Origin of the sequence: Gallibacterium genomosp. 3, assembly GCF_001678475.1 — a bacterium.
GTDB classification, from domain to species: domain Bacteria; phylum Pseudomonadota; class Gammaproteobacteria; order Enterobacterales; family Pasteurellaceae; genus Gallibacterium; species Gallibacterium faecale.
Map to the genome: position 1 here is coordinate 1 of NZ_JTJR01000001.1, position 82195 is coordinate 82195.

At 36.6% G+C, this 82195-nt stretch carries 80 protein-coding genes and 1 rRNA gene; 51 read left to right on the plus strand and 30 right to left on the minus strand.

From position 1 onward, the window contains the following. The first annotated feature begins 60 nt into the window (after positions 1-60). From rrf to metK, 3 genes are all read left to right on the plus strand, one after another. Positions 61-176, plus strand: a 5S ribosomal RNA gene (gene rrf, locus QV06_RS00005). A gap of 371 nt (positions 177-547) precedes the next feature. Further along, positions 548-1003 carry a helix-turn-helix domain-containing protein gene (locus tag QV06_RS00010; RefSeq protein ID WP_065236374.1) on the plus strand — a complete coding sequence of 152 codons (456 nt, stop codon included), beginning with the start codon at positions 548-550 and terminating at the stop codon, positions 1001-1003. Positions 1004-1254: 251 nt separating this feature from the next. Next, positions 1255-2403 carry a methionine adenosyltransferase gene (gene metK / locus QV06_RS00015; RefSeq protein WP_065236375.1) on the plus strand — a complete coding sequence of 383 codons (1149 nt, stop codon included), beginning with the start codon at positions 1255-1257 and terminating at the stop codon, positions 2401-2403. A 75-nt stretch (positions 2404-2478) separates the two neighbouring features. Here metK and yhbY read toward each other — a convergent pair whose 3' ends face one another. Further along, positions 2479-2781: a ribosome assembly RNA-binding protein YhbY gene (gene yhbY, locus QV06_RS00020; RefSeq protein ID WP_082984992.1), complete on the minus strand. Its 303-nt coding sequence runs from the start codon at positions 2779-2781 to the stop codon at positions 2479-2481. Between the two features lie 238 nt (positions 2782-3019). On the opposite strand from yhbY, the gene rlmE reads away from it, so the two are divergent. Both rlmE and ftsH read left to right on the plus strand, forming a co-directional pair. Next, on the plus strand, positions 3020-3649 hold the full coding sequence (gene rlmE / locus QV06_RS00025; RefSeq protein ID WP_065236376.1) for a 23S rRNA (uridine(2552)-2'-O)-methyltransferase RlmE: 630 nt from the start codon (positions 3020-3022) through the stop codon (positions 3647-3649). Positions 3650-3715: 66 nt separating this feature from the next. After that, positions 3716-5626, plus strand: a complete 1911-nt coding sequence (gene ftsH, locus QV06_RS00030; RefSeq protein ID WP_065236439.1) for an ATP-dependent zinc metalloprotease FtsH — start codon at positions 3716-3718, stop codon at positions 5624-5626. Positions 5627-5670: 44 nt separating this feature from the next. On the opposite strand, the gene QV06_RS00035 is transcribed toward ftsH, so the two are convergent. After that, positions 5671-6015 (minus strand): helix-turn-helix domain-containing protein, encoded by a 345-nt coding sequence (locus QV06_RS00035; RefSeq protein WP_065236377.1) that lies wholly within the window; start codon positions 6013-6015, stop codon positions 5671-5673. A gap of 183 nt (positions 6016-6198) precedes the next feature. Here QV06_RS00035 and QV06_RS00040 point away from each other — a divergent pair, with 183 nt between their 5' ends. Further along, a complete protein-coding gene (locus tag QV06_RS00040) occupies positions 6199-6594 on the plus strand; it encodes a hypothetical protein (RefSeq protein WP_245174209.1) in 396 nt (131 codons plus the stop codon). 45 nt (positions 6595-6639) lie between these two features. On the opposite strand, the gene QV06_RS00045 is transcribed toward QV06_RS00040, so the two are convergent. The 5 genes from QV06_RS00045 to tehB form a co-directional block, all read right to left on the minus strand. Further along, on the minus strand, positions 6640-7392 hold the full coding sequence (locus tag QV06_RS00045; protein ID WP_209435857.1) for an SDR family oxidoreductase: 753 nt from the start codon (positions 7390-7392) through the stop codon (positions 6640-6642). A gap of 16 nt (positions 7393-7408) precedes the next feature. Then, the gene (gene mtgA / locus QV06_RS00050) at positions 7409-8119 is read right to left on the minus strand and encodes a monofunctional biosynthetic peptidoglycan transglycosylase (RefSeq protein ID WP_065236380.1); all 711 of its coding nucleotides are present in this window, start codon (positions 8117-8119) and stop codon (positions 7409-7411) included. Further along, a complete protein-coding gene (gene trpR / locus QV06_RS00055; RefSeq protein ID WP_065234864.1) occupies positions 8106-8405 on the minus strand; it encodes a trp operon repressor in 300 nt (99 codons plus the stop codon). The genes mtgA and trpR overlap by 14 nt, the downstream gene beginning before the upstream one ends. Positions 8406-8432: 27 nt before the next feature. Then, complete coding sequence (locus QV06_RS00060; RefSeq protein WP_065236381.1) at positions 8433-10448, minus strand: transglycosylase SLT domain-containing protein; 2016 nt, start codon at positions 10446-10448, stop codon at positions 8433-8435. A 77-nt stretch (positions 10449-10525) separates the two neighbouring features. Beyond that, complete coding sequence (gene tehB, locus QV06_RS00065; RefSeq protein ID WP_065236382.1) at positions 10526-11389, minus strand: SAM-dependent methyltransferase TehB; 864 nt, start codon at positions 11387-11389, stop codon at positions 10526-10528. Positions 11390-11554: 165 nt separating this feature from the next. On the opposite strand from tehB, the gene QV06_RS00070 reads away from it, so the two are divergent. Both QV06_RS00070 and QV06_RS00075 read left to right on the plus strand, forming a co-directional pair. After that, positions 11555-12850 (plus strand): nucleobase:cation symporter-2 family protein, encoded by a 1296-nt coding sequence (locus tag QV06_RS00070; protein WP_065236383.1) that lies wholly within the window; start codon positions 11555-11557, stop codon positions 12848-12850. Positions 12851-13002: 152 nt separating this feature from the next. Next, on the plus strand, positions 13003-14325 hold the full coding sequence (locus QV06_RS00075; RefSeq protein WP_065236384.1) for an MFS transporter: 1323 nt from the start codon (positions 13003-13005) through the stop codon (positions 14323-14325). Between the two features lie 51 nt (positions 14326-14376). Here QV06_RS00075 and QV06_RS00080 read toward each other — a convergent pair whose 3' ends face one another. From QV06_RS00080 to ffh, 4 genes are all read right to left on the minus strand, one after another. Further along, positions 14377-14964 carry a hypothetical protein gene (locus QV06_RS00080; protein ID WP_065236385.1) on the minus strand — a complete coding sequence of 196 codons (588 nt, stop codon included), beginning with the start codon at positions 14962-14964 and terminating at the stop codon, positions 14377-14379. Between the two features lie 16 nt (positions 14965-14980). Beyond that, a complete protein-coding gene (locus QV06_RS00085) occupies positions 14981-15808 on the minus strand; it encodes a cytolethal distending toxin subunit B family protein (protein ID WP_065236386.1) in 828 nt (275 codons plus the stop codon). Positions 15809-15814: 6 nt separating this feature from the next. Continuing rightward, positions 15815-16429: a hypothetical protein gene (locus QV06_RS00090; protein ID WP_065236387.1), complete on the minus strand. Its 615-nt coding sequence runs from the start codon at positions 16427-16429 to the stop codon at positions 15815-15817. Between the two features lie 206 nt (positions 16430-16635). Further along, positions 16636-18012, minus strand: a complete 1377-nt coding sequence (gene ffh, locus QV06_RS00095; protein ID WP_065236388.1) for a signal recognition particle protein — start codon at positions 18010-18012, stop codon at positions 16636-16638. 198 nt (positions 18013-18210) lie between these two features. Between ffh and QV06_RS00100 the strand changes: the two genes are divergently transcribed. Together QV06_RS00100 and QV06_RS00105 are read left to right on the plus strand one after the other, a co-directional pair. After that, a complete protein-coding gene (locus QV06_RS00100; RefSeq protein ID WP_065236440.1) occupies positions 18211-19011 on the plus strand; it encodes a cytochrome C assembly family protein in 801 nt (266 codons plus the stop codon). A 74-nt stretch (positions 19012-19085) separates the two neighbouring features. Next, the gene (locus QV06_RS00105; protein ID WP_065236389.1) at positions 19086-20348 is read left to right on the plus strand and encodes an HlyC/CorC family transporter; all 1263 of its coding nucleotides are present in this window, start codon (positions 19086-19088) and stop codon (positions 20346-20348) included. A 60-nt stretch (positions 20349-20408) separates the two neighbouring features. On the opposite strand, the gene QV06_RS00110 is transcribed toward QV06_RS00105, so the two are convergent. Together QV06_RS00110 and QV06_RS00115 are read right to left on the minus strand one after the other, a co-directional pair. Continuing rightward, positions 20409-21092, minus strand: coding sequence for a Sir2 family NAD-dependent protein deacetylase (locus QV06_RS00110; RefSeq protein ID WP_065236390.1), 684 nt, complete (start codon positions 21090-21092; stop codon positions 20409-20411). Between the two features lie 11 nt (positions 21093-21103). Beyond that, positions 21104-21916, minus strand: coding sequence for a Cof-type HAD-IIB family hydrolase (locus tag QV06_RS00115; protein ID WP_065235279.1), 813 nt, complete (start codon positions 21914-21916; stop codon positions 21104-21106). 108 nt (positions 21917-22024) lie between these two features. Here QV06_RS00115 and QV06_RS00120 point away from each other — a divergent pair, with 108 nt between their 5' ends. Beyond that, a complete protein-coding gene (locus QV06_RS00120; protein ID WP_065236391.1) occupies positions 22025-23974 on the plus strand; it encodes a bifunctional 2',3'-cyclic-nucleotide 2'-phosphodiesterase/3'-nucleotidase in 1950 nt (649 codons plus the stop codon). 58 nt (positions 23975-24032) lie between these two features. Here the strand turns inward: QV06_RS00120 and ykgO are convergent, their stop codons facing one another. The 6 genes from ykgO to QV06_RS00150 all read right to left on the minus strand — a co-directional run bounded on the left by ykgO (position 24033) and on the right by QV06_RS00150 (position 26884). Continuing rightward, positions 24033-24173, minus strand: coding sequence for a type B 50S ribosomal protein L36 (gene ykgO / locus QV06_RS00125; protein ID WP_065236392.1), 141 nt, complete (start codon positions 24171-24173; stop codon positions 24033-24035). Between the two features lie 9 nt (positions 24174-24182). Next, complete coding sequence (locus QV06_RS00130; protein WP_065236393.1) at positions 24183-24446, minus strand: type B 50S ribosomal protein L31; 264 nt, start codon at positions 24444-24446, stop codon at positions 24183-24185. Positions 24447-24574: 128 nt separating this feature from the next. Next, entirely contained in the window at positions 24575-25021 is a 447-nt protein-coding gene (gene fur, locus QV06_RS00135) for a ferric iron uptake transcriptional regulator (RefSeq protein WP_065236441.1), read from the minus strand. A gap of 165 nt (positions 25022-25186) precedes the next feature. Then, complete coding sequence (gene fldA / locus QV06_RS00140) at positions 25187-25711, minus strand: flavodoxin FldA (protein WP_065236394.1); 525 nt, start codon at positions 25709-25711, stop codon at positions 25187-25189. Between the two features lies 1 nt (position 25712). Continuing rightward, positions 25713-25994 carry a LexA regulated protein gene (gene ybfE / locus QV06_RS00145; protein WP_065236395.1) on the minus strand — a complete coding sequence of 94 codons (282 nt, stop codon included), beginning with the start codon at positions 25992-25994 and terminating at the stop codon, positions 25713-25715. Between the two features lie 104 nt (positions 25995-26098). Continuing rightward, positions 26099-26884 carry an alpha/beta fold hydrolase gene (locus tag QV06_RS00150; protein ID WP_065236396.1) on the minus strand — a complete coding sequence of 262 codons (786 nt, stop codon included), beginning with the start codon at positions 26882-26884 and terminating at the stop codon, positions 26099-26101. Between the two features lie 183 nt (positions 26885-27067). Here QV06_RS00150 and seqA point away from each other — a divergent pair, with 183 nt between their 5' ends. The 14 genes from seqA (at position 27068) to QV06_RS00220 (ending at position 44700) form a co-directional block, all read left to right on the plus strand. Then, a complete protein-coding gene (seqA, locus tag QV06_RS00155; RefSeq protein ID WP_065236397.1) occupies positions 27068-27709 on the plus strand; it encodes a replication initiation negative regulator SeqA in 642 nt (213 codons plus the stop codon). Continuing rightward, a complete protein-coding gene (gene menE, locus QV06_RS00160; protein WP_065236398.1) occupies positions 27709-29154 on the plus strand; it encodes an o-succinylbenzoate--CoA ligase in 1446 nt (481 codons plus the stop codon). Before seqA ends, menE begins: the two co-directional genes overlap by 1 nt. Before the next feature lies 1 nt (position 29155). Further along, on the plus strand, positions 29156-32497 hold the full coding sequence (gene mscK / locus QV06_RS00165; RefSeq protein ID WP_065236399.1) for a mechanosensitive channel MscK: 3342 nt from the start codon (positions 29156-29158) through the stop codon (positions 32495-32497). 26 nt (positions 32498-32523) lie between these two features. Next, positions 32524-33603, plus strand: coding sequence for a chorismate synthase (gene aroC, locus QV06_RS00170; RefSeq protein WP_065236400.1), 1080 nt, complete (start codon positions 32524-32526; stop codon positions 33601-33603). Between the two features lie 3 nt (positions 33604-33606). Continuing rightward, complete coding sequence (gene mepA, locus QV06_RS00175) at positions 33607-34449, plus strand: penicillin-insensitive murein endopeptidase (RefSeq protein ID WP_065236401.1); 843 nt, start codon at positions 33607-33609, stop codon at positions 34447-34449. Between the two features lie 17 nt (positions 34450-34466). Further along, entirely contained in the window at positions 34467-35234 is a 768-nt protein-coding gene (locus tag QV06_RS00180) for a TSUP family transporter (protein ID WP_065233645.1), read from the plus strand. A gap of 25 nt (positions 35235-35259) precedes the next feature. Continuing rightward, complete coding sequence (gene lpxM, locus QV06_RS00185) at positions 35260-36210, plus strand: lauroyl-Kdo(2)-lipid IV(A) myristoyltransferase (protein WP_065236402.1); 951 nt, start codon at positions 35260-35262, stop codon at positions 36208-36210. A gap of 112 nt (positions 36211-36322) precedes the next feature. Further along, entirely contained in the window at positions 36323-36868 is a 546-nt protein-coding gene (apt, locus tag QV06_RS00190) for an adenine phosphoribosyltransferase (protein WP_065233647.1), read from the plus strand. A 17-nt stretch (positions 36869-36885) separates the two neighbouring features. After that, complete coding sequence (dnaX, locus tag QV06_RS00195) at positions 36886-39087, plus strand: DNA polymerase III subunit gamma/tau (protein WP_065236403.1); 2202 nt, start codon at positions 36886-36888, stop codon at positions 39085-39087. Between the two features lie 72 nt (positions 39088-39159). Then, positions 39160-39489 (plus strand): YbaB/EbfC family nucleoid-associated protein, encoded by a 330-nt coding sequence (locus QV06_RS00200; RefSeq protein WP_065233649.1) that lies wholly within the window; start codon positions 39160-39162, stop codon positions 39487-39489. 77 nt (positions 39490-39566) lie between these two features. Further along, complete coding sequence (gene recR / locus QV06_RS00205) at positions 39567-40169, plus strand: recombination mediator RecR (protein WP_065236404.1); 603 nt, start codon at positions 39567-39569, stop codon at positions 40167-40169. Between the two features lie 103 nt (positions 40170-40272). Beyond that, the gene (locus QV06_RS00210; protein ID WP_065236405.1) at positions 40273-40710 is read left to right on the plus strand and encodes a DNA polymerase III subunit chi; all 438 of its coding nucleotides are present in this window, start codon (positions 40273-40275) and stop codon (positions 40708-40710) included. Positions 40711-40732: 22 nt separating this feature from the next. Continuing rightward, the gene (locus QV06_RS11805) at positions 40733-41809 is read left to right on the plus strand and encodes a hypothetical protein (protein WP_209435858.1); all 1077 of its coding nucleotides are present in this window, start codon (positions 40733-40735) and stop codon (positions 41807-41809) included. A 14-nt stretch (positions 41810-41823) separates the two neighbouring features. Continuing rightward, positions 41824-44700 (plus strand): valine--tRNA ligase, encoded by a 2877-nt coding sequence (locus QV06_RS00220; protein WP_065236407.1) that lies wholly within the window; start codon positions 41824-41826, stop codon positions 44698-44700. A gap of 55 nt (positions 44701-44755) precedes the next feature. Here QV06_RS00220 and pgeF read toward each other — a convergent pair whose 3' ends face one another. After that, positions 44756-45502 carry a peptidoglycan editing factor PgeF gene (pgeF, locus tag QV06_RS00225; RefSeq protein ID WP_065236408.1) on the minus strand — a complete coding sequence of 249 codons (747 nt, stop codon included), beginning with the start codon at positions 45500-45502 and terminating at the stop codon, positions 44756-44758. After that, positions 45502-46476: a 23S rRNA pseudouridine(1911/1915/1917) synthase RluD gene (gene rluD / locus QV06_RS00230; RefSeq protein WP_065236409.1), complete on the minus strand. Its 975-nt coding sequence runs from the start codon at positions 46474-46476 to the stop codon at positions 45502-45504. Before rluD ends, pgeF begins: the two co-directional genes overlap by 1 nt. Before the next feature lie 184 nt (positions 46477-46660). Here rluD and bamD point away from each other — a divergent pair, with 184 nt between their 5' ends. Continuing rightward, positions 46661-47455, plus strand: a complete 795-nt coding sequence (bamD, locus tag QV06_RS00235) for an outer membrane protein assembly factor BamD (RefSeq protein ID WP_065236442.1) — start codon at positions 46661-46663, stop codon at positions 47453-47455. Positions 47456-47515: 60 nt separating this feature from the next. Here the strand turns inward: bamD and QV06_RS00240 are convergent, their stop codons facing one another. The 3 genes from QV06_RS00240 to QV06_RS00250 are packed head-to-tail and all read right to left on the minus strand — an operon-like array spanning position 47516 to position 50076. After that, the gene (locus tag QV06_RS00240; RefSeq protein WP_065236410.1) at positions 47516-49021 is read right to left on the minus strand and encodes a peptide ABC transporter substrate-binding protein; all 1506 of its coding nucleotides are present in this window, start codon (positions 49019-49021) and stop codon (positions 47516-47518) included. Further along, positions 49021-49668 carry a YchE family NAAT transporter gene (locus QV06_RS00245; RefSeq protein ID WP_065236411.1) on the minus strand — a complete coding sequence of 216 codons (648 nt, stop codon included), beginning with the start codon at positions 49666-49668 and terminating at the stop codon, positions 49021-49023. Before QV06_RS00245 ends, QV06_RS00240 begins: the two co-directional genes overlap by 1 nt. 57 nt (positions 49669-49725) lie before the next feature. Next, positions 49726-50076, minus strand: coding sequence for a RidA family protein (locus QV06_RS00250; RefSeq protein WP_065236412.1), 351 nt, complete (start codon positions 50074-50076; stop codon positions 49726-49728). A 78-nt stretch (positions 50077-50154) separates the two neighbouring features. Between QV06_RS00250 and QV06_RS00255 the strand changes: the two genes are divergently transcribed. From QV06_RS00255 to QV06_RS00300, 10 genes are all read left to right on the plus strand, one after another. Further along, positions 50155-50877: a YwiC-like family protein gene (locus QV06_RS00255; protein WP_065236413.1), complete on the plus strand. Its 723-nt coding sequence runs from the start codon at positions 50155-50157 to the stop codon at positions 50875-50877. Between the two features lie 78 nt (positions 50878-50955). Then, positions 50956-52866: a DNA topoisomerase IV subunit B gene (gene parE / locus QV06_RS00260; protein ID WP_065236414.1), complete on the plus strand. Its 1911-nt coding sequence runs from the start codon at positions 50956-50958 to the stop codon at positions 52864-52866. A gap of 27 nt (positions 52867-52893) precedes the next feature. Beyond that, the gene (parC, locus tag QV06_RS00265) at positions 52894-55188 is read left to right on the plus strand and encodes a DNA topoisomerase IV subunit A (protein WP_082984995.1); all 2295 of its coding nucleotides are present in this window, start codon (positions 52894-52896) and stop codon (positions 55186-55188) included. Between the two features lie 119 nt (positions 55189-55307). Beyond that, on the plus strand, positions 55308-55577 hold the full coding sequence (gene rpsO / locus QV06_RS00270) for a 30S ribosomal protein S15 (protein ID WP_065236415.1): 270 nt from the start codon (positions 55308-55310) through the stop codon (positions 55575-55577). Between the two features lie 458 nt (positions 55578-56035). Then, a complete protein-coding gene (cyoA, locus tag QV06_RS00275) occupies positions 56036-56968 on the plus strand; it encodes a ubiquinol oxidase subunit II (protein ID WP_065236416.1) in 933 nt (310 codons plus the stop codon). 26 nt (positions 56969-56994) lie between these two features. After that, on the plus strand, positions 56995-58977 hold the full coding sequence (gene cyoB / locus QV06_RS00280; protein WP_065236417.1) for a cytochrome o ubiquinol oxidase subunit I: 1983 nt from the start codon (positions 56995-56997) through the stop codon (positions 58975-58977). Next, positions 58977-59585 carry a cytochrome o ubiquinol oxidase subunit III gene (locus QV06_RS00285; RefSeq protein WP_065236418.1) on the plus strand — a complete coding sequence of 203 codons (609 nt, stop codon included), beginning with the start codon at positions 58977-58979 and terminating at the stop codon, positions 59583-59585. Before cyoB ends, QV06_RS00285 begins: the two co-directional genes overlap by 1 nt. After that, positions 59582-59914, plus strand: coding sequence for a cytochrome o ubiquinol oxidase subunit IV (cyoD, locus tag QV06_RS00290; RefSeq protein WP_065236419.1), 333 nt, complete (start codon positions 59582-59584; stop codon positions 59912-59914). Before QV06_RS00285 ends, cyoD begins: the two co-directional genes overlap by 4 nt. Positions 59915-59926: 12 nt before the next feature. Then, positions 59927-60814: a heme o synthase gene (cyoE, locus tag QV06_RS00295; protein WP_065236420.1), complete on the plus strand. Its 888-nt coding sequence runs from the start codon at positions 59927-59929 to the stop codon at positions 60812-60814. Between the two features lie 85 nt (positions 60815-60899). Next, positions 60900-62297, plus strand: a complete 1398-nt coding sequence (locus QV06_RS00300; RefSeq protein ID WP_245174211.1) for an MFS transporter — start codon at positions 60900-60902, stop codon at positions 62295-62297. A 291-nt stretch (positions 62298-62588) separates the two neighbouring features. Here QV06_RS00300 and QV06_RS00305 read toward each other — a convergent pair whose 3' ends face one another. Then, positions 62589-62879, minus strand: a complete 291-nt coding sequence (locus QV06_RS00305; RefSeq protein ID WP_065234523.1) for a DUF5339 domain-containing protein — start codon at positions 62877-62879, stop codon at positions 62589-62591. 476 nt (positions 62880-63355) lie between these two features. Between QV06_RS00305 and QV06_RS00310 the strand changes: the two genes are divergently transcribed. The 10 genes from QV06_RS00310 to pal all read left to right on the plus strand — a co-directional run bounded on the left by QV06_RS00310 (position 63356) and on the right by pal (position 71101). Beyond that, on the plus strand, positions 63356-64906 hold the full coding sequence (locus QV06_RS00310) for a cytochrome ubiquinol oxidase subunit I (RefSeq protein WP_065236421.1): 1551 nt from the start codon (positions 63356-63358) through the stop codon (positions 64904-64906). 15 nt (positions 64907-64921) lie between these two features. Further along, entirely contained in the window at positions 64922-66058 is a 1137-nt protein-coding gene (gene cydB / locus QV06_RS00315) for a cytochrome d ubiquinol oxidase subunit II (RefSeq protein WP_065236422.1), read from the plus strand. A 10-nt stretch (positions 66059-66068) separates the two neighbouring features. Then, entirely contained in the window at positions 66069-66167 is a 99-nt protein-coding gene (locus QV06_RS11370) for a cytochrome bd oxidase small subunit, CydX/CbdX family (protein ID WP_082984996.1), read from the plus strand. A gap of 9 nt (positions 66168-66176) precedes the next feature. Further along, positions 66177-66467: a cyd operon protein YbgE gene (gene ybgE, locus QV06_RS00320; RefSeq protein ID WP_065236423.1), complete on the plus strand. Its 291-nt coding sequence runs from the start codon at positions 66177-66179 to the stop codon at positions 66465-66467. 96 nt (positions 66468-66563) lie between these two features. Beyond that, the gene (gene ybgC / locus QV06_RS00325; protein WP_065236445.1) at positions 66564-66974 is read left to right on the plus strand and encodes a tol-pal system-associated acyl-CoA thioesterase; all 411 of its coding nucleotides are present in this window, start codon (positions 66564-66566) and stop codon (positions 66972-66974) included. Between the two features lie 21 nt (positions 66975-66995). Beyond that, a complete protein-coding gene (tolQ, locus tag QV06_RS00330) occupies positions 66996-67685 on the plus strand; it encodes a protein TolQ (RefSeq protein ID WP_065236424.1) in 690 nt (229 codons plus the stop codon). 29 nt (positions 67686-67714) lie between these two features. After that, on the plus strand, positions 67715-68140 hold the full coding sequence (tolR, locus tag QV06_RS00335) for a colicin uptake protein TolR (RefSeq protein ID WP_065236425.1): 426 nt from the start codon (positions 67715-67717) through the stop codon (positions 68138-68140). Between the two features lie 18 nt (positions 68141-68158). After that, on the plus strand, positions 68159-69313 hold the full coding sequence (tolA, locus tag QV06_RS00340) for a cell envelope integrity protein TolA (protein ID WP_065236426.1): 1155 nt from the start codon (positions 68159-68161) through the stop codon (positions 69311-69313). 26 nt (positions 69314-69339) lie between these two features. Continuing rightward, the gene (tolB, locus tag QV06_RS00345; RefSeq protein WP_065236446.1) at positions 69340-70638 is read left to right on the plus strand and encodes a Tol-Pal system beta propeller repeat protein TolB; all 1299 of its coding nucleotides are present in this window, start codon (positions 69340-69342) and stop codon (positions 70636-70638) included. Between the two features lie 10 nt (positions 70639-70648). After that, complete coding sequence (gene pal, locus QV06_RS00350; RefSeq protein ID WP_065236427.1) at positions 70649-71101, plus strand: peptidoglycan-associated lipoprotein Pal; 453 nt, start codon at positions 70649-70651, stop codon at positions 71099-71101. Between the two features lie 206 nt (positions 71102-71307). On the opposite strand, the gene gloA2 is transcribed toward pal, so the two are convergent. After that, positions 71308-71712 (minus strand): SMU1112c/YaeR family gloxylase I-like metalloprotein, encoded by a 405-nt coding sequence (gene gloA2 / locus QV06_RS00355; protein WP_065236428.1) that lies wholly within the window; start codon positions 71710-71712, stop codon positions 71308-71310. Positions 71713-71720: 8 nt separating this feature from the next. Further along, positions 71721-73034, minus strand: coding sequence for a glutamyl-tRNA reductase (hemA, locus tag QV06_RS00360; protein WP_065236429.1), 1314 nt, complete (start codon positions 73032-73034; stop codon positions 71721-71723). Positions 73035-73410: 376 nt separating this feature from the next. Between hemA and QV06_RS00365 the strand changes: the two genes are divergently transcribed. The 4 genes from QV06_RS00365 (at position 73411) to QV06_RS00380 (ending at position 77867) form a co-directional block, all read left to right on the plus strand. Beyond that, positions 73411-74205: an inositol monophosphatase family protein gene (locus tag QV06_RS00365; protein ID WP_065236430.1), complete on the plus strand. Its 795-nt coding sequence runs from the start codon at positions 73411-73413 to the stop codon at positions 74203-74205. Positions 74206-74218: 13 nt separating this feature from the next. Next, positions 74219-75559 (plus strand): MFS transporter, encoded by a 1341-nt coding sequence (locus tag QV06_RS00370; RefSeq protein ID WP_065236431.1) that lies wholly within the window; start codon positions 74219-74221, stop codon positions 75557-75559. Between the two features lie 121 nt (positions 75560-75680). Next, the gene (locus QV06_RS00375; RefSeq protein WP_065236432.1) at positions 75681-77036 is read left to right on the plus strand and encodes an MFS transporter; all 1356 of its coding nucleotides are present in this window, start codon (positions 75681-75683) and stop codon (positions 77034-77036) included. A 3-nt stretch (positions 77037-77039) separates the two neighbouring features. Further along, positions 77040-77867, plus strand: a complete 828-nt coding sequence (locus QV06_RS00380; RefSeq protein WP_065236433.1) for a phospholipase — start codon at positions 77040-77042, stop codon at positions 77865-77867. Positions 77868-77917: 50 nt separating this feature from the next. On the opposite strand, the gene aroA is transcribed toward QV06_RS00380, so the two are convergent. Genes aroA through serC form a run of 3 tightly spaced genes read right to left on the minus strand, consistent with a single transcriptional unit; the run spans position 77918 to position 81453 of the window. Next, positions 77918-79219 (minus strand): 3-phosphoshikimate 1-carboxyvinyltransferase, encoded by a 1302-nt coding sequence (gene aroA, locus QV06_RS00385; protein ID WP_065236434.1) that lies wholly within the window; start codon positions 79217-79219, stop codon positions 77918-77920. 27 nt (positions 79220-79246) lie between these two features. Next, complete coding sequence (gene hisC / locus QV06_RS00390; RefSeq protein WP_065236435.1) at positions 79247-80344, minus strand: histidinol-phosphate transaminase; 1098 nt, start codon at positions 80342-80344, stop codon at positions 79247-79249. A 17-nt stretch (positions 80345-80361) separates the two neighbouring features. Further along, positions 80362-81453 carry a 3-phosphoserine/phosphohydroxythreonine transaminase gene (gene serC, locus QV06_RS00395; protein ID WP_065236436.1) on the minus strand — a complete coding sequence of 364 codons (1092 nt, stop codon included), beginning with the start codon at positions 81451-81453 and terminating at the stop codon, positions 80362-80364. A 204-nt stretch (positions 81454-81657) separates the two neighbouring features. Here serC and QV06_RS00400 point away from each other — a divergent pair, with 204 nt between their 5' ends. Further along, positions 81658-81999: a DUF496 family protein gene (locus QV06_RS00400; RefSeq protein WP_065236437.1), complete on the plus strand. Its 342-nt coding sequence runs from the start codon at positions 81658-81660 to the stop codon at positions 81997-81999. Positions 82000-82195: the final 196 nt, after the last annotated feature.

An 82195-nucleotide genomic window follows, 5' to 3' on the forward strand; every position in this document is an offset into this window, starting at 1 on the left:
AGAAAAAGAAAAGAACAAAGAACAAGATAGAGCAAAAAAGCAAGGAATAAAAAGAATTATCCTGGCGGCGAGAGTGCAATAGATCCACCTGAATCCATGCCGAACTCAGAAGTGAAATGTTGTTACGCCGATGGTAGTGTGGGGATTTCCCATGTGAGAGTAGGTCACTGCCAGGTTTGAATAAGAAAGAAGGACGCTAACCAAGAGGTTAGCGTTTTTTTTTGCAGAAAATTTATTATCGGTGTTCATCATGCCACCTGAATGATATGTGAAGCTAGGTCTTTATCGAATAGTAGAAAAAAACATATGTTTCACGTGCAATTTGTCATTATCTTATTTTGCATTATTACTTCACCCCTTATCAGTTAAGTTATTTAGTTGTCCTTATTAACATTAATGTCAGTTTTTTGTCTGATAATTGTCATGGTTAAACCTTTTATAAAGTGAGAATATCGATAGTGCGTTAAATTTAATTTATGGTGTTCGCTTATTTTTAACGTTTTATTTATGATGTGATATGAATTTTATTAATAAGAGGTTTCTATGTATGAATTCTGTCAAGATTTTGCGAGAAAAAAATGGCTGGACTCAAGAGACATTAGCGGAACTAACAGGGTTATCTATACGTACAATCTATCGAGTGGAAAAGGGAGATTGTGTTGGTTTGGAAACTTGGGCAGCTTTAGCCGCAGTATTTCAGGTCAGTATTACGACTCTACAACAACCACCAGTGGAAGATGAGGTACACTCTATGATTACACCTGAAATAAAAACAGCATTAAAGAAAGTACGCCGAATAAGAGATTTTTATATTCAATTGAGTATTTATGTTGTTATAAACCTTTTGCTATTTCTAATTAATTTAATAGTAACACCAGATTATTGGTGGGTAATTTGGGTTATTGTTGGATGGGGAATAGGTATATTGATTAAAGCTTTTCGTATATGGGTAGTTCCTATGTGGTTTGATGATGAGTGGGAGAGGGAAAAAGTTGAACAATAGCTAAATAAAAAATTATAAACATTTTCTTAATTAGGATGATCGTTTTAGCGATCATCTAATTTTTTATAAGAATATGAAATCATTAGATAACCGATAATTAGCTAAAAAATACTTGTCAAATGTAAAATAAACAGTATTATAGCCGTCTAGAAGTAAAAACATCTATTTAATAACTTCTCTTTAATGTTTTCTACTTATTTAAGATAAAGATAAATTGAAATTTACTACTTAAATTTTAATAAGGAATTTTTATGTCAAAATATTTATTTACTTCAGAATCTGTTTCTGAAGGACATCCAGATAAAATTGCAGATCAGATTTCAGATGCAGTATTAGATGCTATTTTAGAACAAGATCCAAAAGCGCGTGTTGCTTGTGAAACTTATGTTAAAACTGGGATGGCTTTAATTGGTGGTGAAATTACTACATCTGCATGGGTTGATATTGAACACCTTGCTCGCCAAGTAATTTGTGATATTGGCTATACCTCGTCAGAAATGGGATTTGATGGACATTCCTGTGCAGTATTAAATGGTATTGGTAAACAATCTTCGGATATTAATCAAGGCGTTGATAGAGAAAATCCTTTAGATCAAGGTGCTGGTGACCAAGGTATCATGTTTGGGTATGCAACGAATGAAACAGAAGTATTAATGCCGGCACCAATTACTTATGCTCACCGTTTAATGGAAAAGCAAGCTGAAGTCCGTCGTAGTGGTGCTTTACCTTGGCTACGTCCTGATGCAAAAAGCCAAATTACTTTTATCTATGAAAATGGCAAGATCCAAGGTATTGATACAGTTGTCCTTTCAAGTCAGCATGCAGATAGTGTTAGTGATAAAGATTTACGCGAAGGTATTATGGAAGAAATTATTAAACCAGTATTACCTGAGCAATGGCTGTCAGCAAATACTAAATACTTTATCAATCCAACTGGTCGCTTTGTAATTGGTGGTCCGATGGGGGATTGTGGTTTAACAGGGCGTAAAATTATTGTTGATACTTATGGTGGTGCAGCTCGTCATGGCGGTGGAGCATTTTCGGGTAAAGATCCATCAAAAGTGGATCGTTCTGCGGCATATGCAGCTCGTTATGTTGCAAAAAATATCGTTGCAGCAGGTTTAGCTGATCGTTGTGAAATTCAATTATCCTATGCGATTGGTGTTGCAGAGCCAACTTCTATTATGATTGAAACTTTTGGTACAGGTAAAGTTGATAATGAAGTATTGGTTAATGCTGTACGTGAACATTTTGATTTACGTCCGTATGGTTTAATCAAAATGTTAGATCTTATTCAGCCAATTTATCGCCAGACTGCTGCATATGGTCACTTTGGACGTGAACAATTCCCTTGGGAACGCACGGATAAAGTCAATTTATTATGTAGTTATTTAAAATAAGCAATAAGTTTATTTAAAGTAAAAAGCTTCTTATTCCTGTAGGTTTAAGAAGCTTTCTTTTTTGGATATATAAAATTATTTTTTCGGTAGGATGATTGTGGGTTCATCACTTGGACGGTAAAGCACCAAAATATGGCCAATGCGTTGTACTGCGCAAGCCCCCGTTTCACGAACAATAGCTGCAGTGACGAGTTCTTTATCATCGCGTTCAACACCAGAAATTTTTACTTTAATTAGTTCATGGTGACTTAAGGCATTATCAATTTCAGCAATAACACCTTCAGTTAAACCATTTCCACCTAAAAGTACTACTGGGTTTAAGTGATGTGCTAATCCTTTTAAGTATTGTTTTTGTTTAGTTGAAAGAGTCAATGACATAAGGATCCTTTAAGTAATATCTAAAAACGTATTATTCTAAACATTTATCGAAAAAATAGAAAGAAAATCCCGTAAAATTACTGGATTGACATCTTATTAGACAAGAATTAGATATAATTGTATTACCTATTATTGTATTCGTTGAATTTACATCACTTTACCTTGAAATTTAGGTAACAATCATCATATAGTATCGGTATTTTTTGATATCAAAGTAAACATTTTAATTTTAGTAGTTATGGGTAAGAAAAAACGTTCTGCTAGCTCTACTCGTTGGCTCAACGAACATTTCAAAGATAAATTTGTTCAGCAAGCTCACAAACAAAAATTACGTTCAAGAGCTTATTTCAAATTAGATGAAATCCAAAAAACAGATAAGTTATTTAAACCAAATATGACAGTGGTTGATTTGGGAGCAGCACCTGGTGGTTGGTCACAATATGTTGTTACTCAAATTGGGCAGAAAGGGCGAGTCATTGCGTGTGATATTTTGGATATGGATCCAATTGTTGGTGTTGATTTTTTACAAGGTGATTTCCGTGAGGAAAAGGTGTTGAATGCACTACTTGAAAAAATTGGCGAGAGTAAAGTTGATGTTGTGATGTCTGATATGGCACCTAATTTTAGTGGTATGCCTTCGGTAGATATCCCTCGTGCAATGTATCTTGTTGAATTAGCTTTGGATATGTGTAAGCAAGTGCTTGCTACACGTGGAAGTTTTGTGGTGAAAGTGTTTCAAGGAGAAGGATTTGATGAATATCTACGAGAAATTCGCTCATTGTTTACCAATGTGAAAGTTCGAAAACCAGAGGCGTCTAGAGATCGTTCTCGGGAAGTATATATTGTTGCGACAGGTTATAAGCTTTAACCACTACTGCTAACTAGTTTTTTAACCAAACCAAAAGGACGAGGATTTACCTTGAAAAATAATAATATGCTTAAAAATATCATGCTTTGGAGTGTTGTAGCTGTTGTTCTGATGACAGTTTTCCAAGGCTTTTCTAGTAGTTCACGAGATTCGATGGACTATTCTACTTTTATTACTGATATTGGTAATAATCAAATATCTGAAACTGTCTTTGATGGTAATGAGATTACTGTAACCAAAAAAAATGGTGATAAATATCAAACAGTAATGCCACTATATGATGATAAGGTACTGGACGATTTATTAAAGAAAGATGTTAAAGTGTCTGGTACACCGCCTGAAAAACGTGGATTATTTGCACAAATTTTGATTTCGTGGTTCCCAATGTTACTGTTGATTGGGGTTTGGATCTTCTTTATGCGTCAGATGCAAGGCGGCGGTGGCGGCGGTGCCCTCAAATTTGGTAAAAGCCGTGCCAGAATGATGACCCAAGAACAAATTAAAACAACTTTTGCTGATGTGGCTGGATGTGATGAAGCAAAAGAAGAGGTTGGAGAGATTGTTGATTTCTTGAGAGATCCAAGTAAATTCCAAAAATTAGGTGGGAAAATTCCAAAAGGTATCTTAATGGTAGGGCCTCCAGGAACAGGGAAAACTTTATTAGCAAAAGCAATCGCTGGTGAGGCTAAAGTTCCTTTCTTTACCATTTCAGGTTCTGATTTCGTAGAAATGTTTGTTGGAGTTGGTGCTTCTCGTGTGCGCGATATGTTTGAGCAAGCAAAAAAAGCAGCACCTTGCTTAATCTTCATTGATGAAATTGATGCTGTTGGTCGCCAACGGGGTGCTGGTTTAGGTGGTGGTCATGATGAACGTGAACAAACTCTAAACCAAATGTTAGTTGAAATGGATGGTTTTGAAGGAAATGAAGGGGTAATTGTTATTGCTGCAACTAACCGTCCTGATGTATTAGACCCAGCATTAACTCGGCCAGGTCGTTTCGACCGCCAAGTCGTTGTAGGCTTGCCAGATGTACGTGGCCGTGAACAAATTTTAAAAGTGCATATGCGTAAAATCCCAATGGGTAACGATGTAGATCCAATGACGATTGCTCGTGGTACTCCAGGATATTCAGGTGCGGATCTTGCTAACTTAGTGAATGAAGCCGCATTATTCGCAGCACGCACAAATAAACGTTTGGTTACTATGATCGAATTTGAGAAAGCAAAAGATAAGATCAATATGGGGCCAGAACGTCGTACGATGATGATGACGGATAAACAAAAGGAATCAACTGCTTATCATGAAGCGGGCCATGCTATTGTTGGTTATTTAGTGCCAGAACATGATCCTGTACATAAAGTTACGATCATTCCACGTGGTCGTGCTTTAGGGGTGACTTTCTTCTTACCTGAAGGAGATCAAATTAGCATTAGTCAAAAACAATTAGAAAGTAAACTTTCTACTTTATATGCGGGTCGTATTGCAGAAGAATTGATTTATGGTGACGAGAATGTTTCAACTGGTGCATCTAATGATATTCAAGTGGCAACGAATATTGCTCGTAAGATGGTAACTGAGTGGGGATTTTCAAGTAAATTAGGGCCCATTTTATATGCAGAAAATGAAGGTGAAGTTTTCTTAGGCCGTTCAATGGCAAAAGCGAAACATATGTCTGATGAAACTGCGCATACAATTGATGAAGAAGTGCGTGATATTGTATCTCGTAATTATCAACGAGCAAGACAGCTATTAATTGATAATATGGATATTTTACATGCAATGAAAGATGCATTAGTGAAATATGAAACGATTGATGAACCTCAAATTAAGCAATTAATGGAACGTCAAGAAGTGACCCCACCAGCAGGATGGGTTGAAAAAACTAAACCTAACCAAAATTCAGAGAAAAAAGATAAAACAGATGAAGAAGTAAAAGAAACTTCAGAATCTAAAGATGATGATTCTCAAGAAGCATAGTTAGTGAAAGTATAAAATAGAAATGGGGCTTGGTAGCCCCATTTTTATTGTTGTTTCCATTGTAAAATATTTTCGATAATATCGAGCAGTTTATCCCTGTCTTCTTTGTTTAATTGAGCAAGCTTTTTAGCTAATCTATATTCTTGATCTTCTAATCGTTCACTATTTTCAACGAGTAAATCAGCTACGTTGCAACCAAAAATCTCAGCAAACTCAAATAGCCTGATGACATTTAGTACGATTGTCCCTCGTTCCATTCTAGAGATAGCATCATTACTTACCTCGATAATTTCAGCTAATTGAGATTGTGATAAATTTGCTGCTTTTCGATATTTAGCAATGGCTTTTCCAATAGATTTTGCAATATCTGAATTATTTTTCGAAACCATATGACCTCCGAAAATAACTATCAAACATTACTTTATGAAAAAGAAGAGAATAAAATTCTTTATTATGAGAGTTTTATGTCTAATATGAAAGAAAGTTTATTTTGATTGATAAGATCTCTTTTTGACAGGGGGTAATCATCAAACTAAACTTGATTTATCAGCATAAAAAAGAGATGGAGGATAATGATGTCATTTATTAGTAAAACGTTTGGTGGGTTGAATAAAAGCTATTATTTAAGGCATTTATTTTTTGGTTTTATTTTATATACTTTAATGTGTGGATTACTGCTACAAGCAAGTAAAGGGGCTATTGATAGTAAATTAATTACAGCAGTATTAATGCTGACCGTATTACTTCTGTTATATCCTTACTCTCGTTTTGTGTATGAGTCTATTGTGGATTTTATCTTGGGTGATCATATCTTTTTTGTGAATCCTATTTTATTATTGATGGTAAAGTTTATGACGATGGCGCTTTGCTTCGGATTTAGTTGGATTATTGCACCTATTGGATTGATTTATCTCTATTTTTATCATTCAAAACAAGAAAAGCTGATAAGAGAAGATACCAGAGAATAAAGAGAAAGTGGCAAAATTTAGTTTTTGCCACTTTTTTGATCATAATTAACTATTTTTAGCCACTTTTAAAGGTGAAAAACTTTGAGCAACAGGCATAATTTCAATTGAATTTATATTGACGTGAGCTGGCTGCTGATAAATCCATAGAATGGTATTGGCAATATCTTCAGGTTGGATATATTGAATACCCTCATAAACTTTAGCTGCTCGTTCATCATCACCTTTAAATCGGACATTTGAAAATTCTGTGCCACCACATAAGCCTGGTTCAACATTAGATACACGAATTGCGGTACCAGATAAATCAGCTCGAAGATTTAAACTGAATTGTTTCACAAAGGCTTTAGTTGCACCATACACATTACCACCTGGATAAGGGTAAGTCCCCGCGATAGAACCTAAATTAATGATTGTACCTTGGTTACGTTCAACCATCTGTGGTAACACTTGACGAGTTAAATAAATTAGGCCAAGAATATTAGTATCAATCATTGTTTTCCAGTCAGAAAAATGGGTTTGATGAGCTGGCTCAAGTCCTAAGGCTAAGCCTGCATTATTGACTAAAAGCTCAATATTTTTCCATTCATCTGGCAAAGAAGATAATCCAGCATCAATTGATTGTTGATCAGCAACATCCATGACTAATGGATAGAAATTATTTCCCAATTCTTGTTGTAGTTGTTGTAATTTTTCTAAACGACGCGCTGCACCAATTACTTTGTAACCTGCTTTAACAAAAGCACGACAGGTTGCAGCACCAAATCCCGCTGATGCACCAGTAATTAAAATACTCATCATTTTCCTCCTTTTAAGGTTAATTTAGTTGTTGTAAATAACTATTCCCAAGTTGTTGCATTTGTCGCAAAATCCAATTTTGTCGAGATTGAACATAGGCAGAAGGGCGGTTAGCTTTATATAAAATAGGATTAGGTAATACAGCTGCAAGTAGAGCTGCTTGATAACGCGTTAATTTAGCAGCACTTTTTTTGAAATAATATTGGCTAGCCGCTTCTACCCCAAAAATTCCTGGCCCAAATTCGACAATATTGAGATAGACTTCTAGAATACGCCTTTTCGACCAAAAAATCTCTAAACTTAATGTAATTGGCACTTCTAGACCTTTTCGTATCCAACTACGATCTGACCACAAAAAGAGATTTTTTGCTGTTTGTTGTGAAATGGTAGAAGCTCCACGAGTACGTTTAGAAGATTGGTTATGTTTTAAAGCTTTTTCAATTGCGTCAATATCGAATCCCCAATGTTCTGGAAAACGCTGATCTTCTGCTGCAATAACAGCAAGCTGCATCGCTGGCGAAATTTCATCAATACTTACCCAGTCATGCTGTGTGTGATAGTTGGAGTTAAACAGATTTTCCACTGTTTTTTGCAGCATATAAGTAGAATAAGGGATAGGAATAAAACGTAGTAAAACAATGCTACAAAAAAACACGCCGATAAGTATCAAACAATATTTGGCTAAACGTGAATAACAACGTTGTGAGCATAAATGTTTAATCTTTAACATTTAATTGTGTTTTTACCCATTGTAGAAAGTCGGAATCAATACTTTTAATTAAATTAGAACCACGTGTAATGGTTGCAACACTAGTATTAAGATTTTGTTGGATCTCCCGTTGTGAAAGTTTTTTTTCTAATAGTTGTTTGATAATTTGTAGGCGTAAACCAAGAGAATCGCGTTCATCTGGTGTAAGTAACATCATTAACATTTCTTGTTCTTTGCCTTCTGCAAACCCATTTTTTAAGAAATCCAGGACTTGCTGCCACTGTTCTAAATCTCGACTAATATACATAGTTTGCTCCTTTCACTTACTATTAAACTAGTATACTCGATCAGTTTCCGTTTTGCTGAATTTTTTTCTCGGTTGTTTAGTCAAAATTTGATAGTAATAATCGTAACTTACAACATTTTGCACATAATTTCTGGTTTCATAAAATGGAATTGAGGCGATAAACTCTACCATAGATAATTTACCATTATTGTCTGCTAACCATTGATCTACTCTATTTGCACCAGCGTTATATGCTGCAGCAATTAATAAACGATTATCACCATATTTTTCGGCTAATTGCTCTAAATGGGTTGTTCCCAAAAGAATATTGGTTAGTGGATCAGTAAGTTTTGTTGCTTGTTGAGGATGATATTGTGCTTGTTGTGCAGTTGCTTTTGCAGTACTTGGTAATAACTGCATTAATCCAATAGCATTAGCAGAAGAACGGACATTTTGACGCCAAGCACTTTCTTGGCGAGCGATAGCCATTGCAAAAGAAAGTGAAATGGTTTTATTGGCTGTATTAATCTCAAACCAAGGTTGATATGCTAAAGGCAAACGTAAACGAATGTATTCCCATGCTTTTGCTTGAATAGTTGCCGCCACAGATAAATCATACCAATTTTGCTGTGTGGCATATTCGCTTAATAATAATGCTTGTTCTTTTGTTACATTATTTAATAAGAAAGCCCATTCAGTATAGGCATCGTCAATATAACGAAAATAGCGCAGTTCTGTGATTCGTTGTAATGCACGCTGAATTTTAGGCTGTTGCCAAAGAGAATCAAAAGAGATTGGTTGTGTAATATCTTGCATTGGTGGTTGATAATCAATACCCAAGGTTTCTGCAGCAAGTAAACCATAGAAACCACGTTGTTGGCTTAATTGTTGCAAGACTGTTTTAGCTTGAGTTTGTTTACCTTGTTTTTGATCTTGCCATGCCTGCCAATAACGCCATTCATCTTTGTTTAGTGTGTCTTTGGAAAGTAATTTAAACCATTCAGTAAGCGGTTGTTGCTGGCGGATCGCAACACGTAAGCGGCGTTCGATTAATGCCTCATCTTTTAGAAGTGATAATTGTTGGTCACGCCAACGTAACCATTGTGGTTGTGTATTATCAAAAAAACGTTGTAAAAGAGAACGTTTTATTTGATTCATTTCAGTATCAGAAAATTGCCACTTTTGTTGCCACTGAGCAAGTTGTTGCTGTATAGCGGAAAAATCTAAATCTTGTTCGGCTATGGTACGAAAATAGCGGGGCAAGTTAGCTAATAAAATTTGTTTATTTTGTGGGGTCACAGACCAATTTTCTGTAATTTTGTTTAAATTTTGTGGTTGAGCTAACAAATTAAGCCAAGATTGTAGACGCTGTTTTGTTGCATCATCCTTACTCAAATTCTGCAAATAGCTTAATAAACTGCGGTTTTGTGCTGTGATCGCTAAATCAGCACGTTGTTGGATAAGTGTTTCATTGAGTTTTCCTGTTTGCTGCCAAGCTTCAAAAAGCGGTACACACTGTTTAGGTAAATTTTCTCCAGATAGCCATAGTTTCTCAGTGGCTTGCCAAACATTGGTAAGTTCTGTTGGATTTTTTGTTAAATTTTGTGCTGCAATCAGTTGCATACAGTGTTGAGCAGTACTTTGTGCAGGGAATAGTAGTTTCCCTGTATCGATCAAAGACCAATTCTGTTGCTGAAAAGCTTTTTGGTAGAACTGATCAATCAATGTGTTATTGAGTGGAAAATCTGGATAAGCCGCAAGAAATTGCTGTAATTGTGCTAATGGTATAAGTGATTGTTTGATAAGTACCCGATACCATGCATAAGGATAAAGAGGATAATCCTGCAAACTAGGTAGTAATTGTGCAGCTAAAGCCACACTATTATCACTGACGTTCCCACTAAGGAATTGCATAAATTCCTGATATTGTTGACGTTGTAAGCTATATTGATCTATTTTCTGAGCAGGTTGATTAGGGGTTTTAGGGGTTGATGTTTCTGTTGCAAAAGATTGTCCACCAACAACCAAACTTAATACTAACACTGATTTTTGCCAAGCGTTCATATTTGTCTCCATAAAATACTGCTTTTTTATACAGTCTAACACGCTTGGTTGTTGGTGAGAAATTATCGACTCAAATTTTAACGGATTTTCTTCGCTAACATAGTGACAAACTTCATTTTAATACGATTGCCGTGAATATCGGTTTTATGTAGTTCGCCCATTTCTTCTTGGTATTTAATCAATTCCCAGTCTTGATAATAATTACGTAATTCTTCCTCTTTAAAGGTAAAGGAGAATGGCATTGGACAAGGAACATCGGCAGTATCCATAGCTGCAACAATTAAGTTATAACCACCAATATTGGTATGTTGTTGCATATTGCGAATAATATTTGGTACTGCTTGTGCATTCAGGAACATAAATACAACGGTAGAAACAATAAAATCGTAATTTTCTTGGATATTCGCTGAGTTAATATCATAAATCGCTGTTTTTACAGGAAGCTGTTCTTTTTCAGCCATTTCATTTAGAAATTGGATACTGTTAGGATTATGATCCCAAGAAGTTACATCATAGCCTAACATACTGAGATATAAGCTATTACGTCCTTGTCCACAACCTAAATCCAATACTTTACATGGAGAAAGGATTTCACTTGCTGCTTTTACTTCTGAATGGGTTGTGGTGAGGTTATATTTTTTGCTGAAATAATCCGATTGACAACAGAGGAAAGATAACTGACATTCTAAATCATCTGAACAGGCTTCAACGCGGTGCCAAGCTTGTGGTTCAACTAAAGGAATTTCACTTTCTGGCGTGAAGATATGTTCTGAAATTACATCACCATCTTCAGTGAGTTGATAAAATTTTAATTTACCTTTTAGAACACGTAATTGTCCCCATGTACCTACCTTAGTATTGTGCTTTTCTTGAAACATAGCTGGTAAAGTTTTTGTATTCCAAACCGGCATAGTTTTATATGCAATTAATTTTTCTTGCATGGTCTTTCTCCCCTAAATGACTTGAAGATACTTATTATATACAGATTTAAAATGGCAGGCAGTAACTCCTTATTATTAAATTTACGCAAACGTTTGCTTATCTGATTATACAGGTCTATAATCGCTCACTTCTTTTTTTCTTATTTTCTAATTTCTAAGGAATTTATGAATAACAAGTTACTTTTTACTGTAGAAGATAAACCACCTTTTAGCCTTGGTTTATTATTAGCCGCACAACATCTTTTAGCTGCATTAGGTGGAATTATTGCAGTTCCTTTAGTTATTGGGAATGTTTTACATTTGCCAACGCCAGATACGATTGTTTTAGTGAATGCAGCATTATTAATTTCAGGGGTTGTTACGATTATTCAATGTCTTGGTATTGGACCTATTGGAATTCGTTTACCAAGTGTAATGGGAACGAGTTTTACCTTTGTTGCAGCAGCGTTGGCTATTGGGTTTAGCCAAGATGGTGTGGCAGGAATTTTAGGCGCTTCATTAGTAGGATCTTTAGTGATGATTGTGGGCAGCTTTTTTATGCCATCTATTCGTAAATTATTTCCACCTATTGTGACGGGTACAGTTGTTACAATGATTGGTTTGAGCTTAATTCCAGTGGCTGTGGATTGGTTTGCTGGTGGGCAGCGTGGTGAACCGCAGTATGCAACACCAGAAAATCTCACAATGGCACTATTTGTATTAGCTTTAGTTGTTATCCTAGTGCAATGGGGAAAAGGGATTTTTTCTGCGGCGGCAATAGTAATTGGTATGTTAGCGGGTTACTGTGTGGCACTTGCTTTAGGTTGGGTTAGTTTTGAAGGGGTGAAACAAGCTCAAGTATTTGCTTTACCACAACCATTACATTTCGGATTAGCTTTCCCAATTTCAGGCATTATTGGCATGAGTATCGCTTATTTAGTGACTATTGTTGAATCAAGCGGTAACTTTTTGGCATTAGGTAATGCAACTAAAACAGAAATTACGGGTGATCATTTACGTCGCGGAGTACTTTGTGATGGGGTGGGATCGGCATTAGCAGCGATTATGTCCACAACGCCATTTTCTTCTTTTTCACAAAATATTGGTGTGATTTCTTTAACAGGTGTTGCAAGTCGTTATGTGGTCGCTATGACAGGTGGATTATTAGTACTCGCTGGATTGTTCCCAGTATTTGGTGCATTGATCGTATCTATTCCGTTACCAGTATTGGGTGGTGCTGGATTGATGATGTTTGCAATGATTATTGCAGCAGGTATTCAGATGTTAGATAAAGTGGAACGTACTAAACGTAATGGGTTAATTATTGCGATTTCAATTGGCTGTGGTTTAGCGGTAACAACGCGTCCAGAAATTCTTGATAAATTACCGAGCTTCTTTAAAGAAATTTTTGGTTCAGGGATTACGGTAGGTTCGTTACTTGCTTTAATTTTGAATTTAGTATTACCGCAAGAGAAAGAGTAGATAGGTTTAAAGATGGAAAGTAGCTTACTTGAGCGACTTTTTTATTTACCAAATAATAAATAAGCATAATTTTTATAAAAATAAGTAGTTATTATTGATTAGTTTGCGCTCTAATCAAGAAAGATAATGTAAACACAACTAAGGGGGTAACCATGGGCGTAAAAGAGTGGTTTTTTAACCAACCTGATAAACCTATCGTCATGAGTAAACCTGAAATTGATCGGACTTACCGTAAATTTCGGATTGAGATCGTGACAGCGGTATTTCTATCTTATGCTGTCTTCTATTTAACACGTAAAAACTTCTCCGCGGCGGCACCAATGGTGTTAGAACAAACTGCTCTCACTGCAGAGCATTTTGCTGTGATGTCGTCTATTTTCTATATCTTATATGGATCGATGAAGTTTGTTGGTGGAATGGTTGTGGATAAGATCAATCCACGAGCAATGACAGGTCCTGCGTTAATTGGTGTAGGGATTGTCAATATTCTATTTGGTTTTTCGGATAGTATTACTGCTTTTTATATTTTGTATGCATTAAATGCAATCTTACAAGGAACCAGCTTCCCACCAATGGCGAAAATTATGGCGTCTTGGTTCTCTAAAAATGAACGTGGGCGTTGGTGGGCGATTGTTGAAGCAGCGCATAATATTGGTGGTAGTTTAGCTCCATTATTAACAAGCTTTGCAATTGCTTGGAGTGGTAGTTGGAAAATGGGATTCTATGTTCCAGGCGCAATTTCACTGATTATGGGGATTCTTGCATTAATTATGATTAAGGATCGTCCTGGATCAGAGGGATTACCTTCTGTTGGTGAGTGGCGTAATGACCCAACCGAATTAGCACAAATTAAAGCAAGCCCATCTAATCTTGGTTTTTGGGAAATTTTCTTTAAGTATATTCTTAAAAATCCATTAGTGTGGGTCATCATTGTTGGTGATCTTTGTGTCTATATTGCACGTACTATCTTAAATGACTGGCCACAAATCTATTATGTACAAGCGCATGGTTGGGATTTAGTTAAAGCTAACTCAATTATTACTTGGTTTGAGGCTGGTGGATTAGCAGGGGGGCTAATAGCAGGTTATTTATCGGATTTCTTATTTAGAAGTAACCGCTGGATGACGGGATTAATGTTTGCATTAATGTTATGTGTGTCAATTGTATTAGTGCCAATTGTACAAGATAGTTCTTATGTATTAACTGCCTGCCTATTTACAATTATGGGTTTTGCCCTTTACGGACCACATATGTTGTTTGCTGTGGGATGTTTAGATGTAACGCATAAAGATGCAGCAGGTTCTATTACTGGATTTAGAGGATTATTCAGTTATGTCGGCGCTGCATTGGCAGGTGTACCAGTAGTTATGATTAAAAATGTTTGGGCGTGGGATGGTGTATATATGTACGCATTAATCTCAATTTTAATCACTACTCTTTCATTAGTGATTCTTTCTAAATTTCACCGATTATAGAATAATATTTGGCAACAATATATAGATCATATCTGTTGCCAATATTAATGATTATTCTGTTGGTAATTCAGGAGAAAGAGAGGCATTGATTGCTGCTGGAGAAAAAAGCCAAAGCAATTTCACAGAAGCTTTTTGTGTTTCACTTTCTTGGCAATTTGCGAGACGGAAATCACTATAGCTATTTCCCGCACTTAAACATAAGTTATTTCGTAATGATTTAATTTGTACACCTCCCATTTTTGTTGGGATTATTCTCCATAATGAACCGCTATCAAATGTATCACAGTTAGCGGTAATTAAACGATTTTGTATTGTATATAAGCAACGTTGTAAATCGGGAGCACGAAATTGAGTTAAGCCTGATTGATTACTAAATAATGTTTGTTGGGGTAATGCCTCGCTAATGATCCAAGCTAAATTACGTTCGTCTTCATATTGCCCGTTAGTAAGAGGTGAACCTGTAGCTAGACTACGTAATGTAATCAATGGATTCACTTGGGTAGTATCATCAATAATGCTAGGTTCTGGTGCTAAAGCAGGATCACTTTCATCCGCTAGTGCAGTAAGATTAGTGCTTGTTATTGCTAATATGCTCAAAAAAGTGAATAAATAATATTTTGCTTTAAAAAATGTTTTCATAATATGTCCTTTTTCATTAACGAGGCACAAAGAAGCCAACTGGGCGGTGGTCAGAAAGTAATTGGCTACGAATTTGTCCAAAAAGTATAGATGCGATTAATGCAGTGCCGCTAAAAGAAAGTGAGTTACCAACAATACCATAATCAAGTGTCCCTCCACTTTGTTGAGTAGGTGTTGTTGGTGCAATAATATTTATATGGCGAGCAACACCAGGTTCAGATGTATCTAATGCTCTTTGTAAGTTTGAAGGAACACGATTGAAATCCCCAACAATCATCCAGTTCACCCCTCTTTGTGTTGGGTGATTATTAAAGTAATCAAATACAGCACGCACAATTGCAGGAGAATCAATACCTCTATTTGCCAAAGCATGAGCAGAGAAAAATGCATCATTCCCTATACGAATACCAATAATTGGTCGTGATACTACTGTAGGTGGGGGAATAATAATAACTTCATCTGCACGGCGGCGACTGACTAGTGCTAAATTGACACGATTAGCGCCTACATCAACACGTGAATAGTAAATAAAAACGGTATCAGGTCTAGAGGCTGTACCTAAGTTCCAAGTGTATTCATGAATTGGAATACCAATAGTAGCAGGTTGAACTACCCGCTCAGTAATCATTGCTGTGCTAGGCAATACACCTGCCTCTTGAATTGCTAAAATATCGGCAGCTCCAGGACCTGTAATAAGCTGGCGGACACTGACATTCCATTTATTTTCATTTGCAGCAGAAGAGCCTTGTAAATTCCATGTTGCAACTTTGAAATCTTCAAGATTTGCAAAGACTTGGGTTGTAGCTAAGAGTGTGTAACACACAAAAAATAACTTTTTCCACATAACATATTATCCTTTAGTTAGTATTGGGAATGAGTCTTCAATAGGTGGCGTAATAAACCACTGTTGATCCAAAGTGTTTTGTCCAACTTTAACGCAATTTGCAAAAGTCAAAGGCATATAAGTTGTTGAGCGAAATATAGGCGTTCTCAGACAAAGCTGGTTAAATGCGTTTTTAATCGCAACAGCACCATTAGTTAAAGAGAGAAAATCAAATTGCTGATCAAGATTATTTGGATTACAGCCAATATGGACGATTCCATTGCCATGAGCTGCAATACAAGTACCAATTTCAGCATTACGGAATGATACAGAACCATTTGGGTTTTTTAAAATATACCAATGGCGTAGATTTCCAAAACTCTTACTATCAAAAGGTGAATAGCCCCATAACCAATTATTAGGTGATACAGCCCAAATAGTAATTAAGCCAGAGGAATAATTCATAATTCCTACTTTTGGTTCATTAATTGTTCGACTTAAAACACCAGCATTAGAAGCGGGTAATTTGCCTACAATTTTTCCAATATCACCTTTTGGAGGAATTGGAGTATTACCTAATTTATTTGAATTGGAACATGCCGTAATACTTAAAATAATGATTGAAAATAGAAGTTTTTTCATTTTTATTACCTTATTATTTGTAACTTATAGTTACAAATAATAAGGTGATCTATTTTATTTTTCAATATATTATTAAGATAGATAAAAATTATAAAAGAAGTATATTTGATAAAGTACATATTCTTAACTGAAGAATAGAGGAAATATATGGCATAAATGTATTAATTTATGCCATTTGTATAGAGAAAATTGTTAACAAGTAATTATTAGCGTTTAAACATACCACCCATACCGCCTAATCCACCCATTAAGCCTTTCATACCACGCATCATTTTGGCCATACCGCCTTTACGCATTTTTTTCATCATACGTTGCATTTCTTCAAATTGTTTCAACATACGATTAAGATCTTGGACTTGCGTTCCAGAACCAGCTGCAATCCGGCGTTTCCGAGAACCTTTAATAATGGCAGGGTTTTGGCGTTCCTTAAATGTCATTGAATTGATCATGGCTTCCATACGATGGAACATCTTATCATCAACTTGATTTTTAACATGATCAGGTAAATTTTGCATACCTGGTAATTTATCAAGCATTGACATCATACCGCCCATTTTTTTCATTTCTAGTAATTGTTCACGGAAATCTTCCAACGTGAATTCATCACCTTTTTTAAATTTTTGAGCCATTCGTTCTGCTTTTTCTTGATCAACATTACGTTGTAAGTCTTCGATCAAGGAAAGCACATCACCCATACCAAGGATCCGAGAAGCAATACGGTCTGGATAGAATGGTTCTAACGCATCCGTTTTTTCTCCCATCCCTAAGAATTTAATTGGTTTACCGGTAATTTGACGAATAGAAAGAGCTGCACCACCACGTGCATCACCATCTACTTTGGTTAAAATCACCCCAGTTAGCGGTAAGGCTTCATTAAAGGCTTTTGCTGTATTGGCTGCATCTTGCCCGGTCATTGCATCCACAGTAAATAATGTTTCAACCGGATTTAATACTTGATGAATTTGCTTAATTTCATTCATCATTTCTTCATCAACGTGTAAACGACCTGCGGTATCGACAATCAATACATCAAAAAATTTTAATTTTGCTTCTGCCAAGGCAGCTTTAGCGATTTCAACTGGATTTTGTGAGGCATCTGATGGAAAGAAAGTTGCATTAACAGTCTGTGCAAGTGTTTCTAATTGTTTAATTGCCGCAGGACGATAAACGTCGGCAGAAACGACCATAACTTTCTTTTTATGACGTTGCTGTAAGAATTTTGCGAGTTTACCTACACTTGTTGTTTTACCAGCCCCTTGTAAACCTGCCATTAAAATTACTGCGGGAGGTTGTGTAGCAAGGTTTAGCGTTTCATTTGCCTCACCCATAGCTTTTTCTAATTCGGCTTGAACATTCTTGATGAATTCTTGGCCTGGAGTAAGACTTTTATTAACTTCAACGCCTAATGCACGTTCTTTGACTTGATTAATAAATTCACGCACGACCGGTAAAGCAACATCAGCTTCTAATAACGCCATGCGAACTTCGCGTAAGGTATCTTTGATATTATCTTCGGTTAAACGTCCTTTACCACTAATATTACGTAGTGTACGAGAAAGGCGATCGGATAAATTTTCAAACATAGAAATTCCTGATTTTATGTGATTTGCCATAGCGTTAAGAAGAAATCAATAACACTAGGTAAAAGATGAACAAAAAACAGTTGGCATTATACCGAAAATTTGTTTGTTTTCATCATTCACACATAATCCTATGGAAAATTTAGGTAAAAACTGCTAACTTTTTAAGGCTTATAGTTTTTTAAGAGAGCAAGAATTATGTTGTGGATTGGCGTATTGACGATTGTTGCATATTTAAGCAGTATTTTATTAATTACCCCAGTATTAATGAAAGTTCAGCAAGGGGAAACAACAAACATTACGCAATCGGGGAAACAGTGGATTTTCCATAGTGCAATAGTAGCGATTGTTTTACATATTATTGGTTTAGCGAATAGTTTTTTTGTATTAGGCGGGCAAAATTTTACCCTGTTTAATGTTGCTTCTTTAATTGCTGTTTTAGTTAGTATCTTTGTCACTATTGCTATTTTACGTACCAATACACTTTGGTTTCTGTTACCGATTGTGTATTGTTTTGCCATTATTAATGTGATCGGTACAACATTTTTCCCAGGTAATTTTATTAAACATTTAACTGAAAATGGCGGACTACTTTTTCATATCACATTAGCTCTGTTTAGTTATGCAGTGTTTTTCATTTGTGCGCTGTATGCATTGCAATTAGGTTGGTTAGACCGTAATTTAAAACAGAAAAAAATGACTTTTTCGCCGATGATTCCACCATTAATGAAGGTAGAAAAACAACTGTTTCAGTTATTAATTTTAGGCGAAGTATTACTCAGTATTACCTTGATTAGTGGTAGTATTTATTTGCCGAATTTCTTTTCAGCAGATCAAATTCAAAAAGCCATTTTCTCTTTTATTGCGTGGATTGTTTTTGGCATTCTGTTATTGGGACACTATAAACTGTATTGGCGTGGAAAAAGAGTGATAATTTACACAATTTCAGGTATGATTTTGCTCACTTTCGCCTATTTCGGTAGTCGCTTGGTGATTGCCTAGGAAAAGTTGGTGGTGCGGTAATATGATCAGGAGAGTTATCGTACTAAATGATTAATTTAATATAGGATTTTATTTTGGACAGTATCCCCATAAGTACACTATTTATTTTACTAATTTTGTTACTTATTCTTTCTGCATATTTCTCAAGTTCTGAAACTGGATTACTCTCATTGAATCGCTATCGTGTACGATATTTAGCGGAGAAGGGAAATCGAGGTGCACAAAAAGCTGAAAAACTATTGAAAAAAACAGATATTTTACTCAGCTTTATTCTTATCTTTAATAACCTTGTTAATATTATGGCTTCTGCGATTGCCACCATGATTGGATTGCGCATGGGTGGAGATGCAGGTGTTGCTGTTGCAACGGGAGTACTTACTTTTGTAATGTTGGTATTCTCTGAGATTTTTCCAAAAACTGCAGCAGCAGTTTATCCAGAGAAAGTAAGCTTTTTTAGTAGCCATATTTTAACTGTTCTAATTAAAATCTTTATTCCTTTGGTCTATTTTGTCAATTTTTTCACCAACGGTTTAATGCGTTTAATGGGATTAAAACCAGATATCAAATCACATTCCATTAGTGCGGAAGAGTTACGTACGATAGTGAATGAATCAGGAAAGTTTATTCCATATGCTCACCAACAAATGCTGTTATCTATTTTGGATATGGAAAAAGTGACGGTGGAAGATATTATGGTGCCACGTAATGAAATTAGTGGGATTGATATTGAGGATGATTGGAAGTCAATTATGCGTCAATTAAACCATGCGGCGCATAGCCGAGTGGTGCTATATAAAGAAAATATGGATGAAAATGCACTAGGTATTTTACGAGTGCGCGAAGCTTATCGGTTAATGTTAAATACCAATGAATTTACTAAAGAAACATTAATGCGAGCAGCTGATGAAATTTACTTTATTCCTGAAGGAACAACGTTAAATGCTCAGCTTCTTAATTTCCGTAATAATAAAGAACGTATTGGCTTAGTGGTTGATGAATACGGCGATATTAAAGGCTTAGTGACTTTAGAGGATATACTTGAAGAGATTGTCGGTGAATTTACCACATCTAACTTGCCATCTATTGCAGATGAAGTACAGCAACAATCTGATGGTACGGTGATTATTGATGGCTCGGCAAATATTCGTGATCTGAACAAGATGTTTAATTGGCATTTAGATACTGATGAAGCCAGAACGTTTAATGGTTTTATTCTTGAACATTTAGAAGATATTCCACAAGAGGGTACAGAGTGGAAAATCGGTAATCTGAAAGTCAAAATATTAGAAGTGAGCGACAATATGATTAAACAAGCAAAAGTAAAGCGCTTGAGTTAATTATTTTTCTAAAAATAGGCAAAGATTGCGTTGAATGTAAACAGCGCAATCTTTTTCTTTTTATTTCAGTAGTTGTTTTACCACCTCAACAACCCCTTCGGTTGCTTTTTTAGCGATAACTGTAACATGGTGTTGTATAAAGCCAGTATTTGGATTGGGATTGATTAGATAGATTTTTGCATTAGCTTTTGCTTGATGAACAAGGCCGTTAGCTGGGTAAACTTGTAATGATGTACCAATCACTAATACCACATCTGCAATAGAAACTAAATCAATTGCTTGATCTAACATTGGGACATTCTCACCAAAAAAGACAATATGAGGCCGCATTGGATGGCCTTGTGGATCTCTATCAGTAATAAGTTGGTCTTGATAACAAGGAACAATATAGTCCGGATCAAAGCTACTTCTGGCTTTATTTAATTCACCATGCAAATGCAAAACAAATTGGCTACTAGCACGTTCGTGCAAATCATCAACATTTTGTGTAATGACTTTTACGTCATAAGCTTGTTCCAATTCTACTAGGGCAAGGTGAGCTGCATTAGGTTTTGCTGCTGCGGCATTACATCTTCTCATATTATAAAAATCGAGAACTTTTTGTGGATTACGGCGTAAAGCTTCTGGTGTACAGACCTCTTCGATTTTGTGACCAGCCCATAAGCCATCTTCAGCGCGGAAAGTAGGTAATCCACTTTCAGCACTAATACCTGCGCCAGTCAATACCACACAAATGGGTTTCATTTTGTGTTCTCTTAACGATTTAAAATAAATTTTTCAATAACTTCAGCAACACCTGATTGTTTATGATCTGCGGTAATGTAATTGGCAATCGCTTTGATCTCATCAGTTGCATTCCCCATGGCAACCCCTAAACCAGCATATTCGATCATATGTAAGTCGTTACCTGCATCACCAATACAAATAACTTCTTCTGCTTGAATATTGAGGTGTTGAGCTAATTTTTCGATGCCGCTTCCTTTGTTTGCTGCTGGTGGCAGAAATTCGAGGAAGAAGGGAGTACTACGTACAATAGTATATTGATTTGCAATGTGATCTGGGAGTTGTGCCAGAGCTTGATCTAATTTTTCAGGTTGATCCACCCACATAGTCTTAATGACAGGTTCATCATCAGCGAGAATAGAAAAATCAATAATATTAAGTGGGATACGGTTAATATCAGCATCATGTTGGCTATAAGAATTAGGGTGTGGCGCAATTAAGCCTCGTGATTCAGAAAATGCATGACTAAATACACCAAATTTTTCTGCATATTCTACTAACGTTTTACAGTCTTTCCCGGTCATTTCTTGACGAGTAATAATTTTACCATCACTACGTTGTACTAATGCCCCATTAAAACAGAGTACATAGTCATCTTCTCCGAGTAGGTCAAGTTGCTGTAAATAAGGGCGCAAACCTTCTAAAGGACGCCCAGAAGCGAGTACAATTTTTACACCAGCTTGTTTTGCAGCGTGGATAGCTTGTTGATTGCGCTCACTAATATTTTTCTGCTTATCCAATAGAGTACCGTCCATGTCGGTAGCAAGTAATTTGTATTTCAACATAATGTATCCTTTATGATTTATTTTAGTAATTTAATTTTATTTATTCTGAAATGGCTTTGGAATAAAATCAACACACTTTTTTTATATTAATTCTTGAAGGATAAAACAATGCGACTTTCGTTAAAACCAGTGTGGGTGGCCTTATTTGGCAGTGCATTCATCAGCACGCTTAACGCAGCAGAGTTGAATTTACGCGTAATTGAAACAACCGATTTACACGCAAATATGATGGATTATGACTATTACAAGGATGCACCTTCGAGCGCAATTGGCTTAGTTCGGGCGGCTGATTTAGTGATGAAAGCACGGGAACAAGCACAAAATAGTGTGTTAGTTGATAATGGAGACTTAATTCAGGGCAGCCCAATGGGGGATTATGCTGCAGCTAAGGGGGTAAAAAAAGGTGAAGTTCATCCAGTAATGAAAGCGATGAATTTGCTTAAATATGATGTGGGTAATATTGGCAATCATGAGTTTAATTATGGTTTGGAATTTCTGAAGAAATCGTTAGCAGGCGCAAAATATCCTTATGTGAATGCGAATGTATTTCATGCTAAGACAGGTAAACCATATTTTAAACCGTATTTAATCAAAGAGTATCATTTCACTGATACAGATGGTAAAAAGCAGCAAGTTAAGATTGGTTATATTGGTTTTGTTCCACCACAAATTATGACGTGGGATAAGAAAAATCTAGAAGGAAAAGTGATTGCCAAAGATATTACAGAAACTGCAAAAAAATTAGTTCCAGAAATGAAAGAAAAAGGTGCTGATATTATTATTGCTGTAGCTCACTCAGGGGTTTCTAGCGAACCTTATGAAGCTTTAGCTGAAAATTCTGTTTATTATCTTTCTAAAGTCAAAGGTATTGATGCTATTGCATTTGGCCATGCTCATGCTGTTTTCCCAAGTAAAGATTTTGCCAATATTCCAGGTGCGGATATAGTCACTGGTACATTAAATGGTATTCCGGCTGTAATGCCAGGACGTTGGGGAAGCCATATTGGTGTCATAGATTTAGTGTTAAATAATAATGGTGGTAAATGGCAGGTTCAGCACGCTAAAGCAGAAGCAAGACCGATTTTTGATGCAAAAAATAAGAAAGCGTTAGCAGATGAATATAAACCAATAGTTGATGTATTGGCTGATGATCACAAACATACTCGTGATTATGTTAATCAACCTATTGGTAAAGCTGATGGCAAAATGTATAGCTATTTGGCTTTAGTTCAAGATGATCCAACTATTCAAATTGTTAATCAGGCACAACAAGATTATGTCCAACGTTTTGTGCAAGGTGATCCAGAATTAGCTAAACTACCTGTTTTATCAGCAGCAGCGCCATTTAAAGTAGGCGGACGCAAGGATGAGCCAAATGGCTATACAGAAGTAGAAGCTGGACAATTAACATTTCGTAATGCAGCGGATCTTTATTTGTATCCAAATACCTTAGTGGCATTAAAAGTAACAGGTGAACAAATTCAAGAGTGGTTAGAATGTTCAGCAGGGCAATTTAATCAAATTGATCCGAATAAAGCAGAACGACAAGCCTTGTTAAATTGGGATGGGTTCCGTACTTATAACTTTGATGTTATTGATGGGGTGAATTATCAAATTGATGTAACTCAACCAGCTCGTTATGATGGTGATTGTAAATTAATTAATAAAGATGCTCATCGTGTTGTTGGGTTAACCTTTAATGGTAAGCTAATCGATCCTCAGCAAAAATTCTTAATTGCAACCAATAATTACCGAGCATTTGGTAATAAATTCCCAGGTACTGATGGTAGTCAAGTAGCCTTTGTTTCTCCAGACGAAAATAGAACTATTTTGGCGGATTATATTCGTTGCGTTAGTAAGACTGAAGGAGAAGTGAAATCTCATGCAGATAATAATTGGCGCTTAAAAGCAATTCCAAATAATAAAGCGGAAGTTGTATTCGAAACTGCTCCATCAGAGAAAGCTGCTCAATTTATTCAGCAAAATGCACAGTATCCAATGAAAAATGTGGGACAAGATGAAAAAGGATTTACTGTATATAGTATTGATTTGAAATAAAAAATTAAATTATCGCTAAAGTGGAATCGGCATAGTATCAGCTATGCCGATTTTTTTGTTATTTACGCTTTTTCCCGCCTTGACGAGCTTTAAAGCGAGGATTTTCTTTATTAATCACATAAACCACACCATGACGACGTACAATTTTGCAACCAGAATGACGTGTTTTTGCACTTTTTAATGAGGTTAATACTTGCATAATCTGTCCTTATTTGCTTTTTAAGCCAAAAGAAGCGAAGCGGTGAGTAAATTCACTGACTCTACCTTCTGAAACGATACGGCGAGATTGTCCTGTATAAAATGGATGTGAGGCGGAGGATGTGTCACACATATAAACAGGATATTCTTTACCATCAGTCCATTTCATTGTGTTAGTCGTTGTTGCACAAGAACGAATTAAAAAGCCGACTTTAGCATTAGAGTCATAAAATAATACTGTTCGATAGTTATCAGGATGGATACCTTTTTTCATGGGAAGTTCCTCTATACTTAAAATGAGGAAGAAACTATATATTAAATGAGAATTATTATCAATAAAATTTTAAGCATAAAAAAAGGAAACTTTGTAGTTTCCTTTTAATTATTCTATTTTGATAAAATTTATTTATTCTTTTCAGTCTTTTCACTACAATTTTTAATATCTGCGCATTTACCATAAAGATAAAGGCTGTGGCTTGCAAGTTTAATTCCATGTTGCGCACTAATTTCTTTTTGGCGTTTTTCAATCACATCATCATTAAATTCAAAGACTTTGCCACAATCTGTACAAATAATATGATCGTGGTGTTCTTGTGGTGCAAGTTCAAAAATTGATTTATTCCCTTCAAAATTGTGGCGAGTTAAGATATCCGCTTCGTGAAATTGATTTAATACACGATAAACAGTAGCTAAACCAATTTCTTCTCCTTCTTCAAGTAACCATTTATAAACATCTTCTGCAGAAAAATGTTGCACTGAGGTACGTTGCATTAATGAAAGAATTTTTAGGCGAGGCTCAGTAATTTTTAAGCCAACTTTTTTTAAGAGTTTTACATTTTCATCGATAATATTTGTCATACTAACCTCTAATTAAATCAACAATCATAATAATGTATGTTAATCCAATGAATCATAAATGGGTAACTGAAATTCTCTATCAAGGAAATAGAAATAATCCATACGCAAAGTATGGATTATTTCGTTTTTAAATGCAAATGATAATTAAAAGGGAGGTTATGCAAGTTGATCTAAACACATTTCAGTGTAGATTTGTTTGCACCATTTTTCGACACGTTCACTAGTTAATTCTGGTTGGCGGTCTTCATCAATACATAAACCAACAAAAGTATTATCATCAATCACTGCTTTTGATGATTCAAAATGATAGCCTTCGGTTGGCCAATAACCAACAATAGTTGCGCCATGTGGCTCAATAATGTCACGCACTGTTCCCATTGCATCACAGAAATAATCTGCATAATCTTCTTGGTCACCACAACCAAAAATAGCAACTAATTTATTGGTAAAATCAATCTCTTCTAAAGTTGGGAAAAAATCGTCCCAATCGCATTGAGCTTCACCATAGTACCAAGTTGGAATGCCGATCATTAAGAAATCATAGGCTTCGATATCTTCTTTTGTACTTTTTGCAATATCATGAATATCAACTAATTCACTACCTAATTGCTTTTGGATCATTTTGGCAATGTTTTCAGTATTGCCTGTGTCGCTACCATAAAATAAGCCAATAAATGCCATATTAATTCCTATTTTTCTCTAAATATGTTTGTAGGATTTGTTCTATGAGTTGCTGCCGACTTAGATTTGCCTCTTCTGCTAACTCTTCTAATTGTTCTACCATACTGCTATGCAGTTTTAATTCAACCCGACGAAGACCAACCGCTTTATCACGGCGTAATTGATTGCGTTTATTAATGCGGATTTGTTGTTCTCTGCTTAACGGATTGGTTCGAGGTCGACCTACTCTAGCAACATGAGCAAATAAATCTAATGTAATACAATCTGCTTCTTGTTTTGCCATTACTATACTCACTGAAAGTCATCTTTCAGACATCTTGAGATGGATAAGCCGTTTTTGTGGCGTGCAATATATCACAGTTTCCAACAAACTGAAAATATCACAAGTTAGCTATTTTGTTGTAAATGTCGTTGGATTGCACGAATAACATAATGGGGTTTATCCGCGTGTACCCAATGCGCTGCACCGTCAATCGTAAAAGATCGAGCATTAGGAAAAAGCTGTAAAATTTTATCGCTGTATTCAGGTAAAACATAGTGAGAATTACCACCACGGATAAATAATGTAGGTAATGAACATACTCCCGTTCCTGTCCAATCCATTAGTTGTTGGTAATGTTGATAAAGTGCAGCAGTATTAAAACGAAAGCGTTGTGCTTGTTTAGCATCAAAAGATTTTAGCACAAATTGTAAAATAGCTTCGTTATTCACAAATTGTTCCATAATAATTTTTGCTTGTTGACGTGTTGGCGATTGAGCTTCAGCCACTGCAAATAACGCTTTAAAAACAGGAGCGTGTTCATTATGTGTATAGGTAACGGGGGCAATATCTAAGATAACTAAACTTTTGACATATTCAGAGTAATTTAATGCAAATTGCATTGCAGTTTTCCCACCCATAGAGTGTCCGATTAAAATAACTTGATTAAGTTGCAGATGTTGTAACACTCGTAATAGATCTTCAGCCATTAAAGGATAGTCCATCTCATCTGTGTGAAAACTATGCCCATGATTACGTAAATCAAGACGTAATAAAGAATAATCTTGTTGAAACGCTTTAGCGATAATACCGAGATTGTTCATATCGCCAAAAAGACCGTGAATGAAAACAAGGGTTTCTGCATTAGGGTTTTCAGCGGGTAAATAATCAAAATTGAGCAGTGACTGAGTCATGATAAAAATACTTATTTTAAAGAAACAATGGTGGCAAAAGATAAAATATTTCTCAGGAGGGATCAAGTTTTAATCAGTTGAAAAAATTTGGCGTAGAAAATAAACATAATGTGGATTTTATTTTCGGCTTTGCTTAGATCTGTCGTATAATGACGTGATATTAGCAGAACTTGGAGGAATTTTATGAAGACTATTAATATTGATGACGAGCTTTACCAATATATTGCCAGTAATACTCAATCAATTGGTGAAGATGCTTCAACAATTTTACGCAGATTATTAAATTTTCCCCAAGTGAGTGAAAAAGTAGAATCTGCTCAGGCAAATCTTACACAAGAGAAAGCAGCGGAAAAAACAGGTACTATTGAGGTTGCTAGAGAATTTAAATTAACCACAGAACAACAGCCTGTTACACAACCTAAAAAACCAAGTGATGATATGATTGCTCATATTAGTCGCCAGTTACAAAAATTGATTGGTTCTGCAGACTTTTTACAAGAAGATAAACAAGTTAATCGTTTCTTATCAATTTTAAGTGTCTTATATCGTGCTAATCCAGAAGGTTTTGCTAATGCAACGGAAGTGAGTCAAGGGCGTTCCCGTGTGTATTTTTCTCTTGAAGTGGCAGAGATTGAAGCTTCGGGCAGCAGCGTTAATCCAAAACAAATTCCTAAATCGCCATTTTGGGTAGCTACTAATAATAATACAGGCAGAAAATTAAATATGTTGGAATCAGTAATGCGTGCTATGTATATTCCAGAAAATTTAATTGAGTTAGTTGCACAGCAATTTACTTCACCACATACAATCGAGGGTAATATTTAATGTTTTTGTGGCAGGAATATGCAAAAACGAAACCAACAGCGATAGCATTAAGGGTTGAATTGAAACAAGATAAAAGCGGGGATGAAACCCGCTTTTCTATTGTAGAGAAATGTTGGTCATGGCAACATTTAAACCAACTTATTCAGCAACAGGCAGACGGTTGGCAACAACAGTATCAAATTCGCCAAGGACAAGGGATTGCGTTAATTGGACGTTATCAACCTGCTTTAGTGCTAGGCTATTTAGTCGCGTTACAGCTTGGTTGTCGCGTGTTGGTGATTAATCCTACATTTCCATCCGAGAAGATTGAACAAATCTGTGAGCAAAGTGAAATTGATTTTTTAATTGATTGCCAAAATTTATCAGCAAATTTAGATGCAGTAGAATTTATTGCTCAGCCAGTTAATAAAGCGATTAATCAATCTTTGATAATGGACGTTTCTCCATTAACGCTAACCCTTACATCAGGATCAACCGGATTGCCTAAGGCAGTTGTACATACCATAGAAAATCATCTTGCAAGTGCAAGGGCAATCACGCCTTTATTAAGGATTAATGCACAAAGTGAATGGTTATTATCTTTACCCTTATTTCATGTGTCTGGGCAAGGTATTATTTGGCGTTGGTTATTTAATGGTGCAGTTTTACGTTGTGTGGGTAACTTGGTTTACCAAGATTTAGTAAAAGTATCGCACGCTTCTTTAGTGCCAACACAATTACAACAATTTTTAGCGATGTTGGATGACAAACAAATTACCGAATATCGTTTAAGCCATATTTTATTAGGTGGTGCCCATATTCCTACTGCGTTAACACAACGTGCGATTAAATATGGTATTCATTGTTATTCAGGTTACGGAATGACAGAGATGGCTTCAACAGTGTTTGCTAAGCAGAGTGATACCAGTGATGGTGTAGGTTATTTATTGCCAGAAAGAGAGTACCAAATTGTTGGTGATGAAGTCTGGGTGCGAGGTTCAACATTAGCATTAGGATATTGGCAACAACAGCAACCACTTAAGTCTTTACTCAATGAACAAGGGTGGTTTGCTACTCGTGATAAAGGAACAATAGATCCGATCAGTGGAGAATTGTTTATTTCAGGGCGGTTAGATAATATGTTCATTTCTGGTGGTGAAAATATTCAGTCCGAAGAAATTGAAAGTATCATCTTGAAACAACCTAATGTGCGTCAAGCCGTGGTATTACCTATCTCTGATGATAAGTTTGGACAACGACCAGTGGCATTACTTGATTTTACAGATGGCTTTAGCTTTGATAAGGTGAGTCATCTTGAAAATGTATTACAACAAAAATTAGAAAAATTTAAATGGCCAGTTGCGTATTATCCATTGGATAAACTGATGCCTAATCAATCGGGTATTAAGTTATCTCGCCATCTATTAACACAACAATTAACTTTATTTTTGAAAAGTGAGAAATAACATGAGCAAGCGATTTGTTACAATAATCATGTTTTGGTTAACGTTATTTTTAGCAACGTTAGTGTATGCTCAAATTCCAAGTGCAACTGATATTCAAGCACAAATTACAGTATTAAAAGCAGATCCAAATGCAAATGATGCTGCACAAAAGAAAGAAATGACGGCTCTAGAAGAGAGTTTAGATCTATTAAAGCAACTTGAAGAACAAAAGAAACAAAACGAAGATCTTAATAGCCGTATCAAAACAGCAACGGTAGCGATTCCGACATTACAAGCAGAATTAACTCGCTTAAAAAATAATAATAATACTTCGGATAATAGTGATGAGTTGGCTAAATTATCAGAAGAAACCTTACAGAAACGCTTAGAAAGTTCTTTCCAAGAAACTGAAAAAATCCAATCAGTATTAAATGATGTTGCATCACAAATTGTGAATCAGCAAACTTTACCCGATCGAATTCAATCTATTTTAAGTACCAATCTATCAAGAACTCAAACACTAAACCGTACATTAAGTGATAGTCAGCTTGATCCTGTTTTTGTGAATAGATATCAAATTGAATTAGCCTTAATTGATGCACAAAATAACTATAATCAAACCTTATTGAAAGAGAGTGCAACGTTGAATTCTTGGTATGAATTGCAACGTGATCAACAAAATTTCTATTTACAACAAGCGAAATTAGAACAACAAAATTTACAGGCTGCATTAAATGCGAAGCGTTTAGCTGCATCTAAAAAGCAGTTAGCTCAATTAGAAAAATCACAAGAAAAAAGTAGTGAAAATGTTAATCCGATTATTCAAAACGAATTAAATCAAAATACACAATTAAGCCAACAATTATTAAATGAAACACAATCATCGAATCAGCTTTCTCAAGAGAGTTTACGGATTAAAAATGTGTTGGATAATTTAACGCAAACACAGCGTAGCATTGATGAACAAATTAGTGCATTGCAAGGGACATTAGTGCTTTCTCGAATTATCAATCAACAAAAACAAAATTTACCGACAGATCAAACAATTGATGGTTTAGGAAAACGCATTACTGATTTACGTGTGCAAATCTTTGATTTAACTCAGGCACGAGATGCAATTTATACACCAGATAGCTATATTCAACAATTACCGAATGCAGCTGAGTTAACAGAAAGTGAGCGTAATACGTTAGTTGATATTCTCAATGAACGTAAAAATATCTATTCGAATATTTTAAAATCATTGAATGCACAATTAAATTTAGCAATTACGATTGAATTAAATCAACAACAAGTTCGCTTAATTAGTGATGATTTACAACAAAAATTACAACAACAAAGTTTCTGGGTAAAAAGTAATAATCCAATTGATTGGGATTGGGTAACTGAATTTCCTAAATTAGCACTGAATCAAGTAAAAAATATCAGTAATAACATTGATATGACATATCTAAGTCGTAACTTGATGCCAATGCTAGCTTTTGTTGCTTTTCTTTCATTAGTCGCGGGCTTAATTTATTCACAAAAGCGTAAACTGCAAGCGTGGTTAGCTAAAATTAATTCTCAAGTGGGAACATTAAATGCAGATAGCCAATGGCATACACCATTAGCATTAATACTCACTGCCATTTTAGTGATTCCTTATCCTCTTTTATTTTTAATTTTCTTTGTATTAGTTGGGCATTTTACAATTGCCGATCCAATTCTCGCGTGGCCATGGACGCTAAAAATGGCGGGTTATTGGTGGCTTTTTGCCTTCTTGATTGAATTGTTAAAACCTAATGGACTGGTATATCGCCATTTTGGTTTAGCCAAGGAGAGCGGTAATTTATTTTTAGCCGTGTTGAAACGTTCGATTTGGGCAATTATTTTCTTGATTAACACCTCTTTATTCAGTGATATGAGTAATACGCCATTGAATAATGACGTGATTGGGGAAGTTTGTACCATTTCTGCGTTGATTTTCTGCGTATTGATCATTGCGCCACGTTTTGGTTATGCAGTGAAAAAATATCAAGATGCACAACAAGAGGACAGTAATAATCATCAACATATCGGGCCATTATTATTAAAAATTATTCGAGTGTTGTTATTGTTGATCCCAATAGCACTGATTATTTTGATCGTTTTAGGTTATTACTATACGGCACTAAATCTTATTTCCCATTTTGTCGCAAGTTATTTAGTGACGTTATTATGGGTGTTGATTAAGCAAATCAGTGATCGTACTTTGGTCGTATCAGCTCGCCGCTTAGCCTATAAACGCCTTAAAGAACAGCGTGAGAAAAATCAAAATAAACCAGAAAATGGCCATGCAGAAGATATTGTTATTGATACCACCGATTCTGAATTAGCGTTAAGTCAAGTTAAACAACAGGTTTCTCGTATTGCAGAATGGTTGTTATGGGCGGTATTGATTGGCTTCTATTATTTTGTTTGGTCCGATTTATTAACCGTAGCTTATCATCTTAAAAGTATTACGCTTTGGCAGCAAACGATCACGACCGAAACTGGTACAGTAGTTGAATCAATTACGTTATTAAATATGTTGTTAGCGATTTTTATTTTAATCGTAACTTATGTATTGATTCGTAACCTTGCTGGGGTGTTAGAGGTATTGATTTTCTCAAGGATGAAACTGTCACAAGGCGCACCTTATACAATCACAACATTATTGACTTATTTTATTGTGGCTATTGGTGCCGCATGGGCATTTTCAACGTTAGGAATGTCATGGTCAAAACTGCAATGGTTATTTGCTGCTTTATCCGTTGGTTTAGGGTTTGGTTTGCAAGAAATCTTTGCGAATTTTGTGTCTGGTATCATCATTCTATTTGAACGTCCTGTACGTATTGGCGATACCATTACGATTGGTGAGTTTTCAGGTACAGTATCTAAGATTCGTATCCGTGCCACTACATTAGTGGATTATGATGGTAAAGAGGTGATTGTCCCTAATAAAGCGTTTGTGACAGAGCGTTTGACAAACTGGGCATTATCTAACACTATTACTCGCTTAGTGATTAAAGTTGGGGTTGCTTATGGAAGTGATCTTGAACTCACGAAAAGCTTATTACTGCAAGCAGCTACGGAATGTAAAGCAGTATTAAAAGAACCTGAGCCAAGAGCTTATTTCTTAATGTTTGGTGCGAGTACATTAGATCATGAACTCCGTGTTTATGTGGGGGATTTAGCGGATCGTTTACCAACAACCGATTTTCTCAATCGACGTATAAACAGTTTATTTGCAGAAAATAATATTGAGATCGCATTTAATCAATTAGATGTCTTTATTAAGAATCAAGATACTGGGGAAGAGATGAAAGTCGCTTCATCAGAAGAAACTGCAAAACTAAATGGATAAAAATAATTAGTAGGGAGGTTAGAAACATGGCAGGCAATAGTATTGGACAGCTTTTTAAAGTGACGACGTTTGGTGAGTCACATGGGATTGCATTAGGTGGCGTGGTAGATGGTGTGCCACCAGGATTAGTTTTAAGCGAAGCGGATTTACAGCCTGACTTGGATCGTCGTAAACCGGGAACTTCTCGTTATACCACACCACGTCGTGAAGACGATGAAGTGCAAATTCTTTCAGGTGTTTTTGAAGGAAAAACAACGGGTACCAGTATTGGTTTAATCATTAAAAATAGCGATCAACGTTCACAAGATTATGGTGAAATTAAGGATCGTTTCCGTCCCGGTCATGCAGATTATACCTATCAACAGAAATATGGATTACGTGATTATCGGGGTGGTGGTCGTTCATCAGCAAGAGAAACGGCGATTCGTGTTGCTGCTGGAGCGATTGCGAAAAAATATTTATCAGATCGTTTTGGAATTAAGATTCGTGGTTTTTTATCACAAATTGGTGATGTAGCGGTACCAGCACAAGAATTAAGTACTATTGACTGGGACTTTGTGAATAGTAATCCATTTTTCTGCCCAGATGCAGCAACGATTGAAAAATTTGATACATTAATTCGGGACTTAAAAAAAGCAGGCGATTCCATAGGTGCTAAATTAACGGTTGTTGCGGAGAATGTGCCAGTTGGATTAGGCGAGCCTGTTTTTGATCGATTAGATGCTGATTTAGCTCATGCGCTAATGGGAATTAATGCAGTAAAAGGTGTTGAAATTGGTGATGGTTTTGCTGTTGTCAATCAACGTGGCAGCCAACATCGCGATGAAATGACACCAGATGGATTTTGTTCTAACCATGCGGGTGGTATTTTAGGCGGCATCAGTTCTGGTCAGCCTATTATTGCAACCATTGCGTTGAAACCGACATCAAGTATTACCATTCCTGGACGTAGTGTAAATCTAGATAATCAACCGGTTGAAGTGGTCACCAAAGGACGCCACGACCCTTGTGTGGGAATACGGGCAGTGCCTATTGCAGAAGCGATGGTAGCTATTGTATTGATGGATCATTTACTCCGTTATCAAGGTCAATGTGGACTTAAATAAAATATGAAAACTCAATGGAAAATCATTGCTTGGGGATTACTATTTTTAGGGATTTCTCAAGCATGGGCAGAAACTGAATGGCAAAGAATTAAACGCCCAGTGCCAGGTGATCCATTACCGATTGGTAGTTATAGTAATGGCTGTATCATTGGCGCCAAAGCTATGCCTTTAAATGGTGAAGGTTATCAAGTGATTCGATCACAAAAATTACGTTATTTTGGTCATCCGGATATGTTGGCTTATTTAGCAAGATTAGGTAAGCGAGTAAAAGCGGCTGGGTTACCAACTATGTTGGTAGGTGATATTGCGATGCCAGCAGGTGGTCGTTTTGCAACAGGTCATGCTAGCCATCAAATGGGGCTTGATGCGGATATTTGGCTAAAAATGGGGGCAATGAGTGCTAAACAAGCGCTAAATCCTACGGCAATATTAATGGTTAATCGTAAATTACAGCGTGTTGATGATCGTGTTTGGACAACAAATCAAACAACATTGATTCAACTGGCAGCGACTGATCCACAAGTAGCACGAATTTTTGTTAATCCAGCGATTAAATTAAAATTGTGTCAAACAGTAAAAGGGGAGCGTAGTTGGTTACGCAAAATTCGCCCTTGGTTTGGGCATGATGCACATTTCCATGTCCGTTTACATTGTCCACCGGGTGCACAATATTGTGAAGAACAGGCTGCAATTCCTGCTGGCGATGGATGTGGTGCAGAATTGATGTCTTGGTTTGAGCCAAAATCATCTACAACACCCGCACCAGCTAAACAACCTCCAGTATTGCCGATTTTATGTCAGCAATTATTAGATTCACCTGAAAAACAACAATGGCTTGTTGAATAACAAATCAAGGAGTGAGTATGCCTGATCTTGGTTTAGATGTTTATGTAATTCTTTTCTTATTAGCAGGATTAGCTGGTTTTATTGATGCAATTGCTGGTGGTGGCGGGTTAATTACGATTCCCGCTTTATTGGCTGTTGGGGTTCCTCCTGCAGCGGCTTTAGCAACCAACAAATTACAAGCAAGCGGTGGCTCTTTTTCTGCCAGTCTGTATTTTGTACGGCAAAAAGCAGTGGATTTAAAACAGATCTGGAAAATGATCTTAGGGACTTTCACTGGTGCAATGATTGGAACTGTTTTAGTACAGACGATTGATGCCTCCGTAGTGAAATCACTGCTACCGATTTTAGTATTAATTGTGGGATTGTATTTCTTATTTTCTCCAAAAATTGGAGAACAAGATCGCCATCAACGCTTAAGTTTTGTTGCTTTTGCTTGTGTTGCGGCATTTCCTATCGGTTTTTATGATGGTTTTTTTGGACCAGGTACAGGTTCTTTTTTATGTGCAGCATTTGTAACCCTATTAGGATTTAACCTTGCCAAAGCGACAGCTCATGCTAAGATTCTTAATTTTACCTCTAACTTTACTTCATTAGTATTTTTCATTTTAGGTGGTGAAGTCTATTGGACATTGGGATTTGTTATGATGTTAGGCGGTTTTATTGGGGCTAGATTAGGGGCAAAAATGGTACTGACTAAAGGGCAGAAATTAATTCGTCCAATGGTTGTGATCATGGCATTCATTATGACGGCAAAAATGATGTATGACTACGGTTGGTTTAGCTAATTGATTGGGATAGCAAAAAGAAACAATGTCTGATACGAATAGAAGAATTACTGCTCGAGTAGGTTATCAACCACAATTTCGTTGGCAATATTTACTACCAAAATATTGGGGCGTTTGGTTAGGCGTATTTTTGTTAGCCTTATTAGGCTTTTTACCTTTTCGTTGGCGAGATTATTTGGCGGCTAAGATCGGATTATTAGTCGGAAAAATAGCGAAAAAACAACGTAATCGGGCAGAGGTTAATTTACGTTATTGTTTTCCTGATTGGAGCGTAGAAAAACGTCAGCAAGTCATCGATCAAATGTTTATTACAGTAGCACAAACTATGCTTGGTATTGGCGAGATTGCGCTACGTTCCAAAAAGCACCTCCAAAAAAGAAGTGTTTTTACTGGTTTAGAGTATCTACAACAAGCGCAAGCCGCAGGACAAAATATTATTTTGTTAGTTCCTCACACTTGGGCAATAGATGCTTCAGGTATTATTTTGCATACGCACGGTATACCAATGACAGCAATGTATAATCCACATCGTAATCTGTTAGTTGATTGGTTATGGAATAGTGTACGTGAACGTTTTGGTGGCAAAATGCACGCTCGTCAAAATGGGATTAAGCCATTCTTAAATGCGGTACGCAAAGGTGAGATGGGATATTACTTGCCTGATGAGGACTATGGCGAAGAATTAAGTGTTTATACTGATTTTTTTGCTACCTACAAAGCTACCTTACCGGGGCTAAATAAAATGTGCAAAATTGCCAAAGCCGTTGTTATTCCGATGTTCCCACGCTATAACGCCCTTTCTGGACGTTATGAAATTGAAATTACTGCTCCTTTAGCATTAGATGATGATGAACAACGCAGTGCAAGATTGATGAATGAAGTGATTGAGCAGTTTGTCACACCAACACCAGAACAATATGTTTGGATTTTGCGTTTATTAAAAACTCGCAAGGATAGTATGGATATTTATCAATAGAATTTTTCATTTTTTTGATGTTAAAGAGTATTTTTTCCATACCGTCACTGTTAGAATAGCAAACTTTGAGAGTAGCACCCGCTACATATAATTTTGTGTTAGGCAAATAATCATGAACCAACAACAAAAAGAGTTAATTAAATCATCTATTAAATCAATTCCAAATTATCCTGCAGAAGGCATTATTTTCCGTGATATTACTAGCTTAGTTGAAGTGCCAGCGGCATTTAAAGCAACAATAGAGTTGATTGCTGAGCATTTTAAAGCGAAAAATATCACTAAAGTGGCTGGAACTGAATCTCGCGGTTTTATTTTTGGGGCACCAGTTGCATTAGCATTAAATGTGCCATTTATTTTAGTGAGAAAACCAGGAAAATTGCCACGTGAAGTCATTTCTCAATCTTATGAACTTGAATATGGTCAAGACACATTAGAAATGCATACCGATTCTGTCAGTAAAGAAGATAATGTGCTTATCATTGATGATTTGCTTGCTACAGGTGGAACAGTCGAAGCAACGATCAAATTGATTCAGCGTCTTGGTGGAAAGGTTGAACATGCTGCGTTTGTGATTAGCTTGCCAGAGCTTGGCGGTGAAGATCGTTTACGTAAGTTAGGTGTTGAACCATTTACCTTAGTAGATTTTGAAGGACATTAATTCAAGAAAGGATAGGCATGAGTTATCAGGTATTAGCACGCAAATGGCGACCAAATCGCTTTTCTGAAGTGATTGGGCAGGATCATGTGATAACCGCCTTAAGTAATGGTTTAAATAGTCAACGTTTACATCATGCTTATCTATTTTCTGGTACTCGAGGAGTAGGGAAAACCTCGATAGCCCGTTTATTTGCTAAAGGATTAAATTGTGAAACGGGCATCACCGCAGAACCTTGTGGTGAATGTGAAAACTGTCGTGCTATTAAAGAAGGCAATTTTATTGATCTAATTGAAATTGATGCGGCATCACGGACAAAAGTCGAAGATACACGTGAATTACTCGATAATGTGCAGTATAAGCCAGTACGAGGTCGCTTTAAAATTTACTTGATCGATGAAGTGCATATGCTTTCTAGACACAGCTTTAATGCTTTATTAAAAACATTAGAAGAACCGCCAGAATATGTGAAATTCTTACTGGCGACAACCGATCCGCAAAAATTACCTATTACGGTGCTTTCTCGCTGTATTCAATTCCATTTAAAAGCGTTAGATACTGATGTGATAGCTGAACATCTGGGTAAATTGTTGGCACAAGAAAAGATTAGTTATCAAATCCCTGCATTGAATAAGTTGGCTCAAGCTGCACAAGGGAGTGTGCGAGATGCGTTAAGTTTAACTGATCAGGCGATTACATTAAGTAATGGCAATATTACAACAACGACAGTGAATGCAATGTTAGGGCTATTAGACAGTGATAAATCAATCGCGTTGTTAAGTGCAATTTCTCAAGCAGATGGTGAAGCAGCTATGCAGGTATTGCACGAAATAGCACAACAAGGTATTGATTGGGAAAGAGTTTTACAAGATATGGCTGAAACATTGCACCAAATTGCCATGTTACAATTATTGCCACCAAAAGGACAATCAGTAGATTCTTCTCTGGCACTACTAGCGAAAACAATTTCAGCAGAAGATATACAGTTTTATTACCAATTAATGCTAAATGGGCGTAAAGAGTTAGCCTACTCGCCTGAAGCTAAAACTGGGGTAGAGATGACGATTTTACGTGCTTTAGCATTTCACCCTAAACGTTTTACGTTTGCTCAGCCGGTAACCAATCAAACAGTGACTGCTAATGAAATTAAGCAATCGCAACCTAATTCGGTTATGCAAAGTGAGCAAAAGCCAAGTTCTTCCGTAGAAAATAAGCCACAGCTAACAAAACCAGAAGTTGTTATACATTCAGAGGCGAAAGCAACTATTGCAACCGCAGTAGAAGAGCCAAAAACAGAGCAAAAAGTAACGCCTGATGTGCGTTCTTCTGCATTATTGTCTAGTGATATTTTGCAGCAGGTAGCAAGTTTAGAACAGGGTAAGCCAGCACATATTGCAGTAGAGGATAAACAGCCGACATCTATTTCAGAAAAAAAAAAGGTTTCGGTGAATGATGCAAATATCACGGCAATAACCTCAACAGCAATAAATTTTGATAAATCTGCAACTACGATTACGTCTGAACAACAAGTTACTGTACAAACTCAAGTTAACACCTCAGAAAACATTACTTCAACTCATGTGACAGAAGCTCACCAGGCTGCTGAACAAGCGCCATTATCTCGTTTATTACAAGATGATAATGCGCCTGTAATCGAAACAACAGAAGATACTGAGATTGAAACAACCGGTATTTTGAATGAGAATTATCATTGGTCATGGAGTGATCCAACAATAGATCAACAGCAGCAAGCAATGCGTCCGTCAGATATTAAAAAAGCGTTACTGGAGAAATACACGCCGGAAGTTGTAGAAAAAGTGGTGGAACGTGCTAATGAAAAAAGCCAATGGAGTGCGGATATTGAAAAGCTTGAATTGGCGGGTGGAAGTAAGCGAATTTTATTAAATTCTGTGGTGTTAGAGAAGGATGAACATTTTATGCGTTTGGGGGTTCGTCCAGAATCATTTTTATTAGCGAAATATCTCGATCTCAGTTTTATCAATAAAGCTTTTCAAGATTTTTATGGTAGAAAAATCAAGATTGAACTAGAAGAATATACGGGGCCAGAAGTGACGCCATATGAGATTCGTGGTGAAATTTATCAACAGATGGTTGATGAAGCCCAACAAAAATTGCAACAGGATCAAAAATTAAATCAATTTATGCGGCAATTTGCAGCAAAAATTGATTTAGATTCGGTACGCCCAACTGGGAAAGAATAGTTTTGTGCGTTGCACAATAACGGTTTTCAGTTAAAATACAGCCTTTGTGTTTATTATTTGAGAGAGAAAATTATGTTTGGAAAAGGTGGATTAGGCGGCTTAATGAAACAAGCCCAACAAATGCAAGAACGTATGCAAAAAATGCAGGAAGAGATCGCTCAATTAGAAGTAACGGGTGAATCTGGTGCGGGACTTGTTAAAGTGACTATTAATGGAGCACACAGCTGCCGTCGTGTTGAAATTGATCCTTCTTTGGTTGAAGATGATAAAGAGATGCTAGAAGATCTTATTGCTGCTGCATTTAATGATGCAGTACGTCGTGCGGATGAAATGCAAAAAGAAAAAATGGCATCTGTTACCGCAGGTATGCAATTACCACCAGGCTTTAAAATGCCATTCTAAGTTATTTACGTTAGGGAGTAATGACTCCCTAACGAATCACCATTAATCGTATATCTTTCAAAAAACCTATCTTAATTATGCAAATTAGTCCTTTATTAGATGAATTAATGAATGCATTACGTTGTTTACCGGGTGTTGGACCAAAATCTGCACAGCGTATGGCATATCATTTGCTACAACGTGATCGCAGTGGGGCAATGAATTTAGCCAGAACATTAACCGATGCGATGTCGCATATTGGTCACTGTAGCCAATGTCGCACATTCACTGAAGAGGAAGTTTGCAATATTTGTAATAATTATCGCCGGCAAGAGAGTGGGCAACTTTGTGTTGTCGAAATGCCATCTGATATTCAAGCGATTGAACAAACTGGACAATTTTCTGGACGCTATTTTGTGCTAATGGGACATTTATCTCCGTTAGATGGTATTGGTCCTAAAGAAATTGGGTTAGATCTCTTGCATAAACGTTTGCAAACGGAATCTTTTAGTGAAGTGATTCTAGCGACCAACCCTACTATTGAAGGGGATGCTACCGCAAATTATATTGCCGAAATATGCCAACAGTATGGTGTAAAAGTAAGCCGTATTGCACATGGCATCCCTGTCGGAGGTGAGTTAGAGATGGTGGACGGCACAACATTATCTCACTCCTTTATTGGCAGACGAGAACTTAAATAAGTGTAATAAACATCGGATATTTAGTGATTTAACTGCGCCGATTCTTTATCCTATTTTTCTTTTACGTTACAATAGCCGACTTGTGTGAATAAGCAGGATAATTATGGCAAAACAAGCTCTTTTTTATGTTTTTTCTGGTGCAACTATGCAGTTACATGCATTAGAAAGTAAAGCCTGTGATTTAGCGGCAGACGCATGGCGTTTAGGCAAAAAAGTATTGATTTCTTGTCAAGATAAAGAGCAAGCGTTGTTAATTGACGAAATGTTATGGCAACGTGATCCTGAACAGTTTGTTCCCCATAATTTATCTGGTGAAGCTGGTGGCTTTATGACACCTGTGGAAATTTGTTGGCCAGAAAAACGTAACGCACAACGCCGTGATTTATTGATTTCATTATCATTACAAGTACCTGAATTTGCATTGCTTTTCCCTCAGGTTATTGAGTTTGTGCCAACGGATGAACAGCTCAAAATATTAGCGCGAGAACGTTATAAATATTATCGCCAATTAGGCTGGCAGTTAGATACTGAAAATATATAATTTTTATTTTAAGGGGGAAAATATGCTAGATAAAGTGAGATCAATAATAAAAGATGTAAATTTAGATGATGGAGAAATTATAATTCATAAATTAGATAAAAATCGGAAAGATGATATTGTATGTAAAAAAGCATATTATGAAAAATCTTTATCTAGAAATGACCTGGAAAGTTTAAAAGAAGGTGATGAGGTAGAATTTTACCCAACTACGATTGGTTCTAAAATTTATGCTAAGGAATTAAAGATTTTATCAAATAGTTCTATACATATATCAACTATTAAATATATAGATAGAGAAAGAGAGCAAATAATTATTAATAGGATTAGTAGAGAGCAAGATAAAGATTTTTTATGTATTAAACAATATTATAGTCATGTATTAACAGATACTCTGTTTAAGAGTTTATCTGTTGGAGATAAAGTTAAATTTAAATCTGTCATAAAAGATAATAAGTTTTATGCTGAGCTCTTGGAAGTTCTGACAACTCAAGAATTAAAAGAGGAAACTATAAAAGTTAATACTAAATTCCTCACAGAAAATCTTATTGAAAGTATTAGAAGTTCTCTAAATGAGATCAATAAGGGGGCTGATTTTGAGGATTTTGTATTTTTTATTTTTAAATTATTAGGTATATCCGAGATTTATGCTGTTCCCAAAAATAATGCTGGTGGACGGGCAGATGGTATTTTTAAAGTTTCCAATATATCAACTAATACCCCAAAATTAGAAGTAATATATGATTGTACATTAGATCCAAATTGGGAAATAAAAAAGAAAGAACAAATAAAAAATTATAAATCTCAAATTTGTAGAAGCAGTATGTCAATTGATTATGAATTTATTGAGAGTACTTCTAATAAGAAAATCATAAAAACATCTATTCTATTTAATAATAATTCTCAAAAAGAAATTTGGATAATAACTAAGAGTTCCACAAGAGTAGTAGAGAATAGTCAAGAAGACATTTCAGGAGAACAAATGTCGATTTTGGTGAAAGAGGTTAGCATTTTCGATTTAATTAAAATTTTAGAAAATAAACTTCACGATACTAAATATATCAAGATTGACGATATTGCTGATAGACTAAAACATATATAAGAGAAGAAACAACAATGACAAAACCATTTGAAATGGCCGATCGCTTTGATGCGAATGCCGTAGAACAAGCCCTGTATAAACATTGGGAACAAAGCGGTTACTTTAAACCGTCTGAAAATGAGAATGTACCAAGCTATTCTATTGCTATCCCGCCACCAAATGTTACTGGTAGTTTGCATATGGGACACGCTTTCCAACAAACATTAATGGATACCTTAATTCGTTATCATCGTATGCAAGGTGACAATACCTTATGGCAAACAGGAACAGACCATGCCGGTATTGCAACACAAATGGTGGTTGAGCGTAAAATTGCTGCGGAAGAGAATAAAACACGTCACGATTATGGACGTGAAGCATTTATCGAAAAAATCTGGCAATGGAAAGCGGAATCTGGTGGTACGATTAATCAACAAATGCGTCGTTTAGGCGATTCAGTTGATTGGGATCGTGAGCGTTTTACTATGGATGCGGGTCTTTCTGAAGCTGTGAAAGAGGTATTTGTCCGTTTATATGAAGAAGGTCTAATCTATCGTGGTAAACGTTTAGTAAACTGGGATCCGAAATTACATACTGCGATTTCTGATTTAGAAGTTGAAAATAAAGAATCTAAAGGAAGCTTATGGCATTTTCGTTATCCATTGGCGAATGGAGCTAAAACAGCAGATGGCCTAGATTATTTAGTCGTAGCGACCACTCGCCCTGAAACTATGTTAGGGGATACTGCGGTTGCGGTACATCCAGAAGATGAACGTTACCAAAACCTAATTGGTAAGACTGTGATGTTGCCATTAGTGAATCGTGAAATTCCAATTATTGCCGATGAATATGTAGATAAAGAATTTGGAACAGGGGTAGTAAAAATTACTCCAGCTCATGATTTTAACGACTATGAAGTTGGTAAACGTCACCAATTACCAATGGTGAATGTGTTTACTCTAAATGCGGATATCCGTGAGCAAGCGGAGGTGTTTACTTTTGAAGGTAAACAACACGAAAGCTATGTCGCAGAGATCCCAGCATCTTATCGTGGACTTGAACGTTTTGCAGCACGTAAACAGATTGTGGCAGAGTTTGAATCTCTTGGTCTATTAGAAGAGATTAAACCACATGATTTAAAAGTGCCTTATGGTGACCGTGGTGGTGTGCCAATCGAACCAATGCTAACCGATCAATGGTATGTCAGCGTAGCGCCATTAGCCAAAGAAGCAATCCGTGCTGTTGAAGAAGGCGAAATTCAATTCGTGCCAAAACAGTATGAGAATCTTTATTTCTCTTGGATGCGAGATATTCAAGATTGGTGTATTTCTCGTCAACTTTGGTGGGGACACCGTATTCCAGCGTGGTATGACGAAGCAGGTAATGTCTATGTTGCACGTGATGAAGCTGAAGTACGTCAAAAATACCAACTTTCAGCAGATGTAGTATTACGTCAAGATGAAGACGTGTTAGATACTTGGTTCTCTTCTGGTTTATGGACATTCTCAACTCTAGGTTGGCCAAATCAAACCAAAGATTTACAAATGTTCCACCCAACTAACGTATTAATTACTGGGTTCGATATTATTTTCTTCTGGGTTGCTAGAATGATTATGTTTACCATGCACTTTATTAAAGATGAAAATGGTAAACCACAAGTACCATTCAAAACTGTGTACGTCACTGGGTTAGTCCGTGATGAAAACGGTGCGAAAATGTCCAAATCAAAAGGTAATGTCCTTGATCCATTAGATATGATTGATGGGATTGATTTGGAAAGTTTAGTGGCAAAACGTACTGGTAATATGATGCAGCCGCAATTAGCAGCAAAAATTGAAAAAGCAACCCGTAAAGAGTTTGCGAATGGTATTGCTGCACATGGAACTGATGCACTTCGTTTCACATTAGCGGCATTAGCAAGTAACGGGCGTGATATTAACTGGGATATGAAACGCCTGGAAGGTTATCGTAATTTCTGTAACAAATTATGGAATGCGAGCCGTTTTGCATTAATGAATATTGACGGTAAAGATTGTGGATACAGCGGTAATCAAGAAATGAGTTTATCGCTTGCGGATCGTTGGATTCTGGCTGAATTTAATTTAGCAGTAAAAGAGTTCCGTCAAGCATTAGATCAGTATCGTTTCGATATTGCAGCGGGTACTTTATATGAGTTTATCTGGAATCAATTCTGTGACTGGTATCTTGAATTAACTAAACCAGTATTAAGTCAAGGCAATGAAGCGCAACAACGAGGTACTCGCCATACATTAATTACTGTATTGGAACAAATCTTACGTTTAGCGCATCCAGTGATTCCATTTATTACCGAAGAAATTTGGCAAAAAGTGAAACCTTTAATGCAAATTGAAGGGGAAACTATTATGTTACAACCGTTTCCGCAATTTGAAGAGAAATGGGTTGATCAACAAGCGATTAATGAAATTAATTGGATCAAAGAGTTAATCGTAAATGTGCGTAATATTCGTGCAGAAATGAATATTGCACCAAGTAAGCCATTAGATGTGTTATTGCGTAATTTAACTGCTGAAGAACAACAATGCTTAGCCGCAAACCAAGGATTAATCCAAACTATGGCGAAATTAAGCAGTATTAATTTATTAGCTGCAAATGAAGCCGCACCACTTGCAGTGACCAAGTTGATTGGTAATGCAGAGTTGTTAATTCCAATGGCTGGCTTTATTGATAAACAAGCAGAATTAGCACGCTTAAATAAAGAAATTGAGAAGTTAATTGGTGAAGTAAAACGAATTGAAGGTAAGTTAAGCAATGAAAGTTTTGTTGCTAAAGCACCAGAAGCCGTTATCGCCAAAGAGCGTGAAAAAATGCAAGATTATCAACAAGGTCTAGAAAAATTACGCCAACAATATGCGAGTATTGAAGCGTTATAGTTGGTGATTAATAGAGAAAAAGGGGCTGATTAGCCCCTTTACTATGTTATAGCTCTTATTTTTCACTAAACCAGATCAAAGTTGCCATACGGCCAGTTTTACCATCACGCCGATACGAAAAAAAGTTTTCTCTGTCGCTAAAGGTACAATATTCACCACCACTAATATTTTCAGCTAAGATGCCTGCTTTTTGTAAGTGTAAGCGTGCAAGTAGGTAGAGATTAGCAAAATACTTACCTACATTTTGAGGATCAGGTTGAAACGCTTGTTTTGCAGTTGGATCTATTTGACAAAATGCGGTGAGGACATCTTCTCCGACTTGAAAAGCGGTTGGGCCAATCGCAGGTGCTAACCAGATGTTAATTTGATCAGGAGAGGATGTAAATTGAGCTAATGTATTCTCTAATACACCATGAGCTAAACCACGCCAGCCAGCATGAGCGGCGGCAACTTCTTTGCCATTATTTGCTGCAAAAAGAACTGGCAAGCAATCAGCGGTCATAATCAAGCAGACTTGGTTAGCTTGATTAGTATAACAAGCATCAGCAGTGAGATTATTATCGTTAAGATGTAACTGTTTTACAGTTGTGCCATGTACTTGTGTCAAAAAAGTTGGAAATTCAGGTAATTGAAATTGCTCAACTAATTGTTGGCGATTCTGTTGTACTAAGTCAGGATCATCGCCAACATGATCGCCTAAATTCAGCCCAGCAAATACGCCACAGCTATGACCACCGGGACGTAATGTGCTTAAAGCATGGATATTGGCTGGCACTTGCCAATTTGGATAAATTGCTTTCATTAATAATCTAGCTCGTCTTTATGTAATTCGTAATCAGTTTTTAATGCGTCAACTAATTCCACAAAATCTTCTGGTAAGGGAGCATACCATTCCATTAACTCACCAGTAATTGGGTGTTCTAAGCGTAGCATAATGGCATGTAATGCTTGACGTTGGAATTGACGTAATACAGTTAATAAAGCTTCACTTGCGCCTTTTGGTGGTTTTGGTCTTCCGCCATAAGTTTGATCACCTAATAATGGGTGAGCAATATGTGCCATATGAACACGAATTTGGTGAGTTCTTCCTGTTTCGAGGCGTAATCGTAAGCGAGTGTAATTACGGAAGCGTTCCATAATTCGGTAGTGAGTTACCGCAGGTTTACCCATCGGATGAACTGCCATATGAGTACGCTTGGTTGGATGGCGAGCCATTGGCTGATCGACTGTACCACCTTTGGTCATAATACCGCTTGCAATGGCTTCGTATTCACGGGTAATTTGGCGTTTTTGTAAAGCACGTACCAATTTTGTTTGTGCTTCAACTGTTTTAGCCACAACCATTAATCCAGTCGTATCTTTATCTAAACGATGTACAATTCCCGCACGGGGTACTTCTGCTATTGGTGGATAGTGATAGAGTAAACCATTTAAAACTGTATTATCAGGATTACCAGCGCCCGGATGTACCACTAAATCTTTTGTTTTATTGATTACCAGAATGTGGTCATCTTCATAAATAATGTCTAGTGGGACGTCTTGTGGCGTAAAACGGGTATCCTCTTCAATTTCAACTTGCATTACGATCTGTTCTGTACCAAACACTTTTTCTTTCGGTACTGTGACCACTTTACCATCAACTTGTACTAAACCAGCTTCAATCCAAATTTTTATTCGAGAACGGGAATATTCCGGAAACAATTCCGCTAAAGTTTGGTCTAATCGTTGGCCTAATTGACGAGGTTGAACCTCTGCCGTTAATTTAAGGTGTTCCATAGTGATAATAATTCCAGTAACATAAACATTTAATTATTTGCTGATACGCTATACAATAACAGCAAAGAATGATGTCAAAGTCGTGATTGTACCTTAACTATCAGCGAGTTTACAGATTGAAAATACATTGTGCGATGAATTCATCGAGCAACTTGTCCAATCAAATTGAGGATCTATAATGAGTATGAATAAGATAAAAGCGATAGCTGTCACTGCCTTATCTGCGTTGGTATTAACAGCTTGTTCCAACTCTAAAGAGCAAGTAGAACAGGTACCAGTTCAAGAGTTATACCAAAAAGCCCAAGATTATCTCCAAGATGAAAATTATCGCCAAGCTATTCGTTACCTTGAAGCCACAGACAACCGTTTTCCATATGGCGAATACGCACAACAAGCAGATTTAAATTTAATTTATGCATATTATCGTAGTGAAGATTATGTTAATGCCTTATCAACCGCTGATCGTTACTTACAAAAATATCCGCAAGGCCCACATCTCGATTATGTGTTATATATCGCAGGCTTAACCAATATGGCGTTGGGGGATAATTTATTCCAAGATTTCTTTGGAGTAGATCGTGCTTCACGTGAAACTAAACCAAGAGAAAATGCCTATGGGAATTTTGAAACATTAGCACGTTATTTCCCAAACAGTGAATATACCAAAGATGCGGTGCAACGGATGCAATATATCCGCGAAAGTTTAGCAAAACATCAATATGAAATAGCAGAGTTTTACCAAAAACGCCAAGCTTATGTTGCAGTGGTAAACCGTATTCAAGATATTTTATTACGTCAATATCCTGAAACAAGTTATGCGTATAAAGCATTGCCAATGTTGCAAGAAGCCTATGCCGAGCTACATTTGGATAAACAAGCCAATGAAATTGCGAAAGTTTTAGCGGATCGTACTGAAAAAACATTCCCAGAGTTAGAAAAACCGGAATCTGCACCGGATGTGAAACCGCCATTGAAATAATCAATGGGTAAAAGTTTATCAAAGGTGTGAGAGCAATTTCACACCTTTTTTATTGTGGATTTAATGAACTAAACGATAGAGATCTTTGCTATAAAAAATCTGAGTTGGATTATTTAAATCATAACCGGCTACATTAGGTGCGATATAAACAGGAAGATAGTATTGGAAAATTGGTAAAATGATCGCATCTTGCACTAAGGCATCCACAACTTGTTGATAGAGTTGCTGGCGTTTTTCGATTTCAATTTCTACCATAGCTTGTTCAAGCCATTGATCAACTTGTGGATTGTGATAATGAAGTAGATTATCAGGACTTTTTGAATGGAAAATATTCAAAAATGCTGAAGGATCATTGTAATCTGCACACCAACCGCTACGAATTAATTGGAATTGTTGCTGGCTATGTTCAGTCGCCCAGGTTTGACTATCTTTTGCCTGTAAAGTGACTCTAATCAGATCTGACTGCGCAAATTGGCGTGTTAAATTTTGTGCAATTTGTTGGTTAATGACTGAATCATCAAAGGTTAAAGTAATGTGTAATGGGTGTCGATTAGTAATTTTAGCTTGCATTAATAGCTGTTCAGCAGGAGGTAAGTTTAAATACGAACCGAATAACATAGATTGAGGCAGTAAGTTTGCTGTGGCTTTACCTTTAATCGCAACATTAGCCACTGCGGATTGGCTAGAGATTAAACTTACTAATGCTTGGCGTACAGCAACATCATGTAATGTTGGATGATGAGGATTTAATTCGTAATAGTAACCACATAATTTTGGTACATATTGTACTTCTGTGCCTGTACGTTGTGTATTGAGTTGCCAATCAACTTGCGGAGAGGTGAGGTTATTACGCCAATATTCTACTTGTTGAAAAGAGAGATGGGCTTTATTCCAATAATAAGGATTAGCTGCCAATAAGATTTTTTGTTCATCAATCTGCTTTAATGTATAAGCACCATTCGAGAGTGCTGCCTTAGTAGGGACTAACGAAATATGTGCTAACATCATAGGCAAATTTGCATTTGCTTTATCTAATTGAATTTGTAGCGTATGTGTATCAATCGCCTGTATACCTAAAGCAGTGGCGGGTAATTTATCGGTCAGAATTTTTTCTGCATTTTGAATTGCAATAAATCCTAAATAGCGAGCTAAAGGCGCTTTACTGCTGAGTAAATGTTGCCAACTTTGTACGAAATCCTCTGCGGTAACATTGCTTCCATCAGACCATTTCGCATTTTGGCGTAAATGGAATAACCATAGTTTTTGATTTTTACTTTCCCAAGATTCAGCTACCGCAGGTACGATATTACCGTGAATATCATAACTAATAAGCCCTTCATAGAGATCATATAAAAGAGCAGTGTTCTGAAGATCATTGACTTGATGGGGATCTAATTGAAATTGGCTAAACTCTCCGGCACGAATCAAGGTCGTTGTGGACGCTGATTGAGCTGGAGGTGTAGGCTTAGTTTGTGTGGTGTTTTGTTTTTGTTGATCACAAGCAATAGTTAAAAATAAACAACAGCAAGCAATAAAAATGAACTTGCTTGATTTTAACATCTTCATTAGTGCAATAATCCTGGGAAAAGGTTAGAAATACCTGTGACACAAATTTCAATGCCAAGTGCCATCAAAATAAGTCCCATAATACGGGTGACTACGTTGCTTCCGGTTTTACCTAAGTATTTCATAATCATTGGGCCAGAACGAAAAATGGCATAACATAAAAATGAAAAAATAATAATTGAAATGGAAAAGCCGAGCCAATCAATCCAACTGTTATAACGGGAGGCCCAAACAATCGTAGAACTAATTGCCCCAGGGCCAGCAATTAACGGCATCGCAAGCGGAACAACTGCAATACTTTCATTTTCAGAAAAATCTGTGGCACGTTCTTCTTTATTTTGTTTTTCTTCCCCTAATTTCCCACTAATCATAGTCATAGCAATTGAAATCACCAAAATACCGCCAGCGATACGGAATGAATTGAGTGAAATACTGAAAAAATTAAGTAATGCTTGCCCGATAAATAAACTGGTAAGCAATACGATACCAATTGCAGTTGAGGTGACCAGCATTGTTTTTTGGCGTTCAGCTTTATATTGGTTGCTTGTCATACTCATAAAAATAGGCAACGAACCTAAGGGGTTAGTTACTGCGAATAAACCAATAAAAAACTGCATATAGATAGAAAAATTCTCAATAAACAACATACTTTTTTCAAATTAGGAGAAGAAATTAAATCGACTTATTATGACATAGGTAACGTATTATTTACACGCTGCAGTAATAACGATTTCGACTTTCCAATTCGGATCGGCGAGTTTTGCTTCAACTGTGGCTCGAGCTGGGGCAGCACCTGCAATAACCCATTCGTCCCAAGCGCGATTCATCTCTGCATAATCAGCCATATTTGCTAAGAAAATTTCAGCACGTAAAATGCGGGATTTATCAGAATTACTTTGAGCCAAGAGGTTATCAATCAGCTGTAACACTTGTTTAGTTTGTCCATAAGCATCAAGCGAGGTATCTTCAGGCACTTGTCCTGCAAGATAAACGATACCACCATAAATAGTTGCTTCAGATAAACGTGCACCTGCATCAATGCGCTTGATTGTCATAAGTACTCCTTTAAGTTATATATCATTGTTGGGTTTAAAGTTAAAATTCAGAACTATTATCAACTGTTAGGTCAAAAAATGAAACTATTAATTTCCAATCAACATGGTGCTATCGTTATGGCACTTTTACCATTTTGTTATGGCGTTCTGCTTACTACACCTATCGGATTACACATCTGTTTATTAGTTGCGTGGTTTGCGTTGTATTTAATGACATATCCTTTTTTAGCTTTATTTAAAGGCAGAAATATGTTGTTGTATTGGCGTTGGACTTTCATTTATGGCGGTATTAGTCTTGTTTTTGCGTTACCTGCTATTTGGTATAACCCACAGATTCTCTATTTTGTAGTAGCAATGTTGCCATTGGTTTTGGTGAATATTTACTATACTAAGACAAAAAATGAACGCGCCTTATTGAATGATGTAGCAGCGATTATTATTTTTGCGATTGCAGGCATGGCTGCTTATTATTTTCCCTCTCAGCAATGGGATTTTCATCTTGTCGAAATTGCGTTATATCCTAGCTTATTTTTCTTAGGCACAACTTTATATGTGAAAAGTGTCATGCGTGAGCGGAAAAATCCGATTTACTATTATGTGTCTTGTGGTTTTCATGTAGTTTGTGCGGTATTACCTCTCTTGTTAGTAAATTGGCTGTTAAGTTTAGCTTTTGTTATTCCTCTATTGCGTGCAATTTTATTGCCTAAACGAAAATTGTCGGTGAAACAGACAGGGCTGGTAGAATTTGCAATCTCGTTCTACTTTTTAGTAATGATTTACCTTGCAACAGGGATAAATTAATTTCGTAAAGTAGCAATTTGTTCACTGCTAAAAAAATGCTAGAATCTAGCCCTTTGTGATTAATAGTAGCTTAGAACAATGAGTCAAGAGATTTATAACGCCAACGATATTACAGTTTTAAAGGATCTCGAGCCAGTACAGTTACGCCCGGGAATGTACACAGATACCACACGACCAAATCATCTAGGTCAAGAGGTGATTGATAACAGTGTAGATGAAGCCTTAGCAGGATATGCAACAAAAATTGAGGTTGTGCTTTATCCTGATCAATCACTTGAAGTCATTGATAACGGTCGAGGAATGCCAGTTGATATTCATCCAGTTGAAAAAATTTCTGGTGTAGAACTGATTTTAAGTAAGTTGCATGCAGGCGGTAAATTCTCTAACAAAAATTACCAATTTTCAGGTGGTTTACATGGCGTAGGTATTTCGGTTGTAAATGCGTTATCTGCGCGTGTAGATGTTACTGTCAAGCGTAATGGTGAGGTTTATCATATTGCATTTGCGGATGGAAAAAAGGTAGAGGAGCTTACGGTTATTGGTAGTTGTGGGCGTAGAACCACAGGTACAGCAGTTAAATTTTTACCTAATCCAAAATATTTTGATTCTGCGAAATTTTCATCCACTCGCCTACGTCATTTATTACGTGCCAAAGCAGTACTTTGTCCAGGATTGGAAATTAAGTTTGTTGATAAAGTAAATCAAACGGAAGATGTTTGGTGCTATCAAGATGGATTGTCTGATTATCTAATAGAAGCGATTGATGGTGTAGAAACTGTGCCAGAAAAACCGTTTATTGGTGAATTTAATGCAGCAACCGAAACGGTGAGTTGGGCGTTATTCTGGTTACCAGAAGGTGGAAATGTCATTGGTGAAAGTTATGTTAATTTAATTCCAACTCCATTAGGTGGGACTCATGTTAATGGATTACGCCAAGGTTTATTAGATGCAATGCGGGAGTTTTGTGAGTTCCGCAATTTATTGCCACGAGGGGTAAAATTAACCGCCGATGACCTTTGGGATCACTGTGCCTATATCTTGTCTTTAAAAATGCAAGATCCTCAATTTGCAGGACAAACTAAAGAGCGTTTGTCATCACGTCAAAGTGCAGTCTTTGTGACTGGTGTTGTAAAAGATAGCTTTAGTTTATGGCTGAACCAAAATGTGCAACAAGCAGAACAACTTGCTGAAATGGCAATCGCTTCTGCACAACGCCGTTTACGTAGTGCAAAGAAAGTAGTACGGAAAAAATTGGTGAGTGGACCAGCTTTGCCAGGAAAATTAGCAGATTGTACGCAACAAGATCTGGCTCGTACTGAATTATTTTTAGTGGAGGGGGATTCTGCGGGTGGTTCGGCTAAACAAGCGAGAGATCGTGAATATCAGGCAATTCTGCCATTACGAGGAAAAATTTTAAATACTTGGGAGGTCGCAGGTGACCAAGTTTTAGGCTCGCAAGAAATTCACGATATTGCAGTGGCTTTAGGGATTGATCCAGATTCAGATGATTTATCACAACTACGCTACGGCAAAGTCTGTATTTTAGCGGATGCTGATTCAGATGGTTTACATATTGCAACTTTATTATGTGCACTATTTTTACGTCATTTCCCGAAATTAGTGGAAGAAGGGCATGTCTATGTTGCAATGCCACCGTTATATCGGATTGATTTAGGTAAAGAAGTTTATTATGCCCTTGATGAGGGAGAAAAAGAGGCGATTTTAGAGCGCTTACAAAGTAAACGAGGTAAAGCGAATGTACAACGTTTCAAAGGGTTAGGGGAGATGAATCCATTACAATTACGCGAAACCACGATGGATCCGAATACTCGCCGTTTAGTGCAGTTAGTGTATGAACCAACAACTCAGACGGAAGGCGAAGTTGATCATACCTTTGAAATTTTGGATATGTTATTAGCGAAGAAACGAGCGGATGATCGTAAAAATTGGTTACAAGAAAAAGGCGATCATGCTGAACTTAGCGTTTAAAATCGATGAATGAGTAGAGAGAGAATAATGACAACAATTAACTATGAAGGGGTTGAGCAAATGCCAATAGGGCATTTTACCGAAAATGCTTACCTCAATTATTCAATGTATGTGATTATGGATCGTGCCTTACCATTTATTGGTGATGGTCTAAAGCCAGTGCAACGCCGTATTATCTATGCGATGTCAGAATTGGGATTAAATGCAACGGCAAAATATAAAAAATCAGCGCGTACGGTAGGGGATGTATTAGGTAAGTTTCACCCGCATGGTGATACTGCTTGTTATGAAGCAATGGTGTTGATGGCGCAACCTTTTTCATATCGTTATCCCTTAGTTGATGGGCAAGGAAACTGGGGGGCGCCAGATGATCCAAAATCTTTTGCTGCAATGCGTTATACCGAATCTCGTTTATCAAAAATCTCAGAATTGTTGTTATCTGAATTAGGGCAAGGAACGGTAGATTATCAGCCTAATTTTGATGGTACGATTGAAGAACCCCAATATTTACCAGCACGATTGCCACATATTTTGCTTAATGGAACAACCGGTATTGCTGTGGGTATGGCGACAGATATTCCACCGCATAATATTAATGAAATTGCAAATGCATTAATTTTATTGCTGGATAAACCAGATGCCACCATTACGGATCTGTTAAAAATTGTCAAAGCACCAGATTTTCCAACAGAAGCTGAAATTATCTCGCCAAAAGAGGATTTACAAAAAATCTATACGCAAGGTAAAGGCTCATTAAAAATGCGTGCTGTATGGAAAAAAGAAGATGGAGAGATCGTGATTAGTGCGATTCCTTATCAGGCATCAGGGGCAAAAATTATTGAGCAAATTGCGACGCAAATGCGTAATAAAAAATTGCCGATGGTTGATGATATTAAAGATGAATCTGATCATGAAAATCCGACTAGAATTGTGATTGTTCCTCGTTCAAATCGGGTGAATGAAGATGAATTAATGGCGCATCTGTTTGCCACTACGGATTTAGAAAAAAGCTATCGAGTCAATATGAATATGATTGGCTTAGATCGCAAACCTGCGGTTAAAGATCTCTTTACGATTTTAACGGAATGGTTGGTGTTTAGACGTCAAACGGTGACACGCCGTTTGCAATATCGCTTAGATAAAGTTTTGGCTCGTTTGCATATTTTAGAGGGCTTGTTGATAGCTTTTCTGAATATTGATGAAGTGATTGACATAATTCGTCATGAAGATGAACCGAAACCAGTGTTGATGGCACGCTTTAATCTTTCAGAGGAACAAGCTGAAGCCATCTTAAATTTACGGTTACGCCATTTAGCGAAATTGGAAGAAACTGAGCTAAAAGCAGAACAACAGCAATTAGCGGAAGAACGTCAACAGTTAGAAAAAGTATTAGCATCAGAGGCGAATCTTAATCAACTGATCAAGCAGGAAATTCAGCAAGATGCAGAACAGTTTGCTAGCCCTCGTCGTTCTAAAATTGTAGAACGAGCAGAGGCAAAAGTGATTGCGGAAAGTGCGTTAGTTCCTGTAGAACCGGTTACTGTGATTTTATCTGAAATGGGCTGGGTTCGTTGTGCTAAAGGGCATGATATTGATCCAGCAACATTAAGTTATAAAGCAGGCGATAAATATCTTGCACATGTTTGTGGGCGTTCTAATCAACCAGTTATTTTCTTAGATAATACAGGTCGTAGTTATAGCCTAGATGCGTTGTCATTACCATCTGCTCGTTCACAAGGTGAACCAATAACTGGAAAATTAACATTACCTGCAGGCGCGGCGATTGAACAGCTATTGATGAGTAAACCAGAACAAGCGGTATTGATGGCTTCTAATGCTGGCTATGGGTTTGTATGCCAGGTAGAGGATCTCATTTCTCGTAATAAAGCGGGTAAAGCGACAATTTCATTACCAGAAAATGCAAAAGTATTACCGCCAGTCATTGTAGAAAATAAATCTGCTTTATTAGTTGCAATTACTACTGCAAATAGAATGTTAGTATTTCCATTAAGTGAGCTACCTGAGTTAGCGAAAGGAAAAGGTAATAAAATTATTAATATTCCTGCGGCGAAAGCAAAATCACGAGAAGAGTTGTTAGCAAGATTATTGTTAATTAATCAGGGTAGCAGCTTAATTTTCCGTGCGGGTAAGCGTAAAGTAACTTTAACTGCAGAAGAGGTTACGCATTATTATGGTGAGCGTGGACGTAGAGGTGGCGCATTGCCTCGTGGAGTACAATTTAGTACAGAAATTGAAATCATTGCGCCGGTAGAACCAGAAAAAAGTGAAACAGATGAAGAGTTTGTTTTAACTGGTGAATAATGGATATAAAATATTTTGCCATTCGTTTAGAGAACGGGTAAAATGCACAGCTCTTGTCGTAGCTGGATTAGAGATCGGCTATCGATGTATTTATAACCTTAACTTTTTAGGAGTTTATTATGTCTCTAAGTACTGAAGAAAAAGCAAAAATCGTTGCTAAATTTGGTCGTGATGCAAAAGACACTGGTTCATCAGAAGTTCAAATTGCATTATTAACTGCACAAATTAACCACTTACAAGAACACTTTTCAGTTCATAAAAAAGACCACCATGGTCGCCGTGGTTTATTAGGTATGGTTTCACGTCGTCGTAAATTATTAGACTACTTAAAACGTTCTAACTTAGAAAGCTATTCTAACTTAATTAACCGTTTAGGTTTACGTCGCTAATTTTTACGTTTTTTATCTAGCCCGAAAGCAAGCAGTTTTCGGGCTATTTTTTATCTTCATCATTGATACATCTTCTTAATTTATCTGCAACAAATTATCAGGCAACGCACCAAAAATAAAGCATAGGGTTTCTAGGTTGAGTGAATATGACTTAACTTAGTGTCAATGCTCAGTTATCTGGTGGTGTAACCAATCAATTTATCCTCATTTTATGGTTTATTAGGTTGACTTTAACTTAGGTTATAGGCATTAAAAAAACTATTCAAATAATACAAAAAAAGTGACGAAAATATGAAAAAAATGTTAATATGACATCCCGTTTTAATTTTATATAATCCTAAGAAGCAGAGTCATGATTGCACGCACAAAACTGCTGTTATTTTGTCCGCCAGCATATTAAATATCTTGTGCTTCATTCTCTAAAACTTTAGTTTGTTTCTGTATTGAGGTTATTATTTATGAAACTGAGTAGTAAACATGCCAAATGGAGCTTTGTGCTTGCCTGTGCCACTTTTTTACTAAGTGGTTGTGAGAATGCTGTATTGCTCAATCCTAAAGGTCAAATCGGCATGGCGGAGCGTGATCTCATCCTTGTTGCAACTGGCCTAATGTTGCTTGTTGTGATTCCAGTCATTGTGATGGCAATTGCATTTGCTCGAAAATATCGAGAAAGCAATATAGGTGCTAAATATACGCCAAACTGGGCACACTCTAATAAGATCGAAATGGTTGTTTGGGGAATCCCCATTATCATTATCCTTATTTTAGGAACGATCACATGGAAAACCACCCATTCACTTGATCCATACCGTCCATTAGAACATGAGAATAAACCAATCACTATTCAAGTGGTTTCTCTAGACTGGAAATGGTTGTTTATTTATCCTGAACAAGGCATTGCGACAGTGAACGAAATTGCCTTCCCACAAAATACCCCTGTGGAATTCAAAATCACTTCAGATACAGTGATGAACTCCTTTTTCATTCCACAATTAGGTAGTCAAGTTTATGCGATGGCTGGTATGCAGACTAAACTACATCTAATTGCTAATGAACCTGGTACTTACAAAGGTATCTCTGCAAGTTATAGTGGTTCAGGATTTTCAGGTATGAAATTCAATGCTATTGCTACCCCAGATGAAGCTTCTTTTGAAGATTGGGTTGCTAAAGTGAAGCAGTCATCAGACTCTTTAGGCACTATGGAAGCATATAATCAGGTAGCTACACCAAGCAAATATGATAAACCGAAGTATTTCTCTAGTGTTGTTCCGAATCTGTTTTATGAAATTATGGCAAAATTTGGTAGCCCTCATATGCATAAACCGCAAGAGCACAATATGCATGGCGCACATATTTCGCACAATGAGTCATCAGTAGCAATTACTGAATAGTTGGATAAGCATCGAAGGATATAACTATGTTAGGAAAATTGTCATTAGACGCTATACCGTTTCATGAACCTATTGTGATGGTAACGGTTAGCGGTATTATTTTGGGCGGTATTGCTGTCATTATCGCTTTAACTTATTTCAAATTGTGGGGGCCGTTATGGCGTGACTGGATTACCACAGTTGACCACAAACGTATCGGTATTATGTACATCTTTTTAGCCATTGTTATGTTAATACGTGGCTTTGCGGATGCAATCATGATGCGTAGCCAACAATTTTTGGCATCAGGTGGACATGAAGGTTTTTTACCTCCAGAACACTATGATCAAATTTTTACGGCTCACGGCGTTATTATGATTTTCTTTGTTGCGATGCCGTTTGTGATTGGTTTAATGAATATTGTTATTCCACTCCAAATTGGGGCTCGTGACGTTGCTTATCCATTTTTAAATAACTTAGGTTTCTGGTTTACTGCAGTCAGTGTGGTATTGATTAACCTATCTTTAGGGGTTGGTGAATTTGCTAAAACTGGTTGGTTGGCTTATCCGCCATTATCGGAGTTGCAATACAGTCCTGATGTTGGGGTCGATTATTGGATTTGGACGCTGCAGATATCGGGGATAGGGACGACGCTGAGTGCGATTAACTTTATTGCGACCATTTTAAAAATGCGTGCCCCAGGAATGAGCTTAATGAAAATGCCAATTTTTACTTGGGCTTCTTTCTGTTCTAACATATTGATCTTAACTTCGTTCCCGATTTTAACTGCAAGTATTGCGTTACTTACATTAGATCGCTATTTAGGGATGCATTTCTTCACCAATGATTTAGGTGGTAACATGATGATGTATATCAACCTAATCTGGGCATGGGGACACCCTGAAGTATATATCCTTGTATTACCTATGTTTGGGGTATATGCGGAAGTTACTGCAACTTTCTCCCGTAAGAAAATGTTTGGTTACACCTCTATGGTGTGGGCAACCGTATGTATTACTATTCTGTCTTTCATCGTTTGGTTGCACCACTTCTTTACTATGGGATCGGGCGCAAACGTTAATGCCTTCTTTGGTATTGCCACTATGATTATTTCCATTCCAACTGGGGTGAAAATTTTCAACTGGTTATTCACTATGTATCGAGGCCGTATCAAACTTAGCGTACCTATGTTATGGACGATCGGCTTTATCGTCACCTTTGCGATTGGTGGGATGACAGGTGTATTGTTAGCGGTACCAGCTGCTGACTTTGTATTACACGGCAGTGTATTCTTAATTGCACACTTCCATAACACAATTATCGGTGGGGTAGTATTTGGTCTATTTGCTGCGATGAACTATTGGTTCCCTAAAGCACTTGGATTTACCTTAGACGAAAAATGGGGTAGACGTGCATTCTGGTGCTGGCAAATTGGCTTTATTGTAGCATTCTTACCATTATATGCATTAGGCTTTATGGGGATGACTCGTCGTTTGAGCCAACAAATTGATCCAGAGTACCATTTATTACTCGGTGTAGCAGCGCTTGGTGCAGTGATTATTGCTTGTGGTATTGCATGTCAATTTATCCAACTCGGTGTATCTATCCGCGATCGTAACAAAAACAGAGATACAACAGGTGATCCTTGGGGTGGACGTACACTTGAATGGGCAACTTCTTCACCACCACCTTTCTATAATTTTGCGGTTACCCCTCGTGTCGAAGATCGTGATGCTTTCTGGGATAACAAAGAAAAAGGTGTGGCTTATGCTAAACCAGCAACTTATGAGCCTATCCATATGCCAAAAAATACCGCAGCGGGCGTTATCATAGCTGTATTTACTATGGTATTTGGTTTCGCAATGATCTGGCATATCTGGTGGTTAGCGGTTGTGAGTTTTGTAGGTATGATTGTCACATGGATTGCTAAGAGTTTCGATCAAGATGTGGATTACTATGTTCCAGTTGATCAAATTGAAACAATTGAAAACAAACATTTTAAAGAATTATCTCAAGCAGGGCTGCAATAATGTCAACAAATACTGTAATACATGAAAGTGTCCATCATGGGCACCACGATACTGGGCCGATTAAAGTTTTCGGGTTTTGGATTTACCTAATGAGTGACTTGATTCTATTTTCTTGTCTGTTTGCCACCTATATCGTATTGTTACCTGGTACGGCAGGTGCGCCAACTGGCAAAGAGATTTTCGAGTTACCATATGTATTAGTAGAAACCTTCTTATTGTTATTCAGCTCAATTACTTATGGTTTTGCTGTGTTAGCAATGAATCGTAATAATGCTAAACAAGTTTTATTATGGTTAGTAGTAACTTTCCTATTTGGTGCTGCTTTCGTTGGTATGGAAATAAATGAGTTCCACCACCTTATCGCACAAGGTATAGGACCTGATCGTAGTGGTTTCCTTTCAGGGTTCTTTACTTTAGTGGGTACACACGGTTTACACGTTACTGCTGGTTTGATTTGGATGGTAGTGATGATGGTACAAGTGGCTAAGCGTGGTCTGTCTTCAATTAACCGTACCCGTCTGATGTGTTTAAGTTTATTCTGGCACTTCCTTGACATTGTTTGGATTTGTGTCTTTTCCGTTGTTTACTTGATGGGGGTTTTACTATGAGTCATGGTAACCACGATTATGCAACTACTGAACATGGTAGTGTTAAAAGCTATCTGATCGGCTTTGTCTTATCTGTTATTTTGACACTAATTCCATTCCTTATGGTAATGAATGGTAGTGTATCGAAAACTGCATTATTAGCGATTATTGCTGTTACAGCTGTAATTCAATTAATTGTTCAGCTTGTATGTTTCTTGCATATGGGAACTTCTCACGATGAACGTTGGAATCTCATATCATTCATCTTCACTGCCATTGTGATTCTATTGTTGGTGGCACTATCCATCTGGATTATGTGGAGTTTGAATGCAAATATGATGGCAGGCTAAATAGGATTTGCCATGATTAAATCTTACCTACAAGTAACCAAACCAGGAATTATTGTCGGCAATCTTATTTCGGTTGTCGGCGGTTTTCTGCTGGCGGCTAAAGGGCATATGGATCATATGCTATTTATTTATACGGTTATTGGCGTGTCATTAGTGGTAGCATCAGGTTGTGCATTTAATAATTTGATAGACCGTGATATTGACCGCAAAATGGAACGTACAAAAAATCGTGTATTAGTTAAAGGTTTAGTATCAGTAAATGCTACTTTTATGTTAGCCATTGTGTTAGGGCTTTTAGGATTTGCTATTCTTTATTTTGGGGCTAATCCTTTAGCTATGTGGTTAGCGGTGATGGGGTTTATGGTATATGTATTTATCTATAGCCTCTATATGAAGCGTCATTCTGTTTATGGTACTCTCATAGGTAGTTTGTCTGGCGCAGCTCCGCCGGTCATTGGTTATTGTGCTGTTAGTAATGAATTTGATACGGGAGCATTGATTCTATTAGCAATTTTTAGTCTCTGGCAGATGCCTCACTCTTATGCTATTGCAATCTTTCGTTTTAAAGATTACCAAGCAGCGAATATCCCGGTGTTACCTGTAGTAAAAGGTATTGCTGTTGCTAAACATCATATTCTGCTTTACATTATTGCGTTTATGTTTGCCGCACTTATGCTATCCATAGGTGGTTATGCTGGCTATAAATATCTTATAGTGGCTACTACGGTAAGTATATGGTGGTTATGTATGGCACTATCTGGGTATAAAGCAGAGAATAATGATTATGTTTGGGCAAGAAAATTATTTGTATTTTCTATTATTACTATTTTCACCCTTAATATTATGATGTCTATTGACTTTATGGTTCCAGCACACGAAATGGTTAGTCTGACTAATTAATTATTTGTCAATTTACTAAGAATAATCATCTAAAATCTGTCCTCTGGGCAGATTTTTTATATTTGTTTAATTTTATTGAGCGTCCATGAAAAGAACAGTAATTAATAATGATAACCGCATGACAGCTGAAGAGCGTAAAGCTACGTGGGGACTTGGTACAATTTTTTCCTTACGTATGTTTGGTATGTTTATGGTACTGCCAGTGCTTACTACCTATGGTATGCATTTGCAAGGTGCGAATGAAACACTTATCGGTATTGCTATTGGGATCTATGGGTTTATGCAAGCTATTTTTCAAATCCCATTTGGTTTGTGGTCAGATAAGATAGAACGCAAAACTTTGATTATTCTAGGGTTATTGATTTTTGTAGTTGGGAGTGTAGTAGCTGCTTTATCCACTTCAATTTGGGGTGTGATTATTGGACGTGTGCTGCAAGGGAGTGGTGCTATTTCTGCGGCAGTTATGGCACTATTATCCGATTTAACGCGTGAACAAACACGTACTAAAGCGATGGCTTTTATTGGAGTATCTTTTGGGATTACTTTTGCTATTGCTATGGTAACAGCTCCTATTATTACTCATCAGATTGGATTACAAGGCTTATTCTGGTTTATCGCTATATTGGCGGCTAGCGGAATTTTCTTAACTATAACGATTATTCCAAAAAGCCAATATCATATACGTAATAGTGAATCTGCTGTGGTTAAAGGCTGTTTAAAAGAAGTATTACGTCAACCACAGATAATTAAGCTCAATTTTGGCATTTTCTGTATGCACTGTTTATTGATGACGACTTTTATTGCGTTGCCTCTCTGTTTTGAACGTGCTGGTTTCCCTGCACATCGTCATTGGCAGATCTATCTTGTTACTATGTTGATTGCCTTTGTAAGTGTAGTGCCTGGCATTATTATTGCTGAAGTCAAACGAAAAATGCGGGTTGTTTTCTTATGTTGTATTGTGATTCTGATTGCAGCTGAAACGACTTTGTGGCAAGCAGATAATCAGCTATGGATCCTTATTCTAGGAACATTACTATTCTTTATTGCCTTTAATCTTATGGAAGCATTGCTGCCATCCCTTATTAGTAAAGAAGCACCAGCAGGGAGTAAGGGGACAGCAATGGGAGTCTATTCAACTTTCCAATTTTTTGGGGCGGCAGCTGGAGGCAGTTTAGGCGGCTGGATTGTAGGGAATGAGGGTACAACAGCATTATTCTTATTGGCGACTGTATTAGCTTGTTTATGGCTTTTACTTGCTTTTACTATGAAAGAACCACCGTATTTGGCTAATCTTCGTATTCAACTTCCCGAATATAATTATAATCTCGCTTGGCAAGACTTTTTCTTGCAACAAGCTGGCGTTCATGAAGCGATCATTATTGCAGAAGAGCAATGTGCTTATATTAAAATTGATAGTACAGTAACTAATCGCCAAGTTTTAGAAGCTGCACTAGCACAGAGGAAAAATGAGCGTGCATTTTAATTTGAGTATTTGTCGTATTTGAAATTATAGGTAAAAATTTAGTGATATCTTAGGTATATAAGATTAAGTAACTGTATCTCTTGTATGTCAGCAGTCTTTTGTTACTTACATAAAGTAATTAATACACTAAATATGTAAGAGGATTCAAACTATTAACTTATTTTAAAAGTATAATTAAGAAGAAAAAGGGTATTTAATTAGGGATAAATGTATTCAATACAAAATTAAAAGTACAGATTTTATACAATATACACATGATAAATATCTGTACCTTATATTAACTGAGATTAATTAGTCATCTTTACCTTTCAAATTATTTAAAGCAACTAATCCTTTATCACAACTTTTAATTTGATGTTCAACACTCATCTGTAAAATCTTTTGTTTACTTTCTGAAAGTTTATTTTTTATGTTAGCAAGTTGAGGATGGGTACCTGGTTGTTTTTCTGCTTCTGCAATTAGGTCATCAGTTTGTTGGAAAAGTTGCTGGCATTGGGTTGGTAAATTATTTGGAGTTGCTGCTAAAACGCTAGATGAAAGCACTAAAGATAGTGTGGCAGCGAAAAAAGAAAGTTTAAGCATAAAGATCCTAAAATAGATGAATAAATGATTGTCGAAAAAATGTGCTAGAAAAATAGCAAAAAAATGTTTTTTTGTCTAGCTGATTGAATGATTTTTGTATGAAAAAATGACGCTAATTAAAGAAATAATTTGAGTAATATTTTTTAATAAAATGTTAATAAAATATAAAAATTGATTTATATCAAAAATAATATATATCTTTAAATTTATTTTTTTGATTTTAATAGCTATTTTGTGATCAATTTAAAACTTTTAAGGTTTCCTATACCCCATATTTAGGAGTAGAATAAAAGATGTATTAAACGGTTAGAGTTATCCTTTATTTCTTGTAAAGAAATAAATCATATCTTTGCCTGAGTTTGATATGGAAAAAGCTCATTCATTAATTTTGGTAATTAATTGATAGCTATGTGGGGTGATTACAAAATTTGTAATCTAAATTTGGAAAGTTGTATTTAGGTACAAGAGGTTATGAGATGCTAGACGTCGTTGAACTCTCGAGATTGCAGTTTGCATTAACTGCACTATACCACTTTATATTCGTACCACTTACATTAGGTCTTTCATTTATTTTAGTAATAATGGAGACCATTTATGTAACGACTGGTAAAGAGGTATATAAAGATATGACTAAGTTCTGGGGTAAGTTATTTGGTATTAACTTTGCCCTAGGGGTAACAACTGGGATTACAATGGAATTCCAATTTGGTACTAACTGGTCTTATTATTCACACTATGTAGGTGATATCTTCGGTGCACCATTAGCTATCGAAGCATTACTTGCTTTCTTCTTAGAATCTACATTCGTTGGTTTATTCTTCTTTGGTTGGGATAGATTAACTAAAGCAAAACACTTATTAGCAACTTATTGTGTGGCGTTTGGTTCTAATCTTTCCGCTATGTGGATCCTTGTTGCTAACGGCTGGATGCAAGCACCACACGGTGCAGAGTTCAATTTTGAAACTATGCGCATGGAAATGACCAGTTTCTTAGATCTCTGGTTAAATCCAATTGCTCAAACTAAATTTGTGCACACACTCTCTGCTGGTTATGTGGCAGGTGCAATGTTTGTATTAGCAGTAAGTTCATACTATATCCTTAAAGGACGTGATTTAGGATTTGCAAAACGTTCATTCTCTGTGGGTGCAACATTTGGCTTTATTGCTGTCTTCACCGTATTATTACTTGGTGATGAATCTGGTTACATCATTGGACAAGAACAACCAACAAAACTAGCTGCAATGGAAGGGGAATGGAATACTGAACCAGCTCCAGCAGCATGGAATGTTGCGGTGATTTCAAACTCAGCAGAAGGTCGTAATGAATTTGCATTACAAATTCCTTATGCAGCAGGTATTATTGCAACTCGTTCTTTAGATAAAGAAATTACTGGGTTGAATGAGTTACGAGTGCAAAATGAAGAGCGTATTCGTAATGGTATGACTGCATATGGTTTATTGGAAAAACTTCGTTCAGGCCAAAAAGATGCAGACACTATTGCACAATTTAAAGCAGTAGAAAAAGATCTTGGCTATGGTTTATTACTTAAACGTTATACTGACAACGTAGTTGACGCAACTGATGCACAAGTAAAACAAGCAGCAGCAGATACTATTCCTGATGTAGGACCTACATTCTGGTCATTCCGTATTATGATGCTTGCGGGCGGTTTATTACTTCTTCTACTCATTTGGGCATTTGCTGCCAATGTTAGAAAATCAGTGGGATCAAATAAATTGTTGCTTAAAGCATTACTTTATGGGCTTCCACTTCCATGGGTTGGTATTGAAGCAGGTTGGTTCTTAGCTGAATACGGAAGACAACCATGGGCAATTTATGAAGTATTACCAGTAGGGATAGCAAACTCAGCATTAACCACAGGAGATCTTTGGTTCTCAATTGGTTTAATCTGTCTCCTTTACACAATCTTCTTGATTGCAGAAATGTATCTCATGTTTAAATACAGCAGACTTGGTCCAAGTGCATTAAAAACAGGTCGCTACTATTTTGAACAATCAACTAAATAAGCAGGAGCCTAAATCATGATTGATTATGAATTTCTACGATTTGTATGGTGGATCCTCTTAGGTGTGTTGCTTATTGGATTTGCAGTTACTGATGGATTTGATATGGGCGTATTAACACTTCTTCCTTTTGCAGGTAAAAGAGAAGTTGAAAAACGCATTATGATTAACTCAATTGCTCCACACTGGGATGGTAACCAAGTTTGGTTATTAACCGCTGGTGGTGCAATGTTTGCTGCATTCCCACTTATTTATGCGACATCATTCTCTGGCTTTTACATTGCGATGATTTTAGTTTTAGCAGCGTTATTCTTCCGTCCAGTCGGATTAGAATACCGTGCGAAAATTAATAATCCAACTTGGCGTGCAGCTTGGGATTGGGGATTATTTGTAGGTGGATTTGTTCCTTCACTTGTATTCGGAGTTGCTTTTGGTAACTTATTACAAGGTGTACCATTTGAATTTACTTCTATTGTCCAAGTGAAATATACAGGCACATTCTTTGAATTATTAAATCCATTCGCACTTCTTTGTGGTGTGATTAGCTTAGCAATGCTTACTACACAAGGTGCTGCGTGGTTACAAATGAAAACTACCGCTGATTTACGTAATCGTGCGAGAGTAATTTCACAAGTGGGTGCAATTATAACTTTAGTTACATTCATCTTAGCTGGTGTATGGTTACTATTCAAAGATGGTTATGTTGTAACAAGTGCTATTGATCATAATGGCCCGACTTCACCACTTGGCAAAGAAGTAGCAGTACAAACTGGTGCTTGGTTCAATAACTATAGAGAAATGCCAGTACTTTGGATTTTCCCAGTGCTTGCAGTAGTTTCTGCTTTATTAAATATTGTATTTTCTAAAGCGGATCGTTCTGGATTTGCCTTCTTCTTCTCTTCATTGACAATGGCAGGCATTATCTTAACTTGTGGTATTTCAATGTTCCCATTCTTAATGCCATCAATTACACATCCAGAAATGAGTCTTTTAGTTTGGGATTCAAGCTCAAGTAAATTAACCTTAACCTTAATGTTAGGTTTTGCACTTGTGTTTGTAGTCATCTTATTAAGCTACACTATTTGGTCATATATCAAGATGTTTGGACGTATTGATGAAAGCTTCATCGAAAATAACAAACACTCATTATACTAAGGAGAGAAATATGTTTTATGTAACTTGGATTTTGGGCGTATTGTTTGCAATTTGTCTAACAGCAATTATTAATATCAGTATTGAAAAAACTGGAAAATTTGATGAGTAATCTGAGCATATGATTCAATCACTTTATCAATTAACTAATAAGGGCTCGCTAAGAGCCCTTTCTTTCATATTAGCAGTTGTACTGACGGCATCTATTTTTACTCATACGGAAAGATTTGCATTAAATTTGGGTGGAATTTCACCAATTTATACCTTAATTATCTTTTGGAGTGTGGTAACATTATGGATTCATGGTTTTGGTTTAGAGATCTATAGAGCGATTTGGAGATTACTGTTCTTGCCTCTTATTGCATATGTAATTGCAATAATTGGGTTAGGAGTTATCTACTTTTTAGTTTAAAAAATAAAAAATTTTTTGATGACCTATTGCAGTTAATTTTGACGTTCATTAGAATAGCGAAACTTTTTGATTATAGAGAAAACAGATAGCATAGCAATGAAAAATATCTCTATTTTCCCCATTCGCATCTATTATGAAGATACAGATGCCGGGGGTGTTGTTTATCATGCTCGCTATCTTCATTTTTTTGAACGAGCTAGAATAGAATTCTTGAGAGAAAAAGGTGCCTCTCAAAATGAACTTATTCAACAGCAAGATATTGCTTTTGTTGTTAAACAGATGGAAATTGATTTCCACTACCCAGCTCGCCTAGACGATTTGTTAAGCGTCGAAACGACTCTAGTTGAAGTTAAAAACGCCAGTTTAGTTTTTACACAAAAGTTGACAAAAGGTGATCGCCTTTATTGTTCAGCAAAAGTCAGCGTAGCTTGCGTAAAAATAACTCTCATGAAACCCACCGCTATTCCTCAAGAAATCAAAACATTATTTAAAAGTGAAAGACCGTAATAGACAATTATGGAGTATTAAATGTCTGAATTGAATTTTTTCGATTTATTTATTAAGGCAAGTACCGTTGTACAAATAGTGATCTCAATTTTAATCCTATTTTCAATTATTTCTTGGGCGATCATTGTTCAACGTAGCAAAATTTTATCGACAGCATTAAAACAATCGATGAGTTTTGAAGAACGTTTCTGGTCAGGTGAAGATTTAACTAAACTTTATGAAGGATTATCTAATCGTCGTGATGGTTTATCTGGTAGTGAACAGATTTTCTTTGTTGGTTTTAAAGAGTTTTCACGCTTAAAACAAGCTAATCCAAATGCATCTGAATCTATCATTCAAGGTAGCTCAAGAGCAATGCACTTAGCAATGAATCGCGAAATTGAAGATGTAGAAAATACAGTCCCATTCTTAGCAACAGTTGCTTCTGTAAGTCCATATATTGGGTTGTTTGGAACTGTATGGGGAATTATGCATGCATTTATGGCATTAAGTAATGTAAAACAAGCAACATTACAAATGGTCGCACCAGGTATTGCTGAGGCATTGATTGCAACTGCGATTGGTCTTTTTGTTGCAATCCCGGCTGTAATGGCATATAACCGTTTAAGTTTACGTGTAAATAAACTAGAACAAAATTACGCTAACTTTATTGATGAATTTACGACAATTTTGCACCGTAAAGTGTTTGGGCAAAATAATTTCCATAATTAATTGATGAAGTCGTAAGCAAAGAGGACATTATGCAATACCGTCGTCGTCAGAGTCGTTCAATTAAATCTGAGATAAACATAGTACCTTTTCTCGATGTATTGTTAGTTTTGTTATTAATTTTTATGGCTACAGCACCGATTATTAGTCAAAGTGTGCAAGTAGATTTACCAGATTCTACAGATAGCCAAACGGTTTCAAATGAAGATAAGACACCTGTTATTTTGGAAGTTAATGGAACAAGTGAATATACACTTTCTATTGATGGTGTACGCAATGAAAATTTAACAGAAGAAATGGTTGTGCAAATGGCAAAAGAGGCTTTTGAGAAAGACAACACCACATTATTTTTGGTAGGTGGAGCAAAAGATGCGCCATATGAAGAGATCATTAAAGGGTTAAATTTACTGCATACAGCAGGTATCAAAAGTGTGGGCTTAATGACAGATCCACTATAAGAGAATTAGGATAAAATTGTGCAATATAATCAGCAACAGAAATTCAAAAAAGCAGTTTTGATTTCAATTGTCTTGCACGTCTTGCTTTTTGCATTACTGTTTATTGGATCACGTTTAGAAGAAGTGCGTCCAATGGGTGGAGGCGAAGGAAATGGTGAGGTTTTAGGTGCAATAATGGTTGATACTGGTGCTGCTGCTCAAGAGTGGGGACGATTACAGCAAGAGAAAAAAGGTAATCCGCCTGCTAAACAAGAAGTTGCAGATAAAGAAAGAGAGCAACAGAGTAAAGAGTTAGCCGAGAAAGAGCGCCAAGAAGCACAAAAAGCTGCTGAAGAAGCGAAAGAAAAAGCTGAAAAATTAGCAAAAGCGCAAGCAGAAAAAGCAGCAGAAGAAGCCAAAGCTAAAGCAGAACAGGTTGCTAAAGAACAGGCGGAAAAAGCAGCTGCGATAGCAAAAGCTAAAGCGGAAAAAGAAGCGAAGGAGAAAGCTGAAAAAGCTGCAGCCGAAGCGAAGGCTAAAGCAGAACAAGCTGCTAAAGAGAAGGCAGAAAAAGCAGCGGCGGAGGCAAAAGCAAAAGCTGAACAAGAAGCGAAAGAAAAAGCTGAAAAAGCTGCAGCCGAAGCGAAGGCTAAAGCAGAAAAAGAGGCAAAAGAAAAGGCTGAAAAGGTCGCAAAAGCTAAAGCCGTAGCTGAAGCGAAAGCAAAAGCCGATGCAGAAGCCAAAGCAGCAGCAAAAGCAAAAGCTGATGCCGAAGCTAAAGCACAACGCTTAGCTCAACAGAGTGCATTAGACGATTTTCTTAATAATGGTGATATTGGGGGCGGTAGCAGTAGCAAAGGAAGTAACCAAAATCGTAAAGGTTCCGAAGGATCCAGTGGCAGTGGTGGTGCTGGTGAAGGTGATGTGGTAGGCGACCAATATACAGCGATTATAAAGCGAGAAATTCAACGTCGTTGGCGGAAAGATGCAAGTTTTGCGAATAAAGTTTGTACTGTACAAATTGAGCTAGCAAGAGATGGAACGATTTTGAGTTATCATAAAGTGTCTGGCCCAGATGATATTTGTACTTCTGCATTAAGGGCGATTGCGCTAACGAAGAAAGTGCCAGAACCACCATCTGATGCAGTATATCGGAAGTATCAAAATCCAGTAATTGACTTTAAATTAAGATAATTAAGCATAGGAAGAGAATCCTTATGATGAAGAAAATTATTTACACATGGATACTAGGTGTTGTTTGCCTAGTAATGCAGGCAACGCAGGCACTTGCGGAAGTTCGTATTGTGATTGATGAAGGGGTTGATAGTGCGAGACCAATCGCGGTAGTGCCGTTTGAATGGAATGCACCAGGTTCACCACCAGCAGATGTGGCAGACATTATCTCTTCTGATTTACGTTTTAGTGGAAAATTTAATCCTATTCCAGTAGATAGAATGCCACAACAGCCAACTTCGGCAGGTGAAGTTAATGTTCAAGCATGGTCTGCATTAGGAATTGATGCGATTGTGGTTGGGCAAGTTACGCCTGCAAACGGTGGTTTCAATATTTCTTATCAATTAGTTGATACAGTAGGAGCTTCAGGTACTCCTGGTGCAGTATTAGCACAAAGCTCATATACTGTAACTAAACAGTGGATTCGTTGGGGAGCTCATACAGTAAGCGACCAAGTATTTGAGAAATTAACTGGTATTCGTGGGGCGTTTAGAACAAGAATTGCATATGTAATTCAAAATAATTCAGGTTCTTATGACCTGCAAGTTTCTGATTATGATGGTTATAATGCATTCAATGTGTTCCACAGTTCACAACCAATTATGTCGCCAGCATGGTCTGCTGATGGTAAGAAATTAGCATATAGCGTGTTTGAAAAGAAAAAATCTTTACTGGTATTGCAAGATCTTGCTAGTAAATCACGTAAAATTATTGCATCATTACCAGGTCATAACGGTGCGCCATCATTTTCACCAGATGGTTCACGTATTGCATTTGCTTCTAATGCAGGTGGTGTTTTAAATATCTATGTAATGAGTGTTAATGGCAATTCACCAATAAAATTGACAAGTGGTAGTGGTAATAATACAGAGCCAAGTTGGTCATCCGATAGTTCATCTATTATCTTTACTTCTGACCGTAGTGGTGCACCAGCAGTTTATATGATGAATGCAAATGGTGGCGATGTTACATTGCTTAGTCCTCCAGGAAATAGCTATAGTGGAGAAATGTCTCCTGATGGTAAAGAAGTTGTAATGGTGAATGGTAATAAATTGGTAAAAAAAGATTTAGAAAGTGGAAGTATTACAGCATTAACTTCAACTTTCCTAGATGAAAGCCCAAGTTTTGCGCCAAATGGTACTATGGTAATTTATAGTTCTACACAAGGCGTAAGCAAGGTCTTACAATTAGTGTCCTCTGATGGACGTTTCAAAGCAAGGTTGCCAGGTTCAGGGGGTGGACAAATTAAATTCCCTGCTTGGTCACCATATTTAACTCAAAATTAAGGAGAATAAAATGAAAAAATTAGCTAAAGTGTTAATGGTTGCAGCACCAGTATTAGTGTTAGCAGCTTGTAGTAGCTCAGATAAAGCAGCTGACCAACAAGGTAAACTATACGGTAATATGACTGCTCAAGAATTACAACAACGCTACAACACAGTATACTTCGGTTTCGATAAATATGATATCCAACCAGAATATGCTCAATTATTAAATGCTCACGCACAATACTTAACAGATTCTTCTGCTAAAGTACAAGTTGAAGGTCACACTGACCCACGTGGTACCCCAGAATACAACATCGCGTTAGGTCAACGTCGTGCAGATGCAGTTAAAAACTACTTAACTGGTAAAGGCGTTCAAGCTGGTCAATTATCTACAATCTCTTACGGTGAAGAAAAACCAGCTGTATTAGGTCACACTGAAGCTGACTACGAGAAAGATCGTCGTGCAGTATTAGCATACTAATCTGACTATTTTTAGTTTTTAGATTCTCTCTGGAAAGCCCCATAACGGGGCTTTCTTTTTTTCTTGTTTTATGAGCATAGAAAAGAACAAAAAGCTTGTTCTTTTAGAGAATAAACCACAGCTATTGTTTGATTATATTTATTCGTCTTGTACATCAAATAAAAAAAGGTAGCATCATCTACCCTTAATCATTTTATTTTATCAATCTATACAACATCCCACTGGTAAATTTCTAATGGCAAGCCATCAGGATCTTTGAAAAAAGTAAATTTCTTCCCGGTTAATTCATCAATTCGGATAGGTTCACATTCCACTTGGCGGTGTTGAAGATAAGTAATAGTTTGCTCAATATTTTCAACTTTAAAAGCGAGATGACGTAGCCCACAAGCTTCTGGATTCGTTGGTCTTGGTGGAGTAATTGGGAATGAAAAAAGTTCAATTTGACTACCATCTGGAAAACTCAAGTCTAGCTTATAACTATCACGTGCTTCACGGTAAGTCTCTTCAATAATATTTGCTCCCAAGATATCGACATAAAAATGCTTGGATATCTCATAATTAGACACAATCAATGCAATATGGTGAAAACCAAGAAAAGGGGATGATGACATAATTACTCCTATTTATCTTTTTCTTCTAATCCTAATGATTTAGAAAAAAGTTGCAAACCCTTTGTTTCACCAGATTTTACTAGTTCTTGCATTACTTGAGTTGGTACGTGTAATAGACGATTCATCAACTTATAACTCAATTCTTGTAATACTTTTTCGCTATCAGTGCCTTGCTGTAATGAAATGATTGCTTTATCAAGTAACTCTAAACGAATTTGTTCAGCTTGTTGACGATAATTTTTAATTAAGCTTGAAGATTGATGTAATTTTAACCATAGGAAAAAATCAGCACACTCTTCCTGAATAATGCTCTCGGCTGCTTCAGCTGCATTTTCACGTTGTTGCATATTATGTTGAATAATATTTTGTAAGTCATCAACACTATAGTGATAGACAGCATCAAGTTGACTTACACTCTCTTCAACATCACGCGGCACAGCTATATCAATAATCAACATTGGATCAAAACGACGTTGTTTTTGTGCATTTTGTACCATTTCTTTGCTAATTAAGATATTTGAGCTTCCTGTGGATGAAATCACAATATCTGCTAGATTTAGTCCTTCTTGTAATTGGTCTAAAGAGAGAATATCCATTTGCCCACCGACACGTTCAGCTAATGCTTGGGCGTTGGCAATAGTACGGTTAGCTATTATGATATGCTTAGCACCGTGTTGGAATAAATGACGACTAACTAACTCGATTGTTTCTCCTGCGCCTACTAATAAAATCCGTAATCGTTTAAATGAATCAAAAATTTGACGTGCTAAACTGCAAGCAGCATAAGCAACAGAAACTGCATTACCACCGATTTCGGTTTCAGTTCTTACTCGTTTTGCAGTAGAAAATGTCTTTTGAAATAAACGTGACAGTTCTGTAGAAATCGCAGTATGGTTTTTCTGATAGAAATTTTCACTAAATTGGTATGCTTGTTTTACTTGGCCTAAAATTTGTGGCTCACCTAAAATTAAGGAATCAAGACCACAGGCGACTCGCATTAAATGAATTACACACTGCTGATTTTGTTGGAGATAAAGAGCCTGTTCTAATTCTTCTATTGTTAATTGATGTAATTGAGCAAACCATAACTTTATTGCCGTAATCCATTGCTGATTCTGCTCACTCTGTTCAACGGGAGAAATTTGACGATTATGTAGATAAACTTCGGTTCTGTTACAGGTTGATACAATTACTGCACTTTCTGCTAATTCAGATTGTAGTTGCTGTAATGCAATCTGACGTTTTTCATCATTAAATGCAACTTTTTCACGCAAGGCGACAGTTGCTGTTTTATGGTTAATACCTAACACCAAAATTGCCATAAATCACTCTTTTATTTTTGGCGAATAGTCGCCATTCCCACAAATATAAAATTAAAAAATCTAAAACCTTTGAATTTTAAATAATCTTGTAATAAGTCGCAAATAAAAGGTCTGTTTTTTTGATCTAGATAAGAAAGATACCTATTTATAGTAAGTGTCTGATTATACAGCTTTACTTTTTAGTGCTTAAAGAAAATATATATTTCGATTTGATAACAGGAAAGAAGATATTTTTAATATTTTTGAAAAATTTATTTGATCACTATCTCAATTTTGAAATTATATTCTTTAATTATACTTATGATAGGCATAGTATCTATTTTGTTACTGATTTTTTAGTAACTATTTTGGATTATTTATTTCTAGGAGAGATGTTATGAACGAAAAAATTCAAAATCGTTATGCATTCTCTATTGATTTGATCAAAAAAGCAGGTGGTATAGCTTTATCTTATTATCTCAATAGAAATCAATTAACTATCGAATGTAAAAAAGGGGATAAACAAGACCAAGTCAGTATTGCTGATAAAACAGTTGAGGCTAAGTTACGCCAAGCTATTAAAGAAAAATTCCCTACAGATGGATTCCTTGGTGAAGAATCGGGTTATGCTGGTTTAGATAGTGAGTTTTGTTGGATTGTTGATCCAATTGATGGGACGAGTCCATTCTTAAACGGATTGCATGCTTGGTGCATCTCTATTGCCGTGTTGCATCGTAATGAAATTGTAATAGGTATGGTATTTGATCCACTGCATAATGAGCTATTTCATGCCAAATTAGGTGCAGGAGCGTATCTTAATGATTTACCTATTCATACGTTAGATCCTGCAGAAAATGTACAAGATGGTTTAGTTGGTTTAGGAATGTCACATCGCGTTCCGCCAAAAACGATTTTACCGTTTTTAGAACAGTTATTAAGTGAGGGTGGCATGTATGTGCGTAACGGCTCAGGAGCATTAAGTCTGGCTCAAGTCGCCGCTGGAAGATTATTAGCTTATTACGAACCACATATGAATTGTTGGGATTGTGCGGCAGGAATGTTATTAGTTCGTGAAGCAGGTGGTACGGCAAATAATATTTTAGCTAACAATGGCTTGTTGAAAGGCAATTTTGTATTAGCTGCAGCTAATCAATCAACTTATCAACAACTTGATTTAATGAGAACTATATAAATAGGAGGACATTATGTCTATTCTTCGCTTCTTTGCTGCTACTCCTCCCCTTCCATTAAAAAACTTATCAGAACAATCATTTAGATCTGTAAGATGGAAAAGTTTCTGGGCTTTTTCTATCGCTTATGCAACCTTTTATGTCTGTCGCCTTTCTTTTAATGTTGCAAAACCAGTTTTAGTTAAAGAAGGTGTAGTAACACCGACTGAACTAGGTATTATCGGGGCTGCAATTTTCGTCACTTATGCTGTGGGAAAATTTGTCAATAGTGCTCTGGCTGATCACTCAAATATTACTCGCTTTCTTTCATTTGGATTATTTATCTCTGCTATTTGTAACTTTGCAATGGGGTTGAATACCAGTGCTATTGTATTAGCGGTCATCTGGGGAATTAATGGTTGGTTCCAATCTATGGGAGTTGGACCTTGTGTTGTCGCACTATCTCGTTGGTATGATGATAAAGAAAGAGGTTCTTACTATGGTTATTGGTCTGTTGCACACAATGTTGGTGAAGGGATTACTTTTGTAGTAACAGCAGCAGTCATTTCGTATTTTGGTTGGCAGCTAGGTTTTGCTTTCTCTGGGGTAGTTGGTTTGTTAGGTATGCTCATTGCTATTTTATGGATGAAAGATTCACCAGCAAGCCTTGGTTTTAAACCAATTATTCATATGCAAAATGACAGCGAAAAATTAGATAACAAGGAAGTTTTAAAGCATCAATGGGATGTGATTAAGAATCCTGCTATCTGGCTATTAGCTATTGCCTCATGTTGTATGTATATAGGGCGTTATGGGGTGAATAGTTGGGGTGTATTCTTTCTTGAAAATGGAAAAGGTTATACCACAGTAGAAGCGGCAAGTATTATTAGTGTCAATAGTATTGTTGGTATTCTAGGAACTATTGTTTCTGGTTGGTTATCAGATCGTTTTTTACAAGGAAAACGTAATATGATGACTGTTGTTGTGGCTTTACTTAATACTATTTCACTAGCTGCATTCTTATTTGCACCGAGTGGCAATGTCTGGTTCTCAATTATTGCTTTATCTGTATTTGGTATCACTTTAGGTATCCAATTATGCTTCTTAGGTGGTTTATTAGCGACAGATGTATCTCATAAATCAGCATCAGGCATTGCATTAGGTATGATGGGGCTATTTGGTTATGCTGGTGCATCATTAGGTGAATTTCTCACTGGATTTATGATTGATAAAACAACAACTATTGTAAATGGTGTTAAAGTTTACGATTTTGAGAGTTTATCTTATTTCTGGATTGGTGCTGACTTTATGTCTGTTGTGGCAGCAGTCTTATTTTCTATTTTAGTGGTAGTCCAAGAAAAACGTAAACAGCACTAATTTATTCAATTTTTATTAAAGAGTATGCCTAAGGCATACTCTAACCCCCCCCCCTACAAAACGCTTACCTTGATTGTTGTTAGTAATCGTTTTGGTGACTTCAAATAGTAGAGGCAACAAAATGAAAACATTTCTTAATAAATATGGTTTAACCCCACTCATCTTTTTTCAAATTATTCTTATTACAGTTAATGCACAATTAATTTATGCATTTTGGGATATTCGTAATAGTGTTCCAGGCGGCTTCCCCGCTGCTTTAGGAGTAACAGATGCTCAAGCTGGTCAATTATATTCAATGCAAGGTTTAGTTATTATAGTAGGAACAATTGCGTTAGGATGGGTAGGTGATCGTTTTTCTATTCGTAATATTATGCTGATTTCTACAATTGGTGTTGGCTCAATTTCATTGTTTCTCACTTTAAATTCTCCAGGATTAAGTATGCCTGTCCTGTTGGCTTGTTTCTTTTCGATGCTGTTTTTTAGTGAAGTATTATTTAAGCCTGCAAATTTTAAAGCACTGAGGGTTTCAACTACTGCTGAACATCAAGGTGCAGTATTTGGTTTCTTTGAATTTGGACGAGGATTGTTAGCATTTTTAGTATCTTTATTATGGACTGTTATGTTAGCAATGAAACTTTCTGCACATACGATGATGGCAACGAGTTGTATCTTGATTATTGTAACGGGGCTAGTAGTTTACTTTGCCGTTCCTAAGGATCAAAAAGTAGGTGATAATGATACGAGCGTATCTTCAACACTTGAAGCAATTAAAGGTGTTGGACATGTAGCTAAATTGCCTATTGTTTGGTTAGTTGGAATTAATGTATTTTGTATTTATGGCTCTTTTATTGCGGCAGGTACATATTTTGCACGTTATTTACAGGCTGGATATGGCACAACAGCAGTTGTCGCAGCTGTATTTGCTACTACAGTAATAGCATTAAGGATGTTGCCATTAGTTTCTACAATTTTAGTTGAAAAAGTCTTTAAATCTACTATGCATTTTATGAGGACATTTGAAGTTTTATTAGCGATAGTTTTAAGTATTATTGCTCTTATCTTCTTCAGTAATCACCCAGAAGTCCAATCTTATGCACCTGATTCCCCACCGTCAGATCTAATTTCTTCTTCTATGTTTTGGGTGTTAGTAGTTTTAATGTTGTTATGTTCAGCCATTATTTTTATGATTCGAGGTGTTTATTATGCACCGATTGGAGAGTTTAATGTGCCTAAAAAACACTCTTCATCAGCAATGTCATTTGCGATTACTGTAGGTTATTTTCCAGCATTAATTGCACCTGCTGTATTAGGTAGTTTAGTGACTTCGCCAGAGAAAGATAGTGCAGGAAATATTACGATGCAGTTTTTAACAGATACACATATCCTTGCTTTTGCATTTATAGGTTTGGCGGTTTTAGCTCTTATTGCTGCTTTAATGTCGCATACAATGATAAAACTAAAACAAAAGAATGGATAAAATATGCAAACATTTTCATTATCAGATTGGTTGGCTGAATGCCAACCAGAAACACAGATAAATAGATTATTTATTCCTGGTACACATGATACTATGACCGCTTCATGTCAGCAACGTTACTATAAAACGCAGACATTAACATTATTAGAACAACTGCAATGTGGAGTAAGATTTCTAGATTTGCGGTTACGTAAAGAGATGGTGGCAGCGCATCGAGAATGGGTGAGTGAGATTAGTGCAGAGATGATTTTTGATACATTGTTAGCGTTTTTATATCAACATCCATCAGAGTTTATTTTTGTACGTATTCAAAATGCAAATGAAGCTAAAGATGATTTTATGCAATACCAAATGGCGCTACACGATAAATTAAGTCGTTATCAATCTTCGTTTTATCATTGGCAAACGGAAGAACAAGAGTTTGTATTTCCGAGTATTACGCAAGTAGCAGGGAAGTTAGTCGCTTTTGAGTGTTCACCTCCACAATTCAAATCACATTGGTATCAACAGCGACAATGGGCATTACCATGGCACGAAAATAAATGGATTACATTACAAGATAATTGGGATGGTCCTATGTTGAATGATAAATTTGGGCAAATTAAACAGAATGTCATTCAGTCTAGGGAGATCAAAGAAAAGTTATATCTTAATCACATTAGTGCGACTAATGGTGAGCTAGGTTATCCAGATGCGTATGCGAAAATATTAAATATACGAACGATGGGCTTATGGCAAGAGTTACAACAATACCCAATCGCTGGCGTACAAATTTATGATTTTATTACGCCAGAAATAGCAGAAGCAGTGATTAGATGTAACTCTCGTTAAGGTAAACAAGGCATTTTAGTCGATCAATAAAATGCCTTGTTAGTTAAGATTTAATTTACTGCAATATGTGTAAATTCATCAAAAAATGTTGGAAATGTTTTCGCAGTACATTCAGGATCGAGAATAGTTACTGGTGTATCAGAAAGTGCGATTAATGCGAAACACATTGCCATACGGTGATCATTATAAGTTGCAATTTCAGCATGTTTGAACTGATCTAGTGCTAATGGTTGTACTCGTAAAAAATCTTCTCCCTCTTCAACTTCAGCACCTACTTTGCGTAATTCTGTTGCCATTGCAGTTAAGCGATCGGTTTCTTTAACACGCCAGTTATAAATATTACGAATAACAGTTTCACCTTGAGCAAATAGGGCAGTAGTAGCAATCGTCATTGCAGCATCAGGAATATGGTTCATATCCATATCAATGCCATGCAATTCCCCCCTTTCTACCTCAACAAACTCTTCACTCCAGTGCACTTTAGCTCCCATTTTTTCTAATACATCAACGAAATGTTTATCACCTTGGATACTCTGTTTACCAATACCATTAACTTTTACTTTCCCTTTAATTGCAGCAGCAGCAAGGAAATAAGAAGCAGAAGAAGCATCCCCTTCAACCATAAACTGACCTGGAGAACGATATTGTTGACTGCTAGGTACATAAAATATTTGGTAATTGTGGTGTGACACTTTTACCCCAAAGATTTCCATCATTTTTAAGGTAATATCAATATAAGGTTTTGAAACTAAATCACCAACAATATGAATTTCACTATCTTGTTCAGCTAATGGCGCTGCCATGAGTAGTGCAGTTAAAAATTGTGAAGAAATCGAACCACTAATTTCAACTTTGCCACCGCGTAATCCTGTATTACGAATGGCCAATGGTGGATATCCTTCTTGTTCTAAGTAATCAATTTCTGCACCCATTTGATATAGCGCATCAACCAAATGTTTGATTGGACGTTCTTTCATCCGTGGTTCACCAGTTAAAACAATCTCACTTGTTTCTTGAGCAGGTGAAGATAAACAAAGTGCTGCGGTAAGAGGACGCATTGCAGTACCTGCATTACCGAGAAATAAACTTAATCCATTTTGCCATTGGAATGCCCCACCATTCCCCTCGATAACACAAACAGTTTTATCTTCTGATAATTGGTAATGAATACCTAAGGAACGTAAAGCATTTAACATATGACGTACATCATCACTATCTAATAGGTTAGTAATAGTGGTGGTGCCTTGTGCAAGTGCTGCAAGTAATAAAGCCCGATTCGATAAACTTTTTGAACCAGGTAAAGTGATTTCTCCTTCGATACGAGTAATAGGATTAAGTGTAATAGAATTCATAAACTGCAAACATCCTCTGGTCAGCGATTAATTGGCTAAAACTTCAGTCAAAGCGTTGATAAAGGCTTGGTTTTCTTCAGGTAAACCAATACTAATACGTAAATGATTTGGCATACCATATCCAGCGATTGGGCGTACAATCACTCCTTTATGCAGTAATGCATTGTAGATAGGTTGTGCGGGTTGTTTTAAATCAACAGTAATAAAGTTACCTTTTGATGGAATATATTCAAGTCCTTGTTGCTCAAAGAATTGAACAAGTTGTTGCATTCCCTGACGATTATTTTCCGCCACTTTATATAGAAAATCGTCATCATTAATCACAGCAGTAGCAGCAGCTAATGCCAAACTATTACAGTTAAATGGTTGGCGTACACGATTAAAGAGATCTGCAATTTCAGGATCAGAAACAGCATAACCAATACGTAAACCAGCTAAACCATAAGCTTTTGATAATGTGCGACAAACCACTAAATTAGCAAATTTCTTTTGTAGCTCAAATGAAGGAACACGTTCATTTTCATCAGTAAATTCAGTATAAGCTTCATCTAATACCACAATAATGTGTGATGGTACTTTTGCTAAAAAGGCTTCAATTTCTGCCGTGGTAAGGAAAGTACCAGTTGGGTTATTTGGATTAGCAATATAAATTAATTTTGTTTTGCCTGTAATATTGGCAAGAAATGCATCTAAATCATGCCCCCAGTTTTTTGCAGGAATCACAACTGCTTTTGCGTTAATTGCTTGAGTAACGAGCGGATAAACAATAAAGGCATATTGTGAAAAAATGATTTCATCATCTTCACTTGCGAACGTGTGCGCAATTAACTCTAGTAAATCATTTGAGCCATTCCCAAGGGTAATTTGTGCAGGATCAAGCTGAAACTTTTTGGCAACGGCTTGCTTGAAATAGAAACCATTGGAGTCGGGATAACGTGTTAATTGATTTAATTCATTTAAGATAGCTTGTTTTGCACTATCAGATAGACCAAAAGGATTTTCATTGGAAGCCAATTTAACAATATTATGAATACCTAATTCTCGCTCTAATTCTTCTGTTGGTTTACCTGCTTGATAAGGCGACAATTTTTTTACGCCTTGATTAACAACTTCTAAAAATTTCATAATAATTCCTGTAAAAATTAATCTTCTTTATTTTCTTGAGCAAATTTATCCATAAACTCAATTAATGCTTCAACACCAGCAATTGGCATTGCGTTATAAATGGAAGCTCGCATTCCACCTAGTACTTTATGTCCTTTTAAGGCACGTAATCCCACTGCATTGGCTTCGCTGATAAATTTTGTATTTAATTCATCGTTGCCAGTGGTAAAAGTGACATTCATTAATGAGCGGTTTGCTTCCGCAACGTTATTACGATAAAACGTGCTTTGATCGATATATTGATACAATAATTCAGCTTTTGCGCGATTTTTGAGTTCAACTGTTTCAATACCACCATTCGCGAGTAAATGTTCAAATACTAAAGAACAGAGGTACCAAGCAAAGGTTGGTGGTGTATTAAACATAGAATCATAATCACGTAAAATTTGATAATTCCAAACTGATGGTGTACTCCGGCGAGCCTTACCGATTAAATCATCACGGATAATGATCAAAGTAATTCCTGATGGCCCCATATTTTTTTGCGCACCAGCATAAATCATCCCAAATTTACTGATATCAATTGGACGAGATAGGATATTTGATGACATATCGGCAATGAGTACAGTATCGCCTACATCGGGTACTTCAAAAATTTCAATCCCACTAATAGTTTCATTCGGACAATAATGTACATAATCATATTGAGCAGCAATATCACTGAAATCAAGATCTCTGACGCCAGTTTTTCCATCTTGCTCTGTTAAAATATTAATTTCATCAATATTACCAAATAATCGAGCTTCTTTTGCCGCTGCGCCAGACCAATGTCCACTGGTTAAATAAAGTGCTTTACCATTTTCAGATAATAAATTCATTGGAATGGCAGCAAATTGTCCGCGAGCGCCGCCTTGAGCGAAAAGAATTTGATAATTATCTGGTACGTTAAATAATTTACGCAGATCTTCAATAGAACGTTTTGCTAACGCCATAAAGTTAGCACCACGATGGCTTACTTCCATTACAGAGGTACCTAAAGATTCCCAATCAAGTAATTCTGCTTGTGCACGTTGTAACACTTCCTTTGGCATCATTGCTGGGCCAGCACTGAAATTAAAGACTTCTGTCATATTTACCTTCTTTATTTTATTCGTCAAAATTTATCTAGTTTTAACACTAGCGAAATGAATTATCAACGGCTTTCTGAGTTGTTTCTTAATTATTATGAGGACATCAGAGATCTTAATGAAAAAGGGCGATATCTTTTTGACGATACTAAAAAAAACCGTTACAGTAAGCGCCAGAATTTCATTTATTACTAGAGAGCGTTTATTATGGAAAATGTAAATAAAAAATGTTTTGAAGATGTTTTGGAGTATGTGCGTATGTATCGTCAAAAGAATAAACTTTTGCGTGATATTGCCGATAATGATCGTAAAATCCGCGATAACCAAAAACGTGTGTTATTGTTAGATAACTTAAATCAATATATTACTGATGATATGACTGTGGCAGATATCCGCGCGATTATTGCGAATATGCGTGAGGATTATGAAGCGCGTGTTGATGATTATATGATTCGTAACGCAGAAGCATCTAAACAGCGTAAAGAAATTAGCAAAGCTATGAAAGAGCAGTCTAAATTACATGCTGAAATGCTCAAAAAAGAGAAATAAACAGATAAATAGTAAAAAATAAAAGGGTCCGCAAAAGCGACCCTTTTTGATTTTGATTGTACAAATCGTAGTCGGGTAGCAAAGATATATTACTATATTTTCGCCCCCTAAGAACTGTACAAGCGAATTTCTCCGCATACAGCTCAAGCCTTTCTATTAACTATTAGCTAGTCGGCTTTAGGTATAGTAGACAAAA

What these genes read in the sequence shown, in the direction of transcription:
- QV06_RS00010 (WP_065236374.1), top strand. Translation starts at nt 548, where the DNA reads ATGAATTCTGTCAAGATTTTGCGAGAAAAAAATGGCTGGACTCAAGAG.
- metK (WP_065236375.1), top strand. Translation starts at nt 1,255, where the DNA reads ATGTCAAAATATTTATTTACTTCAGAATCTGTTTCTGAAGGACATCCA.
- yhbY (WP_082984992.1), bottom strand. Translation starts at nt 2,781, where the DNA reads ATGTCATTGACTCTTTCAACTAAACAAAAACAATACTTAAAAGGATTA.
- rlmE (WP_065236376.1), top strand. Translation starts at nt 3,020, where the DNA reads ATGGGTAAGAAAAAACGTTCTGCTAGCTCTACTCGTTGGCTCAACGAA.
- ftsH (WP_065236439.1), top strand. Translation starts at nt 3,716, where the DNA reads ATGCTTAAAAATATCATGCTTTGGAGTGTTGTAGCTGTTGTTCTGATG.
- QV06_RS00035 (WP_065236377.1), bottom strand. Translation starts at nt 6,015, where the DNA reads ATGGTTTCGAAAAATAATTCAGATATTGCAAAATCTATTGGAAAAGCC.
- QV06_RS00040 (WP_245174209.1), top strand. Translation starts at nt 6,199, where the DNA reads ATGATGTCATTTATTAGTAAAACGTTTGGTGGGTTGAATAAAAGCTAT.
- QV06_RS00045 (WP_209435857.1), bottom strand. Translation starts at nt 7,392, where the DNA reads ATGATGAGTATTTTAATTACTGGTGCATCAGCGGGATTTGGTGCTGCA.
- mtgA (WP_065236380.1), bottom strand. Translation starts at nt 8,119, where the DNA reads ATGTTAAAGATTAAACATTTATGCTCACAACGTTGTTATTCACGTTTA.
- trpR (WP_065234864.1), bottom strand. Translation starts at nt 8,405, where the DNA reads ATGTATATTAGTCGAGATTTAGAACAGTGGCAGCAAGTCCTGGATTTC.
- QV06_RS00060 (WP_065236381.1), bottom strand. Translation starts at nt 10,448, where the DNA reads ATGAACGCTTGGCAAAAATCAGTGTTAGTATTAAGTTTGGTTGTTGGT.
- tehB (WP_065236382.1), bottom strand. Translation starts at nt 11,389, where the DNA reads ATGCAAGAAAAATTAATTGCATATAAAACTATGCCGGTTTGGAATACA.
- QV06_RS00070 (WP_065236383.1), top strand. Translation starts at nt 11,555, where the DNA reads ATGAATAACAAGTTACTTTTTACTGTAGAAGATAAACCACCTTTTAGC.
- QV06_RS00075 (WP_065236384.1), top strand. Translation starts at nt 13,003, where the DNA reads ATGGGCGTAAAAGAGTGGTTTTTTAACCAACCTGATAAACCTATCGTC.
- QV06_RS00080 (WP_065236385.1), bottom strand. Translation starts at nt 14,964, where the DNA reads ATGAAAACATTTTTTAAAGCAAAATATTATTTATTCACTTTTTTGAGC.
- QV06_RS00085 (WP_065236386.1), bottom strand. Translation starts at nt 15,808, where the DNA reads ATGTGGAAAAAGTTATTTTTTGTGTGTTACACACTCTTAGCTACAACC.
- QV06_RS00090 (WP_065236387.1), bottom strand. Translation starts at nt 16,429, where the DNA reads ATGAAAAAACTTCTATTTTCAATCATTATTTTAAGTATTACGGCATGT.
- ffh (WP_065236388.1), bottom strand. Translation starts at nt 18,012, where the DNA reads ATGTTTGAAAATTTATCCGATCGCCTTTCTCGTACACTACGTAATATT.
- QV06_RS00110 (WP_065236390.1), bottom strand. Translation starts at nt 21,092, where the DNA reads ATGAAACCCATTTGTGTGGTATTGACTGGCGCAGGTATTAGTGCTGAA.
- QV06_RS00115 (WP_065235279.1), bottom strand. Translation starts at nt 21,916, where the DNA reads ATGTTGAAATACAAATTACTTGCTACCGACATGGACGGTACTCTATTG.
- QV06_RS00120 (WP_065236391.1), top strand. Translation starts at nt 22,025, where the DNA reads ATGCGACTTTCGTTAAAACCAGTGTGGGTGGCCTTATTTGGCAGTGCA.
- ykgO (WP_065236392.1), bottom strand. Translation starts at nt 24,173, where the DNA reads ATGCAAGTATTAACCTCATTAAAAAGTGCAAAAACACGTCATTCTGGT.
- QV06_RS00130 (WP_065236393.1), bottom strand. Translation starts at nt 24,446, where the DNA reads ATGAAAAAAGGTATCCATCCTGATAACTATCGAACAGTATTATTTTAT.
- fldA (WP_065236394.1), bottom strand. Translation starts at nt 25,711, where the DNA reads ATGGCATTTATTGGCTTATTTTATGGTAGCGACACAGGCAATACTGAA.
- ybfE (WP_065236395.1), bottom strand. Translation starts at nt 25,994, where the DNA reads ATGGCAAAACAAGAAGCAGATTGTATTACATTAGATTTATTTGCTCAT.
- QV06_RS00150 (WP_065236396.1), bottom strand. Translation starts at nt 26,884, where the DNA reads ATGACTCAGTCACTGCTCAATTTTGATTATTTACCCGCTGAAAACCCT.
- seqA (WP_065236397.1), top strand. Translation starts at nt 27,068, where the DNA reads ATGAAGACTATTAATATTGATGACGAGCTTTACCAATATATTGCCAGT.
- menE (WP_065236398.1), top strand. Translation starts at nt 27,709, where the DNA reads ATGTTTTTGTGGCAGGAATATGCAAAAACGAAACCAACAGCGATAGCA.
- mscK (WP_065236399.1), top strand. Translation starts at nt 29,156, where the DNA reads ATGAGCAAGCGATTTGTTACAATAATCATGTTTTGGTTAACGTTATTT.
- aroC (WP_065236400.1), top strand. Translation starts at nt 32,524, where the DNA reads ATGGCAGGCAATAGTATTGGACAGCTTTTTAAAGTGACGACGTTTGGT.
- mepA (WP_065236401.1), top strand. Translation starts at nt 33,607, where the DNA reads ATGAAAACTCAATGGAAAATCATTGCTTGGGGATTACTATTTTTAGGG.
- QV06_RS00180 (WP_065233645.1), top strand. Translation starts at nt 34,467, where the DNA reads ATGCCTGATCTTGGTTTAGATGTTTATGTAATTCTTTTCTTATTAGCA.
- lpxM (WP_065236402.1), top strand. Translation starts at nt 35,260, where the DNA reads ATGTCTGATACGAATAGAAGAATTACTGCTCGAGTAGGTTATCAACCA.
- apt (WP_065233647.1), top strand. Translation starts at nt 36,323, where the DNA reads ATGAACCAACAACAAAAAGAGTTAATTAAATCATCTATTAAATCAATT.
- dnaX (WP_065236403.1), top strand. Translation starts at nt 36,886, where the DNA reads ATGAGTTATCAGGTATTAGCACGCAAATGGCGACCAAATCGCTTTTCT.
- QV06_RS00200 (WP_065233649.1), top strand. Translation starts at nt 39,160, where the DNA reads ATGTTTGGAAAAGGTGGATTAGGCGGCTTAATGAAACAAGCCCAACAA.
- recR (WP_065236404.1), top strand. Translation starts at nt 39,567, where the DNA reads ATGCAAATTAGTCCTTTATTAGATGAATTAATGAATGCATTACGTTGT.
- QV06_RS00210 (WP_065236405.1), top strand. Translation starts at nt 40,273, where the DNA reads ATGGCAAAACAAGCTCTTTTTTATGTTTTTTCTGGTGCAACTATGCAG.
- QV06_RS11805 (WP_209435858.1), top strand. Translation starts at nt 40,733, where the DNA reads ATGCTAGATAAAGTGAGATCAATAATAAAAGATGTAAATTTAGATGAT.
- QV06_RS00220 (WP_065236407.1), top strand. Translation starts at nt 41,824, where the DNA reads ATGACAAAACCATTTGAAATGGCCGATCGCTTTGATGCGAATGCCGTA.
- pgeF (WP_065236408.1), bottom strand. Translation starts at nt 45,502, where the DNA reads ATGAAAGCAATTTATCCAAATTGGCAAGTGCCAGCCAATATCCATGCT.
- rluD (WP_065236409.1), bottom strand. Translation starts at nt 46,476, where the DNA reads ATGGAACACCTTAAATTAACGGCAGAGGTTCAACCTCGTCAATTAGGC.
- bamD (WP_065236442.1), top strand. Translation starts at nt 46,661, where the DNA reads ATGAATAAGATAAAAGCGATAGCTGTCACTGCCTTATCTGCGTTGGTA.
- QV06_RS00240 (WP_065236410.1), bottom strand. Translation starts at nt 49,021, where the DNA reads ATGAAGATGTTAAAATCAAGCAAGTTCATTTTTATTGCTTGCTGTTGT.
- QV06_RS00245 (WP_065236411.1), bottom strand. Translation starts at nt 49,668, where the DNA reads ATGTTGTTTATTGAGAATTTTTCTATCTATATGCAGTTTTTTATTGGT.
- QV06_RS00250 (WP_065236412.1), bottom strand. Translation starts at nt 50,076, where the DNA reads ATGACAATCAAGCGCATTGATGCAGGTGCACGTTTATCTGAAGCAACT.
- QV06_RS00255 (WP_065236413.1), top strand. Translation starts at nt 50,155, where the DNA reads ATGAAACTATTAATTTCCAATCAACATGGTGCTATCGTTATGGCACTT.
- parE (WP_065236414.1), top strand. Translation starts at nt 50,956, where the DNA reads ATGAGTCAAGAGATTTATAACGCCAACGATATTACAGTTTTAAAGGAT.
- parC (WP_082984995.1), top strand. Translation starts at nt 52,894, where the DNA reads ATGACAACAATTAACTATGAAGGGGTTGAGCAAATGCCAATAGGGCAT.
- rpsO (WP_065236415.1), top strand. Translation starts at nt 55,308, where the DNA reads ATGTCTCTAAGTACTGAAGAAAAAGCAAAAATCGTTGCTAAATTTGGT.
- cyoA (WP_065236416.1), top strand. Translation starts at nt 56,036, where the DNA reads ATGAAACTGAGTAGTAAACATGCCAAATGGAGCTTTGTGCTTGCCTGT.
- cyoB (WP_065236417.1), top strand. Translation starts at nt 56,995, where the DNA reads ATGTTAGGAAAATTGTCATTAGACGCTATACCGTTTCATGAACCTATT.
- QV06_RS00285 (WP_065236418.1), top strand. Translation starts at nt 58,977, where the DNA reads ATGTCAACAAATACTGTAATACATGAAAGTGTCCATCATGGGCACCAC.
- cyoD (WP_065236419.1), top strand. Translation starts at nt 59,582, where the DNA reads ATGAGTCATGGTAACCACGATTATGCAACTACTGAACATGGTAGTGTT.
- cyoE (WP_065236420.1), top strand. Translation starts at nt 59,927, where the DNA reads ATGATTAAATCTTACCTACAAGTAACCAAACCAGGAATTATTGTCGGC.
- QV06_RS00300 (WP_245174211.1), top strand. Translation starts at nt 60,900, where the DNA reads ATGAAAAGAACAGTAATTAATAATGATAACCGCATGACAGCTGAAGAG.
- QV06_RS00305 (WP_065234523.1), bottom strand. Translation starts at nt 62,879, where the DNA reads ATGCTTAAACTTTCTTTTTTCGCTGCCACACTATCTTTAGTGCTTTCA.
- QV06_RS00310 (WP_065236421.1), top strand. Translation starts at nt 63,356, where the DNA reads ATGCTAGACGTCGTTGAACTCTCGAGATTGCAGTTTGCATTAACTGCA.
- cydB (WP_065236422.1), top strand. Translation starts at nt 64,922, where the DNA reads ATGATTGATTATGAATTTCTACGATTTGTATGGTGGATCCTCTTAGGT.
- QV06_RS11370 (WP_082984996.1), top strand. Translation starts at nt 66,069, where the DNA reads ATGTTTTATGTAACTTGGATTTTGGGCGTATTGTTTGCAATTTGTCTA.
- ybgE (WP_065236423.1), top strand. Translation starts at nt 66,177, where the DNA reads ATGATTCAATCACTTTATCAATTAACTAATAAGGGCTCGCTAAGAGCC.
- ybgC (WP_065236445.1), top strand. Translation starts at nt 66,564, where the DNA reads ATGAAAAATATCTCTATTTTCCCCATTCGCATCTATTATGAAGATACA.
- tolQ (WP_065236424.1), top strand. Translation starts at nt 66,996, where the DNA reads ATGTCTGAATTGAATTTTTTCGATTTATTTATTAAGGCAAGTACCGTT.
- tolR (WP_065236425.1), top strand. Translation starts at nt 67,715, where the DNA reads ATGCAATACCGTCGTCGTCAGAGTCGTTCAATTAAATCTGAGATAAAC.
- tolB (WP_065236446.1), top strand. Translation starts at nt 69,340, where the DNA reads ATGAAGAAAATTATTTACACATGGATACTAGGTGTTGTTTGCCTAGTA.
- pal (WP_065236427.1), top strand. Translation starts at nt 70,649, where the DNA reads ATGAAAAAATTAGCTAAAGTGTTAATGGTTGCAGCACCAGTATTAGTG.
- gloA2 (WP_065236428.1), bottom strand. Translation starts at nt 71,712, where the DNA reads ATGTCATCATCCCCTTTTCTTGGTTTTCACCATATTGCATTGATTGTG.
- hemA (WP_065236429.1), bottom strand. Translation starts at nt 73,034, where the DNA reads ATGGCAATTTTGGTGTTAGGTATTAACCATAAAACAGCAACTGTCGCC.
- QV06_RS00365 (WP_065236430.1), top strand. Translation starts at nt 73,411, where the DNA reads ATGAACGAAAAAATTCAAAATCGTTATGCATTCTCTATTGATTTGATC.
- QV06_RS00370 (WP_065236431.1), top strand. Translation starts at nt 74,219, where the DNA reads ATGTCTATTCTTCGCTTCTTTGCTGCTACTCCTCCCCTTCCATTAAAA.
- QV06_RS00375 (WP_065236432.1), top strand. Translation starts at nt 75,681, where the DNA reads ATGAAAACATTTCTTAATAAATATGGTTTAACCCCACTCATCTTTTTT.
- QV06_RS00380 (WP_065236433.1), top strand. Translation starts at nt 77,040, where the DNA reads ATGCAAACATTTTCATTATCAGATTGGTTGGCTGAATGCCAACCAGAA.
- aroA (WP_065236434.1), bottom strand. Translation starts at nt 79,219, where the DNA reads ATGAATTCTATTACACTTAATCCTATTACTCGTATCGAAGGAGAAATC.
- hisC (WP_065236435.1), bottom strand. Translation starts at nt 80,344, where the DNA reads ATGAAATTTTTAGAAGTTGTTAATCAAGGCGTAAAAAAATTGTCGCCT.
- serC (WP_065236436.1), bottom strand. Translation starts at nt 81,453, where the DNA reads ATGACAGAAGTCTTTAATTTCAGTGCTGGCCCAGCAATGATGCCAAAG.
- QV06_RS00400 (WP_065236437.1), top strand. Translation starts at nt 81,658, where the DNA reads ATGGAAAATGTAAATAAAAAATGTTTTGAAGATGTTTTGGAGTATGTG.